This is a genomic window from Streptomyces sp. NPDC006512 (genome assembly GCF_040611935.1).
Taxonomy (GTDB): Bacteria; Actinomycetota; Actinomycetes; order Streptomycetales; family Streptomycetaceae; genus Streptomyces.
The window spans coordinates 1-112455 of the sequence record NZ_JBEXPG010000022.1; the positions used below are offsets into that span (position 1 = coordinate 1).

Annotated in this window: 105 protein-coding genes and 1 riboswitch (1 of these 106 only partly in view); of the genes, 72 read left to right on the plus strand and 33 right to left on the minus strand. The window is 73.7% G+C overall.

Annotation, left to right across the window (positions count from 1 at the left end; all coding sequences use genetic code 11):
• A partial coding sequence (locus tag ABZZ17_RS17055; RefSeq protein ID WP_356876689.1) for a methionine adenosyltransferase domain-containing protein occupies window positions 1-234 on the plus strand: 234 nt, incomplete at its 5' end.
• A gap of 77 nt (window positions 235-311) precedes the next feature.
• On the plus strand, window positions 312-2411 hold the full coding sequence (locus ABZZ17_RS17060; protein ID WP_356876691.1) for a primosomal protein N': 2100 nt from the start codon (window positions 312-314) through the stop codon (window positions 2409-2411).
• A gap of 151 nt (window positions 2412-2562) precedes the next feature.
• Here ABZZ17_RS17060 and ABZZ17_RS17065 read toward each other — a convergent pair whose 3' ends face one another.
• Entirely contained in the window at window positions 2563-3096 is a 534-nt protein-coding gene (locus tag ABZZ17_RS17065) for a hypothetical protein (protein ID WP_356876693.1), read from the minus strand.
• Between the two features lie 253 nt (window positions 3097-3349).
• Here ABZZ17_RS17065 and fmt point away from each other — a divergent pair, with 253 nt between their 5' ends.
• The 7 genes from fmt (at window position 3350) to ABZZ17_RS17100 (ending at window position 9012) form a co-directional block, all read left to right on the plus strand.
• The gene (gene fmt / locus ABZZ17_RS17070) at window positions 3350-4294 is read left to right on the plus strand and encodes a methionyl-tRNA formyltransferase (protein ID WP_356876695.1); all 945 of its coding nucleotides are present in this window, start codon (window positions 3350-3352) and stop codon (window positions 4292-4294) included.
• A gap of 118 nt (window positions 4295-4412) precedes the next feature.
• Window positions 4413-5882: a transcription antitermination factor NusB gene (locus ABZZ17_RS17075; RefSeq protein ID WP_356876697.1), complete on the plus strand. Its 1470-nt coding sequence runs from the start codon at window positions 4413-4415 to the stop codon at window positions 5880-5882.
• A 98-nt stretch (window positions 5883-5980) separates the two neighbouring features.
• On the plus strand, window positions 5981-6667 hold the full coding sequence (rpe, locus tag ABZZ17_RS17080; protein ID WP_356876699.1) for a ribulose-phosphate 3-epimerase: 687 nt from the start codon (window positions 5981-5983) through the stop codon (window positions 6665-6667).
• A 138-nt stretch (window positions 6668-6805) separates the two neighbouring features.
• A complete protein-coding gene (locus ABZZ17_RS17085; protein ID WP_281205210.1) occupies window positions 6806-7819 on the plus strand; it encodes a sugar-binding domain-containing protein in 1014 nt (337 codons plus the stop codon).
• Between the two features lie 95 nt (window positions 7820-7914).
• Window positions 7915-8136, plus strand: a complete 222-nt coding sequence (locus ABZZ17_RS17090) for a CarD family transcriptional regulator (protein ID WP_281205152.1) — start codon at window positions 7915-7917, stop codon at window positions 8134-8136.
• A 49-nt stretch (window positions 8137-8185) separates the two neighbouring features.
• Window positions 8186-8650 (plus strand): ribonuclease domain-containing protein, encoded by a 465-nt coding sequence (locus ABZZ17_RS17095; protein WP_356876701.1) that lies wholly within the window; start codon window positions 8186-8188, stop codon window positions 8648-8650.
• Complete coding sequence (locus ABZZ17_RS17100; protein WP_356876703.1) at window positions 8647-9012, plus strand: barstar family protein; 366 nt, start codon at window positions 8647-8649, stop codon at window positions 9010-9012. Before ABZZ17_RS17095 ends, ABZZ17_RS17100 begins: the two co-directional genes overlap by 4 nt.
• An 86-nt stretch (window positions 9013-9098) precedes the next feature.
• Here the strand turns inward: ABZZ17_RS17100 and ABZZ17_RS17105 are convergent, their stop codons facing one another.
• The 5 genes from ABZZ17_RS17105 to ABZZ17_RS17125 form a co-directional block, all read right to left on the minus strand.
• Window positions 9099-9578: a group II truncated hemoglobin gene (locus ABZZ17_RS17105; protein ID WP_356876705.1), complete on the minus strand. Its 480-nt coding sequence runs from the start codon at window positions 9576-9578 to the stop codon at window positions 9099-9101.
• A complete protein-coding gene (locus tag ABZZ17_RS17110) occupies window positions 9575-9904 on the minus strand; it encodes an antibiotic biosynthesis monooxygenase family protein (RefSeq protein ID WP_356876707.1) in 330 nt (109 codons plus the stop codon). Before ABZZ17_RS17110 ends, ABZZ17_RS17105 begins: the two co-directional genes overlap by 4 nt.
• 79 nt (window positions 9905-9983) lie before the next feature.
• Window positions 9984-10475 carry a hypothetical protein gene (locus tag ABZZ17_RS17115; RefSeq protein WP_356876709.1) on the minus strand — a complete coding sequence of 164 codons (492 nt, stop codon included), beginning with the start codon at window positions 10473-10475 and terminating at the stop codon, window positions 9984-9986.
• 55 nt (window positions 10476-10530) lie between these two features.
• Window positions 10531-12342, minus strand: a complete 1812-nt coding sequence (locus tag ABZZ17_RS17120; RefSeq protein WP_356876711.1) for an FAD-dependent oxidoreductase — start codon at window positions 12340-12342, stop codon at window positions 10531-10533.
• Entirely contained in the window at window positions 12339-12611 is a 273-nt protein-coding gene (locus tag ABZZ17_RS17125; protein ID WP_356876713.1) for a UBP-type zinc finger domain-containing protein, read from the minus strand. The genes ABZZ17_RS17120 and ABZZ17_RS17125 overlap by 4 nt, the downstream gene beginning before the upstream one ends.
• A gap of 277 nt (window positions 12612-12888) precedes the next feature.
• Here ABZZ17_RS17125 and ABZZ17_RS17130 point away from each other — a divergent pair, with 277 nt between their 5' ends.
• From ABZZ17_RS17130 to ABZZ17_RS17265, 28 genes are all read left to right on the plus strand, one after another.
• A complete protein-coding gene (locus ABZZ17_RS17130) occupies window positions 12889-13713 on the plus strand; it encodes a type 1 glutamine amidotransferase domain-containing protein (protein WP_356876715.1) in 825 nt (274 codons plus the stop codon).
• A gap of 19 nt (window positions 13714-13732) precedes the next feature.
• Window positions 13733-15376, plus strand: coding sequence for a thiamine pyrophosphate-binding protein (locus tag ABZZ17_RS17135; RefSeq protein ID WP_356876717.1), 1644 nt, complete (start codon window positions 13733-13735; stop codon window positions 15374-15376).
• Between the two features lie 77 nt (window positions 15377-15453).
• Window positions 15454-15885: a nuclear transport factor 2 family protein gene (locus tag ABZZ17_RS17140; protein WP_356876719.1), complete on the plus strand. Its 432-nt coding sequence runs from the start codon at window positions 15454-15456 to the stop codon at window positions 15883-15885.
• Between the two features lie 13 nt (window positions 15886-15898).
• On the plus strand, window positions 15899-16354 hold the full coding sequence (locus ABZZ17_RS17145; protein ID WP_356876721.1) for a nuclear transport factor 2 family protein: 456 nt from the start codon (window positions 15899-15901) through the stop codon (window positions 16352-16354).
• Window positions 16355-16358: 4 nt separating this feature from the next.
• On the plus strand, window positions 16359-16739 hold the full coding sequence (locus tag ABZZ17_RS17150; RefSeq protein WP_356876723.1) for a nuclear transport factor 2 family protein: 381 nt from the start codon (window positions 16359-16361) through the stop codon (window positions 16737-16739).
• A 12-nt stretch (window positions 16740-16751) separates the two neighbouring features.
• Window positions 16752-18356, plus strand: a complete 1605-nt coding sequence (locus tag ABZZ17_RS17155; protein ID WP_356876725.1) for a GMC oxidoreductase — start codon at window positions 16752-16754, stop codon at window positions 18354-18356.
• Entirely contained in the window at window positions 18349-18960 is a 612-nt protein-coding gene (locus tag ABZZ17_RS17160; protein WP_356876727.1) for a DJ-1/PfpI family protein, read from the plus strand. Before ABZZ17_RS17155 ends, ABZZ17_RS17160 begins: the two co-directional genes overlap by 8 nt.
• Complete coding sequence (locus tag ABZZ17_RS17165) at window positions 18960-19400, plus strand: VOC family protein (protein ID WP_356876729.1); 441 nt, start codon at window positions 18960-18962, stop codon at window positions 19398-19400. The genes ABZZ17_RS17160 and ABZZ17_RS17165 overlap by 1 nt, the downstream gene beginning before the upstream one ends.
• 3 nt (window positions 19401-19403) lie before the next feature.
• A complete protein-coding gene (locus tag ABZZ17_RS17170; RefSeq protein ID WP_356876731.1) occupies window positions 19404-21227 on the plus strand; it encodes an AGE family epimerase/isomerase in 1824 nt (607 codons plus the stop codon).
• Window positions 21228-21264: 37 nt separating this feature from the next.
• A complete protein-coding gene (locus ABZZ17_RS17175; protein ID WP_356876733.1) occupies window positions 21265-21615 on the plus strand; it encodes an STAS domain-containing protein in 351 nt (116 codons plus the stop codon).
• Window positions 21612-23753: a glycogen debranching protein GlgX gene (glgX, locus tag ABZZ17_RS17180; RefSeq protein WP_356876735.1), complete on the plus strand. Its 2142-nt coding sequence runs from the start codon at window positions 21612-21614 to the stop codon at window positions 23751-23753. Before ABZZ17_RS17175 ends, glgX begins: the two co-directional genes overlap by 4 nt.
• Before the next feature lie 26 nt (window positions 23754-23779).
• Window positions 23780-24091 carry an STAS domain-containing protein gene (locus ABZZ17_RS17185; RefSeq protein WP_356876737.1) on the plus strand — a complete coding sequence of 104 codons (312 nt, stop codon included), beginning with the start codon at window positions 23780-23782 and terminating at the stop codon, window positions 24089-24091.
• A 36-nt stretch (window positions 24092-24127) separates the two neighbouring features.
• Complete coding sequence (locus tag ABZZ17_RS17190) at window positions 24128-24583, plus strand: anti-sigma regulatory factor (protein ID WP_356876739.1); 456 nt, start codon at window positions 24128-24130, stop codon at window positions 24581-24583.
• Window positions 24565-25824, plus strand: coding sequence for a SpoIIE family protein phosphatase (locus ABZZ17_RS17195; RefSeq protein ID WP_356876741.1), 1260 nt, complete (start codon window positions 24565-24567; stop codon window positions 25822-25824). Before ABZZ17_RS17190 ends, ABZZ17_RS17195 begins: the two co-directional genes overlap by 19 nt.
• Window positions 25824-26570 carry a MinD/ParA family protein gene (locus ABZZ17_RS17200; RefSeq protein ID WP_356876743.1) on the plus strand — a complete coding sequence of 249 codons (747 nt, stop codon included), beginning with the start codon at window positions 25824-25826 and terminating at the stop codon, window positions 26568-26570. The genes ABZZ17_RS17195 and ABZZ17_RS17200 overlap by 1 nt, the downstream gene beginning before the upstream one ends.
• Before the next feature lie 70 nt (window positions 26571-26640).
• Window positions 26641-27381: a type 1 glutamine amidotransferase domain-containing protein gene (locus tag ABZZ17_RS17205; protein WP_356876745.1), complete on the plus strand. Its 741-nt coding sequence runs from the start codon at window positions 26641-26643 to the stop codon at window positions 27379-27381.
• Between the two features lie 36 nt (window positions 27382-27417).
• Window positions 27418-28902 (plus strand): aldehyde dehydrogenase family protein, encoded by a 1485-nt coding sequence (locus ABZZ17_RS17210; RefSeq protein ID WP_356876747.1) that lies wholly within the window; start codon window positions 27418-27420, stop codon window positions 28900-28902.
• A gap of 36 nt (window positions 28903-28938) precedes the next feature.
• The gene (locus tag ABZZ17_RS17215; protein ID WP_356876749.1) at window positions 28939-29550 is read left to right on the plus strand and encodes an NAD(P)-binding domain-containing protein; all 612 of its coding nucleotides are present in this window, start codon (window positions 28939-28941) and stop codon (window positions 29548-29550) included.
• On the plus strand, window positions 29541-30062 hold the full coding sequence (locus ABZZ17_RS17220; RefSeq protein ID WP_356876751.1) for a (2Fe-2S)-binding protein: 522 nt from the start codon (window positions 29541-29543) through the stop codon (window positions 30060-30062). The genes ABZZ17_RS17215 and ABZZ17_RS17220 overlap by 10 nt, the downstream gene beginning before the upstream one ends.
• The gene (locus ABZZ17_RS17225) at window positions 30059-32518 is read left to right on the plus strand and encodes a xanthine dehydrogenase family protein molybdopterin-binding subunit (protein WP_356876753.1); all 2460 of its coding nucleotides are present in this window, start codon (window positions 30059-30061) and stop codon (window positions 32516-32518) included. The genes ABZZ17_RS17220 and ABZZ17_RS17225 overlap by 4 nt, the downstream gene beginning before the upstream one ends.
• Window positions 32515-33339 (plus strand): FAD binding domain-containing protein, encoded by an 825-nt coding sequence (locus ABZZ17_RS17230; protein ID WP_356876755.1) that lies wholly within the window; start codon window positions 32515-32517, stop codon window positions 33337-33339. The genes ABZZ17_RS17225 and ABZZ17_RS17230 overlap by 4 nt, the downstream gene beginning before the upstream one ends.
• Window positions 33340-33375: 36 nt before the next feature.
• The gene (locus ABZZ17_RS17235; protein WP_356876757.1) at window positions 33376-34638 is read left to right on the plus strand and encodes an MFS transporter; all 1263 of its coding nucleotides are present in this window, start codon (window positions 33376-33378) and stop codon (window positions 34636-34638) included.
• Entirely contained in the window at window positions 34635-36134 is a 1500-nt protein-coding gene (locus ABZZ17_RS17240; protein ID WP_356876759.1) for an ATP-binding protein, read from the plus strand. Before ABZZ17_RS17235 ends, ABZZ17_RS17240 begins: the two co-directional genes overlap by 4 nt.
• A 14-nt stretch (window positions 36135-36148) precedes the next feature.
• Window positions 36149-36490 (plus strand): nuclear transport factor 2 family protein, encoded by a 342-nt coding sequence (locus ABZZ17_RS17245; protein WP_356876761.1) that lies wholly within the window; start codon window positions 36149-36151, stop codon window positions 36488-36490.
• Window positions 36491-36574: 84 nt separating this feature from the next.
• The gene (locus ABZZ17_RS17250) at window positions 36575-37219 is read left to right on the plus strand and encodes a TMEM175 family protein (RefSeq protein WP_356876763.1); all 645 of its coding nucleotides are present in this window, start codon (window positions 36575-36577) and stop codon (window positions 37217-37219) included.
• A 73-nt stretch (window positions 37220-37292) separates the two neighbouring features.
• Window positions 37293-38570, plus strand: coding sequence for a transposase (locus ABZZ17_RS17255; protein WP_356876765.1), 1278 nt, complete (start codon window positions 37293-37295; stop codon window positions 38568-38570).
• 246 nt (window positions 38571-38816) lie between these two features.
• Complete coding sequence (locus tag ABZZ17_RS17260) at window positions 38817-40259, plus strand: GuaB1 family IMP dehydrogenase-related protein (protein WP_356876767.1); 1443 nt, start codon at window positions 38817-38819, stop codon at window positions 40257-40259.
• 220 nt (window positions 40260-40479) lie between these two features.
• A complete protein-coding gene (locus ABZZ17_RS17265) occupies window positions 40480-41028 on the plus strand; it encodes a sigma-70 family RNA polymerase sigma factor (RefSeq protein WP_356876769.1) in 549 nt (182 codons plus the stop codon).
• Between the two features lie 108 nt (window positions 41029-41136).
• On the opposite strand, the gene ABZZ17_RS17270 is transcribed toward ABZZ17_RS17265, so the two are convergent.
• The 7 genes from ABZZ17_RS17270 to ABZZ17_RS17300 form a co-directional block, all read right to left on the minus strand.
• Window positions 41137-43992: a LuxR C-terminal-related transcriptional regulator gene (locus tag ABZZ17_RS17270; protein WP_356876771.1), complete on the minus strand. Its 2856-nt coding sequence runs from the start codon at window positions 43990-43992 to the stop codon at window positions 41137-41139.
• 16 nt (window positions 43993-44008) lie between these two features.
• Window positions 44009-45280 (minus strand): histidine kinase, encoded by a 1272-nt coding sequence (locus tag ABZZ17_RS17275; protein ID WP_356876773.1) that lies wholly within the window; start codon window positions 45278-45280, stop codon window positions 44009-44011.
• A complete protein-coding gene (locus ABZZ17_RS17280) occupies window positions 45277-47010 on the minus strand; it encodes a cation acetate symporter (RefSeq protein ID WP_356876775.1) in 1734 nt (577 codons plus the stop codon). The genes ABZZ17_RS17275 and ABZZ17_RS17280 overlap by 4 nt, the downstream gene beginning before the upstream one ends.
• A gap of 91 nt (window positions 47011-47101) precedes the next feature.
• Window positions 47102-47377 carry a hypothetical protein gene (locus ABZZ17_RS17285; RefSeq protein ID WP_356876777.1) on the minus strand — a complete coding sequence of 92 codons (276 nt, stop codon included), beginning with the start codon at window positions 47375-47377 and terminating at the stop codon, window positions 47102-47104.
• Between the two features lie 218 nt (window positions 47378-47595).
• On the minus strand, window positions 47596-48459 hold the full coding sequence (locus ABZZ17_RS17290) for a LytTR family DNA-binding domain-containing protein (protein ID WP_356876779.1): 864 nt from the start codon (window positions 48457-48459) through the stop codon (window positions 47596-47598).
• Between the two features lie 93 nt (window positions 48460-48552).
• On the minus strand, window positions 48553-49530 hold the full coding sequence (locus ABZZ17_RS17295; RefSeq protein WP_356876781.1) for an SCO0930 family lipoprotein: 978 nt from the start codon (window positions 49528-49530) through the stop codon (window positions 48553-48555).
• Between the two features lie 116 nt (window positions 49531-49646).
• Window positions 49647-50678 (minus strand): GDSL-type esterase/lipase family protein, encoded by a 1032-nt coding sequence (locus ABZZ17_RS17300; RefSeq protein WP_356876783.1) that lies wholly within the window; start codon window positions 50676-50678, stop codon window positions 49647-49649.
• Window positions 50679-51172: 494 nt separating this feature from the next.
• Between ABZZ17_RS17300 and ABZZ17_RS17305 the strand changes: the two genes are divergently transcribed.
• From ABZZ17_RS17305 to ABZZ17_RS17315, 3 genes are all read left to right on the plus strand, one after another.
• Window positions 51173-52627: an amino acid permease gene (locus ABZZ17_RS17305; RefSeq protein ID WP_356876785.1), complete on the plus strand. Its 1455-nt coding sequence runs from the start codon at window positions 51173-51175 to the stop codon at window positions 52625-52627.
• Between the two features lie 10 nt (window positions 52628-52637).
• Window positions 52638-53093, plus strand: coding sequence for an Lrp/AsnC family transcriptional regulator (locus ABZZ17_RS17310; protein WP_007262967.1), 456 nt, complete (start codon window positions 52638-52640; stop codon window positions 53091-53093).
• Window positions 53094-53163: 70 nt separating this feature from the next.
• Window positions 53164-57771, plus strand: a complete 4608-nt coding sequence (locus tag ABZZ17_RS17315) for a hypothetical protein (protein WP_356876787.1) — start codon at window positions 53164-53166, stop codon at window positions 57769-57771.
• Here the strand turns inward: ABZZ17_RS17315 and ABZZ17_RS17320 are convergent, their stop codons facing one another.
• Entirely contained in the window at window positions 57772-58065 is a 294-nt protein-coding gene (locus ABZZ17_RS17320; RefSeq protein ID WP_356876789.1) for a WhiB family transcriptional regulator, read from the minus strand.
• Between the two features lie 256 nt (window positions 58066-58321).
• Window positions 58322-59083, minus strand: coding sequence for a GNAT family N-acetyltransferase (locus ABZZ17_RS17325; protein ID WP_356876791.1), 762 nt, complete (start codon window positions 59081-59083; stop codon window positions 58322-58324).
• Between the two features lie 150 nt (window positions 59084-59233).
• Here ABZZ17_RS17325 and ABZZ17_RS17330 point away from each other — a divergent pair, with 150 nt between their 5' ends.
• The 4 genes from ABZZ17_RS17330 to ABZZ17_RS17345 all read left to right on the plus strand — a co-directional run bounded on the left by ABZZ17_RS17330 (window position 59234) and on the right by ABZZ17_RS17345 (window position 63350).
• Window positions 59234-59362: a hypothetical protein gene (locus ABZZ17_RS17330; protein WP_356876793.1), complete on the plus strand. Its 129-nt coding sequence runs from the start codon at window positions 59234-59236 to the stop codon at window positions 59360-59362.
• Between the two features lie 605 nt (window positions 59363-59967).
• Entirely contained in the window at window positions 59968-60597 is a 630-nt protein-coding gene (locus ABZZ17_RS17335) for a glutathione S-transferase family protein (protein ID WP_356876795.1), read from the plus strand.
• A 200-nt stretch (window positions 60598-60797) separates the two neighbouring features.
• Entirely contained in the window at window positions 60798-61601 is an 804-nt protein-coding gene (locus ABZZ17_RS17340; protein ID WP_356876797.1) for a carbon-nitrogen hydrolase family protein, read from the plus strand.
• Between the two features lie 51 nt (window positions 61602-61652).
• Entirely contained in the window at window positions 61653-63350 is a 1698-nt protein-coding gene (locus ABZZ17_RS17345) for an NAD(P)/FAD-dependent oxidoreductase (RefSeq protein WP_356876799.1), read from the plus strand.
• A 92-nt stretch (window positions 63351-63442) separates the two neighbouring features.
• Here ABZZ17_RS17345 and ABZZ17_RS17350 read toward each other — a convergent pair whose 3' ends face one another.
• The 4 genes from ABZZ17_RS17350 to ABZZ17_RS17365 all read right to left on the minus strand — a co-directional run bounded on the left by ABZZ17_RS17350 (window position 63443) and on the right by ABZZ17_RS17365 (window position 67573).
• Window positions 63443-64048, minus strand: a complete 606-nt coding sequence (locus tag ABZZ17_RS17350; protein ID WP_356876801.1) for a hypothetical protein — start codon at window positions 64046-64048, stop codon at window positions 63443-63445.
• Window positions 64049-64104: 56 nt separating this feature from the next.
• Window positions 64105-64788, minus strand: a complete 684-nt coding sequence (locus ABZZ17_RS17355) for a DUF5995 family protein (protein WP_356876803.1) — start codon at window positions 64786-64788, stop codon at window positions 64105-64107.
• 87 nt (window positions 64789-64875) lie between these two features.
• A complete protein-coding gene (locus ABZZ17_RS17360; protein WP_356876905.1) occupies window positions 64876-66279 on the minus strand; it encodes a solute carrier family 23 protein in 1404 nt (467 codons plus the stop codon).
• Window positions 66280-66358: 79 nt separating this feature from the next.
• Window positions 66359-67573 carry an MFS transporter gene (locus ABZZ17_RS17365; RefSeq protein WP_356876805.1) on the minus strand — a complete coding sequence of 405 codons (1215 nt, stop codon included), beginning with the start codon at window positions 67571-67573 and terminating at the stop codon, window positions 66359-66361.
• 56 nt (window positions 67574-67629) lie between these two features.
• Between ABZZ17_RS17365 and ABZZ17_RS17370 the strand changes: the two genes are divergently transcribed.
• Complete coding sequence (locus tag ABZZ17_RS17370) at window positions 67630-68793, plus strand: ROK family transcriptional regulator (RefSeq protein ID WP_356876907.1); 1164 nt, start codon at window positions 67630-67632, stop codon at window positions 68791-68793.
• Between the two features lie 167 nt (window positions 68794-68960).
• Here ABZZ17_RS17370 and ABZZ17_RS17375 read toward each other — a convergent pair whose 3' ends face one another.
• Complete coding sequence (locus ABZZ17_RS17375; RefSeq protein WP_356876807.1) at window positions 68961-69701, minus strand: NAD(P)H-binding protein; 741 nt, start codon at window positions 69699-69701, stop codon at window positions 68961-68963.
• Window positions 69702-69885: 184 nt separating this feature from the next.
• Window positions 69886-72255, minus strand: coding sequence for a chitinase C-terminal domain-containing protein (locus ABZZ17_RS17380; protein ID WP_356876809.1), 2370 nt, complete (start codon window positions 72253-72255; stop codon window positions 69886-69888).
• A 335-nt stretch (window positions 72256-72590) separates the two neighbouring features.
• Window positions 72591-72721: riboswitch (FMN riboswitch) on the plus strand.
• Window positions 72722-72951: 230 nt separating this feature from the next.
• On the opposite strand from ABZZ17_RS17380, the gene ribD reads away from it, so the two are divergent.
• The 10 genes from ribD (at window position 72952) to ABZZ17_RS17430 (ending at window position 81584) form a co-directional block, all read left to right on the plus strand.
• On the plus strand, window positions 72952-74031 hold the full coding sequence (gene ribD, locus ABZZ17_RS17385) for a bifunctional diaminohydroxyphosphoribosylaminopyrimidine deaminase/5-amino-6-(5-phosphoribosylamino)uracil reductase RibD (RefSeq protein WP_356876909.1): 1080 nt from the start codon (window positions 72952-72954) through the stop codon (window positions 74029-74031).
• A complete protein-coding gene (locus tag ABZZ17_RS17390; protein WP_356876811.1) occupies window positions 74032-74655 on the plus strand; it encodes a riboflavin synthase in 624 nt (207 codons plus the stop codon). It begins immediately after the preceding gene.
• On the plus strand, window positions 74652-75305 hold the full coding sequence (locus tag ABZZ17_RS17395) for a nicotinamide mononucleotide transporter family protein (RefSeq protein WP_356876813.1): 654 nt from the start codon (window positions 74652-74654) through the stop codon (window positions 75303-75305). The genes ABZZ17_RS17390 and ABZZ17_RS17395 overlap by 4 nt, the downstream gene beginning before the upstream one ends.
• Entirely contained in the window at window positions 75302-76603 is a 1302-nt protein-coding gene (locus tag ABZZ17_RS17400) for a bifunctional 3,4-dihydroxy-2-butanone-4-phosphate synthase/GTP cyclohydrolase II (protein WP_356876815.1), read from the plus strand. The genes ABZZ17_RS17395 and ABZZ17_RS17400 overlap by 4 nt, the downstream gene beginning before the upstream one ends.
• Before the next feature lie 84 nt (window positions 76604-76687).
• Entirely contained in the window at window positions 76688-77173 is a 486-nt protein-coding gene (ribH, locus tag ABZZ17_RS17405; RefSeq protein WP_007262951.1) for a 6,7-dimethyl-8-ribityllumazine synthase, read from the plus strand.
• A 35-nt stretch (window positions 77174-77208) separates the two neighbouring features.
• The gene (locus ABZZ17_RS17410) at window positions 77209-77487 is read left to right on the plus strand and encodes a phosphoribosyl-ATP diphosphatase (RefSeq protein WP_356876817.1); all 279 of its coding nucleotides are present in this window, start codon (window positions 77209-77211) and stop codon (window positions 77485-77487) included.
• A gap of 69 nt (window positions 77488-77556) precedes the next feature.
• Window positions 77557-78405 carry an ATP phosphoribosyltransferase gene (gene hisG / locus ABZZ17_RS17415; protein WP_356876819.1) on the plus strand — a complete coding sequence of 283 codons (849 nt, stop codon included), beginning with the start codon at window positions 77557-77559 and terminating at the stop codon, window positions 78403-78405.
• A gap of 61 nt (window positions 78406-78466) precedes the next feature.
• On the plus strand, window positions 78467-78931 hold the full coding sequence (locus tag ABZZ17_RS17420) for a PH domain-containing protein (protein ID WP_356876821.1): 465 nt from the start codon (window positions 78467-78469) through the stop codon (window positions 78929-78931).
• A 200-nt stretch (window positions 78932-79131) separates the two neighbouring features.
• Window positions 79132-80544 carry a hemolysin family protein gene (locus ABZZ17_RS17425; RefSeq protein WP_356876823.1) on the plus strand — a complete coding sequence of 471 codons (1413 nt, stop codon included), beginning with the start codon at window positions 79132-79134 and terminating at the stop codon, window positions 80542-80544.
• A complete protein-coding gene (locus tag ABZZ17_RS17430; RefSeq protein ID WP_356876825.1) occupies window positions 80541-81584 on the plus strand; it encodes a hemolysin family protein in 1044 nt (347 codons plus the stop codon). The genes ABZZ17_RS17425 and ABZZ17_RS17430 overlap by 4 nt, the downstream gene beginning before the upstream one ends.
• 84 nt (window positions 81585-81668) lie before the next feature.
• On the opposite strand, the gene ABZZ17_RS17435 is transcribed toward ABZZ17_RS17430, so the two are convergent.
• Both ABZZ17_RS17435 and ABZZ17_RS17440 read right to left on the minus strand, forming a co-directional pair.
• Window positions 81669-83612: an AAA family ATPase gene (locus ABZZ17_RS17435; protein WP_356876827.1), complete on the minus strand. Its 1944-nt coding sequence runs from the start codon at window positions 83610-83612 to the stop codon at window positions 81669-81671.
• A 377-nt stretch (window positions 83613-83989) separates the two neighbouring features.
• Window positions 83990-84625, minus strand: coding sequence for a hypothetical protein (locus ABZZ17_RS17440; RefSeq protein WP_356876829.1), 636 nt, complete (start codon window positions 84623-84625; stop codon window positions 83990-83992).
• Window positions 84626-84762: 137 nt separating this feature from the next.
• Between ABZZ17_RS17440 and ABZZ17_RS17445 the strand changes: the two genes are divergently transcribed.
• From ABZZ17_RS17445 to ABZZ17_RS17465, 5 genes are all read left to right on the plus strand, one after another.
• Complete coding sequence (locus tag ABZZ17_RS17445) at window positions 84763-86157, plus strand: peptidase C39 family protein (RefSeq protein ID WP_356876831.1); 1395 nt, start codon at window positions 84763-84765, stop codon at window positions 86155-86157.
• Window positions 86158-86239: 82 nt separating this feature from the next.
• Window positions 86240-86671 carry an SPW repeat protein gene (locus tag ABZZ17_RS17450; RefSeq protein WP_356876833.1) on the plus strand — a complete coding sequence of 144 codons (432 nt, stop codon included), beginning with the start codon at window positions 86240-86242 and terminating at the stop codon, window positions 86669-86671.
• A gap of 137 nt (window positions 86672-86808) precedes the next feature.
• Window positions 86809-86961 carry an SCO1431 family membrane protein gene (locus ABZZ17_RS17455; RefSeq protein ID WP_356876835.1) on the plus strand — a complete coding sequence of 51 codons (153 nt, stop codon included), beginning with the start codon at window positions 86809-86811 and terminating at the stop codon, window positions 86959-86961.
• Window positions 86962-87039: 78 nt separating this feature from the next.
• Window positions 87040-87741: a TetR/AcrR family transcriptional regulator gene (locus ABZZ17_RS17460; protein ID WP_356876837.1), complete on the plus strand. Its 702-nt coding sequence runs from the start codon at window positions 87040-87042 to the stop codon at window positions 87739-87741.
• 149 nt (window positions 87742-87890) lie between these two features.
• On the plus strand, window positions 87891-89063 hold the full coding sequence (locus tag ABZZ17_RS17465) for an acyl-CoA dehydrogenase family protein (RefSeq protein WP_356876839.1): 1173 nt from the start codon (window positions 87891-87893) through the stop codon (window positions 89061-89063).
• 20 nt (window positions 89064-89083) lie between these two features.
• Here ABZZ17_RS17465 and ABZZ17_RS17470 read toward each other — a convergent pair whose 3' ends face one another.
• The gene (locus ABZZ17_RS17470; RefSeq protein WP_356876841.1) at window positions 89084-89428 is read right to left on the minus strand and encodes a hypothetical protein; all 345 of its coding nucleotides are present in this window, start codon (window positions 89426-89428) and stop codon (window positions 89084-89086) included.
• Window positions 89429-89703: 275 nt separating this feature from the next.
• Between ABZZ17_RS17470 and ABZZ17_RS17475 the strand changes: the two genes are divergently transcribed.
• Together ABZZ17_RS17475 and ABZZ17_RS17480 are read left to right on the plus strand one after the other, a co-directional pair.
• Window positions 89704-90837: a hypothetical protein gene (locus ABZZ17_RS17475; RefSeq protein WP_356876843.1), complete on the plus strand. Its 1134-nt coding sequence runs from the start codon at window positions 89704-89706 to the stop codon at window positions 90835-90837.
• 17 nt (window positions 90838-90854) lie between these two features.
• Window positions 90855-91955 carry a phosphotransferase family protein gene (locus ABZZ17_RS17480; protein WP_356876845.1) on the plus strand — a complete coding sequence of 367 codons (1101 nt, stop codon included), beginning with the start codon at window positions 90855-90857 and terminating at the stop codon, window positions 91953-91955.
• A 13-nt stretch (window positions 91956-91968) separates the two neighbouring features.
• On the opposite strand, the gene ABZZ17_RS17485 is transcribed toward ABZZ17_RS17480, so the two are convergent.
• Window positions 91969-92409, minus strand: coding sequence for a hypothetical protein (locus tag ABZZ17_RS17485; protein ID WP_356876847.1), 441 nt, complete (start codon window positions 92407-92409; stop codon window positions 91969-91971).
• 218 nt (window positions 92410-92627) lie between these two features.
• On the opposite strand from ABZZ17_RS17485, the gene ABZZ17_RS17490 reads away from it, so the two are divergent.
• From ABZZ17_RS17490 to fxsA, 4 genes are all read left to right on the plus strand, one after another.
• On the plus strand, window positions 92628-93068 hold the full coding sequence (locus tag ABZZ17_RS17490) for an Lrp/AsnC family transcriptional regulator (protein ID WP_030011705.1): 441 nt from the start codon (window positions 92628-92630) through the stop codon (window positions 93066-93068).
• Window positions 93069-93135: 67 nt separating this feature from the next.
• Window positions 93136-94770, plus strand: a complete 1635-nt coding sequence (locus tag ABZZ17_RS17495; RefSeq protein WP_356876849.1) for an amidohydrolase — start codon at window positions 93136-93138, stop codon at window positions 94768-94770.
• A gap of 312 nt (window positions 94771-95082) precedes the next feature.
• Window positions 95083-95850 carry a polyprenol monophosphomannose synthase gene (locus tag ABZZ17_RS17500; protein WP_356876851.1) on the plus strand — a complete coding sequence of 256 codons (768 nt, stop codon included), beginning with the start codon at window positions 95083-95085 and terminating at the stop codon, window positions 95848-95850.
• Between the two features lie 88 nt (window positions 95851-95938).
• Complete coding sequence (fxsA, locus tag ABZZ17_RS17505; RefSeq protein WP_356876853.1) at window positions 95939-96538, plus strand: FxsA family membrane protein; 600 nt, start codon at window positions 95939-95941, stop codon at window positions 96536-96538.
• 82 nt (window positions 96539-96620) lie between these two features.
• Here the strand turns inward: fxsA and ABZZ17_RS17510 are convergent, their stop codons facing one another.
• From ABZZ17_RS17510 to ABZZ17_RS17520, 3 genes are all read right to left on the minus strand, one after another.
• Window positions 96621-96995: an RNA polymerase-binding protein RbpA gene (locus tag ABZZ17_RS17510; RefSeq protein ID WP_007262928.1), complete on the minus strand. Its 375-nt coding sequence runs from the start codon at window positions 96993-96995 to the stop codon at window positions 96621-96623.
• A gap of 301 nt (window positions 96996-97296) precedes the next feature.
• Window positions 97297-98667 (minus strand): MFS transporter, encoded by a 1371-nt coding sequence (locus ABZZ17_RS17515; protein ID WP_356876855.1) that lies wholly within the window; start codon window positions 98665-98667, stop codon window positions 97297-97299.
• A gap of 67 nt (window positions 98668-98734) precedes the next feature.
• Entirely contained in the window at window positions 98735-99505 is a 771-nt protein-coding gene (locus ABZZ17_RS17520) for a glycerophosphodiester phosphodiesterase family protein (protein ID WP_356876857.1), read from the minus strand.
• 181 nt (window positions 99506-99686) lie between these two features.
• Between ABZZ17_RS17520 and ABZZ17_RS17525 the strand changes: the two genes are divergently transcribed.
• On the plus strand, window positions 99687-101189 hold the full coding sequence (locus tag ABZZ17_RS17525) for a PLP-dependent aminotransferase family protein (RefSeq protein WP_356876859.1): 1503 nt from the start codon (window positions 99687-99689) through the stop codon (window positions 101187-101189).
• Window positions 101190-101213: 24 nt separating this feature from the next.
• Here the strand turns inward: ABZZ17_RS17525 and ABZZ17_RS17530 are convergent, their stop codons facing one another.
• A complete protein-coding gene (locus ABZZ17_RS17530) occupies window positions 101214-102860 on the minus strand; it encodes a hypothetical protein (RefSeq protein ID WP_356876861.1) in 1647 nt (548 codons plus the stop codon).
• 56 nt (window positions 102861-102916) lie between these two features.
• Window positions 102917-103111 carry a hypothetical protein gene (locus tag ABZZ17_RS17535; protein ID WP_007262923.1) on the minus strand — a complete coding sequence of 65 codons (195 nt, stop codon included), beginning with the start codon at window positions 103109-103111 and terminating at the stop codon, window positions 102917-102919.
• Window positions 103112-103417: 306 nt separating this feature from the next.
• On the opposite strand from ABZZ17_RS17535, the gene ABZZ17_RS17540 reads away from it, so the two are divergent.
• A complete protein-coding gene (locus ABZZ17_RS17540) occupies window positions 103418-103819 on the plus strand; it encodes an ankyrin repeat domain-containing protein (protein ID WP_356876863.1) in 402 nt (133 codons plus the stop codon).
• 342 nt (window positions 103820-104161) lie between these two features.
• Window positions 104162-105559 carry a HEAT repeat domain-containing protein gene (locus tag ABZZ17_RS17545; protein WP_356876864.1) on the plus strand — a complete coding sequence of 466 codons (1398 nt, stop codon included), beginning with the start codon at window positions 104162-104164 and terminating at the stop codon, window positions 105557-105559.
• A gap of 54 nt (window positions 105560-105613) precedes the next feature.
• Here ABZZ17_RS17545 and ABZZ17_RS17550 read toward each other — a convergent pair whose 3' ends face one another.
• Genes ABZZ17_RS17550 through ABZZ17_RS17560 form a run of 3 tightly spaced genes read right to left on the minus strand, consistent with a single transcriptional unit; the run spans window position 105614 to window position 107882 of the window.
• A complete protein-coding gene (locus ABZZ17_RS17550) occupies window positions 105614-106486 on the minus strand; it encodes a biotin-dependent carboxyltransferase family protein (protein ID WP_356876866.1) in 873 nt (290 codons plus the stop codon).
• Window positions 106483-107106: an allophanate hydrolase subunit 1 gene (locus tag ABZZ17_RS17555; RefSeq protein WP_356876868.1), complete on the minus strand. Its 624-nt coding sequence runs from the start codon at window positions 107104-107106 to the stop codon at window positions 106483-106485. The genes ABZZ17_RS17550 and ABZZ17_RS17555 overlap by 4 nt, the downstream gene beginning before the upstream one ends.
• Window positions 107103-107882: a 5-oxoprolinase subunit PxpA gene (locus tag ABZZ17_RS17560; protein ID WP_356876911.1), complete on the minus strand. Its 780-nt coding sequence runs from the start codon at window positions 107880-107882 to the stop codon at window positions 107103-107105. Before ABZZ17_RS17560 ends, ABZZ17_RS17555 begins: the two co-directional genes overlap by 4 nt.
• 72 nt (window positions 107883-107954) lie before the next feature.
• Here ABZZ17_RS17560 and ABZZ17_RS17565 point away from each other — a divergent pair, with 72 nt between their 5' ends.
• From ABZZ17_RS17565 to ABZZ17_RS17575, 3 genes are all read left to right on the plus strand, one after another.
• The gene (locus ABZZ17_RS17565) at window positions 107955-109505 is read left to right on the plus strand and encodes a hypothetical protein (protein ID WP_356876870.1); all 1551 of its coding nucleotides are present in this window, start codon (window positions 107955-107957) and stop codon (window positions 109503-109505) included.
• Window positions 109506-109629: 124 nt separating this feature from the next.
• A complete protein-coding gene (locus ABZZ17_RS17570) occupies window positions 109630-110538 on the plus strand; it encodes a hypothetical protein (RefSeq protein ID WP_356876872.1) in 909 nt (302 codons plus the stop codon).
• A gap of 53 nt (window positions 110539-110591) precedes the next feature.
• Window positions 110592-112455, plus strand: partial view of a hypothetical protein gene (locus tag ABZZ17_RS17575; protein WP_356876874.1) — the 5' portion only. The gene runs 2888 nt beyond the window's last position; 1864 of the gene's 4752 nt are visible here — the first part of the coding sequence; its start codon is at window positions 110592-110594; its stop codon lies off the right edge, out of view.

Sequence of the window (112455 nt, forward strand, 5' to 3'; positions counted from 1 at the left end):
GTCGGGCTGTTCGTGGAGACCTTCGGGACGGCCAAGGTCGACGTCCAGAAGATCGAGGAGGCCATCGGCGAGGTCTTCGACCTGCGTCCGGCCGCCATCATCCGTGACCTGGACCTGCTGCGGCCGATCTACGCCCAGACCGCCGCCTACGGCCACTTCGGCCGCGAACTCCCCGACTTCACCTGGGAACGCACCGACCGCGTCGACGCCCTGCGCACGGCCGCCGGTCTGTAGGACCCTTTCGCGAACGGCCCCGGACCTCCTGAGGTCCGGGGCCGTTCGTTGTCGGCGGCGTTTGGTAAGAATGCTGTGTGAGCAGCGCGAACGATCCCCCGCCGGAACAGCTCGCACTGATCCGGGAGATGGTCGCCGAGGCGAAGGCCAAGGCGCCCAAGGCCAAACCGCGCACCTGGCGCGGAGCCGCCCTCGCCGAGGAACTCCCGGTCGCCCGGGTCTTCGTCAACAAGGGCGTCCTCCACCTCGACCGGCCCTTCGACTACGCCGTGCCCGCCGAGCTCTCCGAGGCGGCGCAGCCCGGCGTCCGCGTCCGCGTCCGCTTCGGCGCGGGCTCCCACCGGGTGCAGGGCGGCCGCCGGGAGGGCGGCGGGCTCATCGACGGGTTCATCGTCGAGCGGCGCGCCGAGTCCGACTACGAGGGGGCGCTGGCCGCCCTGGCCCAGGTCGTCTCGCCCGAGGTGGTCCTCGGCCCCCGCATGCTGGCCCTCGCCCAGGCCGTCGCCGACCGGTACGCGGGCAGCCTGGCCGACGTCCTCCAGCTCGCCCTGCCCCCGCGCAACGCCCGCGCCGAGGCCAAGCCCTCGCCCGAACCGCTCCCCCCGCCCCCCGCGCCCGGGCCCGGCGGCTGGCAGCGGTACGGCGCCGGACCCGGCTTCCTGCGCGCCCTCGCCACCGGCGGCACCCCCCGAGCCGTGTGGACCGCGCTGCCCGGCCCCGGCTGGGCCGACGAACTGGCCCGCGCCATGGCGGCCACCCTCGCCTCCGGCCGCGGCGCCCTCGCCGTCGTCCCCGACGGGCGCACCGCCGCCCGGGTCGACGCGGCGCTCACCGCCCTGCTCGGAGAGGGCCGGCACGCGCTGCTCACCGCTGACTCCGGCCCCGAGAAGCGCTACCGCCAGTGGCTCGCGGTCAGCCGGGGCTCCGTGCGCGCCGTCGTCGGCACCCGGGCCGCGATGTTCGCCCCCGTACGGGACCTCGGACTCGTCGCGATCTGGGACGACGGCGACTCCAGCCACGCCGACGACCGCGCCCCCTTCCCGCACGTGCGCGAGGTACTGGAACTGCGGGCCGTCAGCGACGGCTGCGGATTCCTCGCCGGGAGCACGAGCTGCACCGTGGAGGCCGCCCAGCTGGTCGAGACCGGCTGGGCCCGGCCGCTGGTCGCCGACCGCGAGACGGTCCGCGCCGCCGCGCCCCGGATCCGGACCGTGGGCGACGAGCTCCTCGCCCGCGACGGGGCGGCCCGCGCCGCGCGACTGCCGAGCCTGGCCTGGGAGACCGTCCGGGAGGGCCTCAAGGACGGTCCCGTACTCGTCCAGGTGCCCCGGCGCGGCTACGTGCCCCGGCTGGCCTGCGAACGCTGCCGCACCCCCGCCCGCTGCACCGTGTGCGCGGGGCCGCTGGAGGCCCCCGACGAGCGGGACCTGCACTGCGGGTGGTGCGGGCGCGCGGAGCCGGCCTGGCACTGCGAGGAGTGCGGTTCCTTCCGGCTGCGGGCCCAGGTCGTGGGCGCCCGGCGGACCGCCGAGGAACTGGGACGGGCCTTCCCGGCCGTGCCCGTACGGACCTCCGGGCGCGACCACGTCCTGGACGAGGTCCCGGACCGGCCCGCCCTGGTGGTGTGCACCCCGGGCGCCGAACCGGTCGCGACGGGCGCCGGGTACGCGGCCGCGCTGCTCCTCGACGGCTGGGCCATGCTGACCCGGCCCGACCTGCGGGCGGGGGAGGAGGCGCTGCGCCGCTGGATCGCCGCCGCCTCCCTGGTGCGGGCCGACGGGCAGGTGGTCGTCGTCGCGGAGCCCACGCTGCGGCCCGTACAGGCCCTGGTGCGCTGGGACCCGGTCGGGCACGCCGTACGGGAACTCGCGGACCGGTCCCAGCTGGGGTTCCCGCCGGTCTCCCGGATGGCAGCCGTGGCCGGGCAAGGGGCGGCGCTGGAGGCCTTCCTCGCGGCCGCCGAGCTCCCGCCCGACGCGGAGGTCCTGGGCCCGGTGCCGCTGCCCGGGCGGCGCGGGGAGCCCTCGCCCGGCGAGCGGGCCCTGGTACGGGTCCCGCCCGGCAGCGGAGCCGCGCTGGCGGCCGCCCTGAAGTCCGCGCAGGCCGCCCGGATGGCGCGCGGCGTGCCGGCGGGGGAGGCGGTCCGGGTCCGGATCGACCCGCCGGACATCGGCTGACCCGGGGCGCGGTCCCCGCCCCGGGCGCGGGCGGGCACGCCGGAAGCCCCCGGGGGGGAGCGACCGGAGCGGTCGCCCCGCCGGGGGCGGGTGGTGCGGAGCCGGGGCCCGGCCGTCGGGGGTCGGCGACCCGGCGGCGACGGGCGCCCGGTCAGCCGTTGCGCGGGCCCGGGAAGGCCGGTGAGCGCGTGGCGGAAGCGGTCTGGGGGGACCCGGCGGCGGAGTCCTCGCGTACGGGCTGCGGCGGTACCGTGCGGGCCGCCGGGATCGTGGGCAGCGGGCCCAGGGTCCGGGTGGTGGTGCCCTCGGCCGGCGGCTCCGCGGACTCGGCGGGCTGCGCGCGGCGGGCCCCGTAGCGGCGGTGCACGGCCTGCTTGGTCACGCCGAGCGCCGAGCCGACGGCGTCCCACGAGAAGCCGAGCGAGCGGTCGAAGTCCACGGCCGCGGTGACCAGGGTCTCGACGCTGTCCCGCAGCTCCTGCGCGAGGCGGACGGTGGGTGCCGGTGCCCTGCCGTAGACGACGAAGCCCGTGGAGGGCCCGGAGCGGCGCGGGCGGTACACGTTGCCGAGCTGGGCGGTGAGCGTACGCAGAGCGTCCACTTGCCGGCGAACCCGCTCGATGTCCCGCACCAGGAGGTGCAGGCTGGCCCGTGCTTGGGCGTCATGGGTGGCGTGGTCGGCCATGGAGAAGCCTCTCGAACCGGTGCTGAAGAGCGGATCGGGCCGCAGACACCGTTCTCATTTCGCGGCCCGTTTCGGTCAATCTCTCTTGACCAACGCGCCACCCGGCGCCCAGGTCACGCACTGGGGGCGTGTCGGCATATGCGAGAGGCGCGCGTGTGTGCGTACGCCCCCTCGGGACCGCAGGTGGGCGGCCCCGCACGGGCCCCATAGACTGGTGTGCTGCTGACAGCCGAGATAGCGAGGTAGGACCCAAGTGAAGCTCGTCTTCGCAGGCACCCCCGAGGTCGCCGTGCCCGCCCTGGACGCCCTGCTCGCCTCCGGGCGACACGAGGTCGCCGCCGTCATCACCCGGCCCGACGCACCCGCCGGACGGGGCCGCCGCCTCGTCGCCAGCCCCGTCGCCGAGCGCGCCGAGGAGGCCGGGATCGAGGTCCTCAAGCCCGTCCGCCCGCGCGACGAGGAGTTCCAGGCCCGGCTGCGCGAGATCGGCCCGGACTGCTGCCCGGTCGTCGCCTACGGCGCCCTGATCCCCAAGAGCGCCCTCGACATCCCCCGCCACGGATGGGTCAACCTGCACTTCTCGCTGCTGCCCGCCTGGCGCGGGGCAGCGCCCGTGCAGCACTCGCTCATGGCCGGTGACCAGGTCACCGGAGCCTCCACCTTCCGCATCGAGGAGGGGCTGGACACCGGTCCCGTCTTCGGGATCCTCACCGAGGACGTCCGCCCGACGGACACCAGCGGCGACCTGCTGACCCGTCTCGCCTTCGCGGGCTCCGGACTGCTCGCCGCGACCATGGACGGCATTGAGGACGGCACCCTGCGCGCCGTGGAACAGCCCGCCGACGGGATCTCCCTCGCGCCGAAGATCACCGTCGAGGACGCGCGCGTCGACTGGAACGCCCCGGCGCTGCGCGTCGACCGGGTGGTCCGCGGCTGCACCCCGGCCCCGGGCGCGTGGACCGTCTTCCGCGGCGAGCGGCTCAAGCTGATCTCGGTCGGCCTCGTGCCCGACCGTACGGACCTGGCGCCCGGCGTGCTCGCTCCCGCCAAGAACAACGTCTACGCCGGCACCGGCTCGCACGCCGTCGAGCTGCTCTGGGTCCAGCCGCAGGGCAAGAAGCCGATGAAGGCCGCCGACTGGGCGCGCGGGGTGCGGATCGCTCCCGGCGAGCGCCTCGGCGGGGCCGACGTAGGCTGAACCCAGCGGTGACGACCCCGGCGGCGCACGCCCGCGCGGCCCGTCGGCCCGTCACCCTCCTCTTCCGCGATCCTCTTCCGCACACCCGCAGCACTCGTACCTCCGGAGCACCTTTCACGTGAGCGAACAGCCCCGTCGCCGTCCCGCCCAGGGCGGCAAGCCGTCCGGCAAGCAGGCCAAGCCCTACCGCCGGCCGCAGAAGGACCCCGTCCGGATGCTGGCCTTCGAAGCGCTGCGGGCGGTGGGCGAGCGGGACGCGTACGCGAACCTCGTGCTGCCGCCGCTGCTGCGCAAGGCCCGCCAGGACGAGAACTTCCAGGCGCGGGACGCGGCCCTGGCCACCGAGCTCGTCTACGGGACGCTGCGCCGCCAGGGCACGTACGACGCGGTGATCAAGGCCTGCATCGACCGGCCCCTGCGCGAGGTGGACCCGCCGGTCCTGGACGTGCTCTCGCTCGGCGCGCACCAGCTCCTCGGCACCCGCATCCCGACGCACGCCGCCGTCTCGGCGAGCGTGGAGCTGGCGCGGGTGGTGCTCGGCGACGGGCGCGCGAAGTTCGTGAACGCGGTGCTCCGCAAGATCGCCGCGCACGACCTGGACGCCTGGCTGGAGCTGGTGGCCCCGCCGTACGAGGACGACGCCGAGGAACACCTGGCCGTCTACCACTCCCACCCCCGCTGGGTCGTCAGCGCCCTGTGGGACGCGCTGGGCGGCGGGCGCGCGGGCATCGAGGACCTCCTGGAGGCCGACAACGAGCGGCCCGAGGTGACGCTGGTCGCGCGGCCGGGCCGCTCCACCCCCCAGGAGCTGCTGGAGGCCGTCGGCGAGGACTCGGCGCTGCCGGGACGCTGGTCCCCGTACGCGGTCCGGATGGCCGAGGGCGGCGAGCCGGGCGCGCTGGAGGCGGTGCGCGACGGCAGCGCCGGCGTGCAGGACGAGGGCAGCCAGCTGGTGGCGCTGGCGCTGGCGGCGGTCCCGGTCCAGGGCCGGGACGCGCGCTGGCTGGACGGCTGCGCCGGCCCCGGCGGCAAGGCCGCCCTGCTGGGCGCGCTCGCCGCCCGCCGCGGGGCCTTCCTGCTGGCCTCCGAGAAGCAGCCGCACCGGGCGAGGCTCGTCGAGCACGCGCTGGCCGGCAACCCGGGCCCGTACCAGGTCATCGCGGCCGACGGCACGAGGCCGCCGTGGCGGCCGGGCTCCTTCGACCGGGTCCTGATGGACGTCCCCTGCTCCGGCCTCGGCGCGCTGCGGCGCCGCCCGGAGGCCCGGTGGCGGCGGCGGCCGGAGGACCTGGAGGGCTTCGCCCCGCTCCAGCGGGGGCTGCTGCGGCAGGCGCTGTCGGCGGTCCGCGTCGGTGGCGTCGTCGGCTACGCGACCTGCTCCCCGCACCTGGCGGAGACCCGCGTGGTCGTGGACGACGTCCTCAAGGGCCGCGGCGCGGGCGCCGAGCCGGTGGCCGCCGAACTGATCGACGCCCGCCCGTACATGGAGGGCGTACCGGCCCTGGGTGACGGTCCCGACGTCCAGCTGTGGCCGCACCTGCACGGCACGGACGCCATGTACCTGGCGTTGATCCGGCGCACGGCGTAGCCCGGGCCGAGGCCGCCGCCGCGGGGGCGCCGGCGGCCCCGGCCCCGAGTTCCGGGGCCATGGCCGGAAGTGGGCGGGGGCATGGCAGGCTTGGGGGCATGGCCGTTCAGATCAATCCCAGCATCCTGTCCGCCGACTTCGCCCGACTCGCCGAGGAGGCGAGGGCCGTCGAGGGGGCCGACTGGCTGCACGTCGACGTCATGGACAACCACTTCGTCCCGAACCTGACCCTCGGGATGCCGGTCGTGGAGTCGCTCAGCCGCGCCACGGACATCCCGCTGGACCTCCACCTCATGATCGAGGACCCGGACCGCTGGGCGCCGCAGTACGTGGAGGCCGGGGCCGGATCGGTCACCTTCCACGCCGAGGCCGCCGCCGCGCCGGTGCGGCTCGCGCGGGAGATCCGGGCCAAGGGGGCCCGGGCGGCGATGGCGCTGAAGCCGGGCACCCCGATCGAGCAGTACGAGGACATCCTCCCGGAGCTCGACATGGTGCTGATCATGACGGTCGAGCCCGGCTTCGGCGGGCAGTCCTTCCTGGACATCATGCTGCCCAAGGTGCGCCGCACCCGTGAGCTGATCACCAAGCACGGTCTGGACCTGTGGGTCCAGGTCGACGGCGGGGTCTCGGCCTCGACGATCGAGCGGGTCGCCGAGGCCGGCGCGGACGTGTTCGTGGCCGGCAGCGCGGTGTACGGGGCGGTCGATCCGGCCGCCGCGGTGCGGACCCTGCGCGAGCAGGCGGGCGCGGCCATCGCCGCGGCGCCCTGGGCTTGCGACCACTGAGCCAAGCGTTGGTGAACAGCTCGGTGAACGGAAGCCGTCCAGGCTGATCAACGGCCGTCGGATCTGACAGGATGAACGGCGAGTCGAGAGTGTGAACACGACAGTGTGAACAGCAGTGAGGAGAACGCGGTGTCTGCAATGTCGGCGGGACGGTCAGCCCTGCGGATGGGACCCGCGGAGCTGGTGCAGGCGGCGGCCATGGCGCGCCGCTTCTACCTGGAGGGCAAGTCCAAGATCCAGATCGCCGAGGAGTTCGGCGTGAGCCGCTTCAAGGTGGCCCGGGTCCTGGAGACCGCCCTCGAACGCGACCTCGTGCGGATCGAGATCCGCGTACCGGCGGAACTGGACGCGGAGCGCTCCGACGCGCTCCGCGCCCGGTACGGGCTGCGGCACGCCGTCGTCGTGGAATCGCCGGCCGACGCCACCGAGGACGCTCCGGATCCGGAGAACCTGGGCGCGGTCGCGGCCGACCTGCTGGGCGAACTCGTCAACGAGGGCGACGTGCTCGGGCTGGCGTGGGGGCGCTCCACCATCCACATGGCCGCCTCCCTCCACCGGCTGCCGCCGTGCACCGTGGTCCAGCTGACCGGCGTGTACGACGCCGGGACCGCCGAGCGCGGGTCCGTGGAGGCCGTGCGCCGGGCCGCGCAGGTGTCCGGCGGGGACGCGCACCCGATCTACGCGCCGATGCTGCTGCCCGACCCGGCGACCGCGGCCGCGCTGCGCGGCCAGACGGGGATCGCGCGGGCCTTCGAGTACTTCGACAAGGTGACCGTCGCCGCCGTCTCGATCGGCTCCTGGGAGCCGGGCATCTCGACCGTCCACGACATGCTGACCGACGAGGAGCGCGCGCACTACGCCTCGCTGGGCGTCGCGGCCGAAATGTCCGCCCATCTGTTCGACGCCGACGGGCGCCGGGTGGGCCGGGACCTCGGCGAGCGGTGCATCACCGTGGAGGCCGACCGGCTGCGCCGGATCCCCGAGGTGGTGGCGATCGCGGGCGGGCTGCGCAAGGCCTCCGCGATCGGCGCGGTGCTCCGCTCGGGCCTCGTGACCAGCCTCGTCACCGACACGGCCGTGGCCGACTACCTGCTGACCGAGTCCGCTCCGGGACTGCGGCCGGCGCTGGACCGGGCCGACCCCGACGACTGACCGGGCCGTTTCCGGACCCCGTGATCGGGATGGTGCCGGAATCGAGACCCGAACAGCGGACCGCGAGGCGCCCCCGGGGGCGCATACTGGCTTCAATGACTAAGTCAGCAGTACCTCGCCGCCATTTGCCGTCCAGCCCGTTCAAGGCCCCCGTGGAACCGCCGCTCCGGCAGTTCAGCGTCGGCGACCGGGTGACTCACGACGAGCACGGCCTCGGCCGTGTCGTCGGTGTTGAGGAGGGAATCGCTGTTCTCGTCGACTTCGGTTCGATCCAGTGCCGTGTCCTGAGTCCGTACACCAAGATGGCCGCTCTCTGAAGCGACCGGGCGATTCGCGAGCGAATCGGATGTTTGGCACGATCGGTGCATGATCCTTCGGAACGTGCCCCGATCATTGCTGCGCGTGCTGGGGGCGCTGTTCCTCTGTGCCGCGCTGGCCGGTGCGGTGGGCTGCGGCGGTGATTCCGCCCCGGCCCCGCCTGCCGCAAGTACCGCCGAGGCCTCCTCCGGAGGTAAGCCCACGGGCGGCCCCGCGCTGCCCGGGTGGGCGAAGGGGATGGCGACCGTACGCGCGGACGCGCTGCCGTCGCAGGCGCGCGAGGTGCTCGCGCTGATCGACAAGGGCGGACCGTACGCCTACCGCCAGGACGGCACCGTCTTCGGGAACTTCGAGAAGGCCCTGCCCCGGCAGAAGCGCGGCTACTACCACGAGTTCACCGTGAGGACACCGGGAGAACGTGACCGCGGGGCCCGGCGGATCGTGACCGGCCAGGGCGGGGAGTTCTACTACACGGACGACCACTACGAGACCTTCAAGGCGGTTCTCCGATGAGCCTGGACCCGCGCCCGCTCGCCCCCGCGCTGAGCGCCGCCGAGGAGGCCGGCTGGACGACGCTGCGGCTGGACCTGGACGGCGTACGGAGCAAGGCCGCGGTGCTGCGCCGCTGCGGGCGGGCGCTGCGGGCGCCGGAGTGGTTCGGCGGCAACTGGGACGCCCTCGCGGACGTGCTGACCGACCTGTCCTGGCTGCCGGCGGCGCCGGGACGGCTGATCGCGGTGACCTCGTGGCGCGCGTACGCGGCCGAGCGGCCCGACGACTGGGAGACCCTCGGGGAGATCCTGGAGGACGCCGTGGACTTCTGGAGCCGGGACGCGGACGGCCGGCCGCCGCTGACGGTGGTGCTGGCGGACTGACGGGGGCGGACTGACGGGGGCGGACCGGCGGCGGCCGGACCGACGGGGCGCCGTGGGGGCGGCGCGAGCTGCCCCCACGGGTGTGTTCACTCCGCCGCCGCCTCCTTCGGGACCCACGGCGGGGTCTGGCCCCAGGACCAGACCGGGATCTTCGCCGCGTCCACCGGAGGGGGGTTGGGGCCCGAGTAGATCAGGGCCATGCGGGTGCCCCACTCGATGTAGTAGACGAACACCGCCCGGAACTCGGGGTCCGTGGGCAGTCCGACCTCGTCGGCGGTGTCCAGCAGCAGGTCCACCCAGCGGCGGCGCTGCCGCTCGGTGATGGCGCGGCCCAGGTGCTTGGTGGCCATGTGCTGGTGGCCGCCGTGGTGGGCCGAGTAGTCCGCCGGGCCGCCGAAGACCTCCGACAGCCAGACCGCGACGTGCCGGGGGTGCCCGGCGTCCATCCCCTCGAAGACCGGGGCCAGGACCTCGTCCCGCAGGGCGTGGGCGTAGAAGGCGTCGGTGAGGCGGACCATCGCCTCTTCGCCGCCCATCCACTCGTAGATCGTGGGCGTGGTGCTCATGACCGGCCGGCGGCCTTTCCCGGACCCGCCACCGCGGTCACGAGGTAGTGCTGCATCTCCTCGATGGCCGTCACGTACGGGCGGATCGCGGCGAAGAACGCCGGGAAGTGCTCGCCCTTGCGGAAGCCGTTCAGGTGGGCGTCGATCGAGGTCCAGCGGATGCGCAGGATGTAGCGCTCCCGCTCCTCCTCGCAGCGGGCCAGTTCGTAGTCGACGCATTCGGGCGAGGCGGCCAGGGCCTCGGCTCCCCGGGCGTACGCCTCCTCGAACGCCTGCTGGTCGTCCAGGGCGATCCGGTAGCGGATGTACTCGACGGTCGTGGTCATGGGTGTGCGTGCCTCTCCCCGGGATCTGGTGGTCTCGGTCACCCTTCCGTGGATCATGGGTGCCCGGAAGGGCTTCGGGTCATGCGGACCCAGACTTCGTGACGTCCGGGCCCTGTTCCCGGACCCGGCGCACCCCGTCGAGGGAGTCGCGCAGCTCGGTGAGCCACGGGTCGGCGTTCTGCCCGACCAGGCGCACGCACCAGGCCAGTGCGTCGGCCCGGCTGCGCGCCACGCCGCCCTCGACCAGGGTGTCGAGGACCTGGCGCTCGGACTGGCGCAGCCGGGTCATGACGGGTACGGCCAGATGGGTGAAGAGGACGGTCTCCTCACCCGACCGCACGCCCCAGGCCACCTTGCGGCGGTACAGCTCCTCCGCCGCCCGGGCCACCTCGACGCGTGCCTCGCGGGTGCGTTCGCGGAACCCCTTGACCGACTCGGCCGCCGGGAGGGTCCCGACGACCGTGATCTCCTCGCGGTCGACGGCGACCGAGACGAGGGACTCGTAGACGTCCGCCGGCAGGCGCTCCGCGAACCACGCGCGGAGCTCTTCGCTCTGTTCGGCTGTAATCATGTAATCAACGTTGCATCCGGTACCGTCTTGATCGCAAGGCCCGGGCCGTTCGCCCTCAGCCCATCGAGCGGTAGCGGTGGATCAGGGACACCGCCATCGCCCCCTCGCCCACGCCCGAGGCCACCCGCTTCACCGAACGGGCGCGTACGTCGCCGGCCGCGAAGACCCCGGGAACGCTGGTCTCCAGCGGGTACGGGGCCCGCTCCAGGCTCCATTCCGCCGGGAGTTCGCCCCCGTTCGCGATCAGGTCGGAGCCGGTGAGGACGAAGCCGTGCTCGTCGCGTTCCACGACCCCGTTCAGCCAGTCCGTGTGCGGCCGGGCGCCGATGAACGTGAACATGAAGCGGGCGGGGACCTCGGTGTCCGCGCCGGTGTCGCCGTCGTGCAGGGTGATCCGCTCCAGGTGCTCGCCGCCGTCGAGGGCGACCACCGTGGTGCGGACCCTGACCTCGATGTTGGGGGTCCGTCCGATCTCGTCGACCAGGTAGCGGGACATGCTCGCCTCCAGGGAGGCGGCGCGGACCAGGACCGTCACCCGGGCCGCGTACTTGGCGAAGTGCACCGCCGCCTGGCCGGCCGAGTTGGCGCCGCCCACGATGAACACGTGCTGCGAGATGCACGCCGAGCTCTCCGTGGTGGCCGCGCCGTAGTACAGGCCCGCGCCCTCGAAACGGTCCGCGCCGGGGGCCTGGAGCCGGTTGTACGAGACCCCGGTCGCCAGCAGCACCGTCTCCGCGCTGATCTCCGTACCGTCCGCCAGGGTCAGGACCTTCGCCGGGTCGTCCCGTGTCAGCGAGACCACCTCCACCGGGTGCAGGATCTCGGCGCCGAACCGGGAGGCCTGGATGGTGGCCCGGCGCGTCAGGTCCCCGCCCGAGAGGCCCGAGGGGAAGCCGAGGTAGTTCTCGATCAGGCTGGAGGTGCCCGCCTGGCCGCCCGGGGCGCGGGAGTCCAGCATCAGCGTGGACAGGCCCTCGGAGGCCGCGTACACCCCGGCGGCGAGCCCCGCGGGCCCGGCGCCGACGATGACGCACTCGTAGTGCGGGCGGGAGGCCGTCGTGGCCAGGCCGAGGCGCCGGGCCAGCTCGGTGTCGGAGGGGGCGGAGAGCACCGCTCCGTCCGGGAAGCGCACCAGGGGCAGTGCCGCGTCGGCCCGGGCGGCGGCGATCACGGTCAGCGCCTCGGGGTCCCGCTCCACGTTGAGGAACCGGAAGGGCTGGCCGTTGCGGGTGAAGAAGTCCCGTACGGCGTGGGTGCCGGGGGAGACCAGGTGGCCGGCGACGATGATCCCGTCGTAGGCCGGGCGGTAGGTCGCCAGCCAGTCCGAGAGCAGGTCGTCCAGCACCGGGAAGAGCCGCTCGTGGGGCGGGTCCCAGGGTTTGAGCAGGTAGTAGTCCAGGCGCACCCGGTTGATGGCGGTGATGGCCGCGTCCGTCTCCGCGTAGGCCGTGAGCAGCACGCGGCGGGCGTCCGGGAAGCGGCTGACCGCCTCCAGCAGGAACTCCACCCCGGTGACGTCCGGCATCCGCTGGTCGACCAGGAACAGCGCGGGATCGTGCCCGCGTTCGTCGAGGGAGTCCAGGATCTTCAGGGCGTCGGCCGCCGAGGAGGCGCCGAGGACCCGGTACCGGTCGCCGTAGGCGCTGCGCAGGTCCCGGCGGACGGCGCGCAGCACCTGCGGGTCGTCGTCCACGGCCAGGATGACGGGCTTGCGGCTCTCCGCCCGCTCGGCGGTGGCAGCGGCGGCGGCAGCGATGTCGGCGGTGGCAGCGGCGTCGGCGGTGGTGGGAGCGGTGGCGGCCGGCGCGGTGGCCGGTGCGGCCGCGGCCGGGCCCCGCGCGGCGGCGTCCCCGCGGGCCGCGCTCATGCCGGGTCCAGCATCAGCTGGTCGGCGTAGCACCAGGCCCAGTCCTCGCCGGGCTCGTGCGAGGCCGCGACCGGGTGGCCGCTCGTCCGGTAGTGCCCGGTGGCGTGCCGGTTCTTCGACGAGTCGCAGCAGCCGACGTGCCCGCAGCTCAGGCACATCCGCAGATGGACCCATCCGTCGCCGGTCCGCAGGCACTCCTCGCAGCCCTCGGTGCCGGGTTCCACCGGACGTATCCGGTCGGCGTGGGTGCACAGCAGGTCCGTCGTCATCGTCCCCGTCCCTTTCCTCGCGCACTCCTGCTCCCCGGCCCGCCCGTGGTGCACGGCGCGTCCAGACCATAGGGCGGGCACTCGGAAAAGGTTCATCGATTCGGCCGAAGTCAGGTAGTCCGGAAGCTACTTCATGACCTCTCCGGGCGACTACGTGAGGTGCCCGCCCCACCTTGCCCGCTACCTCACGAAGTCGCGTACGGGCGCTTTGACGCAGGCCCCGGGCGCACGCAGTGTGGGGGACGCCAACGACAACAGGCGGCGCCTGGAGGAATCCGTGAGCAGAAAGATTCTGGTCATTGTCTCCGAACACGGATATTGGGCCGAGGAACTCATCGGTCCGGTGTCCACGTTCGACGAGCGGGGCTACGAGACCGTATTCGCGACGCCGACCGGAAAGCGTGCGCACGCACTTCCGCCGAGCCTCGACGCGAACTACGTCGACCCCCCGCTGGGCCGCTCGGTGACCACCGAGGAGAACGCCCGGCTGGGCCGTGAGTTCGAGCAGTCGAGCCGGCTCGACTCCCCGCTCGACATCGAGGCCTGGGTGCCCGAGCGCCCGTACACGAGCGACGAGGGCTACCTGCGCAAGCTGGAGCAGTACCACCGCGATCTGGACGGGCTCGACGCCGACGTCGCCAGCTACGACGCGATCCTCGTCGTCGGCGGCAGCGGGCCCATCGCCGACCTCGCCAACAACGAACGCGTGCACGCCCTGATCCTGGCCTTCCGGAAGGCCGGCAAGGTCGTGGCCGCCGAGTGCTACGGAGTCGCCTGCCTGGCCTTCGCCCGGGACTGGAGCGACCGCAAGAGCATCATCTGGGGCAAGCACGTCACCGGCCACTGCAAGGAATACGACTACAAGGACGGCACCGGATTCCTCGGTACCGACTTCAACATGGGGCCGCCCCCGTATCCGCTGGAATACATCCTGCGCGACGCGACCGGCCCGCGCGGCGCGTACCACGGGAATTTCGGCAAGCCGGTCTCCGTCATCGTCGACTTCCCCTTCGTCACCGGGCGTTCCACCCCCGATTCCTATCTCACGGGGCAGAAGATCGTGGAAGTGCTGGAGGACGGCCTCACCCGCTACGGCTGGTAAATCCATCAGGGGGAGTTCCATGAAAGCCGAAGCCACTCCCGGACGGGAAAGGCTGATCGAGCAGTTCAAGGCCGACGGCCTGAAGGTGATGTTCGGAAATCCGGGAACGGTGGAACAGGGATTCCTCGACGCGGCGGACGCGGCGGCGGACTTCCGGTACGTCCTCGCCCTCCAGGAAACGGTGGCCGCGGGCGTGGCCGACGGCTACGCCCGCGCCACCGGCGGTGCCGCCCTGCTCCAGCTGCACTCCGGTGTGGGACTGGGCAACGGCATCGGGATGCTCTACCAGTCCCTGCGCGGCCACACCCCGCTCGTCGTGGTCGCCGGCGACGCGGGCGTCCGCTACGACGCCATGGACGCGCAGATGGCCTGCGACCTGGTGGCGATGGCCAGGCCCGTGACCAAGTACGCGACCCGGGTCACCGACCCCCGGTCCGTGCTGCGCACCATCAGGCGGGCCGTGAAGATCGCCCTCACCCCGCCGCGCGGCCCCGTCTTCGTCGCGCTGCCCATGGACGTGCTGGACGAGCTCAACTCCGAACCCGTCCTGCCGGCCACGGTGCCGCTCACCGACGTGGCGCCCTCACCGGCCTCGGTGGGGAGGGCGGCCGAACTGCTGGCCGCAGCCGAACGGCCCGTCGTCCTCGTCGGCGACGGCGTCGCCCTCTCCGGGGCGCAGGCCGAACTCGTCGCCGTCGCCGAGCTGCTGGGCGCCGACGTGTACGAGGTCGACTCCTCCGAGGTGAACATCGCGGCCTCCCACCCGCTGCGCCGGGGCCAGACGGGCCACATGTTCGGCCCGCACAGCAAGGAGCTGATCGGCGCGGCGGACGGGGTGCTGATCGTGGGCACCTACGTCTTCCCCGAGGTGTTCCCCGAACTGGAGAGCCCCTTCCGGCCCGGCGCGAAGGTCGTGCACATCGACCTCAACGCCTACGAGATCGCCAAGAACCACCCCGTGGACCTCGGGCTGGCCGCCGATCCGCGGCACGCGCTGCGCGCGCTGGCCGGCGTACTGGAACAGCGGCTCACCCCGGCCCGGCGGGCCGCCGCGGCCGCCCGGCTGGACCTGCGGACCCGGGAACGGGCCCGCGCCGCACGGCAGCCCGACGAGGACGGCACGCCGATGGCCGTCTTCCTGCGCACGCTCGCCGAGCGCACCGGCGGGGACCTGATCGTCTTCGACGAGGCGCTGACCACCTCCCCGCTGGTCACCCGCCACCTGCCCCCGGAACGCCCCGGCGACTACCACCTCACCCGGGGCGGATCACTGGGCGTCGGCTTCCCGGGGGCGGTCGGCGCGAAGCTCGCCCGCCCGGACCGGCTCGTCGTCGGCTTCGCGGGCGACGGCGGGGCGATGTACACCTACCAGGCGCTGTGGACCGCGGTCCGGCACGGCATCGACGCCAAGTTCGTGGTCTGCAACAACCGCAAGTACCGGCTGCTCGACGACAACATCGCCCAGTACTGGCGGGAACGGGACATCGCCGAGCACCGCTTCCCGGGCTCCTTCGACCTCTCGCACCCCGAGATCGACTTCGCGGGGCTGGCGCGGGCGCTCGGCGCCGACGGCACCCGCGTGGAGAAGCCGGACGAGGCGGTCGCCGCCGTCGGCCGGATGCTCGACCACCCCGGCCCGTACCTCGTCGACGTCCAGATCTGACCGGCCCCCCGCACCCGGCGCCGCCACCGGCGGCACCGGAACCGACCGAGCGACACCGACGGACAGGAGGAGACCGCATGCCCGCCGAGCGGCTGACCGAGGACGCGATCCGCACGTTCACCGAGAACTGGTACGCGGCCCTGGACCGGCACCTGCCGCTGGACCAGGTGCTCGCGCTCGTCACCGAGGACCTGGAGTTCGAGGTCCCGGAGGACACCTTCCTCGGACACGAGGGATTCGGCCGCTGGTACGCGGCCGTCACCCACCGGTTCTTCGACGAGGTGCACACCGTCACCAAGGTCGAGCCCGTCGTCGAGGGGGACCGGGCGATCGTCCGGGTCCTCGTCAACTGGCAGGCCAAGATCTGGGACCCGCCGGCCGCCCGCAGCCAGTGGCTCGGCTTCGACGCCGACCAGACCTGGACCCTGGTGGCCGGCCCGGACGGCCCGCTGATCAAGCAGTACACCGTCAACGAACTGGCGCCGATGCCCGGTTCGGGCTCGCTCTGAGGGGGCGGCGACGATGACCGAAGTGACACGCGAGCGGGTCGGGGCGGCCTACCGCGCCCTCGGCTCCGGCGACCGCGCGCGCATCCTGGAGTACTACGCCGAGGACCTGCGCTGGCTGGTCCCGGGCAACCACCCCCTGGCCGGCTGGTACGAGAGCCTCGACGCCTTCCTGGAGCTGATGGGGCAGACCCACAAGCTCACGGGCGGCACCTTCCGCATGGACCTGGAGGCGGTCCTCGTCGGTGACGGGTGCAGCGCCGACGTGTGCCGCAACGTGGCCCTGCGCGAAGGCGCCGACCCCGCGAGCCTCTCCCCGTACGAGCGGATGGACTACCCGGTCTTCCACTTCATGCGGTGGCGGGACGGCCGGATCGTCGAGGGCCGCGACGGGCTCTTCGGCGATTCGGCGGCCGCCTTCAGCCGCTTCTGGGCGCCCTTCGCGCCGGACGGAACCCGCAGGGACCGATAGGGGGATGAACGCGATGGACGCCCACGAGATCCTCACCAAGTACTACGAGTACGCCAACGCGGGGGACTGGGACCGCTGGTGCGACCTGTTCGCCGAGGACCAGGTCATGGACGAACAGCTGGCCGGACACATCGAGGGCCTGGAGACCCTGCGCTCGATGATGAAGGGCATGGGGAGCATGTACCGGGTCTTCCGGAACGAGCCGGTGCACTTCCTCGTCGACGGGGAGAAGGCCGCCGCCGTCTCCCACCTCAGCGCCGTCAGCCCCTCCGGCGAGGCCATCGAGGCCCAGGTCATGAACTTCTTCCGGATCGTGGACGGACGGATCGCCTACATGGCGAACCACCACGACACCGTCCCCTTCCAGGTGCTGGGCCAGGGCTGAGGGGGAGCGATCGTGGCCACGGAACAGTACGACTACGTGATCGTCGGCTCCGGCACCGCCGGCAGCGTCCTCGCCGGCCGCCTCTCGCAGGACCCGGACGTCTCCGTCCTGGTCCTGGAGGCGGGCGGCTCCCGCATCCCGCCCGAGGTGGACGACCCGTCCTCCTGGTACAAGCTGCTCGGCGGGCCCGTCGACTGGGGTTACACCAGCGTCCCCCAGCCCGGCCTCGACGGCCGGCGGACGTACGAACCGCGGGGCAAGGCCCCCGGCGGCAGCAGCAACCTCTACATCATGATGCACGTCCGGGGCCACGCCTCGGACTTCGACAACTGGGCCTACCAGGGCGCGGCCGGCTGGTCCCACCAGGACGTCCTGCCCTACTTCGCCCGGCTGGAGGCCCAGGAGGACGTCACCGCCGCCACCACCGGCACCGCCGGCCCGCAGCGCGTCACCCACGCCGGACGGCACGGGCCCAGCCCCGCCTCCCGCGCCTTCATCGACGCGGCCGTCGAACTGGGCCACCGGGAGATCGCCGACTTCAACACCGACGGCCCCCGGGGCGGCCTCTTCGGCACCGGCTGGCACCACATCGACGTGGCCGACGGCCGCCGCCAGGGCGCCCTCGCCGCCTACCTGGAACCGGCCCTCACCCGCCCGAACCTGACCCTGCGCACCAGCGCGCAGAGCACCCGGCTGCTCTTCGACGGGGACGCCTGCACCGGTGTCGAGTACGTACAGCTCCGGCCCGCGGCCGAGTTCCCCGGCCGGACCGTGCGCGACGGCCACAGCGGCGCCGGGGCGCCGGGGACGCACACCGTACGGGCCCGGCGGGAGGTGATCGTGGCCGCCGGGGCGATCGAGTCCCCGAAGCTGCTGCTGCTGTCCGGCATCGGGCACCCCGGGCAGCTGCGCGAGCACGGCATCGGGGTCACCGCGGCCCTGCCCGGGGTCGGCGAGAACTTCCACAACCACGTGCTGACCGGGCTCATGGCGGAGGTCACGCAGGAGCTCCCGCCGCCCGCCCAGAACCTTTCCGAGAGCGCTCTGTTCCTGTCCTCGCGGGCCGGGCTGCCCGCGCCGGACCTACAGATCGCCTTCGTCCACGTGCCCTTCGACGTGATCGTCGGCCGGGACCACCCGAACACGGTGTCCATCCTGCCGGGCGTCGTACGGCCCGTCTCCCGCGGCTGGATCCGGCTCGCGAGCGCCGACCCGCTGGCCCACCCGCTGATCAACCCGAACTACCTGGGCGACCGGTGGGACCTCGACCGCATGGTGCAGGGCGTCAAGGTGGCCCGGGAGATCTTCGCGACCTCGGCCTTCTCGCCCTGGTACAAGCAGGAACTCCAGCCGGGGCCGGACACGGTCTCCGACGAGGACCTGCGGACCTTCGTGCGGCAGAAGTCCGAGAGCTACCACCACCAGGCCGGCTCCTGCCGGATGGGCCTCGACGACCTGTCCGTCGTCGACCCCGAGCTGCGGGTCCACGGCGTGCGGAACCTGCGCGTCGTCGACGCCTCCGTGATGCCCGCCGTCCCGTCGGGCAACTGCCACACCGCCATCGCGATGATCGCCGAGCGAGCGGCGGACTTCCTGAAGGGGGTGTCCCGTGCCTGACGCCGTCCTGCGCGAGGGTGCGCTGACCGGAACCCGGATCGCGGTCCTGGTCGAGAGCGACTTCTACGAGCCGGAGATCTTCTACTACCGCAGCCGGTTCGCCGAGGAGGGCGCCGAGGTCGACTTCCTGACCCGGCTGTGGGGCAACGGGTCCATCACCTTCTCCGGACACGAGTACCGGGCCCCGTTCACCGCGGACCGCTCCCTGGAGGGGCTGAGCGACGAGGCCCTGCGCCGGTACTCCGCCCTGATCGTGCCCTCCGGCATGGTCGCCGACCGGCTGCGGTACACCGAGGACGTGGACGTGCTCGCGCCCGCCACCGAGCTGCTGCGCCGGGCCTTCGAGGAACCGACCGTCCTCAAGGGGATCATCTGCCACGGCATGTGGCTGGCCTCCTCGATCCCGGGCAAGGTGCGCGGCCGCAAGGTCGTCTGCCACAACAACCTCATCGGTGACGTGCGGAACATGGGGGCCCAGTACGTCGACGAGGACGTGGTCGTCGACGGGGACCTCGTCACCGGCCGCACCGGCGCCCACCACCACCTCTTCGCCCGCCGGATCATCGACCTGGTCGCGGCCGGCCGGGGCAGGGGGGCCGGCTGATGGCGGACGCGGACGGACCGCGCTGGTCGCACGTGGGCCTCAACTGCGCGGACCAGAAGGCCACCGAGGAGTTCTACACCCGGTACTTCGGCTTCTCCCGGGCCCGGGTGGTGGACCTCGGCGAGGCGCGGATCGTGTTCCTGCGCAAGGGGGACGCGTACCTGGAGCTCTTCGCCGCCGCCGAGGGGCCCGCCCGGCCGGCGCACGACGACGGACCGCAGGCCCCGGGCCGGATCCGCCACCTCGCCTTCCAGACCGGCAGCGTCGACGCCTTCCTCGCGGACCTGGGCGACGCGGCCGAGGTGACCCTGGGGCCGCTGGACTTCGACGACTTCATCTGCGGCTGGCGGACCGTGTGGCTGCGCGACCCCGACGGGGTGATCGTCGAGGTCAGCCAGGGATACGAGGACGACCGCTCTCACGACAAGGACGGTGTGTGACCCATGGCTGACGCCGTGAACTTCTCCTTCTCCGACACGATCGCGGGCTACGTCGTCCGCTTCGACTCGGCGGCCCGGCTGCTGAGGCTGAAGACCTCCGACGGCCGCGAGTTCGGGATCTCGCTGGGCGGCGACCCGAGCGCCGAGCTGGTGCGCAACCTCGACGAGCCGTACGTCGACGCCTCCGGGCACATCGACGAGATGCTCTCGCCCGGCCGTTTCCTGTTCGTCCACGGGATCCACTACCCGGAGCGGGGCGGGCGGTTCGAGGCCAAGCGGCTGGTCTTCCTGGGCCGAGGAGCGGAGGACTACCGCTTCGAGGAGCCCAGCTGGTGGATCAAGCAGATCGAGTCGCTCGCCGACTTCTACAAGCGGGCGCAGTTCGGTGACGGGCCGGTGGACTTCACCGAGTACCGCACCGAGATCCGGCTCGGCGGCGACAAGACCGCCAGCCACGTCCAGGAGACGGACACCATCTCCCGCCTGGTCTACGGCATGGCCTCGGCCTACCTGCTGACCGGCAAGGACGAGTACCTGGAGGTCGCCGAGCGCGGCACCGAGTACCTGCGCAAGCACATGCGGGTCGTCGACAGCGAGGAGGACGTGGTCTTCTGGTACCACGGCATCAGCGTCGACGGGGACAGCGAACGCAAGCTGTTCACCTCGGAGTTCTCCGACGACTACGACGCCATCCCGATGTACGAGCAGATCTACGCGCTGGCCGGCCCGATCCAGACCTACCGGGTCACCGGTGACGTGCGGATCAAGAACGACGCCGACGCCACCATCCGGCTCTTCGACAAGTTCTTCCTGGACCCGGACCAGGGCGGCTACTACTCGCACATCGACCCGATCCTCTTCAGCGCCGACCACGAGTCGCTGGGCGAGAACGCCGAGCGCAAGAACTGGAACTCGGTCGGCGACCACGCGCCCGCCTACCTGATCAACCTGTACCTCGCGACGGGCGAGCAGAAGTACGCCGACTTCCTCGAGTACACCTTCGACACCATCGCGGACAAGTTCCCGGACTACGAGAACAGCCCCTTCGTCCAGGAACGCTTCAACCGCGACTGGTCCCACGACACCACCCACAGCTGGCAGCAGAACCGGGCGGTCGTCGGGCACAACCTGAAGATCGCCTGGAACCTGATGCGGATGAACTCGCTGAAGGCCAAGCCCGCCTACGAGGAGCTGGCCAGGAAGATCGGCGAGATCATGCCGGCCGTCGGCAGCGACGTGCAGCGCGGCGGCTGGTACGACGTGGTCGAGCGGGTGAAGCGCGGCGACGAGGAGACCCACCGTTTCGCCTGGCACGACCGCAAGGCCTGGTGGCAGCAGGAGCAGGCGATCCTCGCCTACCTCATCCTGAACGGCACGGTCGGCGGCGACGCGAACCTGCGCGAGGCCCGGCAGGCGGAGGCCTTCTACAACACCTTCTTCCTCGACCACGACGAGGGAGCCGTCTACTTCAACGTGCTCGCCGCCGGTACGCCGTACCTGCTCGGCACGGAACGGCTCAAGGGCAGCCACTCGATGTCCATGTACCACTCGGCGGAGCTCTGCTACCTCGCCGCCGTCTACAACAACCTGCTCGTCAACGGCCGGGAGATGGACTTCCACTTCCAGCCCGACCCGGCCGGCCTGCCGGACCGCGTCCTGCGCGTCTCGCCCGACCTGCTGCCCGCGGGCTCGGTGCGGATCGCGTCCGTGGAGATCGACGAGAAGCCGTACGAGGAGTACGACGCGGACGGGCTCACCGTCCGACTCCCCGACGTCCGGGGACGGGTCAGGGTCAAGGTCCGGCTCCGGCCCGTGACCAAGAAGTAGCGCTCAACGGGGGGCGCCCCAACCAGAGGGGAATGCAATGACACTGAACGTGAAGGAACGCCGGAACAAGACGGGCACCGTGCTCGTCGCCACCGGCGAGATCAACAGCGAGACCTCCGGTGCCCTGCTCCAGGCACTCCTGCCGCTGGTCCGCGAGGACAAGCCGCTGAAGATCGACCTCACCGCCGTCACCTACGTCTCCAGCGCGGGCCTGCGCACGCTGCTCGTGGTCTACCGCGAGGCGCAGCACGCCGGGGTCGCGGTCACCCTGTACGGGGTGAGCGAGGAAGTCCGGTTCGTCATGTCGGCCACCGGCTTCCTCGACTTCTTCGAGACCGGCGAGGCCACGGTGGCCGCGGCCAAGGCCAAGGCGAAGGCCGTGCGATGAGCGACCGTTCCGAGCAGGTCCTGCGCGTCGACGCATACCCGACCCACGAGGTGGGCGGGTACCGGGTCCGCGTCGGCAAACCGTTCCCGTTCGGGGCCAACGTGGTCCCCGGCGGGGTCAGCTTCTCCGTGTTCTCCGACCGGGCCACCTCCATGACCCTGGTCATCTTCAAGCGCGGAGAGCCCGAGCCGATGGCCGAACTGGAGTTCCCCGAGGAGTTCCGCACCGGCAGCGTCTTCGCCATGACGGTCTTCGGCCTCGACCACGAGAACATCGAGTACGGCTACCGGGCCGACGGCCCCTTCGACCCGGCCACCGGGCACCGCTTCGACGCCCGGCAGATCCTCTCCGACCCCTACGCCCGGCTGATCGCCGGCCGCGACGTGTGGGGCGTGGAGCCGGACTACAGCCGCGGCTACCAGTACCGCTCGCGCGTCTGCCTCCAGGACTTCGACTGGGGCGACGACACCCCGCTGCGGATCCCCGCCGAGGACCTCGTCGTGTACGAGGCCCACGTGCGCGGCTTCACCCGGCACCCCTCCTCGCGGGTCACCGCCCCCGGCACGTTCGCGGGACTGCGGGAGAAGATCCCGTACCTGAAGGAACTCGGGATCAACTGCATCGAACTGCTGCCCGTGTTCGAGTTCGACGAGAGCGACAACCCGCGCAGCAACCCGGAGACCGGCGAGAAGCTCTACGACTACTGGGGCTACAACACCGTCTCCTTCTTCGCGCCCAAGGCCGGCTACGCGGCCACCGGACGCTACGGGATGCAGGGCGACGAGTTCCGCACCCTGATCAAGGACCTGCACGCGGCCGGCATCGAGGTCATCCTCGACGTCGTCTTCAACCACACCGCCGAGGGCAACGAGCAGGGCCCGACCATCTCCTTCAAGGGCCTCGACAACGCCACGTACTACATGCTCACGCCCGAGGGGTACTACTTCAACTTCAGCGGCACCGGCAACACGGTCAACTGCAACCACCCCGTCGTGCGCAACTACGTGCTGGACTGCCTGCGCCACTGGGTCGCCGACTACCACATCGACGGATTCCGCTTCGACCTCGCCGCCATCCTCGGCCGGGACCTGGACGGCACCCCGCTGCCCAACCCGCCGCTGCTGGAACTGCTCGCCTTCGACCCCGTCCTGCGGCACACCAAGCTCATCGCCGAGGCCTGGGACGCGGGCGGACTGTACGAGGTCGGCAACTTCCCGGCGTACGGCCGCTGGGCCGAGTGGAACGGCAAGTACCGCGACACCGTCCGCAGCTTCCTCAAGGGCGACCCCGGAGTCACCGGCGAACTGGCGACGCGGATCGCCGGCTCGCCCGACCTGTACTCCACCCGCGGGACCTCCGCCTCGGTCAACTTCCTGACCGCGCACGACGGGTTCACCCTCGCGGACCTCGTCTCCTACAACGACAAGCACAACGAGGCCAACGGCGAGGGCAACAACGACGGCGGCAACGACAACGCCAGCTGGAACTGCGGAGCCGAGGGCCCCACCGACGACCCGGAGGTCAACGCGCTGCGGCTGCGCCAGATGAAGAACGCCCTGGCGATCCTCTTCACCAGCCAGGGCATCCCGATGCTGCTGTCCGGGGACGAGGTCGCGCGCACCCAGCAGGGCAACAACAACACCTACTGCCAGGACAACGAACTGTCCTGGTTCGACTGGGACCAGGTCGACCAGAACGCCGAACTCCTGCGCTTCACCCGGGAGATGATCGCCTTCCGCGGCCGCCACCGCGAACTGCGCTCCACCTCCCACCCCACCGGCCGGCTCCGCGACGGCCTCGGCCTGCCCGACATCAGCTGGCACGGGGAACGCGCCTGGCAGCCCGACTGGTCCTCCGAGAGCCGGCTGATCGCGGTGGCCCGCTGCGGCACCGGGGACGACGACGTCGTGTACGTGGCCATGAACGCCCACTGGGAGGCGCACGACCTCGAACTGCCCGCGCTCCCCGGCGGCCGCAGCTGGCACCTGTTCGCCGACACCGGAGCCGGGGCACCGCACGACATCCGCAGCCCCGGAGCGGAACGGGAACTGGACAACGCCGGCAAGTACCTGATCGGCCCGCGCTCGGTGGTGATCCTCGTGGGCCGCGCGAACGACCCCGAACCCCGGGACGCCTGAGACGCCCCGACCGAAGGAGACCTGACATGCCGCTTTCCGTGTCCCTGAGCATCGAGGGCGACACCACCGTGATCGAGCTGACGGGCGAGCTGGACGCCAAGACCGCCCCGGACTTCCACCGCACCATCGAGAAGGCCGCCGGCCACGGCACCAGCACCGTCGAGATCCGCATGGCCGGCGTCGGCTACATGGCCAGCGCCGGACTGCGCTCCCTGGTCTTCGCCCAGCAGAAGGTGGCGGACCACGTCACCATCAAGGTGGTCGGAGCCATCGAACCCGTCTCCCGGACCATCCGGACGGCCGGGCTGGACCGCAGCATCCTGCTCGCCGATGGCTGAGTCCGCGGCCCGCCCCGGCCGGCCCCGGTGAACGACATGGTCGAACTGGCGAGGAAGCCCGCCGTGCTGGAGGTGCCCGCGACGGTGCAGGCACTGGGCGAGATCGCCGCGTTCGTCCTGCGGCTGGCCGGCCGGGCGGGCCTCTGCAAGTCGGCCGCCTACCGGATCCGGCTGGCCGTGGACGAACTGGCCACCAACATCGTCATGCACGGGTACCGGGGCGGCGACGGACGGATCACCGTCCGCGGCCGCTCCGGCCCCGACGGGGTGCGGATCGTCATCGAGGACACCGCCCCCGCGTTCGACCCCGTCGAGGGCCGCCTGCCCCCCGCCCCCGGGGTTCCCCCGGACCGGCGGCGGGTCGGCGGCCTCGGCATCCACCTGGCACTGACCAGCGTGGACGAGTACGCCTACGCACGCAGCGACGGCCGCAACATCAGCACGCTCACTGTGAAGGCCGAGGGGACGGACCCATGCCCTCCACGATCGTGATCATCCTCGACGAGCACCCGCCCCCGCCGCGCGAACTGCTCGACGCGCTGCGGTCGATGGACGCGGAACTCGTCACCCGCACGCTGGCCCAGCTGCACGAGGGCCCGCTGGAGGTACTGCCCGTCGCGGACGTGCTGCTCGCCCCGGCCGAGACCGACGGGGAGGCCGTACGGACCGCCGTCCGCAGGCTGCGGCGCTGGGCCGGGGCCCCCATCGTGGTCGTCTGGACCGCCGGGGACTTCACCGCCCTGGAACGGCACGTCCGCCTCGGCCACGACTACCTCGTACCGCCCTTCCTGCCCGCCCTCGTCGGCGCCCGCCTGCACAGCTGCTCCGAACGGGCCGGACTCGGCCGCACCCTGCGCGAGGCCGACGCCCGCGCCGAACTCATGGGATACGAGAAGGAACTGGAGATCGGCCGCGAGATCCAGGCCGGCTTCCTGCCCGAATCGCTGCCCGTCCCCGCGGGCTGGGAAATCGACGTGCGCTTCCGGCCCGCCCGGCAGGTCGCCGGGGACTTCTACGACGTCTTCGAGCTCTCCCGGGGCCGGCGCCTGGCCGTCGTCGTCGCCGACGTCTGCGACAAGGGCGTCGGCGCCGCCCTCTTCATGGCCCTCATCCGCTCCCTGCTGCGCCACACCGCCGAGAACAGCGGACTCCAGCACCTGATGGCCGCGAGCCGTACCGGCGGCAGCCGCCGCACCCCGGTCGTCGGCGCCACCCCGCTGCTCAACGCGGTCACCGCGACCAACGGCTACCTCACCCGCAACCACCTGCGGCAGGGCTACTTCGCCACCCTCTTCTTCGGCGTGCTCGACCCGCTCACCGGCAGCCTCGTCTACATCAACGGCGGCCACAACCCGCCGCTCCTGCTCTGCGGCGACGGCGGCCTGCCCCGGCCGCTGGACGTCACCGGACCGGCCGTCGGCGTCCTGCCCGACTGCGTCTACACCCTCGGCTACGCCCAGGTGAACCCCGGCGACACCCTCTTCGTGTTCACCGACGGAGTGCCCGAGGCCCGCTGTCCCGAAGGCAGCTTCCTGGGCGACGAGCGGATGCTGGAACTGCTCGGCGGGCCCCCGGCCAGTGGCAAGGACGTCGTCGACCGGATGGACCTCGCGGTCCGCGAGCACACCGGCACCGCCGAACAGCACGACGACGTCACCATGCTGGCCCTGCACCGGCCACGCGCGGCGCGGGGGCCGCACGCGACCGGACCGGGCCACCGGGTGGTGGCCTGATGACCCGGACCATCGTGGTGCACTCGCACCGCGGCGGCACCGGCAAGTCCTCGGTGCTGGCGAACCTCGCGCTGCTCCTCGCGGCCGGGGGACACCGCGTGGGCGCGGTGGACACCGACCTCCAGTCACCCACCCTGGACCTGCTGTTCGGGCTCCCGCCCGGAGCCGGCTCGCTCGCCGACTACCTGCTCGGCCGCTGCGAGATCGAGACCGCGGCCCGGCGGACCGGCGTGCCGGGGCTGTACCTCGTACCGGCCCGGACCGGGACGGCCGCGCTGCGCGAGCTGATGACCACCGGCTACGACGTCGGGCTGCTCCCCGAGGGCTTCGACCGGCTGGCCCGCCACCACGCGCTCGACGTGCTGCTGCTCGACACGCACGCCGGGCTGAACAACGAGTCCGTGACCGCCATGGGCAGCGCCGACGTCGTCCTGATCATGGCCCGGGCGGACCGCATCGACCTCTCCGGGGTGGAGGAGACCATCGCCCTCGTCGGACGGCTCGCCTGCCGGCGGGTCCTGGTCCTGAGCATGGCGCCCGAAGGCATCGACCGGGAGGACGTCCGCCGCAGGGCCGAGGACGTCTACGGTGCACCCCTGGCCGGAGTACTTCCGTACGTTCCGGAAATGGCGGCGCTGTACGGCGAGCGCATATTCGTGGACGCCCACCCCGGCCACCCCCTGGTGGGTGAATTCCGCGCGATCCTTTCGGCGCTGGACGCACGTGACGAAGTATCGCGCGCCTGACGCCACCCCCTTACGCCCCCAGCAGGGGGCGTGTTGAATCGGCAGCGAATCCAGAACAAGGAGAACGGTCATGAAGATACTCGTCGTCATGACGGCAAAGGCCACGCTCCACCTGCTGGACGGAGAACAGCACCCCTCGGGATTCTGGGCCGAGGAATTCGCCGTTCCCTACACGGTCTTCCGGGCCGCCGGCCACACCGTGGACGTGGCGACGATCGGGGGACGTGCCCCCACGGTCGACCAGACCAGCATCGACCCGCAGTTCCTGCGCTGGGTCCGCCCCGAGGGCTCGCCCGACGAGGACGCGGCCAACGCCGCCGCCTACGTCCGCGTGATCGAGGAGACCCCCCAGCTGAAGCAGCCGATCGCCCTGGAATCCCTCGGCGAGAAGGACGTCGCCGGATACGACGGCATCTACGTCAGCGGCGGCCACGGCGCCATCGGCGACCTGCCCAAGTCCGACGAACTGGCCCAGCTGCTGCGCTGGGCCATCGCCCAGGACAAGCCGCTGGCCACCGTCTGCCACGGCCACACCGCGCTCCTCGCCCTGCGCGACGGCGAGGGCCGCTGGCCCTTCGAGGGCTACCGGATGACCGCGTTCTCGCACAGCGAGGAACTGGTCACCAACATGGCCGGCCGGCTCCCCCTGATCCTGGAGGCCGAACTCACCAGACTCGGCGCCCGCTACGAGAAGGCCGAAGCGATCTGGGACTCGCACGTCGTCGTGGACCGCAGGCTCACCACCGGCCAGAACCCGTACTCCTCCAAGGCCCTCGCCGAAACGTTCCTGACCCAGCTCCCGCAGGGCTAGCGAGCCCGCACCGCACCCGACACCGGAAGGTCAGCCATGACCAAGCGCGAGCTCAGCGGCCAGCCCCTGGCCAACCCCGGGAAACTGTTCATCGGAGGCCAGTGGGTCCCCGCCCGGGACGGCCGTACCGAACCGGACGTCAGCCCCGTGGACGGCCAGGAGATCGTGCCGGTGGCGCAGGCGGCCGCGGCCGACGCGGACGCGGCCGTCCAGGCCGCGCGCACGGCGTACGAGGAAGGCCCGTGGAGCCGGCTCTCCGCCCAGGAGCGCGCTCTGCGGCTGAACCGGGTCGGCGAGCTCATCGAGCGCGACCTGGAGGAGATCGCCCTGCTGGAGACGGTGGACATGGGCAAGCCGTTCGCGTTCTCCAGCACCGTCGACGCCCCCATGGCGGCCCAGCTCATGCACTACTACGCCGGCGCGGTGACCCGCGTCGACGGCTCCTCCCGGGCCCCGGCCGGCGGACAGCTCGCCTACACCCTGCGCGAACCGCTCGGAGTGGTGTGCGCCATCACCCCGTTCAACTTCCCGCTGCTGCTGTCCATGACCAAGATCGCCCCGGCCCTCGCGGCCGGCAACACGGTCGTCCACAAGCCCTCCCCGGCCACCCCGCTCACCGCGCTGAAGATCGCCGAACTGTTCCAGGAGGCGGAGATCCCGGACGGCGTGCTGAACGTCATCACCGGCCCCGGCGTGGAACTGGGGGAGACCCTCACCGACCACCCCGGCATCGACAAGATCGCCTTCACCGGCTCGACCGTCGTGGGCCAGTCCATCATCCGCAAGGCCGCCGGCACCCTGAAGAAGGTGACGATGGAACTCGGCGGGAAGTCCGCCAACATCGTCTTCGCCGACGCCGACCTCGACGCCGCCGAGGAACTCGCCTTCTTCGGCATCTACTACAACAAGGGCGAGATCTGCACCGCCGGCTCCCGGCTCCTGCTGCACCGCCCCGTCCACGACGAGATGGTCGAACGCCTCGTCCGGCGCGCCGCCGCCCTCAAGCCGGGCGACCCGCGCGACCCCGCCACGCTCTTCGGCCCACTGGCCCACCGCGGCCAGTTCGACAAGGTCAGCTCCTACATCGAGGTCGGCGAGAAGGAAGGCGCGGTGCTGCGCACCGGCGGCACGGGCTGGACCCCCGAAGGAGCCTCCAGCCAGGGCCTGTACTTCCTGCCGACCGTCTTCACCGGCGTCGACAACGGGATGCGGATCGCCCAGGAGGAGATCTTCGGCCCCGTCCTGTCGATCATCCCCTTCGACACCGAGGAGGACGCCGTGCGCATCGCCAACGACAGCGCGTACGGCCTCGCCGCCGGGGTCCACACCAAGGACCTGCGGCGGGCCCACCGGGTCGCGTCCCAGATCAAGGCCGGCACGGTCTGGGTGAATTGCTACAACCAGTACGACCCCGCCGTGCCCTACGGCGGCTACAAGGCCTCCGGCTACGGCCGCGAGTGCGGCCCCGAGTCGCTGGAGAGCTACACCCAGACCAAGTCGGTCTGGATCGGGATGGACTGACGCCGGCCGCGCCGGACGAGCGACTGAGGAGCCTCCATGCAGACGGGCATCATCGGCACCGGCCGGATCGGCTCGGCCCTCGCGAGGATCATGGTGGCGGCGGGCCACCGCGTGGTCCTGGCCAACGCCCGCGGGCCGCGCGCGCTCGCACCCCTGCTGGCCGAACTGGGCCCGGCGGCGCAGGCCGCGGACCCCGTCGCAGCCGCCGGCCGCGCCGACCTCCTGGTGCTGATGGTGCCGTTCGCCGGTGTCCGGGGACTGCTGCCGCCGCACGTCGTCCAGGACAAGGTCCTGATCGACGCCACCAACGCGTTCCCGGCCCCCGGAGAGCCCGCCCCCGCTCCCGGCGGCCGGGGCTCCAGCGAACTGGTCGCCGACTGGTATCCCGGCGCCCGGATCGTGAAATCCCTCAACACCATGCATTTCGAAACCCTCGCCGTCGCCGGAACCGCACCGGGCGAGCGCCTGGCGCATTTCACGGCGGGCGACGACCCGAAAGCGAAGGAAATCGTCGCCGGAATCATCACGGATCTCGGATTCGTGGCCGTCGACACCGGCCCGCTGCATTCCGGAGGAATTCTCCAGCAGCCCGGCGGGCCCCTTTTCAACCGGCCGCTCACGGAAGCGCAGGCGCTCGCATGGATCTGACACTGCACGTGAACGGAAGACCCGAACGGTTCTCGGCGCGTCCCAGCGAACTCCTCGTGGAACGGCTGCGCGACGGACTCGGACTGACCGGGACCAAGGTCGGCTGCGACACCGGCCAGTGCGGCACCTGCGTGGTCCGCCTCGACGGCCGGTCCGTCAAGAGCTGCCTGGTCCTCACCGCGGCCGCCGCCGGCTCCGAGGTCACCACCATCGAGGGCGTCACCGCCCCCGGCGGCGAACTGAGCGCACTCCAGGAGGCACTGCGCCAGGAGCACGGCACCCAGTGCGGCTTCTGCACCCCGGGCATGGTCATGGCCCTCGGCGAGCTCGTCGAGAACACCACGGGCGGCGAGCCCCCCACCGAACCGGAGATCCGCGAATGGCTCACCGGCAACCTGTGCCGCTGCACCGGCTACCACAGCGTGGTCCGCGGCGTGCAGCGCGCCTGCGCCCCCGCCGCGCCCGCCGGGGCGGCGGCCGGCACGCCCGGGCAGGAGGGAGCGGCGAGATGACCATCGTGACGGGGGAAACCACGGCCACGGCCACGGCCACGGCCGAAGCCGGAACCGAAGCCGCGACCGAAGCGGCGCCCGCCCGGGCGGGCGTACTGGGACGGCCGCTCGACAGCCGCGAGGACCCGCAGCTCCTGCGCGGCGAGGCGACGTACGTGGCGGACATCGACCTGCCGGGCACCGCGCACATGGCGATCCTCGGCAGCACCGTGGCCCACGCGAAGATCCTCTCCATCGACACCGGGCCCGCCGAGCGGCTGCCCGGCGTCCTCAAGGTCGCCACCGCCGCCGACTTCACCGACGTGATGCCGCTGCCCTGCATCTGGATACCCGGCGGGGTCGAGAGCCACTTCCCGCCCCACCCCTACGGACTGCCCGGATCCCGCCCGGTGCTGAGCGGGGACACCGTCCGGCACGTCGGCGACCCCGTCGCCGTCGTCGTCGCCGAGACCCCCCGCCAGGCCGCCGCCGCGCTCGCCGCCATCACCGTCGCCTACGACCCGCTGCCCGTGGTCACCCGCGCCGACGAGGCCCTCGCCGAGGGCGCGCCCCAGCTGCACGAAGCCGTACCCGGCAACCTGAACGCGTACTGGACCTGCGGGGACAAGGACCGCACCGACGCGGCCATCGCCGCCGCCGAGGTCACCGTCGAACTCGACCTGGTCAACCAGCGCACCATCAACAGCCCCATCGAACCCCGCGGAGCGGTCGGCGACTACGACGCCCGCACCGGCGACTACACCCTCTACGCCTCCACCCAGGGCCCCCACAACCACCGCTTCCTGCTCTCCGCGCTGGTCCTCGGGATCCCCTTCAACAAGCTCCGGGTGATCGCCCCGACCGTCGGCGGCAGCTTCGGCACCAAGGGCTACCTGTACCCCGACATGGCGCTCGTGCTGCTGCTCTCCAAGGCCCTCGGCCGGCCCGTGAAATGGGTGGACACCCGCACCGGACTGATGAACTCCACCGTTCAGGGCCGCGACCACCGCCAGCACGTCACCCTCGCCGGCACCCGCGACGGCCGCATCACCGCCGTGCGCTGCACCAGCTACGCCAACCTCGGCGCCTACCCCTCCACCATCGGTCCCGGAGTGGCCACTGCCCTGATGGGCCGCTCCATCAGCGGCATGTACGACATCGACGCGGCCTTCTGCGAGGTCTACGCCGCCTTCACCAACACCGTCTCCCTCGGCGCCCAGCGCGGCAGCGGACGGGCCGAGGCCGCCTTCCTGATGGAACGCCTCGTCGACCGCTACGCCGGCGAGATCGGCATGGACCCGGCGGCCGTACGCCGCAAGAACCTGGTGCCCAAGGAGAAGTTCCCGTACGACAACGGCCTCGGCTGGACGTACGACTCCGGGAACTACCAGCTGAACTTCGACCGGGCGCTGGAGCTGTCCGGCTACGCGGACATGCCCGCCCGCAAGACCGAGGCCCGGGCCCGCGGCAAACGGCTCGGCGTCGGCATCGCCACCTACGTCGCGATCTGCGGGGTCGGCCCCTCCACCCGGATGTCCCAGGAGGGCATGCTCGGCGGCACCTGGGAGAGCGCCAACATCCGTGTCCACCCGACCGGCGAGGTCACCGTCACCGTCGGCTCCGCCTCCACCGGCCAGAGCCACGGAACCGTCTTCGCCCAGGTCGCCGCCGACGAGCTCGGCATCGACCCGGACACCGTCCAGGTGCTGGAGGGCGACACGCAGAAGGCCCCGTACGGGCAGGGCACCTACGGCTCGCGCTCCTACAGCATGGCCGCGCCCGCCGTCGCCCTCACCGCCCGGAAGATCAAGGCCAAACTGGTCCGGGCCGGAGCCGTCTTCCTCGGCATCCCCGAGGACAAGGCCGTCTACGCGGACGGCAAGGTCCACGAGGCGGGCAACGAGGAGAACGCCAAGACCTTCGCCGAACTCGCGATGGCCATGTGGTACGGCTGGGGCCTGCCCCTGGAGATCGAACCGGCCCTCGACGAGACCACCCACTTCGACCCGCCGGACTTCAACTACCCCTTCGGCACCCACGTCGCCGTCGTCGAGGTCGACGAACTCACCGGCGAGACCGAGGTGGTCGCCTACACCGCCGTCGACGACGCCGGGAACATCGGCAACCCGAAGATCGTCCACGGGCAGATCGAGGGCAGCATCGTCCACGGCCTCGGACAGGCTCTCATGGAGGCCGCCGAGTACGACGAGAACGGCCTGCTCATCAGCTCCGACCTCGGCCACTACGCCCTGCCGCGCGCCGCCGACGTGCCCTTCTTCGCCCTCGACAAGACCGTCACGCCCAGCCCGCACAACCCGCTCGGCGCCAAGGGCGCCGGCGAGATCGCCACCGTGCCGCCCGCCGCCGCCGTCGTCAACGCGGTCGTCGACGCCCTCTCCGACCTGGGCGTCCGGCACATCGACATGCCCCTCACCCCCGAGAAGGTGTGGCGCCGCCTGCGAGGAGAAGACCAGTGATCCTCACCGACTTCGACTACGTCCGGCCCGCCGGCCTGGACGAGGCCCTCGCCCTGCTCGCCGCCGACCCCGGCGCCCGCGTGCTCGCCGGCGGCCAGAGCCTGCTGCCCGAGCTGCGCACCGGCGCCACGACGGCCCGCCTCCTGGTCGACGTACGGCACCTGGAGGAGCTGCGCGGCATCGCGCGGACCGCCGACGGGATCCGGATCGGGGCCCTCACCACCCTCGCCGCGCTCGCCGCCGACCCGCTCGTGCTCGCCGGGGCACCCGAGGCGGCCGCCGCCGCCCGCGCCAACGGTGACCCGCAGGTCCGCAACCTCGGCACCGTCGGCGGGAACCTCGCCGTCACCGGCCGCCCCACCGACCTGCCCGTCGCCGCCCTCGCCGCCGGCGCGACGGTGGAACTGGCCGGGCCCGGCGGGCTCCGCACCGTACCCGCCGAGGACCTCACCGCCCCCGGCGTCCCGTCGGGGGAACTGGTCACCGCCCTGCTGGTGCCCGCCGCCGGCCCGGCCGCCGCCTTCGAGAAGACCGCCGACCGCGCCACCCGCTACCCCCTGTGCGCCGCCGCCGTACGGATCACCCCCGACGGGCCGCGGATCGCCGTCACCGGAGCCACCCGGCGCGCCCTGCGCCTGCGCGGGGTCGAGGACCGGCTGCGCGACGGCCCGTACGACACGGAGGCCGTACTCGCGGCCTTCCGCGCCGAGCCCCGGGAACGGTTCGTCCCCGGGCGCGGCACCTCGGCCGAATACCTCGGCCACCTCGCGGGGGTGCTCACCGCCCGCGCCCTGGCGAGGGCCGTCCGCACCCCCGCCTGACGCCGCCCGGTCCCCGGGGGGAGTGGAGCTGACGCCGTGGCCGAACCGACCGAGACGACGACCAGGGGAGACACCGTGCACCGAGGCGCCCGCGCGGCCGCCGCCGGGACCGGACCATCCGGCTTCCGGGTGGTGGGCGCGGTCCTGGTCCTGCTGATGCTCTCCTCCTCCGTACCCTCCGCCCTCTACGTGCTCTACCAGCAGGAGTGGGACCTGTCCTCCGGCACGATCACGGTGGTCTTCGCCCTGTACGCCGTCACCGTGCTCGCCGGACTCCTGCTGTTCGGTTCCCTCTCGGACACCCTCGGCCGCCGGCCCGTCCTCGGCGCCGCACTGGTCCTCGCGATCGTCTCCATGGGCCTGTTCGCCGCCGCCCAGGGCCTCGGCCTGCTGCTCGCCGCCCGCGCCGTGCAGGGCCTCGCGGTGGGCCTGGCCACCGGGGCGATGGGAGCCGCCCTGCTGGAACTCGCCCCCCGGGCGCGGCCCGCGCTCGGAGCGCAGGTCAACAGCGCGGGACCGACCGTCGGGATCGGCCTCGGCGGCATCGGCGCCGGCCTCCTCGTCCAGTACGCGCCCGCGCCGACCGTACTGAGCTACCTGCTGCTGGCCGGGGCCTTCGCGGTCGTCCTGGCCGGGGTGGTCCGGATGGGTGAGAGCGCTCCCGGCGCGGGCGGCCGCTTCCGGGTCGTCCCGCACCGGATCCGGGTGCCCGCCGCCGTACGCGGCCGGTTCGCGGTGCTCGTGCTGACCATCGTCGCCGTCTGGTCGGTCGGCGGGTTCTACCTCTCCCTCGGACCGCACCTGGCCCTGTCCCTGCTCGGCAGCACCAACCACCTCGCCGGCGGGGCGACCGTGGCCCTCCTCGCGGGCGCCGCGACCGGCGCCCAGCTGCTGCTCGGCCGCACCGGGGCGCTGCGAACCGCCGTGCTCGGGCTGCTCGGCCTGCTCGCCGGGCTCGGCCTGGTCCTGCTCGCCCTCGGCCTCGGTTCGGCGTCCCTGTTCCTCGGCGCGACCGCCGTCCTCGGCGCCGGCTGGGGGGCCGCCTTCCTCGGCTCCTTCCGGGCGCTGAGCGCCCTCGCCGCACCCGAACACCGCGGCGAACTCACCGCCGCCGTCTACGTCTTCGCGTACCTGGCCATGAGCGTCCCGGCGGTCCTCGCCGGAATGCTGACCAACATCCACGGACTGCACCGCACCTCGGTCGGTTTCATGGCCGCCGTCGCCGGGGTGTGCGCGCTGGCCCTGCTCGCGACCCTGCGACTGGCCGCCCGCACCAGGGCAGAGGGGAGCACGCCGTGAACACGGCCCTGCTGAGGTCCGCCCTGCGGGAGCTGGAGCTCTTCGCCGCGATCACCGACGACCAGCTGGACTGGCTGGTGGCGGTCTCCGAACCCCGGGTCCTGGCCGACGGGGAGGTCCTCTTCCGCGACGGCGAGGAGGCCACGGGCTTCCACGTGCTGCTCTCCGGAGGCCTGCTCGTCACCAAGGTCGTCGACGGCAGGGAGGAGGTGCTCACCCGGCACTCCACCGAGGAGGACGGCGCCGCCGCCGAGGACCACGACGGCAAACCCGCCGCCGCGCACCGCTTCACCGGAGAGCTGCCGCTGCTGACCGACGGCTCCTACGTGGCCACCGCGGCGGCGAGCGGGCCGGCGACGACCGTCGTCGCCTACCCGAAGCCGGTGTTCTTCGAGATGCTGACCCGCTGCCACGGGGTGGCCGCCGTCCTGCTTCCCGTACTGGCCTGGCGGATCAAGTCCTCCGAGGTGCAGGCCCGCAAGCGGGCCACCGTCGAAGCGCTCGGCACCCTGGCCGCCGGTCTGGCGCACGAACTGAACAACCCGGCCGCCGCCGTGGCCCGCGCCGCGCAGGAACTCGTGCCCGCCCTCGACGGGCTGACCCGCACCGCCCGGGCGTGGGGCGCGGCCGCCTCGGGCGCGGAGCGCACCGTACTGGACCGGCTGGCCGGGGAGCTCGACGCGCTCGGGCCCCCCGCCACCAGCGACCCGCTGGAGCGGGCCGACGCGGAGGAGGAGATCGCGGACTGGGCCGCGGAGACCGGAGCCGGACACGCCGGACTGCTGGGCTCCGGCGCCTCCGACCTCGGCCTGGACCTCCCCTGGCTGCGCAAACGGCTGGAGGGGATCGGCGCGGCCGCCCTGCCCGCCGCCCTCGACCACCTCGCGGCCCTGCTGGAGGCCCGCTCCCTGGCCGCCGAGCTGCGCGCGGCCGGCCCGCGGATCTCCCAACTCGTGTCGGCCACCCGGGATTACGCCAATCTGGACCGGGCCCCCGAGCAGCGTTTCGCGGTGACCGACGGCCTGGAGAACACCCTGGTCGTGCTGAAGTCCAAGCTGACGGGCATCACCATCGTGCGGACGTACGAGCCGGAACTGCCCGAACTGACGGGCTATCCGGGCGAGTTGAACCAGGTGTGGACCAACCTGGTCGACAACGCGGCCGAGGCCATGGAAGGCGCCGGCGTACTCACGCTGCGTGCCCGGGCCGAGGGCGTCTGCATGGTCGTGGAGATCACCGACACCGGCCGCGGCATCCCGGAAGAGGTCCTGCCGCGGATCTTCGAACCCTTCTACACCACCAAGGACGTGGGGAAGGGCACGGGCCTGGGGCTGCACCTCAGCTACCGGATCGTGACCCAGCGCCACCACGGGTCGATCACGGCCCGGTCCCGTCCGGGGGAGACCCGGATGGTCGTCCGGCTGCCGCTCGCACCGGCCGCCACCAGCAGTTCCGTCACCGGCGGCGCCGCCGACCGGGGCGCCGCCACCCGCTGAAAAGGGAGTCGAGCATGGCCACGTACGACATCTCCAAGCTGCACCCCGTGTTCGTCCGCCAGATGGAGGCGCTGGCCGCCCTGGACATCGAGGCGGTGATGAAGAACTACACCGACGACGCCGTGCTGCTGCGCTTCGAGGGCGCTTCCGTGGGCATCGACGCCGTTCGCGAGACGTTCACGGGATATCTCACCGTGAAGCCCACCCTGGTCGAACTCCAGGAGTACATCGAAACCGAGGACACCATCTTCTACCGGGCGATCATGAACCTGAACGGCGAACCGGAGCACGCGTTCGGGACGCTCGTCGTCCGCGATGGCCGGATCTGGCGCCAGACCGCCGGATTCGGCGGCTGAGGGTCCTTTCGTGGGTAGCGTGTGCGGGGAGGGCGGGGGAAGTGCCCTCCCCGCACACGCGGACGAATCGGTGAAGGGGAGGTCATGGAGCAGGAAACCAACCGCGTAGAGGCTTTCAGTGACGGCGTATTCGCCATCGTGATCACGATTCTCGTGCTGGAGTTAAAGGTTCCGGAAGAGGAGGGGACCGCACTCTGGCACGGGCTCTGGGAACAATGGCCGCACTACGCCGCTTATCTGGTGAGTTTCCTCATCATCGGCGTGATGTGGGTGAACCACCACACGATCTTCAGCCACCTCAAGCGGGTCGACCGACCGCTGTTGTTCCTGAACCTCCTGGTGCTGATGGTGGTTTCGGTGATTCCGTATACGACCAACGTGCTCGCCGAACACCTCACGGACGGGGAATCGGCCAACGTGGCCGCCATCCTCTACAGTTCGTGGACCGTCGTGTACGCTCTCGCCTTCCTGGGCTTCTGGTGGTACGTCACCCAGGTCGGTCACCTCTTCCACGAAACCGTGGACAAGGAAGTCGCCCGGGCCACGAGGATCCGATTCGGACTGGGCGCGGTCGCCTACCCCTTGACCGTTGTTCTGTCCTTCTTCTCGGCACCCCTCACTCTCGTCGCACATTTCCTGATCGCGCTCTACTACGCGGCGAACCAGATCCCCATCCCGCTCGTGGTAGGGGAAGAGCGGCTCGAATCTGTCAGCGACCTCAGGAAGTAGCCGCCCGGGCCTACGGCCGTTCTCCGCGGTCAAGTAGGGTAAAGGATCTAGTCTGGTCGCGGGGGAGGCCCAGATGGCTCGCGCAGTCCTGCCGGAGGAATCCGCGAAGGAAATCTCCGATTTGATCGACGTGCTGATCTCGCTGTTTTTCGAATCCTTACCCCGGCGGGACCAGCGGAACTGGGCCCGTGTTTATCTGAACGGCCTCGTGCGGACCAGCGGGAAGAAAACGATCCGTAACATCGCCGGAACCGGAGCCAGTTCCGTCGAACAGAGCCTCCAGCAGTTCATCAGCAAATCCCCCTGGGACTGGACACCGGTCCGCCGCTCCCTCGCCCAGCACCTGGAACGCACCGCCCAGCGACCCCTGGCATGGGTGGTGCAGCCCATGGTCATCGAGAAGGCCGGAGACCGGTCCGTGGGCGTCGGCCGGCAGTTCGTCCCCCAGCTCGGCCGCACCGCCAACTGTCAGCAGGCCGGCGGGATCTGGCTCGCCTCCAGCGACGCCAGCTTCCCCGTCGAATGGACCCTCACCCTCCCCGGCCCCTGGACCAGCGAACTGCTCCGCCGCCGCCGGGCCGGCATCCCCGACACCGCACGCTCCCTCACCCCCGCCCAGGACGCCGTGCACGCCGTCCAGCGGATGGCCGCGACCTGGCAGCTCCAGCGCCGGCCGGTGGTGATGGACGTCTCCAACACCGACCTCCCGCAGACCATCGAGGCCTTCGCCCTCCAGGACATCCCCTTCGTCCTCAAGGTCGACGGCTCCCTGCCCGTCTCCTTCGGCGGCGCCGGCCGCCACAAACCCGGGCCGCACACCGCACCCGCCCGCGAGCTCATCGACTCGCTGCGCTCCCAGCGCCGGGTCGTCGAATGGACCCGGCACGGCCGCACCGAGGGAGCGGTCACCCTGCTCACCTCGGCCCCCATCCTCGCCACCCCCTGCGAGGACCGGCCCGCGCCCGCACCGCCCACCCCCCTGCTCCTGTTCGGCGCCTGGACCGAAACCGCCCTGCTGCCCTCCGAGTTCTGGATCACCAACATCGGAGACCGGCCCCTCGCCCAGCTCTTCCTGCTGGCCAAGCTCACCGACCGGGTCTCCCTGGACTTCGCCGAGACCAGCGAACCCGTCGGGATCCGGGACTTCGAAGGCCGCTCCTTCCGCGGCTGGCACCACCACGCCACCCTCGCCAGCGTGGCCCACGCGGCCCGGCTGCTCGGGACCGGCGGACACCACGAGCCCGTGCCCCCCTCCACCCTGCGCTCCCCGCTCCCCGCCCGGCCGGCCGCCGTACTGCCGCCCCGGCCGCTCGTCCCCGGCCAGTCCCCGCGCCGCGCGTACATCCGCTGATGCCGGACATCGGGACCAAGGTCCCGTAGACCCCTTCCCTCGCCTACGGGACCAAGGTCCCGTAGACCCCTCCCTTCGCCTACGGGACCAAGGTCCCGTAGGAAAGAACCACACGGCCCGGAATGTCCTGGAGGATCGGCCCGGGCGGCGCGAACGCCAGGTCATGGGAGAATGAAGTACGTGCGTTTCCTCGGCGCCCCGTCGAGGCCATAGAAGGATCCTTCGATCGACTGGGATGTTCAGCACGTGCGTTTCCTCAATGACCTGAAGCCGCCGTACGACCTGACGTACGACGATGTGTTCATGGTGCCGAGCCGCTCAGCGGTCGGTTCCCGGCAGGGTGTGGACCTCTCCTCGCCCGACGGCACCGGCACCACCATTCCCCTCGTCGTGGCGAACATGACCGCCATCGCGGGCCGCCGCATGGCCGAGACCGTCGCCCGCCGCGGCGGGATCGTCGTCATCCCGCAGGACATCCCGATCGAGATCGTCACCGACGTCATCTCCTGGGTGAAGACCCGCCACCACGTGCTCGACACCCCGATCACGCTGGCGCCCACCCAGACCGTCGCCGACGCCCTCTCCCTGCTGCCGAAGCGCGCCCACGGCGCCGGCGTGGTCGTCGACGCCGACAACCGCCCGATCGGCGTCGTCACCGACCACGACCTCACCGGCGTGGACCGCTTCACCCAGCTCTCCGAGGTCATGTCGAAGGAGCTCCTGCTCATCGACGCCGACATCGACCCCCGCGACGCCTTCAACCAGCTCGACGCGGGCCACCGCAAGCTGGCCCCCGCCGTCGACAAGGACGGCCGCCTCGTCGGCATCCTGACCCGCAAGGGCGCCCTGCGCGCCACCCTGTACACCCCGGCCACCGACGCCAACGGCAAGCTGCGCATCGCCGCGGCCGTCGGCATCAACGGCGACTTCGCCGCCAAGGCCAAGCAGCTGCTGGACGCCGGTGTGGACACGCTGGTCATCGACACGGCCCACGGCCACCAGGAATCGATGATCAACGCGATCAAGGCCGTCCGCGCGCTGGACCCGCACGTCCCGATCGTCGCCGGCAACATCGTCGCCGCCGAGGGCGTCAAGGACCTCATCGACGCCGGCGCCGACATCATCAAGGTCGGTGTGGGCCCCGGCGCCATGTGCACCACCCGCATGATGACCGGCGTGGGCCGCCCGCAGTTCTCCGCGGTCCTGGAGTGCGCCGCCGAGGCGAAGAAGTACGGCAAGCACGTCTGGGCCGACGGCGGTGTCCGTCACCCGCGCGACGTCGCGATGGCCCTGGCCGCCGGCGCCTCCAACGTCATGATCGGCTCCTGGTTCGCCGGTACGTACGAGTCCCCGGGCGACCTCCAGCAGTCCGCCGACGGGCGCTTCTACAAGGAGTCCTTCGGCATGGCCTCGGCCCGCGCCGTGCGCAACCGCACCTCCGAGGAGTCCGCCTACGACCGCGCCCGCAAGGCGCTGTTCGAGGAGGGCATCTCCACCTCGCGCATGTTCCTCGACCCGACCCGCCCGGGCGTCGAGGACCTGATCGACTCGATCATCGCCGGTGTCCGCTCCTCCTGCACCTACGCCGGTGCGGGCTCCCTCGCGGAGTTCGAGGAGAAGGCCGTCGTCGGCATCCAGTCCGCCGCCGGCTACGCCGAGGGCAAGCCGCTGCACGCCAGCTGGAGCTAGTACCTCCGTACGGCCCACCGCACGCCGGCGCCCCGTGGCCCCGGTCCCGCCCCCTCACCGGGGTGGGACCGGGGCCACGGGCGTGTCCGGGGCCGGGCGGCTGCCACTGGCCCGTTCGGCGTGCCGTTCGACCGGTCGGCGCCGGGTCCGCCAGGCGGCGGATAACTCCGTCCGCCGTCCCGGCGAGGCTCGGGGCATCCGACCGGAAGGGGTGACACAGGTGACCACCACCACCCTCGCGCGCCGCACCACCGAAGAGCACACCTTCGCACGGCTCCACCGCGAGCACGGCAAGGCGCTCCTCGGGTTCCTCCTCGCCCTCACCCGCGGGGACCGGCACCGCGCCGAGGACCTCGTCCAGGAGACCCTCGTCCGGGCCTGGAAACACCCCGAGGCCCTGGAGAGCACCGACCACGCCTCCCTGCGGCCCTGGCTGTACACCGTCGCCCGGCGGCTGGCCATCGACGCCCGGCGGGCCCGGCTGTCGCGGCCCGCCGAGGTCGGCCCGGAGGCCCTGGAGCAGGCCCCGGCCGCCGATGACCGCACCGAGCAGGCCGTCGCCGCCCTCGACCTCCGGGAAGCGCTGCGCACCCTGAACCCCGACCACCGGGCCGTCCTGGTCCAGCTGTACTTCCGCGGGGCGTCGGTGCGCGAGGCCGCCGAAGCCCTGGGAGTGCCGGCCGGAACGGTGAAATCCCGCTCCCACTACGCCCTGCGGGCCCTGCGCGCCCGCCTGCCCGGCTACGACGCCACGGCGGAGACGCCCTGAGGACGCGGCTCAGGAGGCTCCGGGCGAGGCGAGGCGAGGCGGGGCGGGGCGGACCGGCCGACGGGTGTGGACCGTACGGACCGGTCCACACCCTGACGGTCGGCCGGCCTACGGCGTCCGGGGGACGCGGGCCGCCTCGGCGGCCACGCCCGCCCGGGAGCGGACCTGGAGTTTGGCCAGGATGTGCGAGACGTGGGTCTGCACCGTGCGGGGCGACAGGAACAGGGCGTCCGCGATCTCCGGGTTGGACCTGCCCTGCGCCACCAGCAGGGCCACCTTCAGCTCCGCCGGCGTCAACGCCGCCCAGCCCCCGGCCGCCCGCCGCCGGGCCGAACGGCTGCCCCGGCGGACGCCCAGGGTCCGCAGCCGGGCGTCGGCCCGCGCGACGTCCCACCGCGCACCGAGGCCCTCGTACACCGCCACCGCGGCCGCCAGCGCCTCCCGCGCGCCCGCCAGATCGCCGCGCCACGCCCGCGCCACCGCGAGGTCCTCCAGGGTGTGCCCCCGCGGCAGCGGCCACCCGGCCCGGTCCGCCCGCGCCACCGCCCGCGCGAGCAGCTCCGGATCCTGCCCGAACAGCCCCCGGCAGCGCAGCAGGGCCAGCGCCGGGCCCGGGTACTCGGCCAGGTCGGCCGCCGCCCGTACGCACGCCGCCACAGCCGCCCGCGCCGTACCCGGATCCCCGCACTCCAGGGCGAGCCGCACCACCTCCGACAGCACCCAGGGCCGGTCGTACACCGTGGCCTCCTGACCCTCCTCCGCCAGCGCGGGCAGCAACGCGGCGAGCGCTTCGGTCGGCCGGCCGTCCCGTTCCGCCGCCAGGGCCCGCGCCAGCAGCACGTGGGAGCCGTAACGGCGGGCCGCCGCCGAGGCGAACGCGTCCGACGGCAGGGCCGCCAGCTCCGCCGCCGCCCCCTCCCGCTCGTCGCGGTGCCCCAGCACCAGCGCCCGCAGGCCGCGCACCACCACCGGGAGCCAGCCGTCCGACACCGGCAGGCCGTCCGCCCGCGCCACCCGGTCCAGGGCCGCGTCCCAGTCCCCGAGCCGGTAGTGGAACTCCGCCAGCCGGGCCTCGACCACCACCAGCCGCCCCGTCGACCGCGTCCGCACGGCCAGCTCCCGCGCCTCGCTCAGCGCCGCCGCGACGACCTCGGGCTCGTCGAAGCGGATGTGCCCCTCCGCCTGGTTGGCGAGCAGCAGCAGCCGCATGTCGTCCGCCGCCGGGCAGCGGCGGGCGTACGCGATCCCCTCCGCCACGTGCCGCAGCGACTCCCGCCCCCGGCTCAGGTGGAACAGCGCGTAGGCCATCGCGTGCTGCGCCTCCGCCCCGCAGAGCGGGTCTCCCAGCCGGGCCGCCTCCGCCACCACCGGCCCCGCCAGCGCGTACGCCTCCTGCGGGCGCCGCAGGTCGGCCAGCGCCAGCACCCGGCAGGCCTCCAGGCGCAGCCGGTGCGAAGCCGACGGGAAGGACTCCGCCAGCGCCCGCTCCGTGACCGCCAGGCAGCGTTCCATGTCGCCCCGGATCATCAGCGCCGACACCAGCTTGAAGGCGAGCGCCGCCCTCCGGTCGGGATCGGCGGCCCGCTCGCGCAGGGCGTCCAGCAGCAGCTCCGACTCGGGGCGGCGCAGCAGCAGCGCCGCGTCCGCCAGCGCCTCCTCCAGGACGTCCAGGGCCGCCCGGTCCTCGCGCGGGCCGTGCGCGAGCGCCCGTTCCAGCAGCTCGGCGGCCGTCTCCGGGGCCACCGGGAGGAGGTCCTGCGCGGAGCCGGCCAGCCAGCGCACCGCCCACGCGTCCGGCGCCCCGGCCCCCAGCAACTGCTCGGCGATGCGCACCGGTTCCAGGCCCGCCCGGGCGAAGGCCCGCGCCGCGTCCTGGTGCAGGGCGGCTCGGACGGCGGCGGGGGTGTCCAGGTACAGGGCCCGGCGGAGCGCCGGATGGCGGAAGCGCAGCACCTCGCCGGTGTCTTCCAGCAGGCCCGCCAGCACCGGCTCCTCCAGTTCCGCGAGCAGCTCCCGCACCGGCCTGTCCTGTACGAGGGCCAGTTCGCGCGGCGTGAACCGGGCTCCGAGCAGCGCCGCGTGCCGCAGGCAGGCACAGGCCGCCCGGGAGAGGTGGTCCAGCCCCCGGGCCACGGAGGCGGGCGGGTCCGGCAACCCGCCGGCTCCGGGTCCCGGTTCGGCGACGCCGCCCACCACCCGCAGGGCCGGCGACCAGGCACCCAGCAGGTCCCGCAGCAGCCGCGGGTTGCCGCCCGCCAGCGCGGCCGCCTCCCGCAGCCGGGGCCCGGGCGGCGCCCCCAGCAGCTCCCGGACCAGCTCGTCCGAGTCCTGCGGCCCCAGCGGATCCAGCCGCACCACGGCCCCGCCCGGCTCCGCGCACAGCAGCTCCACCTCGGGCCGCCGGGGCAGCGGCTGCCGGGTCGCCGCGAGGAGCAGCGGGAGCCGTCCCGCCCGCGCCGCCCGGACGAGCCGGCCCCACACCAGCAGCGTCGCCGGGTCCGCCCAGTGCAGGTCGTCCAGCACCAGCAGCAGCGGCCCCCGCGCACACCACCCCTCGACCGCCGCCACCAGCAGGTCCATCGCGGCCAGCAGCGCCCCGCCGGGCCGCTGCGCCGCCCCGGCCTCCCGCAGCAGCGCGATCACGGCGGCCCGCCCCGCACCGGGCGCAGCCGGGGCGCCGTCCGGGCCGGGCGGGCGCGGGCCGCCGTCCGGGCCCCCGGGGCCGGCCCCGCCGTCCGGGTACAGGCAGTCCAGTGCCGCGCGCAGCGGCAGACCCACCCCGAGGGCCTCGGCGGCGCCGTACCGCACGCCCAGGCCGAGCGCCTCCGCCTCGGCCACCGCCTCCCGGACCAGCCGGGTCCGGCCCGCGCCGGGTTCGCCCTCCACCACCAGGAGCCCGCCGCCCGGGCCCCGCCGCACCCACTCCCTCAGTTCTTCCCGTTGCCGTTCCCGCCCGACCCGCACGCCGGCCGCCCCTCCGTCACGCCGCGCCGTCCGCAGGATGCCACGGCCCGGCCCGGCGGGGTCCCGTTCTGCCGCTTCCCGGCCCGGAACTGTGCACGCCCGCCCGGTATTTGGGGATCCGTACGGTGATCTTCATGCCGGCGCCGACACCCGTCTCGATGACGAGCCCGTACGCGTCCCCGTAGACCTGCCGCATCCGCTCGTCCACGTTGGGCAGCCCGATCCCCGCCGAACCCGGCCGCTCCCCGGCCAGGATCCGCCGCAGCAGCGCCGGCTCCATCCCGACCCCGTTGTCCTCGATGGTCAGCACCGCCTCCGAGCCCGCGTCCCGGGCGGCGATCGTGATCCGGCACTCCGCCGTGGAGTCCTCCAGCCCGTGCTTCACGGCGTTCTCCACCAGCGGCTGCAGGCACAGGAACGGCACCGCCACCGGCAGCACCTCCGGCGCCACCTGCAACGTGACCTTCAGCCGGTCCCCGAACCGGGCCCCGGCCAGGGCCAGGTACTGCTCGATCGACCGCAGTTCCTCCGCCAGCGTCGTGAAGTCCCCGTGCCGCCGGAACGAGTACCGGGTGAAGTCCGCGAACTCCAGCAGCAGCTCCCGGGCCCGCTCCGGATCGGTGCGCACGAAGGAGGCGATCGCGGCGAGGGAGTTGAAGATGAAGTGCGGGGAGATCTGCGCCCGCAGCGCCTTGATCTCCGCCTCCATCAGCCCGGTCCGCGCCCGGTCCAGCTCCGACAGCTCCAGCTGGACGGACACCCAGCGGGCCACCTCCGTCGCGGCCCGCACCAGGACCGCCGACTCCCGCGAACCGTAGGCGACGAGCGCCCCCAGCATCCCGTCCTCACCGGTGAGCGGGGCGAACACCGCCCACTTCAGGGGGCATCCGACCCGCTGGCAGTCCGTCCGCACGCTCTGGCTGCGCCCCGACTCCAGCACCTGCGCGACCCGCGCCATCGCCCGCCGCTGGTGGTGGTCGGCGCCCGGGCCGTCCCAGGCCAGCACCGTCTCCCGGTCCGTCAGGCACAGGGCCTCCGTGCCGAGCAGGGAACGCAGCCTCCGGGCCGCCTTGCGGGCGGCGTCCTCGGTGAGCCCGGCCCGCAGCGGGGGAGCGGCCAGCGAGGCGGTGTGCAGGGTGTGGAAGGTGGCCCGCTCGACGGGGGTACCCAGGTCCAGCCCGGCGGCCCGTTCCCCGCGCACCGCGTGCCACCGGCCGGCGGCCCACCCCAGACCCAGCAGCAGCGCCGCACCCGTCACGGCCAGCACCGCGAGCGCCGCCCCGGTCACCGCGGGGCCCCCGCCCGGTCCCCGGCCACGGCTTCGGGCAGGTGCAGCCGGGCCAGCGCCGCCGCCGTACCGGCCGGGATCCGCGACCGCGTGGCCAGCGACACCAGCACCATCGTCAGGAAGCCCAGCGGCACCGACCACACCGCCGGCCAGGCCAGCAGGGCGTGCGCCCAGCCGGACGGCGCCAGCCCGGCCCGCGTCGCCAGCACGGCGCCCAGCGCGGCCCCGCCACCGGTGAGCAGCCCGGCGACCGCACCCGGCGGGGTCAGCCCGCGCCACCAGATCCCCAGCACCAGCAGCGGGCAGAAGGAGGACGCCGACACGGCGAAGGCCAGCCCGACCGCGTCCGCGACCGGCACCTGGGTGGCCGCCACCGAGCCCGCCAGCGGCACCGCCATCGCCAGCACCACGGCCCAGCGGAACGTCCCCACCCCGCGCCACGGCAGCACGTCCTGGTGCAGTACCCCGGCCACGGCCACGGTCAGTCCCGAGGCCGTCGACAGGAACGCGGCGAACGCGCCCCCGGCCAGCAGCGCCCCCAGCAGCTCGCCGAGCAGCCCGCCCAGCATCCGTTCGGGCAGCACGAGCACCGCCGCGTCCGCGTCGCCGGTCAGGGCCAGTTCGGGCGCGTAGATCCGGCCGAGGGCCCCGTACACCTGCGGCAGCAGGTAGAACACCCCGAGCAGACCGAGCACGACCAGGGTGGTGCGCCGGGCGGCCCGCCCGTCGGGGCTGGTGTAGAAGCGCACCGCGACGTGCGGCAGGCCCATGGTGCCGAGGAACGTGGCGAGGATCAGCCCGTACGTGGCGTACAGCCGGTGCACGCGCCGCTCCCCGGACAGCGGCGCCGACCAGCTGGGCTCCGTACCGGCGGCCGTTCCCGCGCGGGCGCCCGGCACCACGCTGTCCGGGGCGAACTCCAGGCGGGTGCGGGCCTCGGCGGTGTGGACGCCGGCCGGCAGGGTCACCGGGGCGCCGGTGTACGGGGTCCCGTCGACCCGGCCCGTCACCGTCACCGTCAGCGGCGCGTCCAGCGACAGCCGGACGTCCTCGGCGAGCGTGACGGAGGTGTGCTCGCGGAACACCGCCGGGGCGTCGAAGGAGGCGCGCGGCGCGCCGTCCCCCGCCCAGGCGGCGATCAGGAAGAAGGCGGGCACCAGCAGGGCGGTGAGCTTGAGCCAGTACTGGAAGGCCTGGACGAAGGTGATGCTGCGCATGCCGCCCGCCGCGACGGCCGCCGTGACGACGAAGGCGACGACGACCCCGCCCGCCCAGTGCGGGGCCCCGGTGAGGATCTCCAGGGTCAGGCCCGCGCCCTGCAACTGCGGGAGCAGGTAGAGCCAGCCGACGCCGAGCACGAACAGCACGGCGATCCGGCGCACCGCCCGCGACTGGAGCCGGGCCTCGGCGAAGTCGGGCAGCGTGTAGGCCCCCGACCGCCGCAGCGGGGCCGCGACCAGCACCAGCAGCACCAGGTAGCCGGCGGTGTACCCGACGGGATACCAGAGCATCTCCGGCCCCTGGAGCAGCACCAGTCCCGCGACGCCGAGGAAGGAGGCGGCGGAGAGGTACTCGCCGCTGATGGCCGCCGCGTTCAGGCGGGGCCCGACGGTGCGCGAGGCGACGTAGAAGTCGGAGGTGGTCCGCGATATCCGCAGGCCCAGCGCCCCGACGAGGACCGTGACCAGGACGACTACGGTGACCGCGGTCAGCGCGTACGTCTGGTTCACCGGTGTTCCTTCGACGGGGGAGGGGGTGACCGGAGTCTATGCACCGCCCCGCGCCGGGGAACAGGCACGATCCGGCACGATCCGCCGGCTGTCAGAGGGCCGGGTCGCGGTGTTCCGCGCAGTCCCGGAGGGCGATCTCCAGTTCCACGTACGACTCCTCGGCACGCCGGAACGCGAGCGTCAGGGCCGCCTCCGCGCGGGGCGGCAGCTGCTGCCGGGTGCCCTCGCGGGCCTCGTAGAGCACGTCGGCCCAGCGGGCGGCCGCACTGCGCAGCCGCGCCAGCAGGGCCTCGGCCTCGGCGGGCCCGGCGGCCCGGGTCCGGGGCAGTCCGGTCAGCGCGTCGAGCAGCGCCTCGATCTCGGACATCTGGCTCCTCCCGGGCAGGAAGATCCACGATACGCGCGCCCCGCGACGCGGCCGCCGGTCCGGACGGCCGCTGCGGCCGACGGCCCCGGCGGATCGCCGTACGCCCGCCCCGGCGCGACGAACGGCGCCCTCGCACGCCGGACGGTCGTACGGTCGGGCGCCGGGGCGGGCGGCGTCGCCGGGCCGTCGGGGCGGCAAGGGACGGCAGGGGGCGGCGGTCAGCCCGTTGCCTGGCGCATCAGGAGGTCCCGCAGTTCGCGCGCGTGGCGCCGGCTGACCTGGAGCTCCGCCGAGCCCACCCGGACGCTCGTCGTGCCGGAGTCCAGGCGCAGTTCGTCGATGCGGCCCAGCGCCACCAGGTGCCGCCGGTGGATCCGTACGAATCCCCGGGCCGCCCAGCGTTCCTCCAGCGTGGAGAGCGGGATCCGCACCAGGTGGCTGCCGTCGTCGGTGTGCAGCCGGGCGTAGTCCCCCTGCGCCTCGACGTAGGCGATGTCCGCGATCGCCACGAACCGTGTGACCCCGCCCAGTTCGACGGCGATCTGGTCCGGGGCGCGTTCGGCGACGCCCGCCTCCGCGGCCGGCCGGCGCGGCGCCGGGGGCGCCGACGGGCCGGCGGGGACGGCGGCCGGGGAGGGCGGCGGGACGGCGGGCACGGCGCCCGTCCCGGGCTCCGGTGCCGGCGCGGGACGGCCGAGCTGGGCGCGGGCCCGGCGGACGGCCTCGGCGAGCCGCTCCGGCCGTACCGGCTTGAGCACGTAGTCCACGGCCTTGAGGTCGAAGGCCTGCACGGCGAACCCCTCGTGGGCGGTGACGAACACGATCAGCGGCGGCCGGGCGAACCCGGACAGCAGCCGGGCGATGTCCAGCCCGGTCAGCCCGGCCATCTGGATGTCGAGGAACACCACGTCGATGCCGTCGGGGCCGTCCGGGCCGCTCTCCAGCGCCCGTGTGATCCGGCGCAGCGCCTCCGTGGCATCCGAGGCGCCCTCCGCGCTGCTCACCCGGGGGTCCGAGCGCAGCAGGTACAGGAGCTCTTCCAGGAGGGGCTTCTCGTCGTCGACGGCCAGGGCGCGCAGCATGGGCCGAGTGTAGGCAACGGCCGCGCCCCCGCAAACGGTGCGCGGCCCCTGCCCAGGGGGGATGTGGGCAGGGGCCGCGCGGTCCGGGGCGGGTTACTTCACGGTGATGAGCTTGCCTTCGGGGGAGACCGCGTACCAGGTGCCGCCGACGCCCTGGCCGTTGGTGTCGCCGGGCTTCTTGTCACCGGTGAAGGTGTAGACGGGCCAGCAGTCGACCGTCTGCTGCTTCTTGCCGTCGGGGCGGTCGAGGACCAGGTAGTTCTTCTCGACGATGCCCTTGGCGTTGGCCTTGTCGACCGGCGCGACGACCGGCCACTTGGCCACGCAGTCGCCCTCGCACTTGGAGACCATCGGCCAGGCGGTGTCCGGCTTGAAGCGGTAGACCGTCATGCCCTTGCCGTCGACGATGTGCTCCCCGAGCTTGGGGTCCTTGGCGACGGTGAGGGCCCCCTCCGCGCCCTTGGCGCCCTCCGCGCCTTCCGAGCCGGCCGGGGCGGGCGCGGCGGCCGCCTTCGCGGCCTTCTTGCCGTCAGGGGCCAGGGCGAACCAGGTGCCGCCGACTCCCTGCCCGTTCAGGTCGCCCGGCTTGGTGTCCTTGGCGAAGCGGTACGCGGGCCAGCCGCCCACCGTCAGCTGCTTGCTGCCGTCCTTGCGGACCACCTCGCCCAGCACGGCCGGGTCCATGCCCGCGGCGGCCGTCACGTCGCCCGCGGCGACCACCGGCCAGGTCTTGGCGCAGTCGCCCTCGCAGTTCGAGGCCGGGGGCTTGGCGGTGTCCTTGTCGAACCGGTAGAGGGTGAGTCCGGCGCTGTCGGTGAGGACCGGGCCGAGCTGCTCGGTGCCGGCGACGGTCAGCTGCCCGGCGGGCTTAGCGGCGCCGTCCGCGGCGCCCGCGCCGTACTCGGAGGGCTTGTCGCTGCCGTAGGCGTCGGAGGCGGGAGCCGGGGCGGCCGCGGCGGCGCCGGCCGGCTTGGTGTTGTCGGCCGCCTTGTCGTCCCCGCCGCAGGCCGTCGCCGTGAGGGCGACGACGATGGCGACCGCAGCCAGGGAACTTCCGCGCTTGATACCCATGTTGATCTCTCCCACGTGTGGTGTCTGCCGTGTCCGTCGCCGGACCGCGGCAACTTGCGCAGAACACGGGGCGGGGAGAGCGATCCGTTCAGCGGGATCGCTATGACCTGTTTCACTCACCCGCCGTCGAACCCGGACCGGCGCAGGGCCGTGGCCACAGCGAGGCCGAGAACCCGGTGTCCGGCGTCGTTGGGGTGCAGACCGTCCGCGAGGTGCTCGGATCCCAGCAGGTCACGGCCCGGCAGCAGGGCCAGGCGGCCGTCCCCGGCGGCGATCCGGTCCCGGGTCGCCCGCTCCATCGCGTCGCGCAGGGCGCCCAGGGTGGCGCCGAGCCGGTTCGGGGTGCGTTCGGCGTCGGGGCGCAGCACGGGGGAGAGGAGCAGCAGGGGGGTCCGCGGGTGGCCCTGGCGGATCAGGTCGAGGAAGGTGCGGGTGGTCTCGTACAGCAGCGCGGCGGAGTAGGGCACGCGGGACCAGCAGTTGGTGCCGAAGGCGAGGGTGAGGACGTCGGCGGGGAGCGCGGAGAGCTGCTCGGCGGTGGCGAGTTCCCCGCGCGCGGCGCCCGCGTAGCCGAGGTTCACCGCGTCCCAGCCCATCGCCCGGCCCGTGACCGACGGCCAGCCGTGGGCGGGCCGGGTGGACCACCAGCCCTCGGTGATGGAGTCGCCGTGGACGACCCAGCGCGGGGCGGCGGGGGCGGGCGCGAGGGCGCCGCCGACGCCGCGCAGCCCCAGGATCAGGGGGGACTGCGCCTCGGGCGGGTGGAGGGTGAAGGGGCCGCCACCGTGCGGCAGTTCGAGGCGTACGACGGATTCCGCGGCGGGTTCGGTGAAGACCTCGGTGAGCAGCCCGTGGCGGTTCCACAGCGCGAAGCCGTGCGCCAGGTCGCGCAGGGCGTCGGTGGGGCCGGGCACCGTCGCCCGGTAGCGGATCTCCACGGCGTGCGCGGAGGCGGTGGTGAACTCCAGACGCACCCCTATGGGGAGGGTGGCCCGCTCGCCCGTGTCCCAGGGCAGCCGCATGGTGTCCGCCGGGTCGGCGCGCACGGGCCGGCCCTTGTCCAGCCAGGCGACCCCGCGCAGGAAGGGCGCGGGGTCCTGCCACGGGCCCTCGGGGCTCGGGCTGTGGCTCGGGCTCGGTTCTCTCACTCGTCGCCTCCGGTCGTCGGGTACGGGATCTTCGTGCCGTCTGCCTGTCTGCCTGTCTGGCTGCCTGCCGTCCGTGCGTCTGTCGTGGGCCCGCCGGGTTCTCCCGTACCCCGGAGGGGACGGTTCCGACCGCCGCCGGGCGCGGCGCTGACACGTGCCCCCGCCGGACCGGCTCCAGGGCGGCACGCTGCGACACATCTGACGAGGTGTCAAGAAATCCCGCCGAAGGCCCCCGCGCAGTGATCGATCATCCGCGCGCAACAAAGGGCCATCCCGGACAGATCCGCGCAACGATCGTTCGCCAATGTGCAAGGATGGTGCATTACGGGCGGTATCACTCAGCTCGTAGGCTCACTCGCTGTACGTGGAGTGGCGTGGACCGCCTGCTCGGCGGTCCCCCATGCCCAGGCGGGCTCCTCTGCCCGCCTGCTCCTGCTCCGGACCGCTGCGGTCGACGCCTGAATCCCCACCCGCAGTGTCAAAGGAGTCCCCTCGTGCTCGAAACCGGCCAGGCGCCACCGCTCACCTCCGAGCCCCGCAAGCCTGCCCATCCTTTGCTGCGCCGCAAGCCGGTCGAGCAGATGGTCGCCGAAGGCGGCCAGGGCGAGGGCGGCTCGCTGCGCCGCTCCCTCACCATGTGGCAGCTGACGATGATCAGCATCGGCGCCACCCTGGGCACCGGCATCTTCGTCGTCCTCGGCACCGCCGCGCCCAAGGCCGGCCCGGCCGTGACGATCTCCTTCGTCATCGCGGGCCTCACCGCGCTCTTCTCCGCCCTGTCCTACGCGGAGCTGGCCGGATCGGTCCCGGTCTCCGGGTCCTCGTACTCGTACGCGTACGCCACCATGGGCGAGCTCATCGCCTGGATCTGCGGCTGGTGCCTGGTCCTGGAGTACGGGGTGTCCGTCGCGGCGGTCGCCGTCGGCTGGGGCGAGTACCTCAACGAGCTCCTCGACGGCACCATAGGGATCACCATCCCCGAAGCGGTCTCGAACCCGGCCGGCGAGGGCGGCTTCATCAACCTCCCCGCGCTGGTCGTCGTCCTCCTCGCCATGGTCTTCCTGATGCGCGGCGCCAAGGAGAGCGCCCGCATCAACACGATCATGGTCGCGGTGAAGATCGTCACGCTGCTGCTCTTCATCGGCATCGGCTTCATGGGCATCAAGGCCGGCAACTACGCCCCCCTCGCCCCCCTCGGCATCGCCGGCATCAGCGCGGGCGCCGCGACCCTGTTCTTCTCGTACATCGGCTTCGACGCCGCCTCCACCGCCGGTGAAGAGGCCAAGAACCCCAAGCGCGACCTGCCCCGCGCGATCATGCTCTCGCTGCTGATCGTCACCGTGCTGTACGTCCTCGTCGCGTTCGTCGCCGTCGGCGCCATGCCGTGGCAGGACTTCAAGGGCACCGAGGCCGCCCTCGCCCAGATCATGACCGACGTCTCCGGCCACACCTTCTGGGGTGTCGTCCTCGCCGCCGGCGCCGTCGTCGCCATCGCGTCCGTCGTCTTCGCCGTGCTCTACGGCCAGACCCGCATCCTCTTCGCCATGTCCCGCGACGGCCTCGTCCCCAAGGTCTTCGCCAAGGTCGACGGGAAGACCGGCGCCCCCCGCGCCAACGTGGTGATCGTCTCCCTCTTCTGCGGAGTCCTCGCCGCCTTCATCCCGCTGGGCAAGCTCGCCGACGCCACCAGCATCGGCACCCTCTTCGCCTTCGGCCTCGTCAACGTCGCCGTCGTCATCCTGCGCCGGACCCGCCCGGACATGCCGCGCACCTTCAAGGTCGCCCTCTTCCCCGTCACCCCGATCCTCGGCCTCCTCGCCTGCGGCTACATGATGTTCAGCCTGGACACCGCAACCTGGATCGTCTTCGGTGGCTGGATGGCCGCGGGCCTCGTGTTCTACTTCCTGTACGGCATCCGCCGCTCCCGACTGGCCACAGCAGAGAAGTGATCCACCCGCAGTGCGACTGAACGATCTCGACGAACGCATCGTGCACGCCCTCGCCGAGGACGCCCGGCGTTCCTACGCGGACATCGGCTCCGAGGTCGGACTCTCCGCCCCCGCCGTCAAACGCCGCGTCGACCGGCTGCGGGCCGAAGGCGCCATCACCGGCTTCACGGTCCGCGTGGACCCCGCCGCGATGGGCTGGGAGACCGAGGGCTTCATCGAGATCTACTGTCGCCACAACACCTCGCCGGACGACATCCGGCGAGGGCTGGAGCGGTACCCCGAGGTGGTGTCCGCGTCGACCGTCACCGGCGACGCGGACGCCCTCGTCCAGGTCTTCGCCTCCGACATGAGGCACTTCGAGCGCGTCCTGGAGCGCATCGCCGGCGAACCCTTCGTGGAACGCACCAAGTCCGTCCTCGTGCTCTCCCCCCTGCTCCGCCGCTTCACCTCCGGCGCACCCGCCTGACCGGGGCGGCGCCCCGGAGGCGGCGGAACCCGCGAAGGGGCCGTCACACGGGCGTGTGAGGATCGGCGGCATGAAGATCCAGATCCCGCTGCCGTCCGATCCGCACGCCTCGGTCGTCTACACCGACTGGGCCCGCGCGTACGATCCCGCCGCCGGAGCGGCCGCCGCCGCGCTGCTCGACGAGGTCCGCGGCGGCATCCACACCGCCCACCACAAGCCCGGCCGGTTCGTCGACGGCCTGGAGCGGCGCGTGCGGAACCTGGACCCCGCCCACCTGCCCTGGTTCTGGGACACCGTCGGCCACAAGCTCATCGGATGGCACCCGCGCTCCGCCGCCCGCGCCTACGCCCTGGCCCGCAAGGCCGAACGCACCCACCGGCTGCCCGTGGACCCCGACTGGCACCGCGCCAACCTCCTGGTCTTCGCCCGCGCCGGAGCCCTGCCCGCCACCGAGCTGAGCGGCCACCAGGCCTGGCTCGCCGGCGCCCTCGACGGCCCCGCCGCCCACGAGGCGTACGTACGCGTCCTCACCGCCTGGGCCGCCTCGCCCGCCGGACTCCCCGCCGACCTGGCCCGCCGCGTCCGCCTCTCCGCGCGCGGAGCCGGACTGGACCCCGCAGAGGAAGCCCGGGTCCTCGGCCTCGTCCTGGGCGCCGCCCGCGGCAAGGACGTCCCCGACCGGCTCCTCGACGCCGCCCGGGACCTGTTCGCCGCCCACCCCCCGGCCGACGAGGTCAACGCCCTGCTCCTCGACCTGTTCCCCGAGACCCGGGGCGACGCCTCCGCATGGCTGCGGCTCCTGCTGGCCTGCGGCGCCGCCGACGCCGCGACCGACGGCCGGATCACCCCGCAGGACGGTCTCGCCGGCTGGTTCGCCGCGTTCACCCGCCGCTACTCCCACCGCCCCGTCGCCGGCGGCGGCGTCACCCGCCAGCCGATGCCCCCCGAACTCTTCGCCCTGCTGGCCCGCCTAGCACCCAGGCTCCGCGCCGCCGCCACCCCGCTGCGCCTCCACGAGGACCGCTACCGGTGGCCCGGCCTGGACGCCGACCTGCTGGACGCCTGCCTCGCCGAAGGCCTCCCCGTCGAGGACCCCGGCGTCGCCGTCGCCCTGGAGTTCCACCACGGGCAGGGCGGGCAGCGCCGCGACCTCAAGGCCCTCGCCGCCGACCCGCGTTTCGGACCCCGGCTGGAAGGCACCGTCCACGCCGGGCTGCGCACCGCCGGCACGGCCATCACCCGCCTCCCCGCGAACCCCGGCATCACCGCCGAGGTCCACGGCCGCGTCGACGGTCTCCTCGCCGCCCTGCGCGGCGGCGGCCTGGCCGCCGCCGACGAAGCCGTGGACGAGCTGGACACCCTCCTGGACCGGCCCACCGCCCGCGCCCTCGACGGCATCGACGAAGCCCTCGCCGCCCTGGACCTGACCGGCCCCCTCGCGCGCGCCCTGCGGGCCGGACTGCCCGAGGAATGGGCCTGGCCCGCCCTGGAGGACGCCGTCGCGGAACTCGGCGGCCCCGACCGGGTCACCGGAGTCACCAGCACCTGGCCCCTCCTGACCGTCTACGGTCCCGGCCGGGCCGTCACCGTCGACCACGCCGGCCCCCGCGCCCGCTGCGCCTTCGACCTCCCCGACGACGCCACCTCGCACACCGTGCACCACGTCGGCGGACAGTTCCTCGTCAGCTGGAGCACCACCCCCAAGGGCAGCTTCGGCGAGCACGCCTTCTGGGCCGACCGCCCCGACGAGGTCTTCGAGCCGGAGCAGAAGCTCGGCCTGCGCCGCTACGGAGGCATGATCCAGGGCGGCCTCGGCTACCAGTTCGCCACCCCCGACGGCGCCGGCCGCCACGACGGCGTACGCGTCCTGCGCCCCGGCGAGCGCGGCGGCATCGGCTCCCACGAGGTCCAGATGAGCGACGGCCACCACTTCTGGAGCGCCGACACCTTCTGCCGCTGGGGCGCCTGGACCCACGTCGACCCCGTCACCGGAGCCCGGACCGCCGACCGCACCCCGCCCGCCTTCCACACCGCGGCCGCCCTCCCGCCCGGCACCGAACTCTTCGGCGACGTCCAGACCCTCGCCGCGCTGCCCCCCGACGCCCCCGCCTCCCCCCTCGGACAGGACGGCCGCCTCGTCGGCTTCCGCGTCCTCAACCGCACCCCCTACCCGGGCCCCTCCCCGAGGGAGTTCCTCCTCGAAGGCGTCGACGGCCGCACCGCCTCCTACCGCAGCCGGCGCCTCGGCCGCAGGCCCTGGGCCGTCGTACGCATGCCGCAGGGCGGGGAGGACGCCGTACTGGCCGGGCAGGAGACCGTCCGCGCCCACGCCGCCGAGGACAACTCGCTGCTCTGGCAGGTCCAGGGCTTCCCCGGCTCCGACCGGCGCCGCACCCCCGGCTTCGGCGACGCCGCCGGACCCGTCCCGCCGCCCGCCTTCTGGCACTTCCTCACCCCGCGCGACGAAGCCTCCTCCAAGACCCTGCGCGCCGTCGAGGACACCGCCGTACGGGCCCTCCTCGACGCCGCCCTCGCCCACGACCCGGCGCCCGCCCTGCCCGGCCCCCTCGAAGCCCGCGTCGCCGAAGGCGTCGCCCGCGCCGCCCGCCTCGCCGCCGACGTCCTGCGCCGCCGCCGCGCGCTGTCCCGCCGCGTCGCCCTGCTGCGGGCCGAGCCCGCCGTCACGCTGCGCACCGAGGCCCCCGACACCGTCCTCGCCCCCGCCCTGTACGGGCTGCTCGCCGAGCACCGCCGCCACCACGTCCCGGTGCCCCAGCCGCAGCCCGCGCTCCTCACCGCCGTCGCCGCGGACGGCCGCCACCTGCGCGGGGAGATCGACGACGAGACCCGCGTCCTCGCCCGGCCCGCCGCCCCCGCCGACTGGGAGGTGCTCGTCGGCGGGATCGGGGCCGCCGCCTGGCGGGCCGCCGTCGCCACCACCCCCGACGGGGAGCGGGAGGCCCTCGCCGCCCTGCTGGAGACCTGGAGCGGCCAGCCCTTCGCCGAAGCCGGCCGTACCTGGCGCACCGGCCGGGCCGGCGCCGGGGCCCTGGCCGCCCACCGCGCCGCCGGGCACGTCCTGGCCTCCGGCACCGTCCGCGAAGGCCTCGCGTGGTTCCTCCAGCCGGCCGCCGACCCCGCGCCGGAAGGCGCCGAAGCCTGCCGGACCCGCACCGTCACCGAGGACGACACCACCCGCCTGCCCCGGCTCCTGGAGCTCCTCGCCACCCGGGGCCCGCTGCCGGTACCGCCCGCCGCGACGGACGCCTTCGCCCGCCTGACCGGCGTCCGCGGCCCCGTCGCGGCCCTGGTCCTCGCCGGCTTCCCCGGCCGCGACCACTACGGCGAACACCTCGCCCTGCTCGGCGGGGCCCCGTACAAGGTCAAGAAGCCGCTCGTCGAGCAGTACGACGAGCTGTGCCGCCGCCTCGGCGACACCGGCCGGCGCGCGGTCCTCGCGGCGGGGCTGCCCGAGGACCCGGCCGAACTGTGGGAACCGGGCGGCACGGAAGCCGCGGCCGGGCGGATGGCCGCGGCCTGGACCGGGCTGCTGGGCGCCGAGGAGCACGCCGACGAGGAGCTCGCCGCCGCCCTCGACGCGGAGCTGGGCCTGGCCGACGGATGGGCCCGCAGCCTCCCCGCCGGCCGCGCCCCCGACGACGAGCCCTTCGGCGAAGCCGGCCTCGTCCTCGTCGGCGACCGCCTCGGCGGCCTCGGCCTGCACCACGCCGGCCCGGACGGCTCCGCCGGGCGGGAGGTCCGCTCCACCGGGCCCGCCCACCGCACGGCCGCCTCCGTGATCGCCTGGGCCCTCACCGAGCGGCCCGTCGGCGACCCGGCCGCCACCGGCGCCCTCGCCCTGTACCGGTCACTGCGCGCCCAGCTCGACGGCCCGGGCGCGCTGATCCCCCTCGGGCAGTTCCAGGACCTGGCCCGGTCGGCCGCGGCCGACCCGCTGTTCACCCCGTACGGGGGCCCGGTGCTGCCCTGCCCCCAGCCGCTCTGGGAGAAGGTCACCGAGGTCTCCACCGCCCTCGACGACGGCCTGTTCGTGGTCGCCGTCTCCTCCGGCGACACCTTCCTGCGACCCGCCGCCCTGGCCGAACCGGCACGCCTGGAGCGGGCGGAACGGCTGGCCGCCGCCGTCGAGCGGCCCTGGCTGCTCACGGGCCTGCACGGGATCCGGACGCTCCTCGACGGCCTCGGCCGGCTCGCCGACCGCGCGGCCGCCACACCCGTGCCCCCGGGCCGGTACGAGAACGACCCGGCCCTCGGCGCCCCCGACCTGGTCGAGGAGGTCTCCCGCGCCCTGCGCGTCGGCGCGGACGCCGCGGCCCTGTACCTCCAGCTGCTGGCCCTCGCCCGGCCCACCGACCGCAACGTCCGCCGCTGGAACGGCTGGACGGCCGCCCGGCACAAGTCGGCCCAGGCGGAGCTGCTGGCGGCCGGAGCGGTCCTGGCCGGCAAACGGGCCCGTGCGGGCCGCACGGTCTTCCCGCCGGGGGAGTGGACGGAGCTCAAGGCCCCGCACCTCCCGCTGGAGAGCGCCAAACTGGCCGACCACCAGGCCTCGGCCTCGCTGAAGACCCTGCACGCGCCCCTCCTGCGGCTGCTGCCGCCGCTGCCCCCGCACGAGCTGTTCGCCCGCGCCTGGGACCGGGCCCGGTCCTCGCGGTAGCTACACCAGTGCGGGGCGGGAGGAGGAGCCGAGCATGGCGCGGCGCTCCTCCTCCGTCAGCCCGCCCCACACCCCGAACGGCTCGCGGGTGCGCAGCGCGTGGTCCAGGCAGGCCGCCCGTACCGGGCAGCCCGCGCAGACCCGCTTCGCGGCCTCGTCCCGTTCGTCGCGCTCCTCCCCCCGCTCGCCCGCGGGGTGGAAGAAGGGGCCGGACCCCAGGCCCCGGCAGGCGGCGCGGGACTGCCAGTCCCAGTGGTGGTGCGCGGATCCGGGCAGCCGGTGGACGTCGGTCATGGCAGTTCCTTTCCGTGGGTTGTCCTCCCGCGTGTGACCGCTGGGAGCCCACTGAAACCCGCCGTCCGCCCCCGTGCCGGGGCGCCGGACCGACCGCGCCGGGGCCGGCCGGGAACACCGAGGACGGGAGCGGGGCGGACAGGTGAACAGCCTCTGACCTGCTGGGTGTTCACCGCCCCGGCCACTCGCCCGCCGCCCGCGCTCCCGTCCCGGCCGACGTTATGCCAGGCCCTCGCGGCACTCAATGAAGGCCGTGTTAAGCCTTCGTTTCCGCACCGGGCGCGGCCGGTGTGCGCAGCCCGATGAAGACCGGCTCGCGGCGCAGGACGAAGCCCATCGACTCGTACAGCCGGACGGCGCCGGTGTTGGCCGCGGCCGCGTGCAGGAAGGGGCTGTCCCCGCGCTCCCGCACGACGGCGGCCACCGCCCGGACCAGCCGCCCCGCCAGCCCCCGGCCCCGGTGCCCCGGGTGCGTGCACACCGCGCTGATCTCCGCCCAGCCGGGCGGCCGCATGCGCTCCCCGGCCATCGCCACGAGCCGGCCCCCGTGCCGGATCCCGAGGTACGTGCCGAGCTCGACGGTCCGCGGCAGGAACGGTCCGGGCTCGGTCAGCCGGACCAGCTCCAGCATCTCCGGGACGTCGGCCGGCCCGAGCCGCACCGCCTCGGGCTCCGGTGCGGCGCGCACCGCCCGCCCGTCGAGCTGCACGCCGGGTATCGACGCCACCGTCTCCCAGCCCGGCGGCGGGGTGGGCAGCCCGGTCAGCCACACGACCTCGCCGGGCCCGGCCAGGGCGGCGAGCGCCGCCCAGGAGCGGGGGTCGTCCGGGTCCGAGAGCGCGGCGAAGGGGTTCGCGTCCGGCAGGTAGCGCGCGGCCAGGGCGCCGCCCCCGCCGGTCGCGCCGGCCGTGCCCGCCGCGCCGCCGGACCGGGCGAACTGGGCGAACGGCCGGTGCGGGCCGGTCAGCGCCGCCCACACCGGATTGTCCAGCGGGGCAGCCGAGTTGTCGGTGGACATCTGGTACCGGAATCCTTCCATCGGGGTTCGAGGCCGGTGCGACCGCCTTCTTGACGGCCCCCGCACGGCGCCACGAGACTGCGGGGGACGGCCGTTGCCGTCAGCGTCCGTCGCGGGCAGGTTATGCCCGGGCCCCGAGGAGCAGGTGACATGCGAGCGGTGGAGACGACCGGCACACCCGGCGCGGGGGCGCGGACCCCGCGGCGCTGGTGGCTGACCCGGCGCCTGCACATCGACCTCCTCCGCGTCTGCAGCTCCTTCGCCGCCCCGCGCGCCTGACCGGACCACCCCGCCCCCCGGCTCCGCCGCACCGTCCCGCAGCCCCGAACGGGGCCGGGGCGCCCACGCGCGCGGCCGGGCCGGGCCCCGGTCCCCCGTGCGGCGGGGGTCCACCCCCGCCACAGACGCCCGCTCCCGGACCGCACCAGGTCCGAGCGGCCCGTCCCGCCCCTGCGGACGGGACCGGTGGCATCCGCTCCCGCCCTCGGCCAGCCCTGCCCGCATCCAGCCCGCCCCGGAGCGGTCCGCTCCGCCCGCCCCCGACCCGCTCTGCCCGGATCCGACCCGCCCCCGACCCGGTCCGCCCCCAGCCAGCCAGCCAGCCAGCCAGCCCGCTCGGAGCGGGCCGGTCCGCCCGCCCCCGACCCGGTTCTGCCCGCCCGGCTCCGCCCCGCGCCCCGGCCGGGCGGGGCCGACGCCGGGCGGGGCCGGAACCGCCCCACCCGGACCCGCCGGCGCCAAGGCCCGCCACGCGGGCGCCTCCCGACCGGACAGCCCCGTCCCGCCCAGACCGGCCCCCGGCCGAGCCCCGCCCGCGCACCCCGGCCGGGGCCCGGCCCGACCCGTCCCGACCCCGCCGGGGGAAGGGACACAGGAGAGTCGTCATGGTTCCGATGCTCATGCCCCGCACCGCCTCCGTGCCCGCCCCGCGCGGACGGATCGGCGCCGGGTTCTCCCCGGCCCCGCACCGCTACCACCTCTACCTGTCCACCGGCTGTCCGCGCTCCCTGCGCGTGGAGACCGCCCTCGCCCTGCTGGGCCTGACCGGCTCGGTCGGCTCCACCCTGCTCGGCCCGCCCGCCACCCACGCCGCCCTGCGCCGGGCCTACGAGGCCGCCGGGCACCACTACGACGGCGCCCTGGCCGTACCCGCCCTGTGCGACACCTGGAGCGGCCGCGTCGTCAGCAACCACGCCCCCGACATCCTCGACGACCTCGCCGTCCGCCTCGCCGGCCGCCCCGACCTGAGCCCGCCGCTCCCCGCCCGCCCCGCCGGGGCCGTGCGGGCCCTGCTCGACGAGGCCGCGCCGCAGACCGCCCGCGCCGCCGCCCTGGACCTCCTGGAGCACTGGCTGGCCGTACGGCCGTACGCTCTGGGGGACCGGCCGACCCTCGCCGACGTGGACCTGTGGGTCGCCCTCCTCGACCCCGCCGTCCTGCCCGGCGCGGGCCCGCGGACCCGGGCGTACGTACGGCGCCTGCGCGCCCACCCGGCCTTCGGCACGGCCGCCTGACGCCGCCCGGCCAAAGGGCCCGGAACCCGGGCGGGGGCCGCACGACGCGTCGTAGGACACACCGCGCAACGAATCACCGCACAAGCCGCCGAACGCGCAACGAATCGATGCGGCCAGCGCAACGCTCACGGCTTGTCGCGGTCGAACGTCCGAACGTACCGTTTTACGACCCCCTCCCCACCTGCCACAGAGGTACGCCCATGCCCCCGCTGCGCACCGCCCTCCTCCAGAGCTCCGGACGGCTCGGCGACACCGCCGAGAACCTCAAGCAGCTCGACGAGGCCGCGGCGCGCGCCGCACAGGGCGGGGCCGGGCTCCTCGTGACCTCGGAGATGTTCCTGACCGGCTACGCGCTGGACCTCCAGGACGTCCCCGGCCTCGCCGAAGCCGCCGACGGCCCGTCCGCCGTCGCCATCGGCGAGATCGCCCGCCGCCACGGGACCGCCGTCCTGTACGGCTACCCGGAGCGGGCGGCGGACGGGGCGGTCTACAACGCGGCGCAGCTCATCGGCCCCGACGGGACCGCACTCGCGAACTACCGCAAGACCCACCTCTTCGGCTCCTTCGAGCAGGCCGCCTTCACCCCCGGCGACGCCCCCGTCGTCCAGGCGGACCTGAACGGCCTCCGCGTCGGCATCATGATCTGCTACGACGTGGAGTTCCCCGAGAACGTCCGGGCGCACGCGCTCGCCGGAACCGACCTCCTCCTGGTTCCGACCGCGCAGATGCACCCGTTCCAGTTCGTCGCCGAACAGCTGGTCCCCGTCAGGGCCTTCGAGAACCAGATGTACATCGCGTACGTCAACCGCACCGGCCCCGAAGGCGAGTTCGAGTTCGTCGGACTCAGCTGCCTGGCGAGCCCAGACGGGGTCACCCGGACCCGGGCCGGCCGCGGCGAGGAGCTGGTGTTCGGCGAGGCCGACCCCGAGCTGCTGACCGCCTCGCGCGAGACCAACCCGTACCTGCGCGACCGCCGCCCGGGGCTCTACGCCTCCCTCGTCTGAGACCCACTTCCCCCCGCCCCGCCTGCCCCGCCCGCAAGGAGACGTACCCCCATGACGTCCACGGTGCCCACCACCGCCGTCCCGCACAGCGACGGACAGCCCCCGATCACCATGTTCGGGCCGGACTTCCCGTACGCCTACGACGACTTCCTCGCCCACCCCGCGGGCCTGGGCCAGATACCGGCGACCGAGCACGGCACCGAGGTCGCGGTCATCGGCGGCGGACTGTCCGGCATCATCTCCGCCTACGAGCTGATGAAGATGGGCCTCAAGCCCGTCGTCTACGAAGCCGACCAGATCGGCGGCCGCCTGCGCACCGTCGGCTTCGAGGGCGCCGGCACCGAGGAACTGACCGCGGAGATGGGCGCCATGCGCTTCCCGCCGTCCTCCACGGCCCTCCAGCACTACATCGACCTCGTCGGCCTCGTCACCGAGCCGTTCCCGAACCCGCTCGCCGAGGCCACCCCCTCGACGGTCGTCGACCTCAAGGGCGAGACCCACTACGCCGAGACCATCGCCGACCTCCCGCAGGTCTACCGCGACGTGTCCGCCGCGTGGAACGCCTGCCTCGACGAGGGCGCCGACTTCTCCGACATGAACACCGCGATGCGCGAGCGGGACGTCCCGCGCATCCGCGAGATCTGGGCGAAGCTCGTCGAGAAGCTCGACGACGAGACCTTCTACGGGTTCCTCTGCAAGTCCGAGGCCTTCCAGTCCTTCCGCAAGCGCGAGATCTTCGGCCAGGTCGGTTTCGGCACCGGCGGCTGGGACACCGACTTCCCGAACTCCATCCTGGAGATCCTCCGCGTCGTCTACACCGAGGCCGACGACCACCACCGCGGCATCGTCGGCGGCTCGCAGCAGCTGCCGCTGCGCCTGTGGGAGCGCGAGCCCGAGAAGATCGTCCACTGGGCCCAGGGCACCTCCCTGTCCACCCTGCACGACGGCACCCCGCGCCCCGCCGTCACCCGCCTGCACCGCACCGCGGGCAACCGCATCACGGTCACGGACGCCTCCGGCGACATCCGCACGTACCGCGCCGCGATCTTCACCGCCCAGTCCTGGATGCTGCTGTCCAAGATCGCCTGTGACGACACGCTGTTCCCGATCGACCACTGGACGGCGATCGAGCGCACCCACTACATGGAGTCCAGCAAGCTCTTCGTCCCCGTCGACCGCCCCTTCTGGCTCGACAAGGACGAGGAGACGGGCCGCGACGTCATGTCGATGACCCTCACGGACCGCATGACCCGCGGCACCTACCTGCTGGACAACGGCCTGGACAAGCCGGCCGTCATCTGCCTCTCGTACACCTGGTGCGACGACAGCCTGAAGTGGCTGCCGCTGTCCGCGAACGAGCGGATGGAGGTCATGCTGAAGTCCCTCGGCGAGATCTACCCCAAGGTCGACATCCGCCGCCACGTCATCGGCAACCCCGTCACCGTGTCCTGGGAGAACGAGCCCTACTTCATGGGCGCGTTCAAGGCCAACCTCCCGGGCCACTACCGCTACCAGCGGCGCCTGTTCACCCACTTCATGCAGGACCGCCTCCCCGAGGACAAGCGCGGCATCTTCCTCGCGGGCGACGACATCTCCTGGACGGCCGGCTGGGCCGAGGGCGCCGTCCAGACCGCCCTCAACGCCGTCTGGGGCGTCATGCACCACCTCGGCGGCTCCACCGACGCCACCAACCCGGGCCCGGGCGACGTCTACGACGACATCGCCCCGGTCGAGCTCCCCGAGGACTGACCGTCCCCGGAGCCCCCACGACAACGGGCCGCCCCCGCGCGAACAGCGCGGGGGGCGGCCCGTTCCCATTCCCCGACCGGATCGGGACCGGGTCAGGGGCCGCCGCCGGCACCGCCCGCGTCGTCGCCGTGCCACACGGCCTTCCAGCGCACGGCGCGGGCGATGCGCAGGGGGACGTCCCGCTCCGCCGGAGTCCGGTCGGAGGCCACCCCGCAGTGGGCGCACAGGCGGTACACGCCGTAGCCGTCGCTCCACCGCACGCCGCCGTGGTCGGCCTCGCAGACCGGGCAGCCCGGACCGGCGTACGTCCGCGCCCGCAGGATCGCCGGGACCACCGCGGGCAGCGGGCCCAGCGGATGGAACTCCAGGTTCGGGCACGGCACCCACGCCTGCGGCTGCGGCGGCACCGGCCGGCGCACCCCCGCCCGCTTCTGCGCCCGGCGCCGCTCCTGCCAGTCCAGGATGCCCGGCAGCCAGACCTCCCGGGCCGCGTGCAGCTCCTCCACCGCCCGCACCAGGGCGTCCGGGTCGTCCGCCGGGTCCCGGGGGATGCCGGCGCTGCCGCGCAGGTGGTGGAAGGTGGCGCGCAGCCCGTACGGGGCGAACTCCGTCAGGCAGGTGCGCAGCGCCGACAGCCGCCGGTACGGCGGGAGCCCGGTGTCGTGCACCCGTCGGCGGTGCGTCGCGAAGCTGGTCACCGCGTCAGGTTAGTGCCGTGCCGTGCCGGGCGTCGCGACCAGGCGGACCTTTACGGTCACGGCACCAGGGGCGCGAAGGCGAGGGCGGCACGGGGTTTCGGGGCGGTCGGCGTCAGCAGGCAGCGGCCCACCAGGCCGACGCCGGCGTCGAGGGACTCGGTGAACTCCTCCGCCAGTTCGGGGGCGCGGCGCAGCGTCCACAGCAGCCGGGCGGCGGACCAGGCCCCGTCGCGGGCGCGTTCCAGGCTCCAGGAGCCGAGCAGGTGCGTCAGCGGGTCGGCGATCTCCAGGAGGTCCGGGCCCGGCATCAGCTCGTCCCGGATCTGTTCCTCCAGGGCCACCAGCGTGTCCCCGACCCGGTCGAAGTCGGCCTCCAGGGCCGCCGGAGCGCAGTCCAGGGCCCGGCAGGTCGACACCACGGCCAGCGCCAGGTCGTGGCCGATGTGCGCGTTGATCCCGGCCAGCGCGTGCTGGAGCGGACGCACCCCCGGGTGGCGGCGGTACTGGAGCAGCGGCCGCCAGCAGGCCGGTGCCCGGTCCGCCTCCACCGCCGTCAGGTAGCGCTCGGCGAACCGCACGCTCAGGGTCCGCGCGGTCCGGGGCGCGGGGAACCCGCCGTGCTCGATCCGGTGGTGCAGCGTCTGCGTCACCGTCAGGTACACCCGGTTGAAGACGGCGACGCCGTCCTGTGCGGGGAGCCGCTCGTCGAGGGCGCGCATCCGCGCGAGTACCGCTTCCATGTCAGGCAGCGTCGCAGCCCGGACGGGCGGTGCGGGGAACTTGGCCGCAGGCTTCCCCGGTTCGGGCGAAACTCCGGCGGAACCGCGTCAACCCCGCTTGTCGTCGCCGTCCGGGCCGGTCTTCGCGTCGTACTCCGAGGTGCCCGAGTCCAGCAGCGGTTCCTGCGTCTTGAGGTGGGCCGGGGCGAAGTACCGCAGGGCGTGGTAGCCGGTGATCACCACGATGGTGCCGAGGGCGATGCCGCCCAGTTCGAAGCTGTCGGTGATCTGGAGGGTGACCCCGCCGACGCCGATGATGATGCCCGCCGCGGCCGGCACCAGGTTCAGGGGGTTGCGCAGGTCCACGCGTCCGCTGATCCAGATCTGCGCGCCGAGCAGGCCGATCATGCCGTACAGGATCACGGTGATCCCGCCCAGCACCCCGCCCGGGATCGCGGCGACGACCGCGCCGAACTTGGGGCACAGGCCGAAGAGCAGCGCGAAGCCCGCCGCCGCCCAGTAGGCCGCGGTGGAGTAGACGCGGGTGGCCGCCATGACGCCGATGTTCTCGGAGTACGTGGTGTTCGGCGGGCCGCCGACCGCCGTGGACAGCATCGACGCGGCGCCGTCCGCCGCGATCGCGGTGCCGAGCTTGTCGTCGAGCGGGTCGCCGGTCATCTCGCCGACGGCCTTGATGTGCCCGGCGTTCTCCGCGATGAGGGCGATCACGACGGGCAGCGCGATCAGGATCGCCGACCATTCGAAGGCCGGCGCGTGGAAGGACGGCAGCCCGATCCAGTCGGCCTTGCCGACCCCGGACAGGTCCAGGCGCCAGTGGTCGACGGCCTCGGGCCCGCCCGTCGTCGAGTGGATCTTCCCGAAGACGAGGTCGAAGAGCCAGGAGATCGCGTACCCGAAGATCAGGCCCAGGAAGATCGCGATGCGCGACCAGAAGCCGCGCAGGCACACCACCGCGAGCCCGGTGAACAGCATGGTCAGCAGCGCCGTCCACTGGTCCTGCGGCCAGTACGTCGAGGCCGTGACCGGCGCCAGGTTGAAGCCGATCAGCATCACGACCGCGCCCGTCACCACGGGCGGCATCGCCGCGTGGATGATCCGGGCGCCGAACCGCTGCACGGCCAGACCCGCGAGGAACAGGGCGACGCCGACCACGAACACCGCGCCGGTGACGACGGCGCTGTCCCCGCCGCCCGCCCGGATCGCCGCCGCGACACCCACGAAGGACAGGGAACAGCCCAGGTAGGAGGGGACCCGGCCGCGCGTCGCGAGGAGGAAGATGACCGTCGCGATGCCGGACATCATGATGGCCAGGTTGGGATCTAGGCCCATCAGGACCGGGGCGACGAAGCTCGCGCCGAACATCGCGACGACGTGCTGGGCGCCGAGCCCGGCGGTGCGCGGCCACGACAGCCGCTCGTCCGGCCGTACCACCGCGCCGGGAGCGGGGGTCCGCCCGTCTCCGTGCAGGGTCCAGCGCACGCCGAAGCCCATGTTCCACCACTTCCGTTCCAACGGCCCGTCAAGCATCCTGGCGGCCTGCCGCATTCGCCGCGGCAGGCCAGCCGCCATATTACGGGCCGATAGGTGCGGGTTCGTCCCGATTGGCGGGATCCGTGGTGGGCGGCACCGGCTTCTGCCGCAGGACGGCGGCCCCCGCCACCAGCGCGAAGGCCAGCAGCGTGACCAGCCCGAACGACACCACCAGCGAGGTCGCGTCCGCCACCGCACCGATCGCCGACGGAGCGATCAGCCCCGAGGTGTACGTGATCGTCGCGACGCCGGCGATGGCCTGCGCCGGAGCCGGCCCGCTGCGCGCCGCCGCCGCGAAGGCCAGCGGGACCACCACCGCGATGCCCAGCCCGATCAGCGCGAACCCGGCCAGGGCCCCCGCCGGATGCCGGACCGAGACCACCAGCAGCCCGCCCAGGGTGGCCAGTACGCCGCCCGCCCGGACGGTGCGCACGGCCCCGAACCGGTCGACCACCCGGTCCCCGGCGAGCCGGGCCAGGGCCATGGTCAGCGCGAAGGCGGTGGTGGAGGCGGCCGCGAGACCCGCGTCCGTGTGCAGCACGTCCCGCAGGTACACCGCCGACCAGTCCAGGCTCGCACCCTCGGCGAACACGGCGCAGAACCCGACGGCGCCGATCAGCAGGGAGGACTTCGGCGGCAGCGCGAAGTGCGGCGGAGCCTCCGCGTCCTGATCGCCCTTCAGGTCCAGCACCCCCCGTACGGCGACCAGCCCGGCCACGGTCAGGGCGAGCGCGGCCACCACGTGGTGGAGCCGCGCGTCGGCCCCCAGGTGCGCGGCGACCGTCCCGGCGGCCGAGCCCAGCAGCGCGCCCACGCTCCACATGCCGTGCAGCGAGGACATGATCGAGCGGCCGAGCCGGTTCTCGGTCTCCACCCCGAGCGCGTTCATCGCCACGTCCGACATCCCGGAGGTGGCCCCGTAGACGAAGAGCGCGGCGCACAGGGTCACCAGGTTCGGGGCCAGGGCCGGCAGGACCAGGGACAGGGTCCACAGCGACAGCAGCCCCCGCAGGGCGGTGCGGGCGCCGAACCGGTGGTTGATCCGCCCGGCCAGCGGCATCGCGAGCGCCGCGCCCAGGGCGGGGAAGGCCAGGGCGAGGCCCAGGGTGCCGGCGCTGAGCTGCGCGTGGTCCTGGATCCAGGGGATGCGGGTGGCGAAGGAGCCCGTCACGGCGCCGTGCGCGCAGAAGACGGCGGCTATCGCGAAGCGGGCACGGCGCAGCCGCGCCGGGCTGAGGTCGGTTTCCCCGGTCATGCGACGTAAACTATCAGGTACCCTGCCTGATGGTTAGTGCCGTGAACCTCCCTAAGATGGGCGCCGTGACCCCTGCCAAGGTGCTGACGACCGCATCCGTCCCGTCCCCCGCCTCGCCGAGCACCGCCCGGGCCATGAACGACCGCCTGGCGCTGGAACTCCTTCAGGCCGAGGGTCCGCTGACGGCGACCCAGCTCAAGCAGCTGACCGGCCTGTCCCGGCCCTCCGTCGCCGACCTCGTCGAGCGGCTCACCGGCGCGGGCCTGATCGAGGTCGTGGGGGAGTCCGGAGAACAGCGGCGCGGCCCCAACGCCCGGCTGTACGGGATCGTCGCCCGCCGCGCCCACCTGGCCGCCCTGGACGTCCGTACGGACCGTGCGACGGCCGTCGTCACCGACCTGCTCGGGCGGACCCTGGCCCGGGCCGAACTGCCCGTCGACGCGGTCGGCGAGGCGGTGGACCGGCTGGAGGAGCTCACCCGCGAGGCGGGCGCCGACCGGCTGCACACGGTGGTCGTCGGCGCACCGGGCCTGGTCGCCCCCGCCAGCGGCGAGCTGGGCGACACCATCGGGCTGCCGTCCTGGCACCGGGACCTCGTCACGGCCCTCCAGCGGCGGCTGCCGGCCACGGTGGTCGTGGAGAACGAGACCAACCTCGCCGCCCTGGCCGAGCAGCGCGTCGGCGCCGCCCGCGACCTGGACTCCTTCGTGCTGCTGTGGCTCGGCGCGGGGGTGGGGGCCGCCGTCGTCCTGGACGGGCGGCTGCGCCGGGGCGCCTCCGGCGGGGCCGGCGAGATCGGCTTCCTCCCGGTCCCCGGTACCGCCGGACTGCCCTCCGCCACCGACTGCGGCGGGGGCTTCCACGCCCTGGCGGGCCGCGCGGGGGTGACCGCCCTCGCGGCGGAACACGGTTTCCGCGGTCCGGCGGAGGAGGCCGTCGCCGGGGCCGCCGGGGAGGCCTTCCTCGACGCCCTCGCCGAGCGGCTCGCCCTCGGGGCGGCGGCCGTCGCCGCGGTCCTCGACCCGGGCTGCGTGGTGCTGGGCGGCGAACTCGGCCGCGCGGGCGGCGACGGCCTCGCCGCCCGGGTAGCCCACCGCCTCACCACCCTGACCCCCGTCCCGACGGCGGTCCGCGCCACCGCCCTCGGCGGCCCGGCCGTCATCGAGGGCGCCCGCCTGGCCGCCCGCGAAGCCGCCCAGTCCACCCTCTTCGGCACCTGACCGCCCCGGCCCCGACGCCCGGCCCGGCTCCGGCGCGGCCGGGGCCCGGTGCTCGCCCGGGACCCGGTCCCCGCGCCCGACCCGGCATCAGCACGCGCCCCGGCCCGAGCCCGGCCCCGGCTCCCGACCCGCCCGCCCGCGCGCCGTCGGCCGCGCCCCGGTCCGGCTCAGCCGCGTGCGCCCCGGAGGTACTCGTCGAAGCCGATCCGGCCCACCGCGTGGGACGGGGCCAGGTTTCCGCCGCGCCGGAAGCCCGCGTACGCCTTTCCGGCGAGCGGGACCTCGACCACCCGGCGGCGCCGCCCGGTCGCCACGAGGCGGACGCGGACCAGCTCCGCCAGGGTGCGGACCTGGGGGCCGCCCATGTCCGCGACGCGGCCCGCCGGGCGGGGCACCGCCAGCTCCGCCAGCCGGTCCGCGACCTCCGGGGCCGCGATCGGCTGCACCCGTACGCCCTTGGGCACCAGCGCCACCGGCAGCTTCGCCGCCGTGTCCGCCACCTGCGCCACCAGATCGTGGAACTGGGTGGTCCGCAGGATCGTGACGCCGAGCCCGGACGCCTCCAGCAGCCGCTCCACCGCCAGCTTCGTCCGGTAGTAGCCGAGCGGCACCACGTCCACCCCGACGATCGAGATGTACACGAGGTTCGTGACGGTCCCCGACCGGCGGGCCGCCCCGACCAGGTGCCGGGCGGCCGCCCCGTCGCCCCCGCGCGGGCTGCTCGCGCAGTGCACGACCACCTCCGCGCCGGCCATCGCCGCGTCCAGCCCACGGCCGTCCCGCAGGTCGACCGGGTGGTCCGGCGCGTGCCGGCTCAGCACCCGGACCTCGTGGCCCCGGTCCCAGAGCCGGGCGACGACCAGGGCTCCGAGGTTCCCGGTGCCTCCGGTGACGAGGATCGTGCTCATGATGTGTCCGTCCCTTCCCGCGCGGTGTGTGTGCACCAGCTGAGACAGGACGGCCCCGCGAAACGTGACAGCCCCGCGGGAGGAACCCGGAAAGCACCACCGGTTGCGCGGGGCGCACGAGGACCCGGTGGCCGCCGGGCCACCGGGTCCTCACGCGCGTTCAGCGGTGCTCACACACCGGGTGTCAGCAGGCGCCCTGGTCCTTCCAGACGCCCCATTCGCCCGTGGTGCCCGGAGCCTCGTTCTGCGTCCACCACTGGGCCTTCCAGTAGCGGCCGTTGTGCGAGACGACGTTGCCGGTGTTGTAGATCTGGCCCGCCACGTAGGCCGGACCGGTGCAGGTGCCGCCCGGCGGGGTCGTCGGAGGCGTGGTCGGCGGGGTCGTCGGGGGAGTGGTGGGCGGGGTGGTCGGGGGAGTGGTCGGCGGCTGGGTGCCGCCCGGCTCCACGACCGTGGTGCCGCGCGCCAGGTCCCCGGCGAAGGCGTACGTCGTGCCGGAGATGTTCACCGTCCAGTTGGAGGGCGTGGACACCGGCAGGTAGTAGTTGAAGGCCAGGTCGACCGAGGCTCCCGGGGCGAGCGACTGCCACGCCGGCAGCTTCAGCGAAACCCGGTGGAAGTCGCCCTTCAGCCCGCCGACGTTGCTGCCGGTGTGGTCGCTCTTGACGACCTTGGTGCCGAAGCCGGACTGGTCCGAGGCGTTGTTCGGGGCCGAGGTCGAGTAGTCGAACTGGAACTCGGTGCCGCCCGGCAGCGCCGACTTCGTGTTGTTCGTGATCTTGACCTTCGGGGTGAGCGGGTAGTTGGAGTCGCCGAGCTTGAACTCGGTGAACTCCGCCTTCACGTCCACGGCCTGGGCCGGCAGCGCGGTGTTGGACTTCTTCGCCCCGTACGGGGAGGCCGCCTTGAACTTGTCGTACATCAGCGTGGTGAGCGTGTCGCCCATCTCGTACTGGCCCTTGGCGGCGTTCCAGCCGTAGTCGCCGGCCATCTCCCAGACCATGGTGCCGCCGATGCCGCGGTCGACCACGTAGTCCGCCTTGGCGGCGACCGACTGCTCGTCCTCGGTGGAGAGGAACACCTTCTTCTGCGCGTTCCACAGCCACGGCGCGACCAGCGTCGAGTCGTACTTGCGGGCGTAGGTGCCGGTCAGCGCGGTGTTCGCCGGGAAGCCGTACTTGGTGACGTAGTCGCCGACGATCCCCTTCTCCAGGTTCTTGGCGTGCCACATCGGGTTGGAGCCGGCGGGGGACTCGACCCCGTTGGTGTCCTTGTCGTGCCACAGGTTGTCGATGCCGGTCGCGCCGTCACCGCACTTGGTCAGACCCGCGCCGGCCGGGCAGGTGGTCGCGGCCGCCTTGCCCCACAGGCCGTCGGTCCCGCCCTGCACGTTCTTGTGGCCGCGGGTGTAGTACGGCAGGCCGATGTTGATGCGGCCGGCCGGCATGGAGCCGCGGAAGTAGTGGTACGCCCAGTCGGTGTTCAGGTAGCCGATGCCGCCGTACTGGGAGCTGCCGTAGACGTTCGCGGCGGCCAGCTCGGCGTCCTTGCCGTCGTCGAAGAGCGAGGCGTTCGGGCCGACGTACTCGTTCCAGGCGCCGTGCAGGTCGTAGGACATGATGTTGACGTAGTCCAGGTACTTCTGCATCTGGAACGTCTCCATGCCGCGCAGCAGGTAGCCGGAGGAGGGGGCGGCGACGGTCAGCATGTAGTGCTTGCCGTCGGTGGCGCCGGCCCGGTCCAGCTTCTCGCGCAGGCTCTTCATCAGGGCGTCGTAGCCCTTGACGAGGCCCGCGCGGCGGGCGTTGGACAGCTGCCAGTCGAGCGGGTTGCCCGCGTCCTTCATCGTGGTCGGGTACTCGTAGTCGATGTCGACGCCGTTGAACCCGTACTTGCGGATGAACTCGACCGAGGAGTCGGCGAAGGTGTCGATGCCGGCCTGGTTGACCGAGCCGTCGGCGTTGGTCGCCATCGAGTAGAACCCGCCGGAGGCGACCCGGTTGCCGTCGTCGCCGAAGAAGCCGCCGGTCTCCGCCCAGCCGCCGACCGAGATCAGCGTCTTGACGTTCGGGTACTGCTTCTTGAACTTCGTCAGCTGGTTGAAGTGGCCCTTGTAGGGGAGCGACGGGTCCATCTCGGCACCCGCCACGCCCGGCCAGGTCATCCCGGTGGCCGCGTTGTTCACGTTGTCCGAGCCGACCGAGATCTTGTTGTCGGCGCCGACGTGCGCGAAGGCGTAGTTCAGGTGGGTGACCTTGGACCAGGGGATGTTGTTGGCGAGGTAGGCGGGAGTGCCGTCCTTGCCGGTGCGCCAGCCGGTGAAGTAGCCGATGACGCGGCGCTGGTGGTCGGCGCCCATCTTCTCGCGGCCTTCGGAGTCGTAGACCGAGCAGTACGGGACGTCGACCCCGGGGGTCTTGTACAGCCCGTCGGGGCGACAGCTCTCGTTGTCGGCGGCGTGCGAGACGCCCGCGGAGAGCCCGCCGACCAGCAGGCCGGCGATTGCGGCGCCGGATGCCAGGAGCAGCGCTCTCGTACGAGTGGGGGAGGGCATGGTGCCTCCTGGGGAGGGGAGGATGGCAGGACACGACGTGCTCAACAAGCAGAAATGTGGCGCTGGTTGGCCTGTGACGTGCGCACGTCGGCAGGGCCGGCTCCCGGGGAAGATGAAGGGAACGTTAAGAGGACTAGACCAACCCGTCAATAGGTCTGGACCAAAGCCCGGCCGGGAGTACCGGTCCCGCGCGGGCGGGACGCGGGCGGCGCACCGGCCGCGTACAGGTGACCCGCGGTCACCGCTCGAGAACGGCTTGTTTGTGACCCAGGCCACAGCGATTCACTCGCATGGCCGCCGATCACCCGTGGCACACTGGCCCTAAGTACCAGTAGCAGCGCACTCCGGGGTCGGTGTAATTCCGAACCGGCGGTTATAGTCCGCGACCCGTCCGCATCCAGCGGCCGGTTGACCAGGTGAAATTCCTGGACCGACGGTTAAAGTCCGGATGGGAGGCAGTGCGCGGCGGGCAGTCACCGGTACGCCGCCGTCGGCGGTCCATCGGCGTATCCCCAGCGGATACGTCTCGGGATCCAGTCCCGGAACGGACCGTGAATCCGGCCCCGGCGTCCCCGCGTGTACCACCCGCTTCATCTGTCGTCACCCGACAGGCCCCGGAGTCCGTGCCCGATGAGGCAGGAGGACCCGGTGGCGACACACGCCGCGCAGGCAGCACCCGACCCGAGCGCCGTCGCCATGCGCCGGGCCATCGAGCTCGCCGCCCGCGGACTCGGCTCCACCAGCCCCAACCCCGTCGTCGGCTGCGTCATCACCGGCCCCGGGGGCGACGTCGTGGGCGAAGGCTGGCACCAGCGCGCCGGCGGCCCGCACGCCGAGGTCCACGCCCTGCGCGCCGCGGGAGACGCCGCCCGGGGCGGCACCGCCTACGTCTCCCTCGAACCCTGCAACCACACCGGCCGTACGGGTCCCTGCGCCGGCGCCCTCGTCGAGGCCGGCGTCGCCCGCGTCGTCTACGCCGTCTCCGACCCGAACCCCCAGGCCAGCGGCGGCGCCGCCACCCTGCGCGCCGCCGGGATCGACACCTCGGCCGGGCTCCTCGCGGACGAGGCCGAGGAGGGCAACGCCGCCTGGCTGACCTCCGTGCGCCTCGGCCGCCCGTACGTCCTGTGGAAGTACGCCGCCACCCTCGACGGCCGTACCGCCGCCGCCGACGGCACCAGCCGCTGGATCACCTGCGCCGAATCCCGCGCCGACGTCCACCGGCTGCGCGCCGAGGCCGACGCCGTCGTCGTCGGCTCCGGCACCCTGCGCGCCGACGACCCCCACCTCGCGGTGCGCGGGATCGAAAGCGCCGTCCAGCCCCTGCGGGTCGTCCTCGACACCCACGCCACCGTCCGGCCCGGCGCCCGCGTCCTCGACGGCGCCGCCCCGACCCTCATCGCCGTCGGACAGGACGCCGACACCGGCCACCTGCCCGGCGTCGACCTGGTCCGGCTGCCCCACGACAAGACCGGCCTCTCGGTCCACGCCCTCCTCGCCGAGCTGCACCGGCGCGGCGTGCGCTCCGTCCTCCTCGAAGGCGGCTCCACCGTGGCGGGCGCCTTCGTCGCCGCCGGAGCCGTCGACAAGGTGGTCGGCTACCTGGCCCCCGTCCTGCTCGGCGCCGGCCCCGCCGCCCTCGCCGACGCCGGGATCGCGACCATCGCCGACGCCCTCCGGCTCACCCTCACCGAGACCACGCGCCTCGGCACGGACATCCGCATCACCGCCACACCCGCACGCCCCTCCCGTCCCACCGCCCCCAAGGAGCACTGAGTGTTCACCGGAATCGTCGAAGAACTGGGCGAGGTCACCGCCGTCGAGCCGCTCGCCGAAGCCTCCCGCTTCCGCCTGCGCGGCCCGGTCGTGACCGAGGGCGCCAAGCACGGTGACTCGATCGCCGTCAACGGCGTCTGCCTGACCGTCGTGGAGACCGCCGACGGCGAGTTCACCGCCGACGTCATGCAGGAGACCCTGAACCGCTCCAGCCTCGGCGCCCTCGCCGCGGGATCCCGCGTCAACCTGGAACGCCCGATGGCCCTCGGCGGACGCCTCGGCGGCCACCTGGTCCAGGGGCACGTGGACGGCACCGGCGAGATCCTCTCCCGCACCCCCTCCGAGCACTGGGAGCTCGTCAAGGTCGCCCTCCCGGCGCAGCTGGCCCGGTACGTCGTGGAGAAGGGCTCCATCACCGTCGACGGCGTCAGCCTGACCGTGGTCGAGGCCGCCGCCGACCACTTCACCATCAGCCTCATCCCCACCACCCTCGCGCTGACCACCCTGGGCATCAAGCAGCCCGGCGACCCGGTCAACCTGGAGGTCGACGTCCTCGCGAAGTACGTCGAACGCCTGCTGGCCGCCGGAGTCGACCCGCTCCACGCGCAGGGAGAGCAGCGATGAGCGCCCTGACCTGGCTCAACACCGAGGCCTTCGCCGTCTTCGGCCAGAAGGTCATCTGGTCCGACATGATCGGCAACCTGATGGGCCTGGCCGCCCTCGCCCTCGGCTGGCGCCGCTCCATATGGACCTGGCCCGCCCAGCTCCTCTCCGGCCTGATCCTGGTCGCCGCGTACGCCTCCGCCCACCTCGCGGGCGGCGTCGGCAAGCAGCTCCTGGTGATCGCCGTAGCCGTCTGGGGCTGGCGCGCCTGGCAGCTCGGCAGGCAGAAGGCCCAGGACGGCACCATCGCCGTGCGCACCGCCACCTGGAAGGAGCGCGGCCTGCTCCTCGCCGGAGCAGCGGCGGGCACCCTCGCCGTCGGCGGCCTGTTCACCCTCGTCCCGACGCTGTCCTGGAGCCCGTGGGCCGACGCCTACATCTTCGTCGGCACGATCGTGGCGATGGTGGCCCAGGCCCGCGGCCTCGTCGAGTTCTGGTTCGCCTGGCTCCTCGTCGACCTCGTCGGCGTCCCCCTCGCCTTCAACAGCGGCCTGGCCTTCTCCGGCCTCGTCTACGTCGTCTACTTCGCCCTCGTCCTGTGGGGCGCGTACGACTGGTACCAGCGCTCGCGCACCAACCCCGCCCCGGCCCTCGAAGGAGCAACGGCATGACCACCCTCAAGCCCGTGCCGGACGTGCCCGACGCCGGTCCGCAGGAGACCTTCCGGCTCGACCCGATCGAGCAGGCCATCCGCGACATCGCCGCGGGCCGGCCGATCGTCGTCGTCGACGACGAGGACCGCGAGAACGAGGGCGACCTCGTCATCGCCGCCGAGAAGGCCACCCCCGAGATCATCGCGTTCATGATGAGCGAGTGCCGCGGCCTGATCTGCGCCCCCATGGAGGGCCCCGAGCTGGACCGGCTCGAACTCCCCCAGATGGTCCAGAACAACACCGAGTCGATGCAGACGGCCTTCACCGTCTCCGTCGACGCGAGCGCCGCCCACGGCGTCAGCACCGGCATCTCCGCCGCCGACCGCGCCACCACCCTGCGCCTGCTGGCCAACGGCTCCAGCGAGCCGTCGGACTTCGTCCGCCCCGGCCACGTCTTCCCGCTGCGCGCCAAGCCCGGCGGCGTACTGGTCCGCAACGGCCACACCGAGGCCGCCGTCGACCTCGCCCGCCTCGCGGGACTGCGCCCCGCCGGAGCCATCGTGGAGATCGCCGGCGAGGACGGCGTCATGCTGCGCCTGCCCGAGCTGATCCCCTTCGCCCGCAAGCACGGACTGACGATCATCTCCATCGAGGACCTGATCGCCTACCGCCGCTCCGCCGAGCCGACCGTGCGCCGCGAGGCCGAGGTCAGCCTGCCGACCTCGTTCGGCGCCTTCACGGCGTACGGCTACCGCTCCACCGTCGACGGCGTCGAGCACGTCGCCCTCGTCCACGGCGACGTCGGCGACGGCTCCGACGTCCTGGTGCGCATGCACTCCGAATGCCTGACCGGCGACATCTTCCAGTCCCAGCGCTGCGACTGCGGCCCCCAGCTGCACGCCTCCATGGCCCGCATCCAGGCCGAGGGCCGGGGCGTCGTCGTCTACCTGCGCGGGCACGAGGGCCGCGGCATCGGACTGCTGTCCAAGCTGCGCGCCTACGAACTCCAGGAACGCGGCCGCGACACCCTCGACGCCAACCTGGAACTGGGCCTGCCCGCCGACGCCCGCGACTACGGGGCCGGGGCCCAGATCCTCGCCGACCTCGGCGTGCGCAGCGTCCGTCTGCTGACCAACAACCCGGACAAGTCCGCCGCGCTGGTCCGCCACGGCATCGCCGTCACCGGCCGGGAGCCCATGCCCGTCGAGGCGGGCGAGCACAACCTGCGGTACCTGCGCACCAAGCGGGACCGCATGGGTCACGACCTGCCCTGGCTGGAGGGGGCCGTGCCCACCTCCGCCTGCGGCAACCAGTAACCACACCCACCGAGACCCGGTCCACCGAGACCCAGTCCACCCAGAACCCCGGAACCACCGGAACCACCACCGAGGAGCAGAGCTGTGAGCGGCAAGGGCGCACCCGAACTGAGCGTGAAGAACTGCGGCGACCTGCGCGTCGCCGTCATCGCGGCGCAGTGGCACGAGAAGGTCATGGACGGTCTGGTCGACGGCGCCCTGCGGGCCCTGCACGAGCTGGGCATCGACGAGCCCACCCTGCTCCGCGTCCCCGGCAGCTTCGAGCTCCCGGTCGTGGCGAAGGTACTCGCCGGTCGCGGTTACGATGCCATCGTCGCCCTCGGAGTGGTCATCCGCGGCGGCACCCCCCACTTCGACTACGTGTGCCAGGGCGTCACCCAGGGCCTGGTGCAGGTGTCGATCGACACCGGAGTTCCCGTCGGCTTCGGCGTTCTGACCTGCGACAACGACGAGCAGGCGCTGGACCGCGCCGGGCTCGAGGGGTCGAACGAGGACAAGGGGCACGAAGCGGTCACCGCCGCCGTCTCCACCGCCATGACCCTGCGGACGGTCAGCGAACCCTGGCGCTGAGTGGCGGCGGGGGACCCCTTATTCTGAGGACCATCATGGCGAACACCTCCAAGACCTTCGAAGAGCTCTTCACGGAGCTCCAGCTCAAGGCCGCCAACGGCGACCCCAGCTCCTCCCGCACCGCCGAGCTCGTGGGCAAGGGCGTCCATGCCATCGGCAAGAAGGTCGTCGAGGAGGCCGCCGAGGTCTGGATGGCCGCCGAGTACGAGGGCAAGGAAGCCGCCGCCGAGGAGATCTCCCAGCTGCTCTACCACGTCCAGGTGATGATGGTGGCGCGCGGGATCTCCCTCGACGACGTCTACGCGCACCTCTAGGCCGGAGCACCACCACGGGCCCCCCGCCCGCCCCACACCCTTTCGCACCTACGCACCAAAGGAAGCCCCATGCTGCGCATCGCCGTCCCCAACAAGGGCTCACTCTCCGGAGCGGCGTCGGCGATGCTCCATGAGGCCGGCTACCGCCAGCGCAAGGAGTCCAAGGAACTCGTCACGGTCGACCCCGACAACGAGGTCGAGTTCTTCTACCTCCGCCCGAAGGACATCGCGATCTACGTCGCCTCGGGCAAGCTCGACATCGGCATCACCGGCCGTGACCTGCTGCTGGACTCCGGGGCCAACGCCGAGGAGATCCTCCCGCTGAACTTCGGGCGCTCCACCTTCCGCTACGCCACCAAGCCCGGCACCGCGAAGGGCCCCGAGGACTTCGGCGGCATGACGATCGCCACCTCGTACGAGGGAATCGTCGCCAAGCACCTCGCCGAACTCGGCATCGACGCCGCCATCGTCCACCTGGACGGCGCGGTCGAGACCGCCATCGAACTCGGCGTCGCGCAGATCATCGCGGACGTCGTCGAGACCGGCACCAGCCTGCGCAACGCCGGCCTGGAGGTCATCGGCGAGCCGATCCTCAAGTCCGAGGCGACCGTCATCCGGCGCACCGGAGCCGGCACCGACGACCCCAAGGTCGCCCAGTTCCTGCGCCGCCTCCAGGGCGTCCTGGTGGCCCGCAGCTACGTGATGATGGACTACGACTGCCGCGCCGAGCACCTGGAGCGCGCGGTCGCCCTCACCCCGGGCCTGGAGTCGCCGACGATCTCCCCGCTGCACAACGAGGGCTGGGTCGCCGTCCGAGCGATGGTCCCCGCCAAGGAAGCCCAGCGGATCATGGACGACCTGTACGAGCTCGGCGCGCGCGCGATCCTCACCACCTCGATCCACGCCTGCCGTCTCTGACCCGGCCTTCCCGACAGCCGGTACTTCCCCCCTCGAACCTCTCGCAGAACCGAGCGCACCCATGGCCGAGTCCGCCGCCCAGCCCGCACCGCCCGCCCTGCCGGTCACCTTCCGGCCGAACCGGACGCGGGCCGTGCTGCTGAGCGTCGGACTGGCCATGTTCGCGACGATCACCACCGTCGCGCTGCTGCTGGAGAACCTCAGCCCGGGCGAGCGCGTGAGCTTCGTCTTCACCGCCGCCCTGCTGACCTCCGTCCTCGTCCTGCTCAGCCGCCCCAAGGTGGTCGCCGACGAGGCCGGGGTCACCGTGGTCAACCTGACCACCACCCGCCGGCTGGAATGGGCGCAGATCCTGCGCGTCAACCTCCGCCCCGGCGACCCGTGGGTGTTCCTGGACCTCAGCGACGGCACCAGCCTGCCCGTCCTCGGCATCCAGCCCGGAGTCGCCAAGGCCCAGGCGATCGGCGACGCCCGCGCCCTGCGCGCGCTGGCCGAAACCAGGGGAACCGGCGCAAACGACCACTGAGCCCGCCCGGCCTCGTCGCTGCGTCCCATTGCGGCCGCGATCTCAGTGACTACCCTGGTGGCGGGGCGCCGCCGTGCGCCCTCCCACACGCCCCGGGACCCCGAGGCCCGTGGGCACCATCGACCAGAGGAGTGACTCCCTCCAGCAATGGACGGATCGTCCGGTAGTACACGCGCCGCCCTCCCTCCGGAGGCGGCGGCATGACCATCCCGCTACTCCTGCTCCTGGCGGCCTTCGCCCTGATCCTCGCCAACGGTTTCTTCGTGGCGGCCGAATTCGGCCTCGTCACCGTGGAGAGACCCGAGGCCGAACGCGCCGCCGCCGAGGGCGACCGCCGTGCCCGCACGGTCGTCGACGCCCTGCGGGAGCTGTCCTTCCAGCTCTCCGGCACCCAGCTCGGCATCACCATCACCTCCCTCGTCGTCGGCATGCTGGCCGAACCGGCCCTCGCCGCCCTGCTGTCCGGGCCGCTCGCCGCGACCGGCCTGCCCCGGGGAGCCGTCCCCGGCATCGCCGTCGTCATCGGCATGCTGCTCGCCTCCGCCGTCCAGATGGTCGTCGGCGAGCTCGTCCCGAAGAACTGGGCCGTCTCCCGGCCGCTCCAGGTGGCCCGTTTCGTGGCCGGCCCGCAGCAGGTCTTCTCCCGGGCCTTCCGGCCCGTCATCGCCGGCCTCAACTCCGTCGCCAACCGTCTCGTACGGGCGCTCGGGGTCGAGCCGGCCGACGAGATGGCCTCCGCCCGCACCCCCGGCGAACTGGTCTCCCTGGTCCGCCATTCGGCCCAGGCCGGCGCCCTCGAACAGGACACCGCCGACCTCTTCGTACGGACCCTGTCGCTGGGCGAGCTCACCGCCCAGCACGTCATGACCCCCCGCGTGAAGGTCAGCGCCCTCCAGCACACGGCCACCGCGGCCGACGTGCTCAACCTGACCCGGGCCACCGGCCTCTCCCGCTTCCCCGTCTACCGCGAACGCATCGACGAGATCACCGGCGTGGTCCACCTCAAGGACGCCCTCGCCGTACCCGAGGCGGAGCGTTCCCGCACCACCGTCGGCCGGATCTGCGTCGCCCCGCTGCTGGTGCCCGGCTCCCTGCCGGTGCAGCCGCTGCTGGAGCGGCTGCGCTCCGAACAGCCGATGGCCGTGGTCGTCGACGAGTACGGCGGCACGGCCGGAGTGGTCACCCTGGAGGACATCGTGGAGGAACTCGTCGGCGAGGTCCGCGACGAGCACGACCTCGCCGAGGACGGCCACCCCGAGCTGGCCGCCGCACCCCCCGAGGACGGCCGCCCCTCCTGGGAGGCCGACGGCAGCTGCCGCGTCCACACCCTGCGCCGCATAGGCCTGGAGGTCCCCGAAGGCCCGTACGAGACCGTCGCCGGCCTCGTCGCGGACCTGCTGGGCCGCATCCCCGCCCCCGGCGACCGCGCCGAGCTCCCCGGCTGGAGGCTGTCCGTCCGCCAGGTCGGCCGCAACCGCGCCGAACGCGTACGCCTGGTCCGCCTCACGGCCCTGCCCGCCACCGGCCTGTACGGACCCGCCTCGGAGGCCCACCGGGCCGGGGCCGGGCGCCCCGCCGCGGCGCCGGCCGAGCTGGAGGACGCCGTCCGATGAACGCACTCCAACTCCTCTTCGCCCTGCTCCTGGTCCTCGCCAACGGCTTCTTCGTCGGCGCCGAGTTCGCGCTCGTCTCCGTACGGCGCAGCCAGATCGAGCCCCTCGCGGCCGGCTCCAAGCGGGCCCGCCAGGTGCTGTACGGGCTGGAGAACCTGCCGCGCATGATGGCCGCCGCCCAGTTCGGCATCACCCTCTGCTCCATCACCCTCGGAGCCGTCGCCGAGCCCACCGTGGCCCGGCTGCTGGAGCCCGTCTTCCACGCCGTCCACGTCCCGCAGCCCCTCATCCACCCCCTCGGCTACGCCGTGGCGCTGTCCGCCGTGGTGTTCCTGCACCTGGTCATCGGCGAGATGGTCCCGAAGAACCTCGCGATGGCCGCCCCCGAGCGGACCGCCCTGTGGTTCAGCCCCGGCCTGGTCGCCTTCGCCCGCGTCTGCGGGCCGGTCACCGCCGCCCTCGGCGCCTGCGCCGCGCTCGTCCTGCGGCTCTTCAAGGTCGAGCCCAAGGACGAGGTCGAAGCCGTCTACACCTCCGCCCAGCTCGGCCGGCTCGTCAAGGACTCCCGGCAGGCCGGGCTCCTCGAACCGGTCGAGCAGGAGCGCCTGGAGGACGCCCTCGAACTGGGCAGCCGCCCGGTCACCGACGTCCTGCTGGCCCGGGAGCGGCTCGTCACCGTCGGCCCGGCCGTCACGCCCCGCCAGATCGAGCAGCTGACGGTCCGCACCGGTTACTCCCGCTTCCCGGTCCGCTCCGACAGCGGCGCCTTCATGGGCTACCTGCACGTGAAGGACGTACTCGACCTGGAGGACCGTGAGCGGGCCGTACCCCAGCGGGTCTGGCGCCGGATGACCACCCTGTGCTCCACCCTGCCCCTCGACGACGCCCTCACCGTCATGCGGCGGGACGCCACCCACCTGGCTCAGGTCGCCGACCCGGCCGGGCGGGTCCTCGGCCTCGTCGCCCTGGAGGACGTCCTGGAGATGCTGGTCGGCGAGGTCCGCGACCCCGCCCACCGGACGTACGCCCGCAGCGCGTAGCCCCCGTCCGGCAGCCGGCCCGGCCCCACCCGCCCCTTCCCGGGCACCGGGGCCGGGCCGGCGCCGGTTCACTAGGCCACGGCACTAGAGCGGGGGAGACTCCGGCCGCTCCTGCGGGCCGCGGCCGGACAGGACCTCCCCGTAGGCCTGCATCAGGTCCGCCAGCCGCAGCGTCGCCAGGTCGTCCCGCGAGGGCTCCCCGGCGAAGCCCGCCAGCCGCAGGTCCCGGTAGGCGCAGCTCTTCTCGTACAGGGTGCGCAGGAAACGCCCGTTGCCCAGCTCGTCGATCCAGCCCTGTTCGACGACGTGCCCGCTGATGCTGCGCAGCTCCTCCAGGGCCTCCTCGTCCCACCGGTCCCCGTTCGCGTCCGCCAGCACCCCGCCGATCGAGGTCAGTTCCGGGGGCCGGTAGCTCGGGAAGTCCACCCGCGTGGTGAACCGCGAGGACAGCCCCGGGTTGGCGCCGAGGAGGCGGTCCATCCCCGCCGGATAGCCGGCCAGGATCACCACCAGGTGGTCCCGGTTGTCCTCGGCCCGCTTCAGCAGCACCTGGAGGGCCTCGTCCCCGTACGCGTCGCCCTTGCTGTAACCGGAGTTGGAGAGGCTGTACGCCTCGTCGACGAACAGCACCCCGCCGATCGCCGAGTCGATCAGCTCGTTCGCCTTGACCGCCGTCTGCCCGAGGAACTCGCCGACCAGATCGGCCCGTTGCGCCTCCACCAGGTGGTCGCCGCCGAGCAGGCCGAGCGCGTAGAACACCCGGCCCAGGATCCGCGCCACCGTGGTCTTGCCGGTGCCCGAGGGGCCCGAGAAGACGAAGTGCCGTTTCGGAGGCTGCACCGGAAGCCCCTGCGCCGCCCGCAGCCCGGCCATGTGCAACTGCGCGGACAGCGCCTTCACCTGCCGCTTCACCGGCTCCAGCCCGACCATCCGCTCCAGCTCCGCGAGCGCCTCCGCCAGCGCCTGCGGATCGGCGGGCCCGGCGGGCAGCCCGGCCGGGGCGCCCTGGGGCGGTACGGAGACCTTGTGCCGTACGCCCTCCAGCCGGCCCGCGCCGGCCGGCGGCGCGAACCGCTGCTCGGGCGGATCCACGGGCGCCGGCGGATCCGGGTCCACCTGCCCGTCCGCCGCGACGTCCTGGACGGGACCCCCGCCGAGCGCCACCGCCGCGAAGTCCCCGCCCGCCGTCGACAGGCCGTGCCCGGCCAGCCCCTCGCCGAAGTGCCCGGAGATCCCGGCGCAGCCGGCCATGTCGTCGGGGTCGCTGCTGTCCGCGATCGCCGTCAGCCGGGCCGCGGTGTCCATGAACGCCGGATCCACCCGGTGCACCGCCCGGTACAGCGGCAGCGCGGCCGCACTGCGCCCCGTGCCCTCGTGCGCCCGCGCGAGCCAGTACCGCAGCTCCTTGCGCTGCGGCTGCTCGCTGCGGCAGCGCATCAGTGCCGCCGACAGCATCGGCTCGGCCTGCCCGTACATCTCCAGCCGCACCCGCGCCATCCCGCCGAACAGGCCCGCCTCGATGCCCAGCAGCGGATCGTCCACCAGCGGCTCGGTGTGCCGGACCAACTGCTCCCAGTCCTTGACCAGATAGGCCCGGCAGGCGTGCAGGAACCGCACCTGCGCATCGGCGTCCACCGGCGGCAGCGCGGCGAGGGCCTGGTCCAGCTCGGGCACGTGGCGGCCGTCCAGCCAGTGCGAGGCGTGGGCCAGCAGCAGGTCCCGCCGGCTCTCCAGCACCGGCTGTACCCACCAGCCCAGCCAGTACCAGGAGTTGAGGGTGCGCCGGTGCCGCGCGCGCTGCTCGCCGAACCGGTCCCGGTGCGCGTACATGCGCAGTAAGGCGTTGGTGGTGTCCACGCGGAGCGCGTGCAGGCCCAGCCAGGCGTCGGCCATGGCGGGATCGAGCCCGACGGCCGCCCGGAACTCCTCCTCGGCCTGCGGATAGGCGCCCATGGTGCAGGCGTCCACCCCGCGCAGCCAGGCGAGTTCGGCCGGGGCGTGTGCGCTGCCCGGCATGCCGAAGTCCATCACATCCCCCACAAGCCAGCCCGTGGTGCGCGGCAACCCCCGCGCTGCGCACGCGAGTTGTCCACCCCCGCCGATGAAAGCAGGGCTGCATCGTACCTGCGGTGACGCACCTTACCCAGGGTGCGGCGGGGACGGGTCGCGCGTGCGGTCCGGACGCGCATCGTAACGCACGGTGAGGACCGGTGGGCGGAGCGGCCCGCGGGGCCCCGGACCGGAGCCGGGCCGGGGCAGAACGAAGCCCCCGATCACGGGGGAACAATCGGGGGCTTCGTGTCCGCGGCGGCCTTCGCAGACCGCACATTCAGAACGTAAGGCCGTCGCCGGGGCGTGGTCAAGCGGGTCGGAGGAGGCCCGTGGGCGGCGTTCGGCCGGGCCGCTCAGGCCCGGGGCAGTCCGTCACGTTCGGTGACGGAAGCGGCGGTTCCCGAGGTCGCACCAGCCCCTGAAGTCCACTCGTATCCCGTACCGCTCTGGCGTACCAGGGTGTCGGCGAAGGGGCGCGAAGGGTCGTCCGAGAAGTGCGCGCGCTCCGCGCACTCCCACCTGTCCCAGAAGTCGGAAAGTTCACGCCCGTCCCGGTTCCTCCCGCGCCCCCAGGCCGTCTCGCGGGCCGTCTCCATCCACAGCAGCCGCGCCAGCCGCGGGCGCAGGGCCCGCCGGCCGGCTCCGACGCCCTCGACGAGCAGCACCGGGGCCGGCTCCAGCACCCGCTCCGGCCCGAAGCGCCGTTCCACCCAGTCGTACGGGGTCCAGTGCGCGGCCCGCCCGGCGGCCAGCGGCTCCAGTACCCGGGTGCTGAGCCGCTCCCACCAGCCGAACAGTTCCTCGTGGGTGGCCACGTCGTCGAGGTGGAGCACGGGAGCCCCGCCCAGGGCCCCGGCGAGCCGCTCCGCGAAGGTGCTCTTCCCCGATCCGGCGTGCCCGTCGATGCCGATCAGCCGGACCGGGCCGAGGGAGGGCGGCAGGGCGGCGAGCTCCCGCGCGAGTGACTCAAGTGACTGCTGTTGCTCCACGCGGCCAGCTTAGAGCGGCGCGTTCACCCCGACACGTGCCCGTGGCTTCGGTCCGCGGCCCGCGGGAACTGGAAGGGTGGACGAACCGATCCACCGCACCGAGCGATCCACCGCACCGACCCCTGGGGGCCACGCCGATGACCGCACCCACGCCGCGCAGGGCCCTCCTGGCCGTCGCACTCGCCGCCGCCACCGCGGCCGGCCTGCCCGGGGGGAGGGCCTCCGCCGCCGCGGGCCCCGCGCCGGGCCCCGGCCCCGGCCCCCTGCCCGGCGACGCGGGCTCCGCCGCGGCCGGCGCCCCGACCGTCGACAACCGCTTCTGGTACGCCCACGCCCACTGGCAGGCCGGCACCCACAGCGGCACCACCGCCGTCGGCGGCGACCGGCCCGGACTGGAGATCGCGACCCCGGCGGGCCGCACCGTCTACACCGATCCGCACCGGGCGAAGAAGTCCACCTGGGAGTACGCCACCTGGACCTCCCCCGTCCACCGCCCGGCCGTCCCCGCCACCGAGGCCATCGCCTCCTGGAACGCCCGCACCCCCGCCGGCACCTGGATCCAGACCGAACTGCGCGGCACCTACACCGACGGCAAGACCACCCCCTGGTACGTGATGGGCCGCTGGGCCTCCGGCGACGCCGACATCCGGCGCACCTCCGTCGACGGCCAGAGCGACGGCAGGACCACCGTCTGGACCGACACCCTTGCCGTCGACGACCCGGCGGGCGGCGTGCGGATCATGGCGTGGCAGCTGCGCCTGACCCTCTACCGCAAGCCCGGCGCCACCGCCGGCCCCACGGTCTGGCTGGCCGGCGCGATGGTGTCCGACGTACCGGACCGGTTCGCCGTACCGGCCGCCGCCCCCTCCGGGAAGGCGCACGAGCTGAAGGTCCCGCGCTACTCCCAGGAGGTCCACGCGGGCCGCTACCCGGAGTACGACAACGGCGGCGAGGCCTGGTGCAGCCCCACCTCCTCCCAGATGATCATCGAGTTCTGGGGCGGCCGGGCCAGCGCGAAGGCCCTGTCCTGGGTCGACCCCTCCTACCGGGACCCCCAGGTCTGCCACGCGGCCCGCTCCACCTACGACGCCGCCTACAAGGGGTGCGGCAACTGGCCCTTCAACGCCGCCTACGCCGCCACCTACCGGGGCCTCGGGGGCGTCGTCACCCGGCTCACCTCCCTCGCCGACCTGGAGACCCTGGTCCGGGCCGGGATCCCCGTCATCACCTCCCAGTCCTTCCGCGCCGAGGAACTCACCGGCGCGGGCTACGGCACGGCGGGCCACCTGATGACCGTGATCGGCTTCACCGCGGCCGGGGACGTCATCGCCAACGACCCCAGCTCGCCCGACAACCCGGCCGTCCGCCGTGTCTACAAGCGCCGGGAGTTCGAGAACATCTGGCTGCGGACGAAGCGCCACAACGCCGCCGGGAAGACCGTCTCCGGCAGCGGGGGCGTCTGCTACCTCTACGGTCCGGCCCGCCCGGGGCCGGTCCAGGCCGCCGCGCTGAAGGCGGTCGGAGTCCTGTGAAAGACGGTCTGGCGCGGAGGGCTTAAAAGTCAGAATATGGGCATAAAGGGCACATAAGGCTTCTCAGAGGAGGCGGCCCGCCATGACCACCCATCCCGGAATCGAACACCACCCGGACCTGGCCGAAATGCGGTCCCGGTTCGAGCGGGTGACCAGCACCCCCGCCGCGCAGGCGGTCGAGGCCCTCGCCCTGATCACGGGCCTGTACCTGGCCGCCTCGCCGTGGATCGCGGGGTTCAGCGGGCTCTCCCCGCTGGCCGTCAACAACCTCATCGCCGGCCTGGCCTTCTGCCTGTGCATGAGCGGACTCGGGTCGGCGTACGAGCGCACCCACGCGATGGCCTGGACGGCGGTCGCGATCGGCGCCTGGACGATCATCGCCCCGTGGGTCATCGCCGGCGAGATGGACACGACCCGCAGCGTGGTCAGCAACATCATCACCGGAGCCGTCGCCCTGTGCCTCGGCCTGGCCATGGTGGCCATGGGCGGCCGCCGGCGCGACGGCGTGACCTGACCGCACGCGGCGCCCGCCGCCGGGCCCCGGCCGCAGCCCGCACCACCGGGCGCGACCGGGGCCCGGCGGCGTGACGCGCGCCACCAGTGACCATCGTCTCTACCGCGAAAGCCGCGAACCCTGGCACATTGGACGGCATGAGCGCAGACAGCCCCGCCCTCCCCGCCCCCGCCCGCAGCACCGCCGCCACCGGCGGCCCCGACGAGGGCTCCTCGTGGCTGGAGCACGTCCTCGGCTGGACCCTCGTGGTGGTCGTCGCCATGTTCGTCACCCAGGTCGGCTGGCTGTAGTTCCCGCGCCCCGGTCCGGGCGCGCCCGGGTCTGCCATACTGCGGGCTCCTGTGGCAGTCCGAGGCTGAGGGCCGAATGTGATCCGTAGTCAACAGCGGGGCGCGACCGGGCGTTCGCAGGTGCGGCGGGCCGAACTCATAGCCATCGGCCGCGCGTTGTTCGCCGACACCCCGTACGATGCCCTCTCCATGGACGACATCGCCCGGCAGGCCGGCGTCGCCAAGGGGCTGATCTACTACTACTTCACGAGCAAGCGCGGCTACTACCTCGCCATCGTCGAGGACTCCGTCGCCGGACTCGTCGCCCGCGCCGTCGGGGACAGGGACCTGCCGGGCGCCGAACGCGTCCGCCGCACGATCGACGGCTACCTCCACTACGCCGAGCACCACCGCGCCGCCTACCGCACCATCGTCACCGGCGGCGTCGGCTCGGACGCCGAGGTCCTCGCGATCCGGGACGCGGTCCGCGAAGAGCTCGCGGCCGCCATCGCCGAGGGCGCCTACGGCACCCGCACCGTCCCGCCCCTCGCCCGTCTCGCCCTGGTCGGCTGGCTCTCCGGGGTCGAGGGCGTCACCCTGGACTGGATCGGTACCCCGGTGGCGGACGGGCAGCCCGGCCGGGCCGCCGTCGGGGCGCTGCTCGTGCGCCAGCTGCGTGCGACGCTGACCGTGATCGAGGAGTTCGTCCCACAGTGTCCCGCCCCTCCGGCGGCCCTCGACGGGACTTCGAAACCCCTCGGCAACGGTGACGATCAAGTACCGGTGACGGAAAGCGTCTGATCGGGCATACTCACACCCGCCGCAGCCGCTCTTCGAGCCCTTCCGTGATCCGGGAGGGCCACGTTCGGCTGTGACAGCACCGAGACCCGGCGCCGCGTCCCACACCTCACGCGTCGCCGCCGTGCCCGACGAGGGAGGAGAGCGCCGCCATGACAGACCGCGCCCCGCAGCCGGTGGAACGTCAGCTGCCCACCGAGGAGTCCCGCGACCTGCTGGCGCTCGTGCGCGAGATCGCCCAGCGGGAGATCCGCCCCCGGGCCGCCGACGAGGAGGAGGCCGGGCGGTTCCCCCGCGAGGTCTTCACCCTGCTGTCCGAGTCCGGGCTGCTCGGACTTCCGTACGCCGGGGAATTCGGCGGCGGGGACCAGCCGTACGAGGTCTACCTCCAGGTCCTGGAGGAGCTCGCGGCCGCCCGCCTGACCGTCGGCCTCGGCGTCAGCGTCCACTCCCTGGCCTGCCACGGCCTCGCCGGCTACGGCACCAAGGAGCAGCGGAGCACCCACCTGCCCGCCATGCTCGGCGGCGGGCTGCTCGGCGCCTACTGCCTCTCCGAGCCGGCCGCCGGCTCGGACGCCGCCTCCCTGACCACCAAGGCGGTCCGCGACGGCGACGACTGGGTGATCACCGGCACCAAGGCCTGGATCACGCACGGCGGCGTCGCCGACTTCTACACCGTCCTGGCGCGCACCGGCGTCCCGGGCCCCAAGGGCATCACGGCCTTCCTGGTCCCCGGCGACGCCCCGGGCCTGACGGCGGCCGTCCCCGAGAAGAAGATGGGCATGAAGGGCTCGCCCACCGCCCAGCTCCACTTCGACGGCGTACGGGTCCCCGACGCGCGGCGCATCGGTGAGGAGGGCCAGGGCTTCGGCATCGCCCTCGCCGCCCTCGACGCGGGCCGGCTCGGCATCGCCGCCTGCGCCATCGGCGTCGCGCAGGCCGCCCTGGACGAGGCCCTCGCGTACGCGCTCGGCCGCAAGCAGTTCGGGCACCCCATCGCCGACTTCCAGGGCCTGCGCTTCATGCTGGCCGACATGGCCACCAAGATCGAGGCGGGCCGGGCGCTCTACCTCGCCGCCGCGCGGCTGCGGGACGCGGGCAAGCCGTTCTCCCGGCAGGCGGCGATGGCCAAGCTGTTCTGCACCGACGCCGCGATGTCCGTGACCACGGACGCCGTGCAGGTCCTCGGCGGGTACGGCTACACGGCGGACTTCCCCGTCGAGCGGCTGATGCGCGAGGCGAAGGTGCTCCAGATCGTGGAGGGCACCAACCAGATCCAGCGCATGGTCATCGCCCGCCACCTGGCCGGTCCCGAGACGCGCTGACGCTCACGCTCCGCCCGGGCTCAGCCGCCGTACAGGGGGCCGCTGGGCCAGATGGGGGACGAGGCGATCCGGTGCCACTCGGGGTCGCGCCGCCCGGGCAGGGTGCGGCCCGCCTCGGTCCAGCGGGCGATCAGGTCGAGGTAGATGGGGGGATCGGGCAGGCGCGGCCGGCCCGTCGGCGGCCGGTCCGCCTGCGTCCGCTCCGCCTGGGGCCGGCCCGTCTGCTGCCGCTCCCCCTGGTGACGGCCCGCCTGCGGCCGGTCCCCCTGCTGCCCGTCCCCTTGCTGAACCGATTCTTCGAACCCGGGCGGTGTCGCCCGCCTGCGGCGTCCCGTCCGTGACGGGGAGGTCTCAACCGTGCTCATGCACGGGCAACGCGGTGCGGCGGCCCCGGGTAATCGACACGTCCCCCCGCCCATCCGTTCGACCCCTCCCACCGCCCGCCCCGCGCGCCGCCGCGGCCCGGGCGCACGCCGGTCCGCCCGGGGCGCTCGGGAGCCCGCGCACGGGGGCCGGGGCATGCGCCTGGCCGGTCGTGCCGTGCTGTCAGGATGTGCCACAACTATGGCCCCCGGCCAAGTTTCTGACGTACCGTCATGTCCGCTGTGCAGCTCCCGCCCCCGCGCCCAGGAGGTTTGCCGTGCCCGCGGACCGACCCGTCCCCCTCGACGAATACCCCGTCCACCAGGCCCCTTTGTCGATGAAGCACGTGGTCAGCGGTGACCGCAACGCCTACGACCGCTGCATCTTCCACGTCTTCGACCACGCCGGCCGGGCCGTCCTCATCCTCGGCCTCGGGGTCTACCCCAACGCCGGGGTCATCGACGCCTACGCCACCTTCCGCACCGGCGACCAGCTCCGCGCCGTCCGCGCCTCCGACGCCCTCACCGACGACCGCATGAGCCTCTCGGTCGGCCCGCTCTCGATCACCGTCGACGTGCCGCTCAAGAGGTTCACCCTCCGGTGCGACCCCGACCCGGCGGATCCGGACGGGCTCTCGTACGAACTCACCTGGACCGGCGAGTTCCCCGCGGTGTGGGAGCCCCACCACGTCCAGCGCCGCGGCGACCGCCTGATGCTGGAAGGCCGCCGCTTCGTCCAGGCGGGCGGCGTCACCGGCCGCATCCGCGCCGGGGGAGAGGAGTTCACGGTGAGCGCGGGGGAGTGGACGGGCACCCGCGACCGCAGCTGGGGCGTCCGCCCGATCCCCGGCGAGGACGGCGGGCGCGCCGCGCAGGAGCACCGCCCGGAGGGCTTCCACTGGCTCTGGATCCCGGTCCGCTTCGAGGACCGCTTCCTCATGGTCATCGCCCAGGAGGACGCCGACGGCCACCGCACGCTCAGCGAGGCCGTCCAGGTCTTCCCCGAGGGCAGCGGCCGCCGCGACGTCCAGCTCGGCTGGCCCCACACCGACATCCGCTACCGGCCGGGCACCCGCCACCCCGAGGGCGCGGTCGTCCACCTGACCGACCCCTCCCGCAAGCCCCTGGAGCTGGGCGTGGAGATCCTGGCCTCCTCCCCGCTGGCCGTCGGCGCCGGCTACCCGCCCGCCGCCGACTGGCAGCACGGCAGCTGGCAGGGCCGCGGCTGGACCGACCGGCGGGTCTACGACCTCTCCGACCCCGCCGCCCACCCCATGGCCGCCTTCGGCGTCACCGACCACTCGGCCCGCTTCACCCTCGACGGCCGCGTCGGCCACGGCGTCTTCGAACACGGCAGCTTCGGCCGCCACGACCCGAGCGGCTTCACGGACTACTCCTCCGTCGCCCCCTGACCACAGAGAGGCCCGACATGGCGGCCACCGCTCCCCGTCCCCGTACCTCCACCCGTGAGCCGGAAGAGCTCGGCCGGCGCCTCGCCGCCTGGCTCGACGTGCGGCTCCCCGGCGCGCGGGTCACGAACGTCTCCGTCCCCGGCTCGAACGGCATGTCGAGCGAGACCCTGCTCTTCGACATCGAGCACCCGCGGACCCCGCTCCGCGCGTGCGCGCTGCGGCTCGCCGCCGACCCGGCGGCCTACACCGTGTTCCCCACCTACGACATGCCCCGTCAGCACCGGGTGATGGACCTGGTCGCCCGGTACACGGACCTGCCCGTTCCGCGCGTGCAGTGGCTGGAGGAGGATCCGGCGCCGCTGGGCGCGCCCTTCTTCGTCATGGCCCGCGCGGAAGGCCGCGTACCGCCGGACGTGATGCCCTACACGTACGAGGGCAACTGGCTGCACGCCGCGAGCGACGCGGAACGCGCCGTCCTCCAGGAGGCCAGCGTCTCGCTGCTGGCCCGGCTGCACGAGCAGTTCCCGGCGAAGGAGGCCGCGTTCCTGCTGCCGCCGGGGGAGGGCAGTCCGCTGCGCCGGCACGTCGACGCGCAGCGCGCCTACTACGCGTGGGTGGTGGCCGGACTGGCCCCCTCACCGCTGGTCGAGCGGGCCTTCGACCGGCTGGAGGAACTCTGGCCGGCCGACGAGGGCGAGCCCGTCCTCACCTGGGGCGACGCCCGCATCGGCAACGTGGTCTACCGGCCGGACGGCTTCGAACCGGTCGCGGTCCTGGACTGGGAGATGGCCGCCTACGGTCCACGGGAGCTCGACCTGGGCTGGACGGTCTTCCTGCACCGTTTCTTCCAGGACCTGACCGTCGGCTTCGGCCAGCCCGGCCTCCCGGACTTCCTGCGCCGCGAGGACCTGGAACGCCGCTACGCGGAGCTGTCCGGACACATCCCGCGGAACATGGAGTTCCACACCCTGTACGCCGCCCTGCGGCACGGCATCGTCATGCTGCGCATCGCCTACCGGCAGGCGTACTTCGGGGAGGTCGAGATCCCGGCCGATCCCGACGGCCTGATCCTGCACCACGCCGGACTGGCCGCCATGGTGCAGGGAACGTACTGGTAGCCGGAAACCGGACTCAGGCGGCCTGCGCGTGCCGGCGCATCTGCGGCAGCGGGGCCGCCACCGGCCGTACGGGGCGCGAGCCCGGACCGCCGACGTGCGAGAACGGCTGCGTCCGCCAGTCCAGGCCCTGCGGCAGGTCGAGGTGGACGACCTCCAGCTCCTGCTGCTCGGGCTGGAGCACGCCCACGGTCGCCAGCGCGTCCGACACGGGCCGGCCCGTGCCCGCGCACACCGTCAGCCCGAAGGGGTTCCACGGGGTCAGGCAGAGCGCGTGCTGCGGGAGGTGCTCCTCGTCCGCGACGAGGGCGATCGACTGTCCGCAGTCGGGGCAGACCACGTGGTGGAGGTCGAAGCCCTCGCCGAATTCGAGGTCGTCCTCGTCGTCCGCGTACGCGTTCTCGAGCAGTTCCAGGGGCTCCGGTTCGGTGCGACCGGCGCGCTTGGTGTTCGGCATGGATGTACTCCCCCTTGGATGGGCCGGGCGGGCAAGGTTCTTCGGCCACGGCCACAGCAAGCACTTCCCGTCGCGCGGCACGAGTAACCACAAGTGCCGGGTGTACGCCCGTACACCCCTGTGGCTTTCGTCACATGCCCGGCGCAGGTGCCACTTCTGCGTGGACACCGCTGTGCCTGGAGCGGTCCTGGGCAATAGGTTGAGCGGCTATGAGCGCAATGGAGGAGCTGGACCGCCAGATCGTGGATCTGCTCGTGCGGGACGGGCGGATGAGCTACACGGACCTGGGCAAGGCCACCGGACTGTCCACGTCGGCGGTCCATCAGCGAGTACGCCGCCTGGAGCAGCGCGGAGTGATCCGCGGCTACGCGGCCGTCGTCGACCCGGAGGCCGTCGGGCTGCCCTTGACCGCGTTCATCTCGGTCAAGCCGTTCGATCCCAGTGCCCCCGACGACATCGCGGACCGGCTGGCGGGAGTGCCCGAGATCGAGGCCTGCCACAGCGTGGCGGGCGACGAGAACTACATCCTCAAGGTCCGGGTCGCCACGCCCCTGGAGCTGGAGGACCTCCTGGGACGCCTGCGCGCCCTGGCCCACGTCTCGACCCGGACGACCGTGGTCCTCTCCACCCCCTACGAGGCACGACCGCCGCGCGTGTGACCCCGGGCCGGGCCCGGTCGCGCACCCGGGTCCCGGCGGGTCCCGCGCAGGGGTCAGACTGGTCGGCATGACTGACCGCACCGCCACCTCCGCCGACGCCGCCGGAGCCACCGCACCCGCCCGTACCGTCCTCCTGCGCGGCGGTGAGGTGCACAGCCCCGCCGACCCCTTCGCCACCGCGATGGTCGTCGAGCGCGGGCACGTCGCCTGGGTCGGCTCGGAGGGCGCCGCCGACGCCTTCGCGCAGGGCGTGGACGAGGTCGTGGACCTCGGCGGGGCGCTCGTCACGCCCGCCTTCACCGACGCCCACGTCCACACCACCTCGGCCGGCCTCGCCCTCACCGGCCTGGACCTGACGGGCGCGCGTTCGCTGCCGGACGCGCTGGAACTCGTCCGGGCGTACGCCGCGCGGCGGCCCGCCGACCGGGTGCTCCTCGGGCACGGCTGGGACGCCGCCCGCTGGCCCGAACGCCGCGCCCCGCGCCGGACGGAGCTCGACGAGGCGACCGGCGGCCGCCCGCTCTACCTCAGCCGGATCGACGTCCACTCCGCGGTGGTGACCACCGCCCTGCTGGAGCTGGTCCCCGCGGTACGGCCCGACGGGGACGAGCCGCTGACCCGCGACGACCACCACGCCGTGCGGCGGGCCGCGCTCGCCGCCGTGACCCCGGCCCAGCGCGCCGAGGCCCAGCGGGCCGCCCTGGACCGGGCGGCCTCCCTCGGCATCGGCTCCGTCCACGAGTGCGGCGGGCCGGACATCTCCTCCGCCGAGGACTTCGCGGCCCTGCTGGAGCTGGCGGCGGAGCGGCCCGGGCCGCGCGTCTTCGGCTACTGGGCCGACCGGGACCTGGACCGGGCCAAGGCCCTGGGCGCCGTCGGCGCCGCCGGTGACCTCTTCGTGGACGGGGCCCTCGGCTCGCACACGGCCTGCCTGCACGCCCCGTACGCCGACGCCCCGCACACCGGAACCGGCTACCTGGACGCCGCCGAGGTCGCCGCACACGTGGCCGCCTGTACCCGGGCGGGCCTCCAGGCCGGGTTCCACGCCATCGGCGACGCCGCCGTCGCCGCCGTGGTCGAGGGGGTGCGGGCGGCCGCCGAGGAGGTCGGCCTGGCCCGGATCCGCGCGGCCCGGCACCGGGTCGAACACGCCGAGATGATGACCCCGGCCACCATCGCCGCCTTCGCGGAACTCGGCCTGACCGCCTCCGTGCAGCCCGCCTTCGACGCCGCCTGGGGCGGGGACGAGGGGATGTACGCGGACCGGCTGGGCGTCGACCGCGCCCGCACCCTGAACCCGTACGCGGCCATGCTGAAGGCGGGCGTCCCGCTGGCCTTCGGCTCGGACGCGCCCGTGACCCCGCTCGACCCGTGGGGGACGGTCCGCGCGGCCGCGTTCCACCGCACCCCCGGGCACCGGATCTCCGTACGGGCCGCCTTCGCCGCGCACACCCGAGGCGGCTGGCGGGCCGTGGGCCGTGACGACGCGGGCATCCTCGTCCCCGGAGCCCCGGCCGACTACGCGATCTGGCAGACGGCCGAGCTGGTGGTCCAGGCCCCCGACGACCGGGTCGCCCGGTGGTCCACGGACCCGCGCTCCGGCACCCCCGGCCTGCCCGATCTGAGCCCCGGCGCCGACCTGCCGGTGTGCCTCGCGACGGTGGTCGACGGCCGGGAGGCATTCGTACGGCCACAGGGGTGATCCGCCCGGCCTCCGTTCGGTGCGGGCGGCCGGGGCCGGATAGGTTCGGCCGGGTCCACCACAGGACGCCCGTGCCGGACGGAGCCGTCTGCTCAGCGCACCCGCGCCTCGGGGGCGAGGGAAGGTTTCGCCGGGCGGCAGGTGGCCCCGGATCGGGGCCCGGCGGTCCAGTAGACAACGGTCACGGTGACCCGCAGCCAGCGGGAGCCGAGCCGGCCCGAAGGCCCGCCGGCCCCGATCGCTGTTCTAAAATCATCCTGCTGTGACCGGTTGGACGAGGCGGGCTGGTCGAGGAACACGCAAGGGGACCCAGTGAGCGACGGCGGACAGCGGACCAACGGGCCGCTCGGCACCACCCTGGTGATCATTCCGACGTACAACGAGGCGGAGAACATCGGCCTGATCGTCGGCCGGGTGCGCGCCGCGGTGCCCGAGGCCCACGTCCTGGTCGCCGACGACAACAGCCCCGACGGGACCGGAAAGCTCGCCGACGAGCTGTCCGCCGAGGACGAGCACGTGCACGTCCTGCACCGCAAGGGCAAGGAAGGCCTCGGCGCCGCCTACCTCGCGGGCTTCGCCTGGGGCCTGGAACACGGCTACGGGGTCCTCGTCGAGATGGACGCCGACGGCTCCCACCGGCCCGAGGAACTGCCCCGGCTGCTGACCGCGCTGCAGGGCGCCGACCTGGTGCTCGGCTCCCGCTGGGTGCCGGGCGGCCGGGTCGTGAACTGGCCCAAGAGCCGGGAGTTCCTCTCCCGCGGCGGCTCCACCTACTCCCGGCTGATGCTGGACGTGCCGATCCGGGACGTCACCGGCGGCTACCGCGCGTTCCGCCGCGAGACCCTGGAGGGGCTGGGCCTGGAGGAGGTCGCCTCCGCGGGCTACTGCTTCCAGGTCGACCTGGCCCGCCGCGCCGTCCGCAAGGGCTTCCGCGTGGTCGAGGTCCCGATCACCTTCGTCGAGCGCGAGCTCGGCGACAGCAAGATGAGCAGGGACATCGTCGTCGAGGCGCTGTGGCGGGTCACCCAGTGGGGCCTCAAGGAGCGCGCGGCCAAGCTCAGGGGCAAGCGCACGTCCTGACGGCCGTGGTGAGCCCGGACGTCCCTTAGGGGATGCCCGGTACCTCCGACTGAGGCCGCTTTTAACCGGGTCCAGGCACACTGGGTGTATGACGACCGGCGTTCCCACTTCGACGGCCCCCCGGCGGCGCTCGCCCGCCCGTACCTTCCTCCCCCTGGCGGTAGCCGCCTGGCTGATCCTGGAGATCTGGCTGCTCAGCCTGGTCGCCGGAATGGCCGGCGGGCTGACCGTCGCGGCACTGATCGCGGGCTCCATGGTCCTCGGCGTGGTGGTCATCAAGCGTGCCGGCCGGCGGGCCTTCCAGAACCTGACCCGCACCTTCCAGGAAGCCCAGGCTCAGGCCATGGCCGGCGAGGCGCCCACCGCGCAGCCCGCCAAGGGCTCCGGCAACGGCATGACCATGCTGGCCGGACTGCTGCTGATCATGCCCGGACTGCTCTCCGACGCGGCCGGACTGCTCCTGCTGCTGCCGCCGGTGCGGGCCCTGGTCGCCCGCAGGACCGAGCGCGCCCTGGAGCGCAGGATGGCGGCGGCCGCAGCACCGGGCGGTCTCGGCGACGCCTTCACGCAGGCCCGCATCCACTTCCCCGACGGGAAGGTCGTGCCGGGCGAGGTCATCCGCGAGGACGGCTCCGCCACCCCCGGGCAGGGGCCGGACACCGGCTACCGTCCGCCGCTGACCCCCTGAGGACCGGAGGGACGACAAGCCGAGGGGCCCCGCCACACAGTGTGGCGGGGCCCCTCGGCTTTTCCGTGATGTCCGTCCGCCGTCAGGCGGACTTGCGGCTGTCCCGCGGATGCACGGCAATGTTCATGGCGCCGGAACGCAGGACGGCCAGCCTCTCGGCCAGCACCTCCTCCAGCTCCTCGCGGGTGCGTCGCTCCATGAGCATGTCCCAGTGCGTTCGCGCAGGCTTGCCCTTCTTCTCTTCGGGCCCGTCCCCGTCCACCAGGAGTGCCATGGCGCCGCACGCCTTGCACTCCCACTCCGGCGGAATTTCTGCCTCAACCGAGAACGGCATCTCAAATCGATGTCCGTTCTGGCATGCGTACTCCACCGCCTGGCGCGGGGCCAGATCGATGCCGCGGTCCGTCTCGTAGCTGGTAACCACGAGCCGCGTACCGCGGAGAGCTCGCTCACTCATGAATCGTGCCTCCCGGGCTTGTCGCCCACAGGACAGGTGTCGCTGTCGTCGTCATCCGGTCAACGTCCGGTCGGCGGTATAGATTCCCGCTCCGGGTCGTGCGTCGCCCGTCGTGCCGCCCCTTGTTGTACCCACCACTGCCCGTTTTGTCACATCTGGCAGCAGATGTCACCCAACGTCTACACTTATCAAGCGCGCAGTAACGGTCCGGCTAGCAGGCCAAAGGCGTACACTACCGGCCCTTCGCTTCAACGTCGAAATTCGTTCGGAATTCGTATCCGCGTCCAGGCCGGTTCCGTCCTCAGACACGCTCGGGAACAGGATTCCCCGCCGCCTCCACCGCGCGCCGCACCGGCACCCTCGCGAGGAGCACGAAACCCAGTGCGAAGAACACCACCAACGAGATGATCGCGTCCCGGTAGCTGCCCGTGACCTGGTAGGTCAGCCCGAAGACCAGGGGTCCCATCCAGCTCAGACCGCGGTCGCTCATCTCGTACGCGGAGAAGTACTCGGCCTCCTTGCCCGCCGGCACCATGTGCGAGAACAGGGAACGCGACAGCGCCTGGCTGCCCCCGAGGACCAGCCCGATCATCGCGGCGAGCGCGAAGAACCACACCGGAGTCCGGGCCGGCAGGAAGTATCCGGCCGCCAGCGTCAGCGCCCACGCGGCGAGCGAACCGAGGATCGTCCGCTTGGCCCCGTACGAGCGGGCGAGGCGGCCCATCCCCAGCGCCCCCGCCACCGCCAGCACCTGGACCAGCAGCACCGCGACGATCAGCGTGGACTGCTCCAGCTCCAGCTCCTCCGAGCCGTAGACCGACGCCTGCGAGATGACCGTCTGCACCCCGTCGTTGTAGATCAGGTACGCCAGCAGGAAGGACAGGGTCAGCGGATAGCGCCGCATGTCCTTCAGCGTCGCGACGAGCTGCCGCCAGCCGCTCACCGCCGCGGCCCCGCCGCCCTCGCGGACCACGGCCCGGTCGCGCAGCCGGCGCAGCGGGACGATCGCGAAGGCCCCCCACCACAGGCCCGCCGACGCCAGGCAGATCCGTACCGCCGCGCCCTCGGAGAGCCCGAAGGAATCGTGGCCCTGGTAGAGCACCAGGTTCAGGACGAGCACCAGGGCGCCCGAGGTGTAGCCGAAGGCCCAGCCTCGCGAGGACACCGTGTCCCGCTCGTCCGGGGTGGCGATCTGCGGCAGGAACGCGTTGTAGAGCACCATCGAGACCGCCAGCGAGGCGTTCGCGACGATGAGCAGCAGCCCGCCCAGCAGGTAGCGGTCGCCGCCCAGGAAGAACATCCCGGCCGTCGCCGTCGCTCCCGTGTACGCGGCCGCCGCCAGCAGCGGCTTCTTGCGCCCGCTGCGGTCCGCCGCGGCCCCGGCCAGCGGCATGACCAGTACGGCCACGATCAGCGACGCCGAGACCGAGTACGCGAAGAAGGACCCGGCCCGCACCGGAATCCCCAGCGGGTGGACGTACCCCTCGGCGTCCGCGGCCGCCTTCGCGACCGCCGTCAGGTACGGCCCGAGGAACACGGTGAGCACGCTCGTCGAGTAGACCGAGCACGCGAAGTCGTAGAAGTACCAGCCGTGCTGTTCCCGCTTGCGCGCGGCGGCGGCTCTGCCGTCCTCCGCGCCGGATTCCGTTTCGCTGTCCGTCCGCTCGCTCATGAGCGCCCCCTCGCTGGTCCCCGTACCGCCCGGTCCGCAGGACCGGGCACGGGGACCAGCGGGCACGTCAGGCCCAGGCCCCCCGCCGGTCCAGAACCGTGCGCAAGATGTCGATCCGGTCGGTCATGATGCCATCGACACCCAGGTCCAGAAGCGCTTCCATGCGTTCCGGTTCGTTCACGGTCCAGACGTGCACCTGGAGTCCCCGCGCGTGCGCGGTGCGTACGAACCGGCCGTCGACCACCCGGATCCCCGCCTGGGTCTCCGGCACCTGCGCCGCGACCGCCCCCACCCGCAGGGCCGCCGGGATCGCGTACGAGCGCAGCCGCAGCCCCACCACCCCCCGCACCCCGTACGAGGTCGCCAGCCGCGGACCGGCGATCTTCTGCGCCCTCGCCACCCGGCTCTCCGAGAACGAGCCCACGCACACCCGGTCCCAGACCCCGGCGCGCGCGACCAGGTTGACCAGCGGGTGCAGCGCCGACTCGGCCTTCACGTCGATGTTCCAGCGGGCGTCCGGGAACTCCTCCAGCAGCTCCTCGAACAGCGGCAGCGGCTCCGTGCCCGCCACCCGGGCCTCCCGCACCCGCTTCCACGGCAGCTCGGCGATCCGCCCGTGCCCGTCCGTGACCCGGTCCAGGGTCGCGTCGTGGAAGGCGACGAGCTTGCCGTCGGCCGTCGCGTGCACGTCGGTCTCGAAGTACCGGTACCCGGCGGCGGCGGCCCGGCGGAAGGCGGCGGAGGTGTTCTCCAGCCCGTCCGCGGCCCCGCCCCGGTGGGCGAAGGGAATCGGAGCCGGGTGGTCCAGATACGGGTGGCGAAGGCGTACGTGAGTCACGGCCGCAGTATGCCCCCTGGATCCCCCGGGACGGCGGCAGCCACATGACCCGGCGGTGAACGGGCGGACCCACCTGGCCCGAATGGACCGCACCGTGACAGGCTGGGCCCGCGCAACCAATCCAATACCGGCCCCCGAACCCGCCCGACGGGGCCAATCCGACGAAGGTGGACCCGACGCCATGGCTCAGTGGACCTCAGCGGTCGGTGCCGCGCAGCTCGCCCGGCTCATCGGTTCGCAGCAGGAACGCCCCGGTGCGCCCGGAGCCCGCAAGCTGCCCGCGTACCGCGTCCTGGCCGACGGCATCCGCCTGCTCGTCCTCGAAGGGCGCGTCCCCGTCGCGGCCCGGCTGCCCGCCGAACGGGAGCTGGCCGTCGCCCTCTCCCTCAGCCGGACCACCGTCGCCGCCGCCTACGAGGCCCTGCGCGGGGAGGGCTTCCTGGAATCCCGCCGCGGCGCGGGCAGCTGGACCTCCGTACCGGCCGGGAACCCCCTGCCGGCCCGCGGCCTGGAACCGCTGCCGCCCGAATCCCTCGGCTCCATGATCGACCTCGGCTGCGCCGCGCTCCCCGCCCCCGAGCCCTGGCTCACCAAGGCCGTCCAGGGCGCCCTGGAGGAACTCCCGCCCTACGCGCACACCCACGGGGACTACCCGGCCGGGCTGCCCGCGCTGCGCCGGATGCTCGCCGACCGCTACACCGAGCGCGGCATCCCGACCATGCCCGAGCAGATCATGGTCACCACCGGGGCCATGGGCGCCATCGACGCCATCTGCAGCCTCTTCGCCGGCCGGGGCGAGCGGATCGCCGTCGAGTCCCCCTCCTACGCCAACATCCTCCAGCTGATGCGCGCCGCCGGGGTCCGCCTCGTGCCCGTCGCCATGGCCGAAGGCCTGACCGGCTGGGACATGGACGTCTGGCGGCAGGTCCTGCGGGACTCCGCCCCGCGCCTGGCCTACGTGGTCGCCGACTTCCACAACCCGACCGGAGCCCTCGCCTCCGACGACCAGCGGCGGGCGATGGTCGAGGCCGCCCGTTCCGCCGGGACCGTCCTGATCGCCGACGAGACCATGGCCGAGCTCCAGCTGGACCCGGACCTGGCCATGCCCCGCCCGGTCTGCTCCTTCGACCCCGCCGGCAGCACGGTCGTCACCGTCGGCTCCGCCAGCAAGGCCTTCTGGGCGGGCATGCGGATCGGCTGGGTCCGCGCGGCCCCCGACGTCATCCGCAGCCTCGTCGCGGCGCGCGCCTACGCCGACCTCGGCACCCCCGTGCTGGAGCAGCTCGCGGTGAACTGGCTGATGCGGACCGGGGGCTGGGAGGAGGCCGTCGGCATCCGCCGGGACCAGGCCCGGGACAACCGGGACGCGCTGGTCGCCGCGGTGCGCCGGGAACTGCCGGACTGGGAGTTCGAGGTTCCGCGGGGCGGGCTGACCCTGTGGGCCCGCGCCGGGGGGCTGTCCGGGTCCCGGCTGGCCGAGGTGGGGGAGCGGGTCGGGGTCCGCGTGCCCTCGGGCCCCCGGTTCGGGGTGGACGGCGCCTTCGAGGGCTATGTCCGGCTGCCGTTCACGGTGGGCGGCCCGGTCGCCGACGAGGCCGCCGCCCGGCTCGCGGCGGCGGCCCGCCTCGTCGGCACGGGCGCCGGCGGGGGCGGCGCGGAACCGCCCCGCACGTTCGTGGCCTGACCCGGGGTCACCTCACGTCGGGGGTCACGGCGCGTCGGCCGGGACCTCCGGACTCTCCGGGGCGTCGATCGACGGCCCCTGGGCCTGCTCCGGGGGCTGCGTCCGCAATGGCCTGGACGGGACGGCGTGGCCCTCCGCCCCGCCCGCGCCGGAGGGGCCCGCGCCCTGGCGCTCGGGCAGCAGCTCCAGCACCGCCTGCCGGTACGCCGGGTGCGTGGCGTCGTCGTACGGGTCCGGCGTCGCCGGTACCTGGAGCCGGTGCACGGGTCCCACGCCCAGCCGCGCGTACCCGCGCCCCGGCGGGACCTGCGCGGTGGGGGTGGTGTGCGGCGGCAGGCCCAGTACGTCGGTGATCTGCTGGACCGGCGCCGGCCCGAGGACGACCCGGGCACGGGTGTGCTGCCACACGGCGTCGTTCAGGAGCTCCAGGTGCTCGAACTGCTCGGCGACCACCACCGTGATGTGCGCGGCGCGGCCGTGCCGCAGCGGTACCTGGAGCTGCGCGAGCGGGTCCGGCCTGCCGTCGGCGGCCGCGAGGTGCGCCAGTACGCTCGGCCGGTCCAGCAGGATCCACAGCGGACGCCGGGTGTCCTCCGGCGCGGGCCAGCCGGCCTCGCGGGCCCGGTGGGTGGCGATCAGGCGCCGTTCGGTCTCCTGGGCCGCCCACTCCAGAGTGGCCAGGGCTCCGGTCGGGCCGCACTCGACGGCGAGTACGCCCTTGCGCCCCGACAGGCAGGAGTACTCGCCGCTGCCGCCGCCCTCCACGACGAGGACGTCCCCGTCGTGGCGCAGGGCCTGGAGGGCGATCGAGCGCAGGAGGCTGGAGGTGCCGCTGCCGGGCGTGCCGACGGCCAGCAGGTGGGGTTCGGTGGAGCGGGGGCCGGTCCGCCAGATCACGGGCGGCACGTCGCGGGGCTCGTCCCCCTCCACGACGGGCAGGGTGCGCTGCACCCCGGTGGAGTCGGTGAAGCCGAGGACGGTCTCGCCCGGCGAGGTCACGAACGGCTGGGCGGCGATGCCCGTCGGCAGCGCGGCCAGCACGCTCAGGTCGAGCTGGTTGCCCTCCTCGTCCCAGTCGAAGAGGTACTCCCGCCCGCGCCCGGACTTGGCGTGCAGCAGGGCCTCGATCCGGGCCCGCGAGGCGGCCTCGCCGTCGGTGAAGTAGGCCGGGTAGCGGATGCGGAGCCGGGTGACGCGGCCCGCCCCGTCGAACTCGTAGCCGCTGAAGGCCCCGTCCCAGTCCCCGCCGTGGGCGAAGAGCGGACTCGGGTCCTCCGGGATGGAGAAGTACGGCACGAGGGCTTCGTAGAGGGAGCCGAGGCGTTCGGTCTCGGCGTCGCTGGGCCCGGACCTCGCGGGGGTGCGGTCGCGCCCCTGCCAGGCCGCCGCCGCCATGAGGGTGATCAGGGCGAGGAGGGGGCCGTAGGGGACGAGACCGACCACCAGTACGCAGGCGGCCCCCAGGAACAGCGCGGGACCACGCTTGTCCTTGGGGGTGTCGGCCCATTTGCGCCGCCCGGCCGAGGCCAGGACGCGCAGTCCGCGTCCGATGACGAGGAGCGGGTGGAGGACGTCCGTGGCGCCGTCGGCGGCCGTGCGAGCGAGGTCGCGGCCCCGTGCGAGCGACGCGGTGCCGCTGCTGAGGATTCGGGGGAGTGGGCGCCGTGCCACGGTCGTCTCCTGGAGTTGTGGGTCGTGCGGGACGGTGCGGTCGGGGCGGGCGGCCGTTAGAGCTTGATCCCGCCGAGAAGGCTCGCGAGGCTCGCCGTACTCGCCGTGATGCTCGGCGCGATGGCGGAACCCGCGAGGAAGAAGCCGAAGAGCGCGCAGACGAACGCGTGCGTCAGCTTCATCCCGTCCTTCTTGAAGAAGAGGAAGCAGATGATGCCGAGCAGGACGACACCTGAGATGGACAGGACCATGAGAAGTTCTCCTGGTGGGTGGGGACGGTCACCATCAGTTCTTCCAGGCTCACAGCAAGTATCAATGCGACAAAAGGTGCATACGGGTGAATCTTGCTGTTTTTCACTTGACCGGCCGCTCCCGGCTGGCGCGCCCGCCCCGGAGGGTGTCGGCCCGATCCTTGCCTCGGGCCGCCCCCGTCATGTCCAGGATCGGGCGCTACCCTGGCGATTCACCCGTACGGACGCAGCGCCGTGCATCCCCCTGCCCCCGCGGCCTGGGGAAACTCTTGCCAGCAAAGCAGCGAGTGGAAGGCGGTACGACCGATGAGCGAGCACCAGGACGCCCCCGACGAGGACGTCATCGAACTGGCCACCAAGATCTTCGACCTCGCCCGTCAGGGTGAGACCGAAACGCTGACCGCGTACCTCGACGCCGGGGTCCCCGCGAACCTCACCAACGACCGCGGCGACACCCTCGTCATGCTCGCCGCCTACCACGGGCACGCCGAGGCCGTCACCGCCCTCCTCGCCCGCGGGGCCGAAGCCGACCGCGCCAACGACCGCGGCCAGACCCCGCTCGCGGGCGCCGTCTTCAAGGGCGAGGAAGCCGTCATCCGCGCGCTGCTCGCCGGCGGGGCCGACCCGAACGCCGGAACCCCCTCCGCCGTGGACACGGCCCGCATGTTCGCCAAGGCCGACCTGCTGGAACTCTTCGGAGCAAAGTAATCCGCTTCCGACCCCGTCCCGGCCCCGCCAGGACGGGCCCGTGACCTCACGGCTTGGTCACGGCGGCCTTAAATGTGGTCGCGGCACACAAACCGCCTGGGTCATCATGGCGTCGGATTCGATTCGCGGACATGACGGACGGGCAGGAGCGGGCTGGACACAACAGGTGTTCACACCCACCCCTGCCGCACCGGCCGCCACGGTCGCGAAGCACCGACGAGAGTGAGAAGGCAATGGTCTACATCGAGCGGAACCTGACGGCGAACGTCCTCACATGCTGTTACGCGGCCCTGTGAATCCCGATTCCCGGTTGCGTCCCCAGCTTGATTTGAGGCCATTCCCATGTTCGAACCAGTCATAGCGCCGAGCGGCACCCTGCTCGGGCTCCTCCAGCGGGGCCGCGGCGACGGCACGCTGCACGCCCTCGCGGCGCCCCGGCCCGAGGCCCTCGCGGCCCTGGACCAGTGCGTGCTCCGCGATCCGCGCCAGGACTGGCAGGTCGAGAACCGCTCCCTGTACTACGCCCGCCTGTACCTGGACCTCGACGGCCCCCTCGGCGAGATCGAGGCCCACCTCTTCGGCGCCGACGACCTCGTCGACGAAGAGGACCACCGGACCGGCCTCGCCCTGTCCGTCCTCGGCCACCTGGCCTCCTACGGACGCGACGACGCCCTGATGCTGCTGCGCCGCTACGCGGCCTCCGGCGCGAACTGGGCCTGGGCCCTCGACGAACTCGCCCTGCGCGACGACGACGAAGGCCTGCGCTCCCTCGCCGCACCCGTACTGGCCCGCTTCCCCACCACCACCGAGGGCGAGGCGCGGCTGGCCGCCGCCGTGCGCGACGCCTACGAGCCCCGCCCCTGGTGCCTGTGGGAGGAGCTGCCCGCCTACGGGGAGCGCCTGCGCGCCGCCCGGCAGCAGGGCTCCTTCGACCGCTGGCAGCGCCAGATGACCCCCAGCGGCCCCCGGCCCGGCTGGGGAGTCCAGGCCGTCTTCGACTGGGCCGCCGACGGGCTGAGCCGCGGCACCCCGCTGCACGTGCCCGCCGCCCGCTGCCTCGCCGCCGTCGCCGCGCCCGAGGACCGTTCCGCCATCCTCGCGGCCGCCGCCGGAGCTTCCGGCGAGGCCGCCCGCGCCACCGCGCTGCACCACCTGGTCCTCGCCGAACCGGAGAACCCGGCCGTCCTGGACCTCATCGAAGCCGCCGGGGACGAGCCCGCCGTAGCCGCCTACGAGCGCATGTGCGGGCCCGCCGCCCTCGACCGGGCCCGCCACTGGGTCCACCGCCCCGACGCCCTCGGAGCGGCCGCCGCGGCCCTCCTCGCGGCACGGGGCGGCCCCGAGGACGCCGCACTCGTCCTCGGAGCCCTCCGCTCCACCGTCCGCGCGTCGGGCCCCGACACCGTGCGGCTCTTCGCCCTCGTCGACGGCGCCGGCCGGCTGTCCATCGGCTGCGCGGCCCCGGTGCTGCGCCACATCTACCGCGAGACGGCCTCCTCCCACCTGCGGGGCCGCACCGCCCGGGCCCTGGCCAGCACGGACCCGACCTTCGCGGCCGGCTTCGCCGTCGAATGCCTCTGGGACTGCGAGGAGACCACCCGCGAGGTGGCCGCCCGCCACGCCGAGACGGCCGACGCCCGCGTGACCCCCCGGCTGCGCCGCCTGGCGACGGACCCGGCGGAAGAGGAAGACGTCCAGTCGGCGGTCCGCAGCCGCATCGCACCGGAGTCGGCGGTGTAGGACCGGGAGGCCGAAGGGGCGGCCGGGGGCACCGGCCGCCCCCGGCCGCGCCCCTCAGCTCCCGCGGACCCCCACGAACCGCACCCGGGTTCCCGGGCGGGCCTGGGCGGCCGCGTCCAGCGGCGGGCCCTGCGGCACGACTCCGACCACCGGATAGCCGCCGGTCACCGGATGATCGGCCAGGAACACCACCGGCAGGCCGTCCGGCGGGACCTGGACCGCCCCGAGCACCATGCCCTCGCTCGGCAGCTCCCCCGCCCGGCCGCGGGCCAGCGGGGGGCCGGCCTCGGTGCGCAGGCCGATCCGGTTCGACGCCGCCGACACCCGGTAGGCCGAAGCCAGCAGCGCCGCCAGGGACGCCGCCGTGAACCAGTCGGCCCTCGGCCCCCACCGCAGCGGCAGGACCAGTTCGGCCGGCGGTCCCGGCACCCGCAGGGCGTCCGCCCCGCGGACCGGATCCGGCCCGGGGGCGCCCACCGGGAGCACCGTCCCGGCCGTCAGGACCGGCGGGCCCAGCCCCGACAGCAGGTCCGTCGAACGGCTGCCCAGCACCGGCGGGACGGCGAACCCTCCCCGCACCGCGACGTAGCAGCGCAGCCCCGGCTCCGCCCGGCCGACGTCCAGCTCCGCACCCGCGCGCAGCCGCAGCGGCGCACCCCAGGCCGCCGGGCGCCCGGAGATCCGTACGGCGCAGGGAGCGCCCGTCACCGCGACCGTCACCGGGGTCAGGGCGCGCAGGGCGACCCCGTCGAGGGTGGTCTCCAGGACCGCCGCGCCGGGCGGGTTGCCCAGCAGCCGGTTGGCCAGGGCGCGCGCCCCCGAGTCGAGGGCGCCGGACCGGGGCACCCCGAGGTGGGCGTACCCGGGGCGGCCGAGGTCCTGGACGGTGGTCAGCGCCCCCGGCCGCAGCACCAGGAGCCCGCTCACGCCCCCGCCTCCGTGAACCGCACCCGTACCCCGGGCGCGAAGAGCGCCGCCGGTTCCCGCGCGGGGTCCCACAGGACCGCGTCGGCCGAACCGATCAACTGCCAGCCGCCGGGGGAGGAGCGGGGGTAGACGCCCGCGTACTCCCCGGCCAGCGCGAGCGAGCCCGCCGGGACGGCCGTGCGGGGCGTGGCGCGCCGGGGCAGGTGCAGGTGCCCGGGCAGTCCGGTGAGGTAGCCGAAGCCGGGTGCGAACCCGCAGAACGCCACCCGGAAGACGATCCCGCCGACCAGCTCCGCGACCTCGCCCGGCGCCACCCCCCAGGCGTCGGCGACCTCCGCCAGGTCGGGGCCGTCGTAGCGGACCGGGACGGTGACCAGGGGCCCCTCGGTCTCCGCCAGCGGCGGCACCTCCCAGCGGGCGATGCGCGCGGCCAGCGGCCCGGGCTCCCGTACGCCGTCCAGCAGCACGGTCCGGGCGGCGGGCACCACCTCCCGCACGCCGTCCAGCTCGCCCGCGTCCCGGCGGCGCAGCACCTCGGCGTGCAGCGCGGCCACCTCGGCGGCCGATCCCACCTCGATCAGCAGCCCCTCGGCCCCCACCGGGAGCACGCGCACCGTCATGCGAACGCCTCCACCCGCACCCCGGCGCCGCCCAGGGCCGCGCGGACCCTGCGGGCCAGCTCCGCGGCCCCGGGGGTGTCGCCGTGCAGGCACAGGGAGCGGGCGGCCACCACCACCGGAGTGCCGTCGGCGGCCGTGACGGCGCCCTCGGCGGCCATCCGAACGGCCCGTGCGACCACCGCGTCCGGGTCGTGGAGCACCGCGCCCGGCTCGCCGCGCGGGAGCAGCGTCCCGAGGGCCGTGTAGGCGCGGTCGGCGAAGGCCTCCGGTACGGCCCCCAGTCCGGCCTCCTCGGCGGCGGCCAGCAGCAGCGACCCGGGCAGGCCGAGCACCGGCAGGCCCGCGGCCCCGGCGGCGAGGCGGACCCCGGCGACGACCGCGCCGGCCTGGCCCGCGTCGTGGACGGTGCGGTTGTACAGGGCGCCGTGCGGTTTCACGTAGGACACCCGGGAGCCGGCCGCCCGCGCGAAGACCTCCAGCGCCCCGATCTGGTAGGCCACCTCGTCCGCCAGCTCGCCGGGCGGCACGTCCATCGCCCGCCGACCGAAGCCCGCCAGGTCGCGGTAGGAGACCTGCGCGCCGATCCGTACGCCCCGCTCGGCGGCCAGCTCACAGACCCGGCGCATGATCGACGGATCGCCCGCGTGGAACCCGCAGGCCACGTTGGCGCTCGTCACCACCGACAGCAGGGCCTCGTCGTCGGTCAGCGTCCACCTCCCGAAGCCCTCGCCGAGGTCGGCGTTGAGGTCGATCGCGGCCGCGGGGGATGTGATCATGGAAGCCATGCGGCGAGCGTAGAACAGCGCACCCCCGGCGTTCCACGGTGCCGGGGACGATCCGGCCGAACCATGCCGTTTGGGATGTTGTCCGTTCCACCGCCTAGTCTTTCCGTCGTGACTCTCCCCGCCCCGGCGAAGACCCTTCCGTCCCCGGCGCCGGGCCCGGCCGCCGACGAGGGCCTGGCCCGGCGGCTGCGCGCCCTCGCCTGCACCGCCCCGCTCCACGACCTCGACGTGCGCAAGGCCAATCTGGCCGGCGAGTACGGGGTCTACGCGATGGCGGAGGTCGCGCTGTCCGCGATCGACCTGGTCACGCTCAACATGGACTTCGACACGGGCGCGGACCACGAGCAGATAGTGGCCAGGCTGCTGCCGCGCGTCGCCGCCCAGGCGCCGTCCCGCCCGGCGGCCGAGCACGAGCGCGTCGCCCGCTGGGTGCTGGAGAACCTGATCAACGTCGGCAGCGTCGACCGCGGCTTCCGCGCGATCTACGGCACCTTCGGCCCCGACGGGGTATACGTCCGCCGCGACTACGACTTCAAGCTGATCGAGGAGGTCCCCGGCTACGGCGGCGCGGTGTACCTGCGGACCACGGACGAGGCGGTCAACGTCCTGGTCGGCGCCCTCGACACCGATGTCACCAGCGCGCAGATCGCCGCCGAGGTCAAGCTGGAGGTGCTGATCAGCCGCGGCCGTCTCGCCGACGCCCAGCTGGCCGCCGAGCAGGCCCGCTACCGCACCGTCCAGTACGCGGAGACCCTGCGCCGCACGCTCGACGCGACGCGGCGCAACGTCCGCGCCGTGGACTGGCTCCAGGCCGTCCCCGACATGATCGCCGAGGCCCTCGACCACGTGGCCGACCGCTACCGCCACGAGAACGCGATCCTCACCAACATCCGCAAGGCCCGCGACGAGGCCGAGGACCCCGACAACAAGCGGCGCGCCGCCGAGCTGGTCGACATCGTCAAGGACTGCATCCGCCGCCACACCCAGCTCCAGTCCCGGCTGCTGGACGCCGGCCCGCTGTTCCGCGCCGAGCAGGACCGGCAGGCGTTCGCCGCCCCCGCGCCCCGGTCGGGGATCGACCTGTACGGCCAGCTCGTGGCCCCGCTGCTGCCCCTGCCCCTCGAACACGCCGTCCGGGTCACCGACGCCTTCTTCGCGGCGGGCACCGGCCTGCGCACGCCCGTCTCCGTCCGGGTCGCCGACCTCGTCGAGATCCTGCTGACCCCGCCCCTGGAGCGGGAGCACCTCGGCGTGGAGATGCCGGAGCCCGACCTCATCGCGACCCCGGACGACAGCCGCTTCAGCGAGGAGCAGCTCGCCGCCGCGACCCGGCTCCTGGACCTCCCGCACGACGCCCCGCGCCGGCTGTCCGGGCTCCTGGCCGAGGCCCGCCGCGGCGACCCGGACCTGCCGTACCTCGTGGCGCTGCTGGCCGTGCACGCGGCGAGCCCGGCCGTGGGCACGGCGTACCGGCAGGGCGAGGAGCGGCTGCTGTTCGCCGTGGACGACGGAACCCAGCTGGAGGACCCGGAGTTCGGGGGCGCCGACCTGATCGTCGGCACCGCCCTGCTGGACGCCGCCGGCATGGCGGCGGCCCGCTCGGAGGCGTCATGACCGCCCGCCCCGGGCCGCACCCCGGCCCGGCCGGCCCCGCGACGGTGCCGGCCCCGCACGGGGGAACGCCCCCCGCGGCCACCGCACCACCCCGACCCCACCGCACCGCCGAGGAGACCCACCCGTGAGCGACCACCACGCCGAGCACCCCGCGTGGACCGAGCCCGACGCGGCGTCGGCTCCCGCCCCGGCCGTCTCCTCCGGGGCCGGGGCCCTCACCCCCGCCGACGCCGCGGACGCGGCCCGCCTCGTCGCCTTCGGACTCCAGCCGAAGCTGCTCCCCGCCCGCGACGCCGAGTACGCGGAACTGCTGCGCCGCTACCGCGAGGACCCCGGCTTCGGCCGCCTCGCCGACGCCGTCGCCACCGGGCTGGGCCTCGTCGTCCTGGAGGTGTCCCCGCGCGCCGGCATGGCCGTCACCGCCGGGGAGGACTCCGTCTTCGCCGTCCGCATGGGCGACTATGCCCGCCGCACCGCCGCCGACGGCGGGGACCGCTTCCTCCACGGCCTCGCCCACCTCGCCGTCGCCGCCCTCGCCTTCCCGCGCCCCGAGGACCTGGCCGACGACGGCTACATCGGCCGCGTCACCGTCAACGGGGTCGACTCCTTCGTCCGGCAGACCTGCCGCCGCCTGGAGGAGCGTGCCGCGGAGCTCGGCGAGAACACCGACCCGGCCTCCGACACCCCCGGCCTGGAGGCCGCCTGGCGCGTCTACACCCGCCGCAGCGCCACCGGAGCCACCAAGGACGCCCGCCGCCTCGCCGGTTCCACCACCGGCATCGTCGGCAAGGCCGCCGCCTTCCTCACCGAATCGGGCTTCCTCCAGCGCACCGGCGACGATTCCGGCGGCACCTACCGCACCACCCCCCGCTACCAGCTCCAGGTCCGCGACATGGCGGGCAGCGCGGCCATGGCCGAGCTCCTGGAACTCGGCGTGGTCCCCGTCAGCGACGGCTCCGCCAGCCTCCTGCCGCCGCCCGAGGGCGACGACCTGGAACTCGCGGCCGACGCCGGGCTCCCCTTCCACGCCTGAGTCCTGATCCCCGTACGCCCCGCCTCACCCAGACACCACGAGAGTCCGCCGCCATGTACGAGCTGTCCCGGATCCGCCTCTACTCCATCGGGCCCGCCGGCGCGCGCTACGCCGACACCGTGCTCGACCTGCGCGGAGTCGGCGAGCCGGTGCCCCACCCGGCGCCCGCGCAGGCGGAGTTCTTCGAGGACGAGCCCACCGGACCGCCCCGCCGCCCCGCACCCGCCGGCGTGCTGTTCCTGGAGAACGGCGGCGGCAAGTCCGTCCTGCTCAAGCTGATCTTCTCGGTGATGCTGCCCGGCCACCGCAACACCCTCGGCGGCGCCAGCTCCGGCGTCCTGCGCAAGTTCCTGCTCGCCGACGACTGCGGCCACGTCGCCCTGGAGTGGCAGCACACCCAGACCGGCGAGTGCGTCGTCGTCGGCAAGGCCAGCGAATGGCGCGGCCGCCAGGTGTCCAACGACCCCCGCAAGTTCGCCGAGGCCTGGTACTCCTTCCGCCCCGGCCCGGGCCTGAGCCTGGACAACCTGCCCGTCGCCGAGGCCACCTCCGTACGCCCGCCCGTCGAGGGCGTCTCCGGCGCCCGGGGCCGCCGACGCACGATGAAGGGCTTCCGCGACGCCCTCACCGACGCCGGCAAGGCGTACCCGCACCTCGACGTGTACTGGGAGGAGATCCACGACCGCTGGAACGAGCACCTCACCGAGGTCGGCCTCGACCCCGAACTCTTCCGCTACCAGCGCGAGATGAACGCCGACGAGGGCGAGGCCGCCGGCCTCTTCGCGGTCAAGAAGGACTCCGACTTCACCGACCTGCTGCTGCGGGCCGTCACCGACACCCGCGACACGGACGGCCTCGCCGACCTGGTCCACGGCTTCGGCAACAAGCTGGGCCGCCGCGCCGAGCTGATGGCCGAACGCGACTTCACCGCGGGCTCCGTGGACCTCCTCACCCGCATCGTCGAGGCCGCCGCGACCCGCTCCCGGCTCCGCGACGTCCACGCGGGCGCCGAACGCCGTACGCGCACCCTCGCCCGGCGCCTGTCCGCCCGCGCCGCCGGGGAACGGGTCCGCGCCGCCGACCTCGCCCAGCGGGTCACCGGCGCCGCCCACGAGGTCACCGCCGCCGAGTCCGCGCGCACCCGCAGCGCCGCCGTCGCCGCCGAACTCGCCTACCGGCACGCCTCGCTGGCCCTGACCGTCGCCGACAAGGCCGCCGCCGCCCAGCGCCGCGAGCTCCTCGAAGCCCGCACCCTGCACTCCGCCTGGCAGGCCGCCGAAACCGTCCTGCGCCACCGCGCCGCCGCCGACCGCTCCACCCGGGTCGCCGCCGCGATCCTGGAGGCCGAACGGGACGCCGCCCCGGCGCTCGCCGCCCGCGCCACGGCCGCCGCCGCCCTGGTACGCGCCCTGCACACCGCCGCCGAGCACGGCGAGCGCGCCGCCAACGAGGAGGAGGAGCGTTCCGCCGAGCTCCAGACCCTCGGCGAGGGCGCCCACCGCGACGCCACCTCCGCCGCTACGGCCGCCCAGCGCGCCCGCAGCGAGGCCGAACACCTGCGGGCCCGCCTCGCCGAGGTCCAGCAGGAGACCGCCGAGGCCGTCCGGGCCGGCTGGCTCGACGACTCCGCGCCCGACGCCGACCCGGCGCGCGCCGCCCTCGCCGCCAGCGACGCCGAGAAGACCGCCGTCGCCGCCTGGGACGAGGCCCGGGACGCAGCCCGCGGCGCGGCCGACGCCGCCCGCGAAGCCGCCGCCGCCGAATCCCGCGCCGAACTCACCGCCGCCCGGGCCGCGGACGCCGCCGACGCGGCCGAAGCCGCCCACGAGGCGGAGTCCCGCGCCGCCGCCTCCCTCGCGGCCTCGCCCCGCCTGGCCGCCCTGCTGGGCCTGCCGTCCGCCCCGGACGCCTCCGTCC

Excerpts from the sequence above, each read along its gene's own strand:
- ABZZ17_RS17065 (WP_356876693.1), bottom strand. The coding sequence starts at position 3,096 with ATGGCCGACCACGCCACCCATGACGCCCAAGCACGGGCCAGCCTGCAC.
- rpe (WP_356876699.1), top strand. The coding sequence starts at position 5,981 with ATGGCCGTTCAGATCAATCCCAGCATCCTGTCCGCCGACTTCGCCCGA.
- ABZZ17_RS17085 (WP_281205210.1), top strand. The coding sequence starts at position 6,806 with ATGTCGGCGGGACGGTCAGCCCTGCGGATGGGACCCGCGGAGCTGGTG.
- ABZZ17_RS17090 (WP_281205152.1), top strand. The coding sequence starts at position 7,915 with ATGACTAAGTCAGCAGTACCTCGCCGCCATTTGCCGTCCAGCCCGTTC.
- ABZZ17_RS17095 (WP_356876701.1), top strand. The coding sequence starts at position 8,186 with ATGATCCTTCGGAACGTGCCCCGATCATTGCTGCGCGTGCTGGGGGCG.
- ABZZ17_RS17100 (WP_356876703.1), top strand. The coding sequence starts at position 8,647 with ATGAGCCTGGACCCGCGCCCGCTCGCCCCCGCGCTGAGCGCCGCCGAG.
- ABZZ17_RS17105 (WP_356876705.1), bottom strand. The coding sequence starts at position 9,578 with ATGAGCACCACGCCCACGATCTACGAGTGGATGGGCGGCGAAGAGGCG.
- ABZZ17_RS17110 (WP_356876707.1), bottom strand. The coding sequence starts at position 9,904 with ATGACCACGACCGTCGAGTACATCCGCTACCGGATCGCCCTGGACGAC.
- ABZZ17_RS17115 (WP_356876709.1), bottom strand. The coding sequence starts at position 10,475 with ATGATTACAGCCGAACAGAGCGAAGAGCTCCGCGCGTGGTTCGCGGAG.
- ABZZ17_RS17120 (WP_356876711.1), bottom strand. The coding sequence starts at position 12,342 with ATGAGCGCGGCCCGCGGGGACGCCGCCGCGCGGGGCCCGGCCGCGGCC.
- ABZZ17_RS17125 (WP_356876713.1), bottom strand. The coding sequence starts at position 12,611 with ATGACGACGGACCTGCTGTGCACCCACGCCGACCGGATACGTCCGGTG.
- ABZZ17_RS17135 (WP_356876717.1), top strand. The coding sequence starts at position 13,733 with ATGAAAGCCGAAGCCACTCCCGGACGGGAAAGGCTGATCGAGCAGTTC.
- ABZZ17_RS17140 (WP_356876719.1), top strand. The coding sequence starts at position 15,454 with ATGCCCGCCGAGCGGCTGACCGAGGACGCGATCCGCACGTTCACCGAG.
- ABZZ17_RS17145 (WP_356876721.1), top strand. The coding sequence starts at position 15,899 with ATGACCGAAGTGACACGCGAGCGGGTCGGGGCGGCCTACCGCGCCCTC.
- ABZZ17_RS17150 (WP_356876723.1), top strand. The coding sequence starts at position 16,359 with ATGAACGCGATGGACGCCCACGAGATCCTCACCAAGTACTACGAGTAC.
- ABZZ17_RS17165 (WP_356876729.1), top strand. The coding sequence starts at position 18,960 with ATGGCGGACGCGGACGGACCGCGCTGGTCGCACGTGGGCCTCAACTGC.
- ABZZ17_RS17170 (WP_356876731.1), top strand. The coding sequence starts at position 19,404 with ATGGCTGACGCCGTGAACTTCTCCTTCTCCGACACGATCGCGGGCTAC.
- ABZZ17_RS17175 (WP_356876733.1), top strand. The coding sequence starts at position 21,265 with ATGACACTGAACGTGAAGGAACGCCGGAACAAGACGGGCACCGTGCTC.
- glgX (WP_356876735.1), top strand. The coding sequence starts at position 21,612 with ATGAGCGACCGTTCCGAGCAGGTCCTGCGCGTCGACGCATACCCGACC.
- ABZZ17_RS17185 (WP_356876737.1), top strand. The coding sequence starts at position 23,780 with ATGCCGCTTTCCGTGTCCCTGAGCATCGAGGGCGACACCACCGTGATC.
- ABZZ17_RS17190 (WP_356876739.1), top strand. The coding sequence starts at position 24,128 with ATGGTCGAACTGGCGAGGAAGCCCGCCGTGCTGGAGGTGCCCGCGACG.
- ABZZ17_RS17195 (WP_356876741.1), top strand. The coding sequence starts at position 24,565 with ATGCCCTCCACGATCGTGATCATCCTCGACGAGCACCCGCCCCCGCCG.
- ABZZ17_RS17200 (WP_356876743.1), top strand. The coding sequence starts at position 25,824 with ATGACCCGGACCATCGTGGTGCACTCGCACCGCGGCGGCACCGGCAAG.
- ABZZ17_RS17205 (WP_356876745.1), top strand. The coding sequence starts at position 26,641 with ATGAAGATACTCGTCGTCATGACGGCAAAGGCCACGCTCCACCTGCTG.
- ABZZ17_RS17210 (WP_356876747.1), top strand. The coding sequence starts at position 27,418 with ATGACCAAGCGCGAGCTCAGCGGCCAGCCCCTGGCCAACCCCGGGAAA.
- ABZZ17_RS17215 (WP_356876749.1), top strand. The coding sequence starts at position 28,939 with ATGCAGACGGGCATCATCGGCACCGGCCGGATCGGCTCGGCCCTCGCG.
- ABZZ17_RS17220 (WP_356876751.1), top strand. The coding sequence starts at position 29,541 with ATGGATCTGACACTGCACGTGAACGGAAGACCCGAACGGTTCTCGGCG.
- ABZZ17_RS17225 (WP_356876753.1), top strand. The coding sequence starts at position 30,059 with ATGACCATCGTGACGGGGGAAACCACGGCCACGGCCACGGCCACGGCC.
- ABZZ17_RS17245 (WP_356876761.1), top strand. The coding sequence starts at position 36,149 with ATGGCCACGTACGACATCTCCAAGCTGCACCCCGTGTTCGTCCGCCAG.
- ABZZ17_RS17250 (WP_356876763.1), top strand. The coding sequence starts at position 36,575 with ATGGAGCAGGAAACCAACCGCGTAGAGGCTTTCAGTGACGGCGTATTC.
- ABZZ17_RS17255 (WP_356876765.1), top strand. The coding sequence starts at position 37,293 with ATGGCTCGCGCAGTCCTGCCGGAGGAATCCGCGAAGGAAATCTCCGAT.
- ABZZ17_RS17285 (WP_356876777.1), bottom strand. The coding sequence starts at position 47,377 with ATGTCCGAGATCGAGGCGCTGCTCGACGCGCTGACCGGACTGCCCCGG.
- ABZZ17_RS17290 (WP_356876779.1), bottom strand. The coding sequence starts at position 48,459 with ATGCTGCGCGCCCTGGCCGTCGACGACGAGAAGCCCCTCCTGGAAGAG.
- ABZZ17_RS17295 (WP_356876781.1), bottom strand. The coding sequence starts at position 49,530 with ATGGGTATCAAGCGCGGAAGTTCCCTGGCTGCGGTCGCCATCGTCGTC.
- ABZZ17_RS17315 (WP_356876787.1), top strand. The coding sequence starts at position 53,164 with ATGAAGATCCAGATCCCGCTGCCGTCCGATCCGCACGCCTCGGTCGTC.
- ABZZ17_RS17320 (WP_356876789.1), bottom strand. The coding sequence starts at position 58,065 with ATGACCGACGTCCACCGGCTGCCCGGATCCGCGCACCACCACTGGGAC.
- ABZZ17_RS17325 (WP_356876791.1), bottom strand. The coding sequence starts at position 59,083 with ATGTCCACCGACAACTCGGCTGCCCCGCTGGACAATCCGGTGTGGGCG.
- ABZZ17_RS17330 (WP_356876793.1), top strand. The coding sequence starts at position 59,234 with ATGCGAGCGGTGGAGACGACCGGCACACCCGGCGCGGGGGCGCGGACC.
- ABZZ17_RS17335 (WP_356876795.1), top strand. The coding sequence starts at position 59,968 with ATGGTTCCGATGCTCATGCCCCGCACCGCCTCCGTGCCCGCCCCGCGC.
- ABZZ17_RS17340 (WP_356876797.1), top strand. The coding sequence starts at position 60,798 with ATGCCCCCGCTGCGCACCGCCCTCCTCCAGAGCTCCGGACGGCTCGGC.
- ABZZ17_RS17345 (WP_356876799.1), top strand. The coding sequence starts at position 61,653 with ATGACGTCCACGGTGCCCACCACCGCCGTCCCGCACAGCGACGGACAG.
- ABZZ17_RS17355 (WP_356876803.1), bottom strand. The coding sequence starts at position 64,788 with ATGGAAGCGGTACTCGCGCGGATGCGCGCCCTCGACGAGCGGCTCCCC.
- ABZZ17_RS17360 (WP_356876905.1), bottom strand. The coding sequence starts at position 66,279 with ATGGGCTTCGGCGTGCGCTGGACCCTGCACGGAGACGGGCGGACCCCC.
- ABZZ17_RS17365 (WP_356876805.1), bottom strand. The coding sequence starts at position 67,573 with ATGACCGGGGAAACCGACCTCAGCCCGGCGCGGCTGCGCCGTGCCCGC.
- ABZZ17_RS17370 (WP_356876907.1), top strand. The coding sequence starts at position 67,630 with ATGGGCGCCGTGACCCCTGCCAAGGTGCTGACGACCGCATCCGTCCCG.
- ABZZ17_RS17375 (WP_356876807.1), bottom strand. The coding sequence starts at position 69,701 with ATGAGCACGATCCTCGTCACCGGAGGCACCGGGAACCTCGGAGCCCTG.
- ABZZ17_RS17380 (WP_356876809.1), bottom strand. The coding sequence starts at position 72,255 with ATGCCCTCCCCCACTCGTACGAGAGCGCTGCTCCTGGCATCCGGCGCC.
- ribD (WP_356876909.1), top strand. The coding sequence starts at position 72,952 with ATGCGCCGGGCCATCGAGCTCGCCGCCCGCGGACTCGGCTCCACCAGC.
- ABZZ17_RS17395 (WP_356876813.1), top strand. The coding sequence starts at position 74,652 with ATGAGCGCCCTGACCTGGCTCAACACCGAGGCCTTCGCCGTCTTCGGC.
- ABZZ17_RS17400 (WP_356876815.1), top strand. The coding sequence starts at position 75,302 with ATGACCACCCTCAAGCCCGTGCCGGACGTGCCCGACGCCGGTCCGCAG.
- ABZZ17_RS17410 (WP_356876817.1), top strand. The coding sequence starts at position 77,209 with ATGGCGAACACCTCCAAGACCTTCGAAGAGCTCTTCACGGAGCTCCAG.
- hisG (WP_356876819.1), top strand. The coding sequence starts at position 77,557 with ATGCTGCGCATCGCCGTCCCCAACAAGGGCTCACTCTCCGGAGCGGCG.
- ABZZ17_RS17420 (WP_356876821.1), top strand. The coding sequence starts at position 78,467 with ATGGCCGAGTCCGCCGCCCAGCCCGCACCGCCCGCCCTGCCGGTCACC.
- ABZZ17_RS17425 (WP_356876823.1), top strand. The coding sequence starts at position 79,132 with ATGACCATCCCGCTACTCCTGCTCCTGGCGGCCTTCGCCCTGATCCTC.
- ABZZ17_RS17430 (WP_356876825.1), top strand. The coding sequence starts at position 80,541 with ATGAACGCACTCCAACTCCTCTTCGCCCTGCTCCTGGTCCTCGCCAAC.
- ABZZ17_RS17435 (WP_356876827.1), bottom strand. The coding sequence starts at position 83,612 with ATGGACTTCGGCATGCCGGGCAGCGCACACGCCCCGGCCGAACTCGCC.
- ABZZ17_RS17445 (WP_356876831.1), top strand. The coding sequence starts at position 84,763 with ATGACCGCACCCACGCCGCGCAGGGCCCTCCTGGCCGTCGCACTCGCC.
- ABZZ17_RS17450 (WP_356876833.1), top strand. The coding sequence starts at position 86,240 with ATGACCACCCATCCCGGAATCGAACACCACCCGGACCTGGCCGAAATG.
- ABZZ17_RS17455 (WP_356876835.1), top strand. The coding sequence starts at position 86,809 with ATGAGCGCAGACAGCCCCGCCCTCCCCGCCCCCGCCCGCAGCACCGCC.
- ABZZ17_RS17465 (WP_356876839.1), top strand. The coding sequence starts at position 87,891 with ATGACAGACCGCGCCCCGCAGCCGGTGGAACGTCAGCTGCCCACCGAG.
- ABZZ17_RS17470 (WP_356876841.1), bottom strand. The coding sequence starts at position 89,428 with ATGAGCACGGTTGAGACCTCCCCGTCACGGACGGGACGCCGCAGGCGG.
- ABZZ17_RS17480 (WP_356876845.1), top strand. The coding sequence starts at position 90,855 with ATGGCGGCCACCGCTCCCCGTCCCCGTACCTCCACCCGTGAGCCGGAA.
- ABZZ17_RS17485 (WP_356876847.1), bottom strand. The coding sequence starts at position 92,409 with ATGCCGAACACCAAGCGCGCCGGTCGCACCGAACCGGAGCCCCTGGAA.
- ABZZ17_RS17490 (WP_030011705.1), top strand. The coding sequence starts at position 92,628 with ATGGAGGAGCTGGACCGCCAGATCGTGGATCTGCTCGTGCGGGACGGG.
- ABZZ17_RS17495 (WP_356876849.1), top strand. The coding sequence starts at position 93,136 with ATGACTGACCGCACCGCCACCTCCGCCGACGCCGCCGGAGCCACCGCA.
- fxsA (WP_356876853.1), top strand. The coding sequence starts at position 95,939 with ATGACGACCGGCGTTCCCACTTCGACGGCCCCCCGGCGGCGCTCGCCC.
- ABZZ17_RS17510 (WP_007262928.1), bottom strand. The coding sequence starts at position 96,995 with ATGAGTGAGCGAGCTCTCCGCGGTACGCGGCTCGTGGTTACCAGCTAC.
- ABZZ17_RS17515 (WP_356876855.1), bottom strand. The coding sequence starts at position 98,667 with ATGAGCGAGCGGACGGACAGCGAAACGGAATCCGGCGCGGAGGACGGC.
- ABZZ17_RS17525 (WP_356876859.1), top strand. The coding sequence starts at position 99,687 with ATGGCTCAGTGGACCTCAGCGGTCGGTGCCGCGCAGCTCGCCCGGCTC.
- ABZZ17_RS17535 (WP_007262923.1), bottom strand. The coding sequence starts at position 103,111 with ATGGTCCTGTCCATCTCAGGTGTCGTCCTGCTCGGCATCATCTGCTTC.
- ABZZ17_RS17540 (WP_356876863.1), top strand. The coding sequence starts at position 103,418 with ATGAGCGAGCACCAGGACGCCCCCGACGAGGACGTCATCGAACTGGCC.
- ABZZ17_RS17545 (WP_356876864.1), top strand. The coding sequence starts at position 104,162 with ATGTTCGAACCAGTCATAGCGCCGAGCGGCACCCTGCTCGGGCTCCTC.
- ABZZ17_RS17555 (WP_356876868.1), bottom strand. The coding sequence starts at position 107,106 with ATGACGGTGCGCGTGCTCCCGGTGGGGGCCGAGGGGCTGCTGATCGAG.
- ABZZ17_RS17560 (WP_356876911.1), bottom strand. The coding sequence starts at position 107,882 with ATGATCACATCCCCCGCGGCCGCGATCGACCTCAACGCCGACCTCGGC.
- ABZZ17_RS17565 (WP_356876870.1), top strand. The coding sequence starts at position 107,955 with ATGCCGTTTGGGATGTTGTCCGTTCCACCGCCTAGTCTTTCCGTCGTG.